Here is a 113,100-nt window from a genome sequence, read left to right as displayed (position 1 = left end):
GGCCGAACGCCTGCCCCGGGCCCGCATCGGGACATGGTTCACCGACGGCGATGATCCCCGCCCCGACGTCAAGGAGTGGCGCCGCCCCGACGAGGCCGACGCCGCGCTGCAGCCGCTGGCGCGGGTGCTGGACACCTACATGCTCAACGGCAACGGCTATCGCAATCACCGGCTGGCGGACGTGGACGGACCGGCCAGTCGCAGGGCAGTGCTCGAGGCACTGGCGCGGGGCCTGCCCGCGCTGGGCGCAGGCGAGGAGGGCTGGCTGGTGTACGCCGGTCACGGCTCGCCCGCCGCGCGCGCGGAAGGCGGCAGCCGGCTGGATCTCTGGGATCACGAGCGGGTGACCGTGGCCGACCTGCAGGGGGTCGTCGCGCGCGCGGGCCCGCCCCCCGGCAGCCGCTTCCGTTTCGTCATGACCCAGTGCCATGCGGGCGCTTTTGCCCGCCTGGCCTGGCCGGACGGCAGGCCGCCCGACGGCCGTGTCTGCGGTTTCATGGCGGTGTCCGAGGACGGGCTCGCGGAGGGCTGTACGGCGGATCTGGACGCGGGCAATTACCGTGGCTACAGCACCTATTTCTTCGCCGCCCTGTCCGGCAGGGCGCGGGACGGCGCGCCGCTGGCCTTCGATCCCGATGGCAACGGCGATGGCCGGGTCGACCCCTACGAGGCGCATCTCTATACCCTGGTCGCCGCCCGTTCCACCGACATCCCGCGCAGTACCTCCGAGCAATGGCTGCTGGACCAGGCACCCTGGTACCTGCCACTGGTTCCGGTCACACCCGCGCCCGACAATCCCTTCCGGCCGCTGGTCATCGAGCTGGCGCGCACCCTGGGCATCGACCCCGCGGTGCGACCCCTGCGCCGCGCCATCCATCCGCGGCGGCTGGCCTGGTCGGCCCGGCTGAAGGTCCTGAGCGACCGCCAGGACCGTCACCGGGCGGCGGCCGCCGGCGCCCGTGGCGTGATTGCGCGGGAACTGGTCGCGCGCTTTCCGCAGGTGCGCTGGCCCCACACCCTCGGCTATGCGCGCTTCCTGCGCGAGGATCTCGCCGAGGCACAGGCCCTGGTCCGCAGCCATCCCCTGTATGTGCCCATGCGCGAGGACCAGGACGCCTACTGGCGCCTGGACGGCGCACGGCTGGAGCTGGAGCGCCAGCTCGCGCTGCTCGACCGCCTCCAGCACCTGGACGCCCTGGCGCGGCGCTTCGACCATTTCGCCGCCCGCCCCGATGCCCCCGCCTGGGCCGCCTATACGCGTCTCAACGCCTGCGAACGCACCCCGCTGGGCGACTATTGATTGAGGATTACATAAACGCCCGAGGTTTTCGTAGCCTGGATGGCGCGAAGCGACATCCGGGAACAGGCCGCGCTTTCCCGGATTCCGGCCCTTCGGGCCTTCATCGGGGCTGCAGGATGCCCCGTAACGTTCAATAACCCGGCGGAACACGACACATTTCGGTTGCCGGGTTAATAAAGCCGAATTTCCCCGTCGGCCGGCCTTGAAATGCCCGCCGGCTCCCCCCACATGCTCTGACAACGAGAATTTCAGGCTTCGGAGACCGATCATCATGCGAATGGACAAACTCACCAGCAAGTTCCAGATGGCGCTGGCCGACGCGCAGAGCCTTGCCGTGGGGCGCGATCACCAGTTCATCGAGCCGGCGCACGTGCTGGCGGCCCTGCTCGACCAGGAAGGCGGCAGCGTGCGCCATCTGCTGCAGCAGGCCGACGTCAACGTCAACCTGCTGCGCTCGCAGTTGAGCGAGGCGCTGGACCGGCTGCCGCAGGTGGAGGGCGCCGCCGGCGAGGTGCACATCTCCAACGAGCTGGCGCGGCTGCTCAATGTCACCGACAAGCTGGCCCAGCAGCGCAAGGACCAGTACATCTCCAGCGAGCTGTTCGTGCTCGCCGCCGTGGAAGACAAGGGCGAGGTCGGCGAGCTGCTGCGCAAGGCCGGTGCCACCCGGGGCCTCATCGAGGAGGCGATCGAGAAGATGCGCGGAGGACAGACCGTGGATGACCCCAATGCCGAAGAGACGCGCCAGGCGCTCGAGAAGTACACCATCGATCTGACCGAGAAGGCCGAGCAGGGCAAGCTCGACCCGGTCATCGGTCGCGATGACGAGATCCGCCGCGTGGTGCAGATCCTGCAGCGGCGGACCAAGAACAACCCGGTGCTGATCGGCGAGCCCGGCGTCGGCAAGACCGCCATCGTCGAGGGCCTGGCCCAGCGCATCGTCAACGGCGAGGTGCCGGAAGGCCTGAAGACCAAGCGCCTGCTGTCGCTGGACATGGCCGCGTTGATCGCCGGCGCCAAGTTCCGCGGCGAGTTCGAGGAGCGCCTGAAGGCAGTGCTCAACGACGTGGCCAAGCAGGAAGGCCAGATCATCCTGTTCATCGACGAGATTCACACCATGGTCGGTGCCGGCAAGGCCGAGGGTGCCATGGATGCGGGCAACATGCTCAAGCCGGCGCTGGCCCGCGGCGAGCTGCACTGCATCGGCGCCACCACCCTGGACGAGTACCGGCAGTACATCGAGAAGGACGCGGCCCTCGAGCGGCGTTTCCAGAAGGTGATCGTGGACGAGCCCACGGTCGAGGACACCATCGCCATCCTGCGTGGCCTCAAGGAGAAGTACGAGGTGCACCATGGCGTGGAGGTCACCGACCCCGCGATCGTGGCGGCGGCGACCCTGTCGCACCGCTACATCACCGATCGCCAGTTGCCCGACAAGGCCATCGATCTGATCGACGAGGCGGCCTCGCGCATCCGCATGGAGATCGACTCCAAGCCGGAGACCATGGACCGGCTGGAACGCCGACTGATCCAGCTCAAGATCGAGCGCGAGGCGCTGAAGAAGGAGACCGACGAGGCCTCGAAGAAGCGGCTCGATGCCCTGGAAAAGGAGATCGAGAAGCTGGAACGCGAGTATTCGGATCTCGAGGAGATCTGGAAGGCCGAGAAGGCGGCGGTGCAGGGCACCCAGCACATCAAGGAAGAGCTGGAGCGCGCCCGCGTCGAGCTGGAGACCGCGCGTCGTGCCGGCGACCTGCAGCGCATGTCCGAGATCCAGTACGGCAAGATCCCGGATCTGGAGAAGTCGCTGCAGATGGCGCAGGAGGCCGAAAAGCAGGAGTTCAAGCTGCTGCGCAACAAGGTCACCGAGGAAGAGATTGCGGAAGTGGTGTCCAAGTGGACCGGCATTCCGGTGTCCAAGATGCTGGAAGGCGAGCGCGAGAAGCTGCTGCGCATGGAAGAGTTCCTGCGCAAGCGCGTGGTGGGCCAGGACGAGGCGGTCAAGGCCGTGTCCGACGCCATCCGCCGTGCCCGTGCCGGGCTGTCCGATCCCAACCGGCCCAACGGCTCCTTCCTGTTCCTGGGGCCGACCGGCGTCGGCAAGACCGAGCTGACCAAGGCGCTGGCCGAGTTCCTGTTCGACACCGAGGACGCCATGGTGCGCATCGACATGTCGGAGTTCATGGAGAAGCACTCCGTGGCGCGGCTGATCGGTGCCCCGCCGGGCTATGTCGGCTACGAGGAGGGCGGCTATCTGACCGAGGCGGTGCGGCGCAAGCCCTATTCGGTGATCCTGCTCGACGAGGTCGAGAAGGCGCACGCGGACGTGTTCAACGTGCTGCTGCAGGTGCTGGACGATGGTCGCCTGACCGATGGCCAGGGCCGCACGGTGGACTTCCGCAACACGGTCATCGTGATGACCTCGAATCTCGGGTCGCAGCTCATCCAGGAGATGGCGCGCACCAACGACTACGAGGCCATGAAGACCGCGGTGATGGAAGTGGTCGGGACCCATTTCCGGCCCGAGTTCATCAACCGCATCGACGAGACGGTGGTGTTCCATCCGCTGGGCCGCGAGCAGATCCGGTCGATCGCCAACATCCAGATCGACTACCTGCGCCGGCGGCTGCGGGATCGCGAGATGGACATCGAACTCAGCGATGCCGCGCTGGACAAGCTGGGGGAGGCGGGCTTCGACCCGGTGTACGGTGCCCGGCCGCTGAAGCGGGCCATCCAGCACCAGCTCGAGAATCCGCTGGCGCAGAAGATCCTCGCCGGCGAATTCGGTCCCGGCGACCTGATCGAGGTCGATGTCGCCGACGGCGAGCTGGTGTTCCGCAAGGGCGCCCGCCGTGCCTCGGCGGCCTAGCAGCCTATCGGGCTTAGGGCCGATCGACGGCGCGTTTGTGCCCGCCCGCTTTCCGTTGCGCCGCTGGCGGATTTTGGCTCGGCCCCGGGTGCGATATGCGGGTCAAGCGTCCGAACTTCCCAGGGTGGTACAAGCCGGGTTTTTTGCGGCCGATACTTGATTTGCCGATGAGAAGGGACTATCTATATAAGACATGATTGTGGATGGATCAGCAAGATTAATGGAACTCCTCCACCTCGCCGAGCATCAGGCATGCCCCGTCGCCCCGACGGGGTTTTTTTTGGTCTGCACGCCCCGTCCATTCTGTGCAGTCGACACGTCCCGGCTCCCCTTGAGGGGTATTTGTTCTGATGAAATTCACATGCTTAGACTGGGTTCATCGCCACGGTCGGCGGCGCTCGCTGACGCCCGGGACCGCGCCCCGACGGCTCCTGACAGCGTCTCCCCGAAGGCGCTGGCGGGGGCGGTGCGGGCGGTTTTTTATGGCTACCGTCGCATGATTTTATGGCCCCAGAGGCCGTGAAGTTATTGACTCAGCGGGGAAGATCGCCGAGCATTCGGGCAGGCCGCATCCGTCGCCCGATGGGCGGTCGCAATTTTTGGGGCTCGCGCTCGTCGAGCGGCCGCGTCAGGCAGCCGATCGAGGGCGTGTTTCTGTTCACCTGAGGAGATCGCATGCGATGTTTGTAACAAACCCTTTTGCCGCGCTGGATCTGGTTTCTCCGGCTTTCATGCAAGGCTGGCTGGTGTTGATGGTGCTGCTGGTCATCGCCGGAACCCTGGCCGACGTCATCCACAAGAAGAGCGCCAAGTACTTTTTCCAGCTTGAAGAAGAGCAGAAGAAGCTGGCCAAGCGCCAGGTCAGCTCGAGCGAACGCACGGGGCTGTTGATCAAGACGATCACCAACGAAGTGCTGACCTCCTCCGAGTTCTGCAATCCCAAGCGCCGCCTGTCCCACCTGCTGACCATGTACGGGTTCATCGTGATGACCCTGGCCACGGTCGTGCTGGTGTTCGGCTACGGCGATGCCAAGGAATCGCCCGTGCTCTGGAGTCTGCTCTGGCACCTGGGCGCGCTGTCGCTGGCCGTCGGAACCCTGTGGTTCTGGTTCGGCATCCGCGTGGATCTTGTGTCCGAGGGCAATGACCCCATCGACTTCAAGCAGCGCGATATCTTCGTGCTCGGCCTGATCGCCACCTCGGTGTTCGGCCTGCTGTGGTCGCTGGCGCAGTCCGGGGAGCCCGGCCTTTGGTCCAACATCTTCTTTGGGCTGTTCCTGGCTTCGGCCACTTTCCTGTTCTCCACCATCCTGTGGTCCAAGTTTGCGCACATGTTCTTCAAGCCCGCCGCCGCGTATCAGAAGAAGATCGCCTGGGCGGACGGTTCCCGCGAGAAGCTGCCCGACATTCCGGACCTGAGCAGCCCGGAAACGCATCAGCGCTTCCCGGACATCCCCAAGTACATGGGCAAGAATCCCCCCTACATGGGGCTCGGCATCAAGCGTGAGCCGCCGAACCACTATTGATCTGGATTTGGTACAGGAGAAGAAATCATGCCTACATTTGTGTACATGACACGATGTGACGGTTGCGGGCACTGCGTCGATATCTGCCCCTCCGACATCATGCACATCGACGAGGTCACCCGGCGCGCCTACAACATCGAGCCCAACATGTGCTGGGAGTGCTACTCCTGCGTCAAGGCCTGCCCCATGAACGCCATCGACGTTCGCGGTTATGCCGACTTCGCGCCGCTGGGCCACTCGGTGCGCGTGCGTCGTGACGAGGAGAAGGGTGTCATCGCCTGGCGCATCATCTTCCGCAATGGCAAGAAGGACTGGGATCTGCTGGCGCCCATCACGACCAAGCCGTGGGGTACCGGGATTCCGAATCTAAAGGAAGTGCCGCCGCCGGCCCCCGAGCAGCGTAACAGCCAGCTGCTCTACAACGAGCCCAAGTACATCCGCCTCGACGACGGCGGGCTCCGCACGATCGCCGACACGGGCGCCAAATTTAAGGAAGGGGTGTATTACTGATGAAATTCAAAACGGTAGTTGAAGACAACATCGACGTTCTGGTCGTGGGCGCCGGCCTTGCCGGCACGGGCGCGGCGTTCGAGGCGCGTTACTGGGGTCCGGACAAGAAGATCGTCATCGCCGAAAAGGCCAACATCGACCGCTCCGGCGCCGTGGCGCAGGGTCTGTACGCCATCAACTGCTACATGGGTACCCGGTTCGGCGAGAACCAGCCGGAAGACCATGTGCGTTATGCCCGCATCGACCTGATGGGCATGGTGCGCGAGGACCTGCTGTTCGACATGGCCCGCCACGTGGACTCGGCTGTGCACCAGTTCGAGGAATGGGGCCTGCCGATCATGCGCAACGAGAAGAAGGGCACCTACCAGCGTGAAGGCCGCTGGCAGATCATGATCCACGGCGAGTCCTACAAGCCGATCGTGGCCGAGGCGGCCAAGAAGTCCGCCGACAAGGTCTACAACCGCATCTGCGTGACCCACCTGCTCATGGACGAAAGCCGCCCCAACCGGGTGGCCGGTGCCGTGGGCTTCAACGTGCGTACCGGCGACTATCACGTGTTCAAGTCCAAGACCGTGATCGTCTCCGCCGGCGGCGCCTCCAACATCTACAAGCCCCGCTCCGTGGGCGAGGGTGCCGGCCGCGTCTGGTATGCGCCCTGGTCCTCCGGCTCGGCCTATGGCCTGCTGATCGGCGCCGGTGCCAAGATGACGCAGATGGAAAACCGCATCGTGCTGGCCCGCTTCAAGGACGGCTACGGTCCGGTGGGTGCCTACTTCCTGCACCTCAAGACCTATACCCAGAATGGCCTGGGCGAGGAGTACGAGTCCAAGTGGTGGCCCTCGTTGCAGGAGATGGTCGGCAAGGCCTATCTCGATCCCGAGGCCTCGCACCGTACCCATCGTCCCATCCCGACCTGCCTGCGCAACCACGCCTTCATCCAGGAGGTGAACGCCGGCCGCGGTCCCATCCGCATGGTGACCATGGAGGCCTTCCAGGACCCGCATCTGGAAGAGATCGGCTGGCACAACTTCCTCGGCATGACCGTGGGTCAGGCCGTGCTCTGGGCCGCCACCGATGTGGATCCCAAGTACGAGAACCCCGAGCTCACCACCTCCGAGCCCTATGTCATGGGATCCCACGCCACCGGTTGCGGCGCCTGGGTGTCCGGTCCGGAAGACGTGTCTCCGCCGGAGTACTTCTGGGGCTACAACCGCATGACCACGGTGGAAGGCCTGTTCGGTGCCGGTGACGCCGCGGGCGGCACGCCGCACGCCTTCTCTTCCGGTTCCTTCACCGAGGGTCGGCTGGCGGCCAAGGCGGCCTGCAAGTACATCGACGACGGCAAGGCCGAGGGCATCCGCGTGACCGATGCCCAGATCGCGAAGCGCCGGGAGGAGATCTACAAGCCGATGGAGACCTACCGGGTGTATCGCAATGCGATCACCGCAGGTACGGTGAACCCGCACTACATCAACCCGCGTCAGGGCCTCGATCGCCTGCAGAAGCTGATGGATGAGTATGCTGGCGGCGTCACGGTCAACTACATGACCAACGAGAATCTCCTCAAGATCGGCCTCAAGAAGCTCAAGATCCTGGAGGAAGACTGGGAGAACGGCATCGCCGCGGAGAACATCCACGAGCTGCTGCGTGCCTGGGAGCTGAAGCATCGCATCCTCACCTCCGAGGCGGTGATCCAGCACACGCTGTTCCGCGAGGAAACGCGCTGGCCAGGCTACTACTATCGTGGCGACTTCATGAAGCTGGACGACGAGAACTGGCATGTGTTGACGGTATCGCGTCGCGATCCGGAAACCGGTGAGTACACCATGGAGAAGGCACCGCTCTATCACCTGGTCGAGGATGAGCCGGCGTCCGGTGGTGATGCCGCGACTGGCTGAGCCAGGTAGGCAAGGCAACAGGCGGGCCCACGCGTGTGCGTGGGCCCGTTTTTCTCGGTAAACTTCAGTTTGTTGTGCGTGGTGTGTCGACGGAGGTCCCGCCTCGGCCCGTGAGGTCCGGGTCCTTCGGAGCACCGATCCAGATTCCAGTCCGAGGCCTCCCGGGCCTCGGCATCTTTCCGGGAAAGTCCGAGGAGTGAGAGAACCCATGCCGTCCGAAACGACAGCGGATACCGGTTCCGTTCGCATTACCGAGCTGTCCGACGAGGAGATCCTCGCTATCGCGGATCCCTGGTGGGACGAGTTGGTGAAGTATTCGAACAACGCCAACTACTTGAAGTTCATAAAGAATTTTTCGAAGGCCTTTCGTGAGGCCGCGAACGAAATGGAAGTCGGCAAGCAGTTTGCGCGCAGTGAGCTGGCGCGCAACCTGGCGGAACGACGCGACTATCTGGGTATCATTCGTCGTGGTGACTACGTGACCGTGCTGTACCGTCAGTTCAGCAAGAAGTCCGACGGCGAGTGGCTGGGCCGCCTGGTCCTCGGCTTCGAGGACGGCGAACCCAAGATCTTCGGCGCGACCCTGTTCTGAGTGGAATGAATGGATAACCCAAGCGAGAAAATCGCCGATGGCAAGTACGTCGAGCTGAAGTATCAGGTCCTCGACCAGAAGACGGGCAGCGCACTGACCCGGGTCGACTATCCTATCGGCTATGTCCACGGGGTGAACGACATCCTTGCCGAGGATGTCATGGATGTCCTCGAAGGGCACAAGGCCGGCGATGTGGTGGAAGTGCCCATCGACGGCAAGGCCATCTTCGGCCCCCGCGACGAGAGTCTGGTATTTTCCGATCGCGTGGAAAACGTGCCCAAGGCCTATCGCGAAGTCGGCACCACCATCGTCGCGGAGAACGAAAAGGGCGATACCCGCAAGTTCATTGTCACCCGCAACCAGGGTGGTATCGTGACCTTCGACGGCAATCATCCCCTCTGCGGTCGTGACCTGATCTTCCGCCTCGAGATCTGCACCGTTCGTGATGCGACGGAAGAAGAGGTCGAGGCCGGCGGTGCCGTCGAATCCAATCCCGAGATCGAGAAGCTGCTCAAGTCCGCAGTGGAAGTGCCCCGCTCCTGACAGGCGCGGTATTTCCTTTCCCCCTGAGCCCGTGCCGGTTGCTGTCTTCGCCGGCAGCATGCGGGCTGGCGTCGGCGGATTCGCTCGCGGGCGTCGGCAGGGCGTAGACTGCCATCATGCTTCTGCCCGATTACGCTTCCGGCAGCCTGGTCAATCTGGTCCAGTCGATCGGCCAGGGCCTGGGTCTGCCGCCGCACGCGGACTATCCGCCCGCGGAACTGCTGCCGCCCGCGCGGGTTGCCGCGGCGCGCCAGGTGATACTGCTGGTGGTCGACGGCCTGGGCAGTGTCTTTCTCGACCGGCACCCGGACAGCTTTCTCGCCCGTCATGCCATCGGTGGCCTGACCTCGGTGTTTCCGACCACCACGGCCACGGCCGTGACCAGTCTGGCCACCGGCGTCGGACCGCAGCAGCATGCCATCACCGGCTGGTTCGTCTGGCTGCGCGAGCTGGGGCTGACCAGCGTGATTCTGCCCTACCGGGTGCGCGGGGGTGAGCGTGACGCGGTGCCGGCCTTGCCACCCGAGGCCGTGATCGGTGCGCCTTCGCTGCATGCGCGGCTGGCAGTCGAGCGGGCCTGGGTCAGCGAGTCCGCGATCGTCGATTCGGCCTACAGCCGGGCGCTGGCGGGTGCCACGCCGCGTGTCGGTTACCGCGATCTGCCCGGCCTGTTCGAGCGCCTGCTCGATCTGGCGCGAGCCGAGCCGCCGCCACGCTACGTGCACGCCTACTGGGCCGGCCTCGACGCCTGTGCCCACCGCCATGGCACGGGCCATGCCGAGACCCGGATGCTGTTCGCGGAGCTGGATGCAGGGCTTGCCGCGCTGGCGGGCGCGCTGGCCGGCAGCGGTAGCCTGCTGCTGGTCACCGCCGACCATGGTTTCATCGATACGGCCCCGGAGCGTCACCTGTCTCTGGATGCCTGCCCGGAACTGCGCCGGCTGCTGGCGCTGCCGCTCAGCGGCGAACCGCGCGTGGCCTGTGCCCATGTGCGCGCCGGGCAGGCGGTGGCCTTCGAGCGCCTGGTCGCGCAAGAGCTGGGCGACTGGTGCGAACTGTATCCCGCTCAAGAAATCATCGAGGCCGGCTGGTTCGGTCGCGGTGTTCCGCATCCGGCGTTGGCGGACCGTATCGGTGACTATCTGTTGCTGATGAAAGACAACCGGGTCATCCGCGATCCGCTGCCCGGCGAGGACGCTTTCTTCTTTGCCGGTATCCATGGCGGGCTGACCGAGGCGGAACTGCGGGTGCCACTGGTGGCGATCGAGACATGAGCCGGCATCGGATCCTGCCCTATCTGTTCGTCTACGGCAGCCTGCGCCCCGGCAATCCGCATCCCATGGCGCGCTGGCTGGCGCGGCGATCCCGTTCGCTGGGCCGGGCCTGGATCGCGGGGCGGCTGTACGCGCTGCCCGGGTATCCCGCCCTGGTGGATGCCGAGGCGCCGGATGCGCGCGTGTGGGGCGAACTGCTGGCGCTGGACAGACCGCGGGCCGTGCTGGCGAAACTGGATCGCTACGAGCAGGCCGGGCCGGGTTTTCCGAATCCGGAGTTCCGGCGCGTGCTGCGCGCCGTTCAGGTCGAGGGGCTGGTCGAAGTGACCGCCTGGGTCTACCTCTATGCCCGGTCCGCGAGCCGATTGCGCCCCCTCGCGTCCGGAGAATGGTGCCCCGCACGAACCGGAAAACTCCGGCGTGGTCGCCGGTTTTTTCTGAAGCACCTGCCCAGCCGGCCGGAAGGGTCCGCCATCATCCGCAGCCCCTGGTGCAATATGCGGGCTCGCCGCCTCAGCGATTCTCCCGCCGCGACACCGCCAGCAGCACCCGGTCCAGCATGCGCGTGGTCAGCACCCTGCGCAGGCCGGCGAACAGCCAGGTGGGGAAGGTGACGAAGTAGCGGGGGCGGGGGTGGCGGTTCTCCAGGGCATGGATCACCCGTTCGGTCACGGCCTCCGGGCCGAGGGTGAAGGGGGCCGCCGGTCCTGGCCGCTCGAGGCGCCGGATCATGCCCTCGTAGACGGCCCGATGGCGACTCTGTTGCGGGTCGATGTGACGGCGGAAGGCGGCATGGGCGTTGTCACGGAAGCGGGAACGGATGGGGCCGGGTTCGATGAGGGATACCCGGATGCCGGTATCCGCCAGCTCCAGCCGCAGGGCGTCGAACAGGGCTTCCAGGGCGTATTTGCTGGCGTTGTAGGCACCGCGGTAGGGCAGGGAGATGAAGCCCAGCACCGAGCTGTTGACCAGGATGCGGCCCTGTCCGGCACGGCGCATGGCGGGCAGCACGGCGTTGGTGACCTCCAGCGTGCCCATGACATTGGTCTCGAACTGCTCGCGCAAGGCGGCGCGGGACAGGTCCTCCACCGCGCCCGGCAGGCCGAAGCCGGCATTGTTGAACAGGCCGTCGAGGCGGCCATTGCAGCGGGCCAGGATCTCTGCCACTGCGGCGCGGATGGAAACCGGGTCGGCGATGTCCAGCGGCAGCGACTCCAGCCCCTCCTCGCGCAGCCTGGCCACGTCCTCGGCACGGCGGGCCGTGGCGAACACGCGCCAGCCGCGTGCCTTGAGCGCATGGGCGCAGTGGTGGCCGATGCCGCTGGAGCAGCCGGTGATCAGCAGGGTGCGGGATGCGTCGGTCATGGGGAGGGCATGATAGCAAGGCGGGCTAGGCCAGCAGCACGGCAACAATGCCGGCCATGAAGATGCCGTCGAAGGTGCCGGCGCCGCCGATGGAGGCGACCGGGGCACCGAGGCGGGGGATCTCGCGCAGATGCAGCAGGTCGGCGCCGATCAGTACCCCCAGGGTGCCGCTCATGTAGGCCAGCGCCGGGGCCTGATCCGGGTTGATGAGCAGGGCTGCCAGGGCCGCCGCCACCGGGGCCACGAACATGGGCATGGCGATCCCCAGCCCGGGGACGGGTCGGCTGAAGCCGTAGGCGATGCCGCTCACCAGGCCCACTGCGGCCAGCACGTCGAACAGCGGCAGGTCGTGCCGGCGCATCAGGTGCAGGGAGAACAGTGTCGGCACCACGCAGCCGCCGAAGTTCACGGCCAGCACCGTCTCGCCGGTGAATTCGCGGCGGATCTGGCGCAGCAGGCCGCGCAGCGCCACCGGCACGGCCGCCTCGGGCGGCGGCGCCTCGGCCGTGAACCGGCGGATGGGGATATTGATCAGGCTGCCGAACAGCGACAGCAGGAACAGGGTGAAGCCGGAGGCAGGCGACAGCCCGAGCTTCTCGAAGGCGAGTCCCAGCAGCCCGATCTGCAGCAGGAACAGGGCCAGCCCGAGGCCGACCAGCACCAGCAGCAGGTACAGGGGCGACAGCATCAGGCGGTCACCGCCGGTGCCAGCAGCGGCGCCAGCGACAGCCGGTTGCTGGGGTGGGGCACGCTGTCGGTGCTGGCGATGTCGGCGATGCCGGCCTCGTGCAGCAGCCGTTCGGTCTCGGCATCGAACAGGGCGTGGGTGACCATGGCATGGACCTGCGTCGCGCCCGCGGCGTGCAGGGCCTCGGCGGTCCGTGCCAGGGTCATGCCGCTGGCGGCCACGTCGTCCACCAGCACCACCGTGCGCCCCTGCCAGGACCGCTCCGGCAGCCTGATCGCCACCTCGCGGTCGCCGCGGCGCACCTTGGTGGCCACGCCCCATTCGCTGCCCGCCGCCGCGGCGGCCTCGGACACCCACTGCGCCGATTCGGCATCCGGACCGAGCAGCACCGGCTCGGCGTAGTTTTCCGCCGCCGCCCTCCCGATCAGGGCCGCGGCGCTCAGCCGCACCGGCTGGGTCACAGGTACCGCCGCGCCCAGCTCGGGGGTGCGGTGGAGATGCGGGTCGACCGTCACCAGACGATCGAAGTGTTCTGCGAGCCAGCGCCCGACGATGCGCTGGCTCACCGCCTCGCCGGCGTGAAAGGCCGTGTCCTGGCGCATGTAGCAGAGATAGGGCGCGACCAGGGTGAGGTGGCGGGCGCCCAGCTCGCGGGCCGTGGCCGCGGCCAGCAGCAGCTCCACCAGCTTGTCATTGGGGGCGTTGAGACTGCGCACCAGCACCACCCGGTCCGGCAGCGCCGGCGGCAGCCGCACCCGGCTCTCGCCATCGGGAAAATGGTGGATGTCGATCTCGCCATGCGCCAGCCCGGCCGCCTGGGCCAGTGCCCGTGCCTGCGCGGCGTATTCGGGAAAGCCCAGCAGCAGTGCCGTCATGCCGGGAAGTCCCCGCGGCGCTCCCAGTCCTCCGGCATGTCGGCTGCCACCGTATAGCCGCTGTCGCGCCGGCAGTGGCTGCGGGCGAACTCGAAGTCGGCCCGGATCTCGGCATGGACCCGGTACAAGGGTTCGCCCCGGTGCACGGGATCGCCGACCTTCTTCAGCAGATCCACCCCCGCCCCCTTTTCCATCGGGGCGCCGGCGAGTCGAGCGACGCGGGCCAGCTGGTAGTTGTCGATGGCGGTGACGTAGCCGTCCGCGGGGGCAGTGATCTCGAACTGCAGCCGTCCGGGGCGCGGCGGGTGCGGCTGCCGGCCCTGGGCCTCGATGATGGCGCGCATCTTGTCCAGCGCGCGGCCGGACTCGAGGATGTCACGGGCGATGGCATAGCCCTGGCCACCGCGCACGTCCGGGTCGAACTCCAGCACCCGACCGGCCAGCCGCAGCGCCTTCTGGCGCAGGTCGGCGGGTGCGTCGGGGTCGTTCTCCAGCACCTGCATCACGTCGCGGGCCTCCAGCACCGGGCCGATGCCGCGCCCCACCGGCTGGCGGCCATCGGTGATGACCACCTCCAGGTGCAGGCCGATGTGATCGCCCACGAACTCGAACAGCTTGCGCAGGGCCAGCGCCTGGCGCATGTGCCGGACCTTGGCGGTCGGACCGACCGGGATGTCGATGAGCAGATGGGTGGAGCCGGCCGCGACCTTCTTGGACAGGATGGAAGCGACCATCTGGCCCTGGGAATCGATGCCCAGCGGCCGTTCCACCGAGATCAGGATGTCATCGACCGGGGCCAGTCGCGCCGTGCCGCCCCAGGCCAGGCAGCCCCGGTGCACCCGCACCAGGTGGCGCAGTGCATCCGGGTCCAGCTCCACGTTCGCCAGCACTTCCATGGTGTCGGCGGTGCCCGCGGGCGAGGTGATGGCGCGGCTGGAGGTCTTGGGGATCAGCATGCCGTGGGCGGCGACGATGGGCACCACCAGCATCGAGGTCCGGTTGCCCGGGATGCCGCCGATGCAGTGCTTGTCCGCGACCAGCGGTTCCTCCCAGTCCAGCCGGTCGCCGGTGGTGACCATGGACTCCGTAAGCCAGAGGATCTCGTCCCGGTCCAGCCCGGTCTGGCCGGAGGCGACCAGGAAGGCGGCCATTTCCATCTTGGAATAGCGGTTGTCGGCGATGTCCCGGGCAATGGCCAGGAAGTCCTCCCGGCCCAGGCGCTCGCCGGCCATCTTGCGGCGCACGGCGTCCATGGACACCGGCGGCTCGGCATGGGCGACACGCACCCGCGTGCCCTCGGTGTGACCGAACTGCTCGAAGGCCGGCTCGGACAGGCCCAGCTCGTCGATGGCCACCAGGCCGGGATCGTCGACCACGTTCAGCACCGCCAGAATCCGGCCACCGTCGGCGGTGATCTCGATCTTGGACAGGGCCTGGAAGCCCTCGGCCCGGTACAGAGCGCAGTCGCGGTGGAGGTAGGCCACGTTCTCGCGGTAGGTGTCGATGCCCACCCGGCGCAGCTTCAGGCGCGGGGCGTGCACGCCATTCTGCGGGGCTTTGCTGCTGCTCTGTTTCTTCTTCATGATCAATCTCTTGAGACCATTTTGCCGGGGGCGCCGGCAGCCATGTCCCCACCATGCCTGAGGTTGCGCCGACACTCAAGATTCCTGCTTGCCGAGCGATACATCCTTATGAAGCAAGGCGCCGGCGCCCCGAAACCCCGACCGGCCCGGAAACGGACAACCGTAACCCCTCGGAGCAAACCACGGTGGATCTGGCAACACTCATCGGCCTCATTGGTGCCTTCGGTATCATTGTCGGCGCCATTGTCATTGGTGGCAGCGCCCTGGTCTTCATCAACGTCCCCTCGCTGCTGATCGTGATCGGCGGCACCATCATGGCGGTGCTGATCAAGTTTCCGTTGAGCCATTTCCTGAGCGCCTTCAAGGTCGCACTCAAGGCCTTCTTCCACAAGGCCGAGAACCCCGATGACCTGATCCGCGAGGGTGTCGCGCTGGCCAATGTCGCCCGCAAGGAGGGCGTGCTCGGGCTGGAGAACCAGGAGATTAGCAACGAGTTCCTCAAGCGCGGCATCCAGTTCTGCGTCGACGGGCACGAGCCCGAGTTCGTGCGCAGCATGCTCACCAAGGACATCAATCTCACCATCGAGCGCCACGAGCGCGGCCAGGCCATCTTCAAGGCCCTGGGCGACATGGCGCCGGCCATGGGCATGATCGGCACGCTGATCGGCCTGGTACAGATGCTCTCGTCCATGGACGATCCCAAGAAGATCGGCCCTGCCATGGCCGTGGCCCTGCTGACCACCCTCTACGGAGCCATCATTGCCAACGCCTTTGCCCTGCCCATCGCGGACAAGCTGGCGCACCGTACCATGGAGGAACGGCTGAACAAGAACCTGATCCTGGAGGCCATCAACGGCATCCAGGAAGGCATCAATCCGCGCGTCATGGAAGAGTTGCTCAAGACCTACCTGCCGCCGAGCAAGCGCGACAGTCTGAACGAGGAGGCCGCCTGAGGCTGAGGTTCCGGCCTGGCGCGCATGCCGATGGACGACGAAGCACCACCCGAGAAGAAACAGGATGCCGGCGCACCCGCCTGGGTCATGACCTTCGCGGATCTGATGTCGTTGCTGATGTGCTTCTTTGTGCTGCTGTTGTCCTTCTCCGAGATGGACGTGGCCAAGTACAAGCAGATCGCCGGTTCCATGCGTGAAGCCTTTGGCGTCCAGCGCAAGCACAAGGTCAAGGAGCCGCCGAAGGGTATCAACATCATCGCCCAGGAATTCAGCGCCGGACGCCCCGATCCCACGCCCTTCAATATCGTCGAGCAGATGACCACCGATACCATGAAGATGTATCTGGATACCGGTGACAAGAAGCGCAAGCGCAACGAAGGCGAGAAGGGGCGCAAGGGTGGCGGGCCGAAGAATGAATCCGGTCACGACGGCAACGAAAAGGGCGCGCTGAAGGAGCAGGGGCAGATGGCGACCACCCAGGAGGAACTGGTGGTGGTGCCCAAGGCGGATGCGATGGAGATGCTCAAGGCGAAACAGGCCGCCGAGGCGCGCAGGGAAAAGCTGCAGAATGCCGCCCGCGAGATCCGTGCCGCATTGGCCAGGGAGATCGACAAGGGTACGGTGGATGTCGAGACCACCGACCAGCGCATTCTCATCCGCATCCGCGACAAGGCCCTGTTCGGTCCGGCCAGTTCCTATCTGCGCGAATCCTTCCGGCCGGTGCTCGTCCGGGTCGGCAGGATTCTGAAGGGTGTGGAAGGGAACATCGTGGTGGCCGGCCACACCGATGACCTGCCCATCTTCACCGAGCGTTATCGTTCCAACTGGGAGCTGTCGTCCTCGCGCGCCGTCTCGGTGGTGCACGAGTTGATCGACGAGGCGGGCATCGAGGCCGCCCGCGTCGCCATCGAGGGGCATGGCGATACCCAGCCTGTGGTGCCGAACGACAGTCCCGAGAACCGTGCTCGTAACCGCCGGGTGGAGATCATTCTGGAACAGGGTGACGATCTCGTGGCCTCGGGCCAGATCGCCGCCAGCGAGGTGGCCGAGCGGGCATCCCCCGAGGCTGCCGACGGGCATGCGGGCGGGCAACCCCGGGCCTCGGAGGGCAACAAGGATGAGTGACCGGCAGATCCGGCCGACCGAAGAGGAGCGCCGCGAGTATTTCCGTATCGAGGACCAGGTGCTGCTGGAGCATCGTCCGATCGGCGAGGCGGAGCTTGAGCCCCTGCGCCTGCGGTTGGCCGACCGCATCCCCGACCGTTTCACGGTGGCGGCCAATTTCGCCACCCATTCGCGCGCCATGAACCGCATCCTGCACGGTTTCTCGGCCCGCTCTCCGGAGCTGGCGCGCTACCTTCGCATCATGGACCAGAAGCTGAACCAGTTGGCGCGGCTGTTCGTCATGGAGGAAATGGCGCTGGGCGTGGAGTCCGCTCTGCGGGTCAACCTCAGTGCCGGTGGCATGGTGTTTCCGGCCCGCAGCGAGATCGAGCCTGGCGCCCTGCTCGAACTGCGTTTCGCCCTGTTGCCGGAAATGATCGGCGTGCTGGCGGCAGCGCGGGTGGTGTACTGCGAGCGTGCCGCCACCGGTCATCCCGACCATCCGTGGCAGGTTGCCGTGGAATACGAGTGTATTCGCGAAACCGATCGCGACCTGCTCTGTGCGCACATCATGAGCCGCGAGACCGAACTGCTGCGGCAACAGCGGGAACAGCAGGGTGCCGAGGAGGAATAGTCACCTGCTTTCGGGTTGTCCACTGAAAGAAAAGGCCCCGCCATGGCGGGGCCTTCGCGCCTTCGGGGCGTCTGGCTCAGAAGATCGCGGTGAGCTGGATGGCAAGGCGCCCCTTCACGTCCTTGTTCTGGTTGTCGATGGCCGTGGTGTCGGAGCTGTTGTCGCGCGCGGCGTACTCGATGTTCACCCGGGTCTTCTTGTTGAAGTGGTACTGGGCGCCGATGGTCCAGGTCTTGAACTCCGTCTGGTCGCCTGCGGCCGAGGTGGGATGGTTCTCGTCGCGCTTGTAGTAGTCATAGCGCAGGTCGATTTCCCAGGCGGTCTGCGGGATGTACCAGCCGCCCTCGACATACCAGCCGCTCGCCTCGAGATCGTTGAACAGATGCTGCGGGCGGTGCGGTCCCTGGAAGATCATGCCCTTGCCCTTCATGTACTCGGCGGTCACGCGCCAGGGCTTCTTCAGATACTTGGTGCCTGCGCCCCAGCGGGTGCGGTTCTGCTCCTGGCTGGTGTCGTAGGCGTTCACGCGTTTGCCCTTTTGCCACCAGGCAAAGGTCTTCCAGCCCTCGCGCCGGCCACCCTTGCCGCCGAACACCTTCTCCGAGGCCCAGTAGGCGTAGAGGTTGCCCTTGCCGTTGCCGTTGCCGTCGCCGAAGTTCAGGCCATTGCCGTTGCCATACATCAGCGCGTAGCTGTGCTCCCACTCCCCGTTCCTGAAGGTGTCGAAGACCTGCACGCCGACATCACGGAAGGCACCGACCGGATTGGAGATCTGGTTCATGTCGGCGTTGGGCGTGGGCGTCGCTGCCTGGTTGGTGTCCGATGCATCCGGAAAACGCTCGAGAAGCAACTGGTTGGTCACATTGGTGAAATTGATGTAGTCGAATACGTGAATGGCCTGCAGGCCCTCTTCGGAGCCCGGATACTTGAACAGGCCGGCGCGGACACGCGCCCCCTCGATGTGATTCAGGGTGATGCTGGCATCGGTCAGATGGGCAAAGGAATTGGCACCGTTGGTGATGGCGTTGTTGCCCATTTCCACGAGCACGAAGTAGTTGACGTTGCTGTCCAGCGGGAAGCCCGTGCCGCGTACGCCGATACGCGCCCGGTTGACATTGAACTGGGACTGGTCGTCGAGGTTGGGACCGATCAGCTTGGGCGGAATGTAGACCTCCGTGCCGGCATTGACAAAGGGCTCCGAAAAGTCCTTCTGGTACTGGGCCTGGACAAAGCCCCAGAGCTTGGCGCGGGCGGCGGAGCCGGCTGGCTCGGTGCCCTGAAGCATCAGCCAGTTGGCGGCGTGACCCGGCGCGCTGGCCAGCGCGGCGGTCGCCAGGCACATCTTGATCGCGGTGTTGAGTGATTTCATGGAATGCTCCTTCGCTGCAGTGTAGCTGTTCTGTGTGGAGGTCACCCGAATCAGGGCTTGATCAGGTGGTAGCCCTGCTTCATCAATTCGATGATGCGCACGACCCCGGCCTTGACATGCCGTGCACGCGGGTTCAGGGCCGGTTCCCGGCCCAGTGCCTTGGTGTACTTGGCAAAGGTGTTGTCACAGGCGGAAAAGCGCACACCGGCGCCTTCGGCGAGCGAGTCGATGCGACCGGCGTTGGCGTTCTCGGCCAGCAGCAGGCGCAGCCCGGGCCCGAAGGCGACGATCTCGATGTCCACTTTGTCCGGTCCGTAGTACTTGACCAGGTTGCTGGCCACGTTGAGGACCAGCGTCTGCTTGAAGGGATCGGGATCGCTGATCTGCAGCACAATGCGTTTTTCAGCGAAGGGCTTGGGGTTTTCGGCGGCCAGTGTGTTGCCGGCAAGGCCGAGGGCCAGACACAGGGCCCACAGCCAGTGCCACCACTGCTTGTGATCGGACATGAACATCCTCCTCGTTCGGGTTCTCTGATTGCCAGGCGGACGGCGTGTCGTCTGCCTGGCCCCATAGAGAACCTGGCGGGTGGTTTTATTCCGCCGGGGCATGGCCCGGACGAGTTTGGTGTCGCAGGTTCGAAATAGAGGAAATAAAACGGGCGCAGGGTGCATCTACACGGACAGGATGAAACTGGTAACCCGACTCTGTGCGGCGCTGACGCTGCGCGACCGCATTGCCCGCAGCCGTGGCCGCCTGTACAAGGTGGCTTTTGCCTGGTGTGGAGACGAAATGGTCGCGGACGATCTGGTCCAGGAGGCCATGGCGCTGGCGTTGCAGAAGAGCCATCAGTTGCGCGATCCCGACCGCCTCCATGCCTGGATGTACTCGGTGCTGCACAACTGCTGGCGCCAGTATCTGCGTCGCCAGCGTCCAAGCTGCCAGCTCGACGAGGAACAGATGCCGGGCGGGCCGAGCGTCGAGGGCCTGACCAGCCGCATCGAGATCGTGGAACGGGTGCGTGCCGCCGTCGCTCGCCTGCCGGTGGGACAGCGCGAGGTCGTCACGCTGGTCGATCTGGAGGGCTTGACCTACGCCGAAGTCGCGGAAATTCTTGAAATACCGATCGGCACCGTAATGAGCCGTCTGAACCGTGCGCGCAAGGCCCTGCAGCGCTCGCTCAGGGCCATCCGGCCCCGGCCCGAAGGCCTGGCCGAAGAGGAAGGGGCGGCCGAACCCGCCCGCCTGCGGCGCGTGCGCTAGCCTGTATGGAGTGGTATAAGCAGTTGTGATGAACAGGATCAACAGGACCCCTGCCTTCAGTGACGACGAGCTGCACGCCTTCGTCGACGGCCAGTTGGATACGCATGGCCGCGAGCGCCTGCTGGCGGCGATGGAGGCCGATCCCCGGTTGCGCGAGCAGGTCTGCGAGCTTCGCCGCACCAAGGAATGGATGCATCTCGCCTTCGGGGAGGCACATCCGCCCCGACATGGCGGCGAACGGCCGCGGCGGCGGGTGCGACTGGGCGGCGTCGCCGCGGGGCTGGTCTTCCTGGCGGTCAGTTTCTTCGCCGGCTGGCACCTGCGCCCGGTCCCGGAGGCTGGCGTCAACAGCGTGGTGCTGCAGGACGTGGTGGCCAGTCGGTACCGGGTGGTACTGCATATCGCCGAGGCGGATCCCGGCAAGTTCGAGACCGTTCTCGACGACGCCGAGAAGCTGTTGCGACAGTATCGGGAGCAGGGCATCAAGGTCGAGGTGCTGGCCAATGCCGGCGGCCTGGACATGCTGCGAGTGGATGTTTCCCCCTATGCGGCCCGGGTCGCGCGCATGATGAACGAGTACGACAATCTCACCTTCATCGCCTGCAGCAATGCCGTGAAGCGGGTGCAGGAACGGGGTCAGAAGGCGCTGTTGATCAACGGCACCCATACCGATTCCACCGCCGTCGAGCACGTGATTCAGCGCCTGCGCGAGGGCTGGTCCTACATCAAGGTCTGATCGGTGGCGGCCCGTCCGGGCCGTCCATCGACACGGTTTCCACCCATCGTCAGTATGTTGCGTGTCCCGGAGATCCGGGGCGAGGTATCTGTGCCCGCCGCCTGGCTTGCATGTTGCTTCAACCCGGAGGCGGGCGTCGGGTAAGTCGTTGTGCTGGCGGGCGATGAAGCGGCTTTCTCCGCCATGGTCCGGAGTCGCTTTGCGACCGCCCGCTTTCCGCGGCAAATCCGTCATCATCCGCGGCCCTTGCGGCAAGATGCAGGCTATACTTTCCTCAAACGATGGCAGGCGCGACGCTCGCGGGGCGTCTGCACGCCGGCAGGCCGTGACTTTCGCTACCACCACGGCCGGAGGGGACGGTATGCCGCTTGCGCCCGACATCGATGTTATCAGTGCCCTGCGCGAGAGCGAGGAACGCTTTCGTGTGGCCTTCCATACCCATCCGGACGCCATCAGCATCATTCGGATTGCCGACGGCCGGTATGTCGAGGTCAACGAGGGCTTCTGCCGGCTGACCGGTTACGCGCCCCAGGAGGTGATAGGCCGCACTTCAAACGAGATCGGGTTGTGGGCCGATCCCGGGGACCGCGAGCGACTGGCGGAGATCGTCCAGCAGTACGGGCACGTGGAGGCCTTCGAGGCGGAGTTTCGGCTCAAGGATGGACGGCTGGTGCCGGGGCGGGTGGCGTCGAACATCATCCGCCTGGGCGGCGAGCCCCATGTGCTTTCGGTGACGCGCAGCATCGAGGCCGAACGCATGCTCGAGGCCGAGCGCGCCCGGCTGCTGCGACAGAGCGAATCTGCGCGACAGCTGCTGGAGACGGTGCTGGAACGGGTCACCGATGGTGTGGTGGCGCTCGATCGCGACTGGCGTTACACCTTCCTGAACCCGCAGGCCGCGCGCATGCTCGACCGGCGGCAGCCCGAGGACCTGATCGGGCACAACATCTGGGAAGAATTCCCGGAAGGGGTCGGACAGCCCTTCCATCAGGCCTATGTCGAGGCCATGAGCACACAGCGCTATACCACGCTGACCGAATACTACCCGCCCTGTGATCGCTGGTTCGAGAGTCGCATCTACCCGTCCCCGGATGGCCTGACCATCTTCTTCACGGATGTCACCGAGCAACGGTTGCAGTCGGAGCGTATCCGGCACCTGGCCTTTCACGACGAACTCACGGGGCTACCGAACCGCTCCCTGTGTCTGCGGCGGCTGGAGCAGGGGCTGGCCGGCGCCCGCCGCCATCGTCGGCCGTTGGCGCTGCTGTATCTTGATCTCGACCACTTCAAGGAAATCAACGATACCCTCGGGCATGGGGCCGGTGACCAGGCGCTGGCCATCATCGGACATCGTCTGCTCAAGGTCCTGCGCGAGGAAGAGACCGTCGCCCGACTGGGTGGTGACGAGTTCGCGGTGATCGCCGAGGGCGCTGACCAGGATGCGGCCATGCGCATCGCCGAACGCCTGCGCGAGGCGGTGATCGATCCGGTGGAGTTCGATGGGCATGCAGTTTCCATTGATGCCAGCATCGGCGTCGCCCTCTACCCGAACGATGCCGAGGCCGCTGGCGATCTGATGCGCTTTGCCGACATGGCCATGTACCGCGCCAAGGCCATCCGCAATGCCGTCGCCTTCTATCATCCGGAACTGGAAACGCGTTTCGCGCGCAAGGTCGATATCGCGGCCAGTCTGGCCCGCGCGCTGGAAACCGGCGACCAGCTCCGGCTTCATCTGCAACCACAGATCGAGCTGGCGACGGGGGCGCTGTCGGGTGCCGAGGCGTTGCTGCGCTGGGAGGAGCCCGTCCTGGGAACCATCGCACCCTCGGAATTCATACCGGTGGCGGAGGAGCGGGGGATGATGGAGACGCTGGGCGCCTGGGTTCTGCGCCGTGCGTGCCGGATCCTTCTGGACTGGCGGGAGGCGGGGCTGGCCCTGCCCGGACGGCTGGCCGTGAACGTCTCGGCGCGCCAGTTCGGCGACGCCGATTTTGCCCGCCAGGCCGAGGCGATCGTGAAGGAAGCCGGGCTGGCGCCCGAACTGTTCGAACTCGAGCTGACGGAGTCCGCGCTGGCCGAGGATCCCGAGGCGGCCGTGGTCATGCTGCGCACCCTGTCGGATGCCGGATTTGCACTTGCCATCGATGACTTCGGAACCGGCTATTCCTCGCTGGCCTATCTCGGCCGCTTCGAGGTGGACCGGCTGAAGATCGATCTGTCCTTCGTGCAGCGCATGCTGGCGCATCGCCAGGAACAGGGGCTGGTGACGGCCATCGTCGCCATGGCCCGGCAACTGGGGCTGACGACGGTGGCCGAGGGCGTCGAGACCGATGCCCAGGCCGATACCCTGCGACGACTGGGTGCCGGACATGCCCAGGGCTATCTGTTCGGGCGTCCCTTGCCTGCCGATGCCTTTGCCCGGCGCTGGCTCGCCGGCGATCGGGACGGTCAGCGCTGAGCGGGACCGGTTCGGTCCGCGGCCTCTTCCAGCCGTTCCACCCGCTGTTCCTCCTGCTGCAGGGTCCAGAGGTGGGCATAGATGCCGTCGTGGGCGAGCAGGCCGGCATGGGTGCCCTGTTCGACGATGCGGCCGTGCTCCATGACCAGGATACGGTCGGCATCGACGATGGTGGACAGCCGGTGGGCGATGACCAGCGTGGTGTGGTCGGCGGCGACCTGGCGCAGGGCCTCGAGGATGACCCGTTCGGAATGCGAATCCAGGCTGGAGGTCGCCTCGTCGAATACCAGGATGCGGGGCCGCTTGAGGATGACGCGGGCAATGGCCACGCGCTGTTTTTCGCCACCGGAGAGCTTCAGGCCGCGTTCTCCGACCAGGGTGTCATAGCCCTGGGGCAGGCTGGCGATGAAGTGGTGGATGTTGGCCAGTCGGGCCGCCTCGATCACCTCCTCGCGCGTGGCGTCCGGGCGGGCATAGCTGATGTTGTAGTAGAGGGTGTCGTTGAACAGCACCGTGTCCTGCGGAACGATGCCGATGGCCGCGCGCAGACTCTGCTGGGTCACCTCGCGGATGTCCTGGCCGTTGATCAGGATGCGGCCGCCGTCCACGTCATAGAAGCGGAACAGCAGGCGGGCGAGGGTGGACTTGCCGGCGCCGCTGGGGCCGACCACCGCCACCTTCTGGCCGGGCGGGATCACGAAGTCCACGTCGTGCAGGATGGGACGATCCGGGTCGTAGGCGAAGGAGACGTGTTCGAACCGCACCTCGCCGTTCCCCACCTCCAGCGGCCGCGCGTCCGGGGCGTCGCGGATCTCGGGCTCGGTTTCCAGCACGTCGAACATCTGCCGCAGATCGGCCAGGGCGTGCTTGAGCTGGCTGTAGACGATGCCGAGAAAATTGAGCGGGATGAACAGTTGCAGCATCAGGGCGTTGACCAGCACCAGGTCGCCGATGCTCATTTCGCCGGCCACCACGCCGCGGGCCGCCAGCACCATGATCAGGGTCACGCCCAGGGCGATGATGCCGGATTGACCGACGTTCAGGGCCGACAGCGAGGTCTGGCTCCTGACGGCGGCTTCCTCCCAGGCGGCGAGGCTGTGGTCGTAGCGCCGCAGCTCATGGCGTTCGTTGCCGAAGTACTTCACCGTCTCGTAGTTGAGCAGGCTGTCCACCGCCTGGGTGTTGGCGATGGAGTCCATGCGGTTCATCTCCACCCGGTACTTCATCCGCCATTCGGTGATGACGAAGGTGTAGAGGATGTAGCCGATGACCGAGGCGAAGGTCACCACGGTGAACCAGGGGTCGTACTTGGCGAGCAGCAGGCCGCCGATCATTGCAACCTCGACCAGCGTGGGCACGATGTTGAACACCATGTAGTTGAGCAGCGAACTGACCGCCCGGGTGCCGCGCTCCATGTCGCGGGAGATGGCGCCGGTCTTGCGCTCCAGGTGATAGCGCAGCGACAGGGCGTGCAGGTGGTCCAGCATGCGCAGCGAAACGCTGCGCATGGCGCCGTGGCGGACGCGTGCGAACACCGAGTCCCGCAGCTCGTTGAAGGCGGCGCTGGCCAGCCGCAGCGCGCCGTAGGCCAGCAGCAACCCCAGCGGCAGGATCAGCTCGGCATGGGCGGAGACGTCCAGGGCATCGACGATGTCCTTGAGCACCAGCGGCACGCCCACATTGGCCGCCTTGGCCAGGATCAGGAAACCCAGTGCCAGCAGCACCCGGCCCCGGTAGCGCCAGAGGAAGGGCAGGAGGGCACGCAGGGTGCGCAGGTCCTGGGCGCCGGTCTGGGGTACCTGGGTCGGTCGGGTGTTCAGCATGGGTGTATTCCGGTCGCTGAAAAGGGGGAGAATTGTCCCACAGTTCGCCGGCGGGACGGCAACCCGAAGGGAGAGGCAAGCCCATGAAGCCCAACAAGACGCAACTCGAAACGGCCCTGGCCGCCGCTGAACGCCTGCGCGAGGCCGACGAGGATCCGGAGTTCGTGGCCCGGTCGCTGATCTATCTGGCCGGCCGCCATGAACTGCTCGACCGCGTTTTCCGCGTGGCGGAACGGTTCGTGAAGTTCGGCATGGACGAGAGCGAGCACCGGGAACTGGTGCGCGCCATCGAGGCGGTGCGCCATTTCGATGATACCGCCGAGGACCGGATCGACCTGGGCCTGGGCTCGTCCAATTGACTTTTGGGGCTGTAGCCCCCATTTTGGGCACCATATTCGCCCATGTGGGCATAACCCTATGATTTATGGTGGTGTGACATGCCGATCTATGAATATCAGTGCAACCAGTGTGGTCATGAACTGGAAAGCCTCCAGAAGATCAGTGATCCGCCCCTGACCGATTGCCCGGAGTGCGGCGAGGCCAGCCTGCAGAAGAAGATCTCGGCGGCCGGTTTCCGGCTGAAGGGCGGCGGCTGGTACGAGACCGACTTCAAGTCCGGCTCGAAGAAGAACGTCGCCCAGAGCGACAGCGCCGGCAGCGCCAGCAAGGACAGCGGCGGCTCCGGCGGCTGCGGCTCCGGCAGCTGCGGCTGCCACTGATCTTCCCTTCCGGCACCTGTCGGCGGCGGGCAGCCTGGCCAAGGCGCCCGCCGCGCTTGGTTTCGGGGCCCTGTCCGCGGTTGCGTGGCCTGTGCGCAGCCCGTACCATTCCCGCCTTTCCCGTACGTCTTGAGGGCTTCCCATGGGTTCCATGCGCACGCACTACTGCGGAGAACTGAACGAGGCGCACATCGACGCCGAGGTCAGCGTCTGCGGCTGGGCGCACCGGCGCCGCGACCACGGTGGCGTCATCTTTCTCGACCTGCGCGACCGCAGCGGCATCGTGCAGGTGGTCTACGACCCGGATACCCCGGAGGCCTTTGCCCAGGCGGAGCGGGTGCGCAGCGAGTACGTGCTCAGGGTCCGGGGTCGGGTGCGCCGGCGTCCCGAGGGAACCGAGAACCCGGACATGGCCACCGGCCAGATCGAGGTGCTGGGCACCGGACTGGAGATCCTCAACGTCGCCGAGACGCCACCCTTCCAGGTCGATGAGGACGAGGTCAGCGAGGAGCTGCGCCTGCGCCATCGCTACATCGACCTGCGCCGGCCGGAGATGTTCGAACGCATGCGGCTGCGCTCCGAGGTCACCCGCCGCCTGCGCGCCTTCCTCGACCGGGAAGGCTTCATGGACATGGAAACCCCCATGCTCACGCGCACCACCCCCGAGGGCGCGCGAGACTACCTGGTCCCCAGCCGGGTGCATCCGGGCCATTTCTACGCCCTGCCGCAGTCGCCGCAACTGTTCAAGCAGCTGCTGATGATGAGCGGCATCGATCGCTACTACCAGATCGTGCGCTGCTTCCGCGACGAGGACCTGCGCGCCGACCGTCAGCCCGAGTTCACCCAGCTCGACATCGAGACCAGCTTCCTCGACGAGGACGAGATCATGGGCCTGATGGAGGCCATGATTCGCGAGCTGTTCGCCGAGGTGCTGGAGGTCGCGCTGCCCGACCCCTTCCCGCGCATGACCCACGCCGAGGCCGTGCGGCGGTTCGGTTCCGACCGGCCGGATCTGCGCATTCCGCTGGAGCTGGCGGATGTCGGCGACCTGATGCAGGACGTGGAGTTCAAGGTGTTTTCCGGCCCGGCGAAGGATGCGCGCGGGCGGGTCGCGGCCCTGCGCGTGCCGGGTGGCGGCCGCCTGACGCGCAAGGAAATCGACGAGTACACCAAATTCGTTGCGCGCTATGGTGCCAAGGGCCTCGCCTACATCAAGGTCAACGAGGTCGCGAAGGGACGCGAGGGGCTGCAGTCGCCCATCCTCAAGTTCCTGCCCGACGAGGCAGTGAGCGGCATTATCGAACGCACCGGTGCCGGGGACGGCGACCTGATCTTCTTTGGTGCCGATTCGGCGACCGTGGTCAACGAATCGCTGGGCGCATTGCGCGTTCAGCTGGGTCACGATCTGGGCATGGTCGAGCATGGCTGGCGGCCGCTGTGGGTGGTCGACTTCCCGATGTTCGAGTGGGACGAGAAGGAGGGCCGCTGGTTCTCGCTGCACCATCCCTTCACCGCCCCGCGCGAGGAGGACATCGAGCGCCTGGCCTCGGACCCGGGCAATTGCCGGTCACGTGCCTACGACATGGTACTCAACGGTACCGAGGTCGGCGGCGGTTCCATGCGTATCTACCGTCACCAGGTCCAGGTCGAGGTGCTGCGCCAGCTCGGCATTGGCGAGGAAGAGGCGCGGGACAAGTTCGGCTTCCTGCTCGATGCGCTCCGTTACGGTTGCCCGCCACACGGGGGGCTGGCCTTCGGGCTGGACCGGCTGGTGATGCTGATGGCCGGCGCGCCGTCCATCCGCGACGTGATGGCCTTCCCCAAGACCCAGAGCGCCGCCTGTCCGCTGACCCACGCCCCGTCGCCGGCCTCTGACGCCCAGCTGCGCGAGCTGGGCCTGCGCCTGCGCAAGCCCCGGGCCGCCGAGAGCGCAGCCGGAGACTGAGAGATCATGGTGCCGCCCTGGAAGCGGCCCGAATCGGTATTGGTGCTGGTGCACGCCGGCGGGCAGGTGCTGCTGCTGGAGCGGCGCGAGCCGCGCGGCTACTGGCAGTCGGTCACCGGAAGCCTGGAGTGGAGCGAGACGCCGCTCGAGGCCGCGCTGCGGGAACTGCGCGAGGAAACCGGGCTCGCACCGCCCCGGATCGAGGACTGCCGACAATCCACGGCCTTTCCCATCCACCCTGCCTGGCGTGCGCGCTATGCGCCGGACGTGTCGGAAAACCTGGAACACCTGTTTCGCGTCGAACTTCCGGCGCCGATCCCCGTTGAAATCGATCCCCGGGAACACCATACGTATCAGTGGTTTCCCGCCGACGAGGCGGCACGCCGGGTAGCCTCCCAGACCAATCGGCAGGCTATCCTCAATTACGTAGGCGGCTATTCATAAAGGAATACTGCCGCCCCGGCGCCGGTCCGATATATTGGTGGCCGTTTCCCGCCGGCCGCAGTGGAGAGAACCATGTCCGCCACCGCCATCGCCCTGCAACCCTATGTGAAGCTCGACGACGCCGAGTGCGAGGCGCGCATCGTCGCCGCCCGCGAGCAGCTCGGCGACCGAGTGGTCATCCTCGGGCATCACTACCAGCGCGAGGAGGTGTTCCGGCATGCCGACTACTCGGGCGATTCGCTGAAACTGTCGCGGCTGGCCGCCAGCTCCAATGCCGAGTTCATCGTGTTCTGCGGCGTGCACTTCATGGCCGAGGTGGCCGACATCCTGTCGCGGCCCGACCAGGTGTCCATCCTGCCCGACATGGCCGCCGGCTGTTCCATGGCCGACATGGCCAACCTGGCCAAGGTGGAGCGGGCCTGGCGCGAGCTGAGCGAGGTGCTCGACCCCGACGAGCAGATCACGCCCGTCACCTACATCAATTCCGCCGCCGATCTGAAGGCCTTCTGCGGCCGCCATGGTGGCATCGTCTGCACCTCCACCAATGCCCGCCACGTGCTGGAGTGGGCCTTCGGTCGCCGCGAGAAGGTGCTGTTCTTCCCCGACCAGCACCTCGGCCGCAATACCGGCTACGGCATGGGCATCCCGCTCGAGGAAATGGTGGAGTGGGACTTCGACCAGCCCATGGGGGGGCTGACGCCGGAGCAGATCCGCAAGGCGCGCATCATTCTCTGGAAGGGCTTCTGCTCCGTGCACCAGATGTTCCGCCCCGAGCACATCGATGCCTTCCGGGCCAAGTATCCCGAGGGCAAGGTCATCTCGCACCCCGAATGCAGCTTCGAGGTGTGCCGGAAGTCGGACTACGTGGGCTCCACCGAGTACATCATCCGTACCATCGCCGAGAGCGCCCCCGGCACCCGCTGGCTGGTCGGTACCGAGCTGAACCTGGTGAACCGGCTGCACGAGCGTCACAAGGCCGAGGGCAAGCAGGTACATTTCATGTCGCCGATGGTATGCATGTGCTCGACCATGTTCCGCATCGATCCCCAGCACCTGGCCTGGACACTGGAGAACCTGGTCGAAGGGCAGGTGGTCAACCGCATCCAGGTCCCCGAGGCCGAGGCCGAGCAGGCCCGCATCGCACTCGAGCGCATGCTGGAAGTCTCTCCCTGATACGGAATTACGCGTGGGTCGACCGATGCGGACTGCTCGCGGGTCCACGTGCATGCCTGCCAGATCCATGCCCTGAAACCCTGAACCGCACGTGGGCTCTCAAGCCCGCGCCATGATGGCCGATCAACGGGGGGCCGCCATGCGGTGTCCCGTTACGGAAGCTGTCGTGCCTCGGAGCAGAGGCCATCTGGAGAAACGAAAAAATGACGAAGATCAACGCGCGCCGCGCGGCCCTGTCCGCTGCGCTCCTCACCCTCCTGCCCCTTTCCGCCCATGCCACCAACGGCATGAACATGGAGGGCTACGGCCCCATCGCCACCGCGATGGGCGGTGCCTCCATGGGCTATGACAACGGCACCGCCGCCATGATGAACAACGTCGCCACCCTCGGCCTGATGGAAGAGGGCAGCCGGCTGGACGTGTTCTTCGGTTTTCTGGGTCCCGATGTCGATGCCGCCGCCGGCGGCCAGACCGCCAACTCCGGCGGCACCGCCTACTGGATGCCCGCCGCAGGATTCGTGCGCAAGCGCGATGGCGTGACCCTCGGCCTGGGGTTGTACGGTCAGGGGGGCATGGGCACCGAATACGGCGATGGCAGCTTCATGAGCATGGGTTACGGGCTGGAGAATCGTACCGAGCTGTCGGTCGGTCGGGTGATCCTGCCCATCGCCTTTCAGGCAACAGATCGCCTGTCCCTCGGCGCGAGCCTGGATTTCGTCTGGGCGGGACTGGACCTCCGCATGGCGATGAGCGAGGCGCAATTCGGCGATCTCATCACCACGCGCAGGGGCGGGACGGCATCGGGCAGCCTGGTGACCGCCTTCTCGGGCATGTATCAGCCACTGGCCGGGCCGGGTGCGCCCATCAGTGCGCTGAACTTTGCCTATTTCGACTTCAGTAACGGCAGCCGCTTTTCCGGCAAGGCGCGTGGCTATGGCTATGCCGGCAAGCTTGGCGCGACCTTCCGTGTCAATGACCGCCTGACCCTCGGCGCCTCCTATCATTCGGAAACCCGCCTCGGAGACATGAGCACGGATCAGGCCGTTGTCCGGATGGGGGTTACCGCAGATTTCGGCGCGGGTTCACAGAATTATGACATTCCGGTAACGGGCAGGCTCAGCGTCAAGGACTTCCAGTGGCCTGCGACCTGGAGTCTGGGCGCTGCCCTCCAGGCGACCGACCGGCTGCTGCTGGTGGGTGACATCAAGCGCATCGCGTGGGCCGATACCATGCAGGCCTTCCGCATGGTATTTACCGCCGATGGCAGCCAGGCCAATCCGCTGGCCGCCGGTTTCGCGGGCCAGACCATAGACGCCGCCCTCTACCAGCGCTGGAAGGACCAGACCGTCTACCAGCTCGGCGCTGCCTATGCCTGGAACCGCCAGCTCACGCTGCGCGCGGGCATCAACGTCGCCGACAATCCGGTACCCGACCAGTACCTGAATGCCCTGTTCCCGGCCATCATCGAACAGCACGTGACGGCCGGCTTCGGTTACGCCTTCAATGACCTGCAGTCGATCGACGTCTCGGTCCAGCGCGGCCTCAGGATCAGTGCAACCAATCCCGGCAACGGCGCCACCATCCCGGCCGTGACCTCGACCCACGCGCAGTGGAACTTCCAGTTCATCTACAGCCATCGCTTCTAGCCGGCATGTTGCGCCAGGGCCGGACCGGGCCCTACGGTCCGGCCCGGAATCCCGGGGTGCGCGCCGCCCCACCCGGGCTTGCCTCTACGCCTCACTCCTCACGCCTCCCACCCCCATGCTAGAATTCCGCCAATTTACCGGCAGTCAGGCGCGAGGCAGTCATGGCGGGACACAGCAAATGGGCGAACATCAAGCACAAGAAGGCCGCGAACGACAAGAAGCGGGCCAAGGTCTGGACCAAGCTTATTCGTGAAATCACGGTGGCGGCCCGCGAGGGCAAGACCTCCGATCCCAATGCCCACCCGCGGCTGCGGCTGGCGGTCGACAAGGCGCTGGGCGCCAACATGCCCAAGGACACCATCGACAAGGCCGCAAAGCGCGGCGCCGGCGAGCTGGGCGACGCGGCCAGCTACGAGGAGGTGCGCTACGAGGGCTACGGGCCGGGCGGCGTGGCCATCCTGGTCGACTGCATGACCGACAACCGCAATCGCACCGTTTCCGAGGTGCGCCATGCCTTCACCAAGATGGGCGGCAACCTGGGGACCGACGGCTCGGTCGCCTACCTGTTCAGCAAGAACGGCATCATCAGTTTCCCTGCCGGCACCGACGAGGATACGGTCATGGAGGCCGCGCTGGAGGCCGGTGCCGAAGACGTGCTGGTCAACGATGACGGTTCCATCGACGTGATCACGGCGCCGGAGGACTTCGAGTCAGTCCGGACCGCGCTGGTCGGAGCGGGGCTAGAGCCCGACAACGCCGAGGTCACCCTGCGGGCTGGAACGCTGGCCCCCGTGGATGCCGAAACCGCGGAGAAGGTCATGCGCCTGATCGAGATGCTGGAGGACCTCGACGATGTGCAGGAGGTCTACACCAACGCCGACATCCCCGATGAGGTGCTGGAGGCGATGGCCTGAGGCCGGGAGGCTCGCCCCGCTTCGCGCGGCGTGAGATGATGCCCCGCATGAGCGGCATGACCCGCATCCTCGGCATCGACCCCGGTTCCCGGGTGACCGGCTTCGGCGTCATCGACAGCGACGGGCGGCGCAGCGTCCATGTCGCCCACGGCGCGATCGCGGTCGGCGCCGGCGAGTTGCCGGAGCGGCTGGGGCGCATCTTCGCCCGGGTGCTGGAGGTGGTCGAGACCCACCAGCCCGCGGTGCTGGCCATCGAGGACGTGTTCATGGCGCGCAATGCCGCCTCGGCCCTCAAGCTCGGCCAGGCCCGGGGCGCGGCCATCTGCGCCGGCGTCACCCGCGGCCTGGCGGTCAGCGAATACAGCCCCCGCGAGATCAAGCAGGCCGTGGTCGGGACCGGCGCTGCCGACAAGGCCCAGATCCAGCACATGATCCGTGCCCTGCTCGGCCTGCGCGGGCCGGTCCCGGCCGATGCCGCCGATGCCCTCGCCGTGGCCCTGTGCCATGCCCATACCGCCAGCAGCATGGCGCGCATCGGACGCGCCGGAGGGCGGTCGTGATCGGGCGCATCCGCGGCCGCCTGCTGGTCCGGCAGCCGCCGCAGCTGCTGATCGACGTGCAGGGCGTGGGCTACGAGATCGAGGCGCCCATGACCACCTTCTACGATCTCCCCGAGACCGGCGCCGAGGTCACCCTGCACACCCACCTGGTGGTGCGCGAGGACGCCCACAGCCTGTACGGCTTCGCGCGCCTCGGCGATCGCAACCTGTTCCGCGAACTCATCCGCACCAGCGGCGTCGGTCCGCGACTGGGCCTGGCCATCCTTTCCGGCATGTCCGCCGAGGACTTCGTGCGCTGCGTCCAGGAAGGCGACAGCCAGGCCCTGACCCGCATCCCGGGCATCGGCAAGAAGACCGCCGAGCGGCTGGTGGTGGAACTGCGCGACCGCCTCCAGTCCGGCACCACCGCCGGCGCCAGCCTGCCGCCACCCACCGGTGCCGCGCCCGCCGCGCCGGCCAGCCCGGTGGAGGAAGCGGTCAGCGCCCTCATCGCGCTGGGCTACAGGCCGCCCGAGGCCAGCCGCATGGTGCGCGGTGTCGAGACCGCCGACCGTTCCGCCGAGGAGATCATTCGCCTGGCATTGCAGGCAGCGGTAAAGTAGGCGCATGGATCAGGACCGCATCGTCTCCCCCGACCTCGAATCCGGCGACGAGGCCCACATCGACCGGGCCCTGCGTCCGCGCAAGCTCGCCGACTATGCCGGTCAGCCGCAGGTGCGGGAACAGATGGACATCTTCATCCGTGCCGCCCGCGAGCGCGGCGAGGCGCTGGACCATGTCCTCATTTTCGGCCCCCCGGGGCTGGGCAAGACCACGCTGGCCCACATCATTGCCAACGAAATGGGGGTCAGCCTGCGCCACACCTCGGGACCGGTGCTGGAGAAGCCCGGCGATCTGGCCGCGCTGCTGACCAACCTCGAGCCCCACGACGTGCTCTTCGTCGACGAGATCCATCGCCTGAGTCCGGTGGTCGAGGAGGTCCTGTACCCGGCCATGGAGGACTACCAGCTCGACATCATCATCGGCGAGGGACCGGCGGCGCGTTCCATCAAGCTCGACCTGCCGCCCTTCACCCTGGTGGGGGCGACCACCCGCGCCGGCCTGCTGACCTCGCCCCTGCGTGACCGCTTCGGCATCGTGCAGCGGCTGGAGTTCTACAGCGTCCAGGATCTTGCATCGATCATTCGAAGATCTGCCTCGATCGTCGGGCTGGAGATGACGAACGAGGGTGCCGCCGAGCTGGCCCGGCGGTCCCGCGGCACGCCGCGCATCGCCAACCGGCTGCTGCGCCGGGTGCGCGACTTTGCACAGATCAAGGCGCAGGGCCGCGTGGACGGCGATATTGCCTGCCAGGCGATGGACCTGCTCAAGGTCGACAGTCACGGCTTCGACGTCATGGACCGCAAGCTGCTGGCCGCACTGATCGAGAAGTTCGACGGCGGTCCGGTGGGCATCGACAGCATTGCGGCGGCGATCGGCGAGGAGCGCGGCACCATCGAGGACGTGATCGAGCCCTACCTGATCCAGCAGGGCTTCATGATGCGCACCGCGCGCGGCCGGGTGGCGACACGTCAGGCCTATCTGCACTTCGGGCTGACACCGCCGGAGGCCAGCGTGGAGGGCGATCGTCCGCTGCCGCTGTTCGACGAGGGGGTGTGACTCGCATCACGCTTCCCGCGTCCTTCACTCGCTAAGGTGACGCGCGACGACGCGTCCGGATCGACACACAGGGGAGAAGACTCGGTGCGCGAATTCCGCTGGCCGGTGCGTGTCTACTACGAGGACACGGACAGTGGCGGCGTCGTCTATTACGCGAACTACCTGCGGTTCATGGAGCGGGCCCGGACCGAATGGCTGCGCGATCTCGGCTTCGAACAGGACGCCCTGCGCGCGGAACTCGGCATCCTGTTCGCAGTCAGAAGCGCGAGCCTGGAATTTCTGTCGCCCGCGCGTTTCAACGACCGGCTCGAGGTGAGCGTGCGCGTGACCGAGAAGCGGCGCGCCAGTCTCGCCTTCGACCAGGCGGTGTACCGGGCCGGCGAAGCCGATCCCCTGTGTACCGCCCGGGTGCGACTCGCTTGCCTGGACGCCGAAGGCTTCCGGCCGCGGGCCATCCCGCCGGCCATACTCGGGGAGATCGTAGATGTCGACTGACCTGTCCATGCTGCACCTGATCCTGGGCGCCAGCCCGCTGGTGCAGTTGGTCATGCTGCTGTTGCTGGGCCTGTCGCTGGTGTCCTGGGCGATGATCTTCCACAAATGGAAGGTGCTGGGACGTGCCCGGGTCGAGGCGGACGCCTTCGAGCGGCGCTTCTGGTCCGGGGGCGAGCTGAGCGCCCTGTACCGGGAGATCACTGAGAAGGGCGAGGCGGCCGACGGCATGGAGGATATCTTCGAGGCCGGTTTCCACGAATTCACCCGCCTGCGCACGCAGCCACGCGCCGAGTCCGCCGCGGTACTGGAGGGCAGCCAGCGTGCCATGCGCGTGGCGCTGGCGCGCGAGGAGGACCGGCTGGAGCAGCACCTTTCGTTCCTGGCCACGGTGGGTTCCACCAGCCCCTACATCGGGCTGTTCGGCACTGTCTGGGGTATCATGAACGCCTTCCGCTCGCTGGGCAACGTGCACCAGGCCACGCTGGGCATGGTCGCCCCGGGCATCGCCGAGGCGCTGATCGCCACCGCCATGGGCCTGTTCGCGGCCATTCCCGCCGTGGTCGCCTACAACCGCTTCTCGAACGATGTCGAGCGGCTGGTGAACCGCTACGACACCTTCGTCGAGGAATTCGCCAACCTGCTGCACCGGCAGGTGCACGGCTGAGCGCCATGGCCCGCAACCGCCGCAAGCGCAGGCCCATGGCCGAGATCAACGTCGTCCCCTATATCGACGTGATGCTGGTCATGCTGGTGATCTTCATGGTCACCGCGCCGCTGCTCACCCAGGGCGTGCAGGTGGAGCTGCCCGGCGCCGCGGCCGATCCGCTGCCGGCCGAGACCCCCGAGCCGCTGCAGGTGACGGTGGACGCCCAGGGCCGGCTGTACCTGAATGTCGGCGAGCAGCCCGACCGGCCGGTCGACGAGGCCACCCTGCAGGCGCGGGTCGCGGCCGTGCTCAGACACCGGCCGAAGACGCCGGTGCTGGTGCGCGGCGATCGCAATGTCGACTATGGCGCGGTGATGCGGGCGATGGTGCTGCTGCAGCAGGCCGGGGCGCCGAGTGTGGGGCTGGTGACCGAACCGCCGGCAGGAGGCTGAGCGCGGATGAAGGCGCTGCTGCGCGAGTATCCGCAGGCGATCCTGTACTCGCTGCTGGTGCATCTGGCCCTGGTGGGCCTGCTGGCCTTCAGCCTGGACTGGAACATCGAGCCGGCCGGGGCGCCGGCCCAGCCGGAGCAGGCGATACAGGCCGTGGCGGTGGATGCCCGGCGCGTGGACGAGGAACTGGCCGCGCTCAAGGCCGCCGAAGCAGCGAAGGCGCGGGCCGAGGCGGCGCGGCTGCGACGGCTGGAAGAGGCCGCCCGCGCCGCCGAGCAGAAGCGTCGCGCCGAGCAGCGGCGCATCGCCGCACTGGAGAAGCAGCGGGCCGAGGCGGCGAAGCGCAAGGCGGCGCTGGAACGACGCAAGGCCGAGGAGGCGAAACGGCTGAAGGCGCTGGCGGAGAAGCGCAAGGCCGAGGAGGCGCGCCTTGCCGAAATCGAGGCGCGTCGCAAGGCGGAAGAGGCCGCCCGCAAGCGGGCCGAGGAAAGGCGCAAGGCAGAAGCGGCGAAACGCAAGGCCGAAGAGGCCGCCCGCCGCAAGGCCGAGGCCGAGGCGAAACGGAAGGCCGAGGAGGCGGCGCGTCGCAAGGCGGAAGAGGCGGCGTTGCGGGCACAGCTGGCCGAGGAACAGGCGCGGCTCGCGGAGGCGCAGGCGCAGCGCGATCGCCAGCTCATCGACCAGTATGTGGAGGCCATCCGCCGCAAGGTGGAGCGCAACTGGATCCAGCCCGCCAGCAGTCGGCCGGGGCTCGCCTGCGAGGTGCAGGTGCGGTTGATCCCGGGCGGCGAGGTGCTGGACGTGCGCATCGTGCGCAGCAGCGGCGACCTGGCCTTCGACCGCTCGGTGGAGGCGGCCGTGTACCAGGCCGCGCCGCTGCCGCTGCCGGAAGACGCGCGGCTGTTCGAGCGGTTTCGCAACCTGAAGTTCCGGTTTGCGCCGGAAGGGTGAGGCGTAAGGAGTGATGCGTGAGGCGTGAGGCGTGTGTCGTACGGATGCAGGGAGGAAGCCGCAAGCCGGCTTGCCGACTCGGGGTGGGTCCCTGCCGTGGATGCGGTGGATTCCGTGGCTATCCGGTTCTTTGGCTGCTGCTGGTGCTGCTCATGTGGCGGCCTGCAATGGCCGAACTGACCATAGAGATCAGTTCGGGGCAGCAGGGGGCGCAGCCGATCGCCATCGTGCCCTTTGCCCAGGACCCTGCGGCCGGGCTGGACGTTGCGGCGGTGGTGGCGGAGGACCTGGCGCGCAGTGGCGAGTTCGCGCCCCTGCCGCGCGGTGATCTGCTGGCCCGTCCCAGCGAGGCCGCGGCGGTCAATTTCCGCGACTGGCGCGCACTGGGCGTGAACAACCTGGTCATCGGCCGGGTGCGGCGGGAAGGCGACCGCTTCCTGGTGCAGTTCCAGTTGCTGGACGTGTTCCGCGGCAACCAGATCGCCGGCTACAGCCTGCCCGCGCGTGCCGGCCAGCTGCGCCAGGCCGCGCACTATGTCGCCGACCGCATCTACGAGGCGCTGACCGGCGTCAGGGGCGTGTTCCAGACCCGCATCGCCTATGTCACCGTATCCGGGGCCGGTGCCCAGCGCGACTACGAGCTGCAGGTCGCCGATGCCGACGGGCATGCGCCGCAGACCATCGTGCGTTCCCGAGAGCCGCTGATGTCGCCGGCCTGGTCACCGGACGGTCGCCGCATCGCCTATGTCTCCTTCGAGAACCGCAGGGCGGCGGTATACGTGCAGACACTGGCCACCGGCGCGCGGCAGCGGGTGGCGGCCTTCCCCGGCATCAACGGCGCACCGGCCTGGTCACCGGACGGCCGGCGGCTGGCGCTGGCGCTGTCGCGAGACGGCAATCCCGAGATTTATGTGCTGCATCTGGCCGATGGCCGGCTCGACCGTATCACCCGCAACCCGGCCATCGATACCGAGCCGGTATGGACCCCGGACGGACGCAGCCTGCTGTTCACCTCCGACCGGGGGGGCGGGCCGCAGATCTACGAGATTCCGGTTGCCGGCGGACGGGCACAGCGGGTCAGCTTCGAAGGCGGTTACAATGCCAGTCCCGACATCTCGCCGGACGGTCGCCGGGTGGCCATGGTGCATCGTACCCGCGATGGTGCCTACCGCATCGCGGTACTGGATCGCGAGCGCGGTATCCTGCGCGTGGTGAGCGATGGCCGGCTCGACGAATCACCCAGCTTTGCCCCCAACGGGCGGATGCTGCTCTACGCCACCGAGGCGGGCGGAAGGGGTGTGCTGGCGGCGGCGGCCGTGGACGGGCGGGTGGCGCAGCGATTGCGGTTCCAGTCGGGAGACGTACGTGAGCCCGCCTGGTCGCCGTTTGCGGCGCAGTGAGTGAATGGATCACGGCTTCTTCACAGGAGAGACTGAAGACATGAACAACACAATGCGTTTTCTGATGGTCCTTGCGCTGGGGGTGCTGCTCGGCGGCTGCGGCAGCCTGGGTACACGCAGCGGCCAGGACCAGGGTCCGGCGGTGGTCGAGGACCAGGGACAGCCGGCCGGGACGGACAGCGGCATGGCCGGTGGCGCCGAGAGCCGCGGGCTGGGCACGGGCGACACGTTCTCGGGCATGGCCCTGGATGATCCGGCCAGTCCGCTGGCGCAGCGCACCATCTACTTTGAGTTCGACAGCAGCGAGGTGCGCCCCGAGGATCGTGCCGTGCTCGAGGCCCACGCCCGTTACCTGGCAACGCATCCGGAAGTCACCGTCACCCTGGAGGGCCATGCCGACGAGCGCGGTTCGCGCGAGTACAACATCGGGCTGGGTGATCGTCGCGCGCAGGCCGTGCGCCGGCTGCTGGAGTTCCAGGGCGCCTCGCCGCAGCAGCTGCGCACGGTGAGCTATGGCGAGGAGAAGCCGGTCGATCCCGGCCATGACGAGACGGCCTGGGCACGCAACCGCCGTGTCGAGATCGTCTATCCGGAGCGCTGAGCATGCGCACCTGGGTACTTGGCATCACAGCGGCCTGCCTGATGCTGGCCAGTCTGCCGGGGCAGGCGCAGCCTCGGCTGGAAGACCGGGTCACCCGCCTGGAACGGCTCCTGAACAGCCGCGGCCTGGTGGAGATGCTGACCCAGCTCGAGCAGCTGCAGCGCGAGGTGCAGGCGCTGCGTGGCGAGGTCGAGCTGCAGGGGCATGCGCTCCAGCAGCTCAAGGCACGGCAGCGGGATCTGTATGTCGATCTCGACCGTCGCCTGCAGCAGCTGGAGGCCGGTGCCGCCGCGCCCGCGCCGGCCGCTCCGGCTACGGGATCGCCCGCCATGCCGTCTGCGCCCGAGCAGCCAGCCGCGCCCCCCGCCACGCCGTCGGCGGCCGCTGCCGATGCCGCACGTGCCGATTACCAGCGCGCGCTCGATATCCTGCGCGAGGGTCGCTACCGGCAGGCGGGCGAGACCTTCCGGGCCTTCCTCAAGGCGCATCCCGACAGTGCCTATGCCGACAATGCGCAGTACTGGCTGGCCGAGACCTATTACGTCACGCGGCAGTTCGATACCGCGCTGGCAGAGTTCGAGAAGGTGCTGAAGCAGTACCCGGGCAGCAGCAAGACGGCTGATGCCCGGCTCAAGATGGGCTTCATCCACTACGAGAAGGGCAACTGGGACCAGGCCCGCCAGGCCCTGCAGCAGGTGGTGGCCGAGCATCCGGGTACCACCGCGGCGCGGCTGGCCGCGGAACGGCTGGCACGCATGAAGCGCGAGGGGCACTGAGACGGTTTCCGGCCCTGGCGGTCCCAACAAGCCCGCATGGCCACGGAATCCACCGTATCCACGGGCATTTCTCACCGCGCGCTGCCTTCGCACCTTGATGCCTTCCGAGGATTCAGTGGATGCTGTGGCGCTCTTGCCTTCCAGTCACCCGGTCTGACAGGCAGCGCAAACCCTGCTCTTTGGCCGGGAAAGGCGGGACGGGGTGATGGGCTGGTGTAAAATCGGGCCATGGCTGCCCCATCCCCCCGGATTGCCGATCCCGAACGGGAGCCCGCGCGGCTCCGCGTGACCGAGATCTTTCTCTCGCTGCAGGGCGAGGCCGACAGCGTCGGCTGGCCCACGGCGTTCGTGCGCCTGACCGGCTGCCCCCTGCGCTGTCGCTACTGTGATACCGAGTATGCATTCAGCGGCGGCGAAGCCATGACCCTGGACGAGGTGCTGGCGCAGGTGGCGGAATACGGCGTCCGTCACGTGACCGTGACCGGCGGCGAGCCGCTGGCCCAGAAGGGCTGCCGCGAGCTGCTGACGCGGCTGTGCGATGCCGGCCACCGGGTGTCTCTGGAAACCGGCGGCGCGCTGGACGTGAACGGCATCGACCCGCGGGTGATCAAGGTGGTCGACCTGAAGACGCCGGCCTCGGGGGAATGCGAGCGCAACCGCTACTGCAACATCGAGCATCTGAGTCCCGATGACCAGATCAAGTTCGTGATCTGCGACCGCGCCGACTACGAGTGGGCGCGCGCCCAGGTGCGGGAGCGGGAACTGGACCGGATCTGCACCGTGCTTTTCTCGCCGGTGGCCGGCGGCCTGGCGCCGCGCGAGCTGGCCGACTGGATCATCGAGGATCGCCTGCCGGTGCGTTTTCAGCTGCAGCTGCACAAGCTGCTGTGGGGCGATGAGCCGGGGCGCTGACAGCCGCCCGGCGGTGGTGCTGCTGTCCGGCGGCCTGGACTCGGCCACGGCGCTGGCCATCGCCCGTGAGCAGGGTTTCGATTGTCATGCCCTCAGCCTGGACTATGGCCAGCGCCATCGCGCCGAGCTGGAGGCAGCCCGGCGCGTGGCCGAGGCGCAGGGGGTACGTGAACACCGCATTCTGCCCATCGATCTCGCCGCCTTTGGCGGTTCGGCCCTGACCGACCCTGACATTGCCGTGCCCGAGGGCCCCAGCGAGGGCATTCCGGTTACTTATGTGCCTGCCCGAAATACCATTTTCCTGTCCCTGGCGCTGGCCTGGGCCGAGGTGCTGGGCGCGCGCGACCTGTTTGTGGGCGTGAACGCCGTGGACTACTCCGGCTACCCCGACTGCCGGCCGGAATATATCGAAGCCTTCGAGCGTCTCGCTAACCTGGCGACCCGGGCCGGGGTGGAGGGTGTCGCGATCCGCGTGCATGCCCCACTGATCCGGATGACCAAGGCGGAGATCATCCGTACCGGTGTCCGGCTCGGCGTTGACTATGGCCTGACCCTGTCCTGCTATGCCGCGGATGCCCGGGGTCGGGCCTGTGGCCGCTGCGATTCCTGCCGGCTGCGGGCAGCCGGATTCGCTGCTGCCGGCGTGCCCGACCCGACGGCCTATCAGGCAGAGTCCGCCTGAGCATCGACGAGTTCATCAAGACGAGGAGGTAGCCCCCATGGGATTCGAGAGTTTTGCGCAAGCCTGGCAGACCCTGCTGTGGTCCGCCTTCGGCATCGCCTTCGTGATGGGGGCACTGGTCAACAAGACCAACTTCTGCACCATGGGCGCGGTTTCGGACATGGTCAACATGGGCGACACTGGCCGCATGCGGGCCTGGCTGTTCGCCATTGCCGTGGCGATGATCGGCGTGGTGGTTCTGGAGAGCCGGGGTCTGGTCAACGCCTCTGATGCCTTTCCGCCCTACCGGGCCTCCCAGCTCATCTGGGCCGAGAACCTGCTCGGTGGCTTGATGTTCGGCATCGGCATGACCCTGGCATCGGGCTGCGGCAACAAGACCCTGGTGCGTATCGGCGGCGGCAACATGAAGTCTCTGGTGGTGTTTGCCATCATCGCGGTGATCGCCTACTTCATGGTCAATCCCTTCCCGGGGACCGATGCAACGCTGATGTCCGTGCTCTTCTACGACTGGATCCGCCCGCTGGCGGTCGGCCTGAGCACGCCCCAGGATCTGGGATCCATCATCGATGCGGAGAATGCCGTCAGTCTGCGACTCTGGATCGGCCTCGCCCTGGGTGCGCTGCTGCTGGCGTTCGTGTTTCGTGCCGAGGAGTTCCGAGGGCGTTTCGATAACATCCTCGGTGGCCTGACCATCGGTCTGGGCGTGGTCGGTGCCTGGTATGTCTCCAGTGTCATCTTCATCGACGTCGACGGTGAGCAGTATTCCCTGCGCGAATTCGTCCAGCAGTGGGATTTCCTTGCCGATTCGCCCGAAGGCAAGCCGGCCGACAGCCGCCCGCTGGCGCCGCAGTCCTATACCTTCATCAACCCCATGGGGCAGATGCTGGGCTACGTGGCCGCCAGGTTCGGTTCCGGCTACCTCACCTTCGGGGTGATGGCCGTGTTCGGGGTGGTGCTGGGCTCGTTGGCCTGGTCGCTGATCACCCGCAGCTTCCGCTTCGAGTGGTTTGCTTCCTGGAGGGACTTTCTCAATCACGCCATCGGTGCCGTTCTCATGGGTTTCGGCGGTGTGCTGGGGCTGGGTTGCACCATCGGCCAGGGTGTGACCGGCGTTTCCACGCTGGCGGTCGGTTCCTTCCTTGCCTTCGGGGCCATCGTGCTCGGCGCGGCCCTGACCATGAAGATTCAGTACTACAAGATGCTCTACGACACCGAGGCCACCTTCTTCAAGGCGCTGGTCACCGCGCTGGTCGACCTGCGGCTGTTGCCCGGCGGCCTGCGCAAGCTCGAGGCCATGTAGTCCAGGGTCCCGCACGGCCCGTGTTTCTTCCGGGCGGGCCGTGCTGGCCATTTCCCCACGCGCCTTGGTAACATACCCCGCTTCACGACAGGGGCCGTTAGCTCAGTTGGTAGAGCATCCGGCTTTTAACCGGCTGGTCGAAGGTTCGAGTCCTTCACGGCCCACCAAAATCAAGCGCTTGCAGCGCACTTTCCCAACCCCTGTCTCATAAACCGGCATCTGTCCCGCGGAACGGCCCCGGTATCGCCGTGGCTCGCGGCCGCCTGTCCCAGGCCTGCCTATTGCACCCGGGCGGAAGCGGGCGGCAGGCAACTAGCTGAGTTGGCGGGCAATGAACCGGGTTTGTTGCCCATGGTCCGGCGGGTCCGGATCCGTGCCGGCCCTGTCCTGTGAGGATTGCGGTCCGGGGCGGGTTTGCGATCGGTTCCGACGCGCAAAGGGTTCCCCCGGGAGGCTTGCTAAAATTAACGCGAATCATTATCATTTGAAATCTGGGTAAACAGGCATGAGGTTGGCGTGATGTGGAAGCGGGTGTTGCTGGCGATGTGTCTGTGGTTGCCGGGGCTGGCCGCGGCCGGTATCGAGCAGACGCTGCAGATGGTCGACTACGTCGCCGTGGACTATGGTGGCGCGGTGGACGCGAGCGGCAACATCGCCAACCCGGACGAGTACGCCGAGATGCAGGACTTCGCCGGCGCCATTCTCGAACAGCTCGCGGCGCTGCCGCCGGGCGAGGCGCGCGACGCGCTGCTGCAACTGGCCGGCGAGCTGGCCGCGCGCATCGAGGCGCGGGCGCCAGCAGATGAGATCCAGGCCCTTGCGGGACGCATTCGCGAGCAGATGATCGAGGCCTTCGACGTGGCCATCCGGCCACGCGGAGTGCCCGATCTGGCCCGGGGAAGGGCGTTGTTTGCCGAACACTGCGTCGCCTGCCATGGTGTCGAGGGTCGGGGTGACGGGCCACTGGCCGCCACGCTCGAGCCTGCCCCCACCGATTTCACCGACTACGCGCGCTATCGTCAGCGCACGCTCCATGGCCTCTACAGCACCATCAGCCAGGGGGTGGCCGATACCGGGATGCGCGGTTATACCGAGCTGTCCGACCGGGACCGCTGGGCCCTGGCCTTCTACGTGGGCCAGCTCGCACCCAGTACCGAACTGAAGGCCAATGGTGCCGAGGCGCTGGCCCGCAATCCGGATTCACCGGTTCTCGATTCGCGCGTGCTGACGGCCATGACGCCGGCCGAGGCCGAGGGACGTTTCGGTGCCGAGGCGGCCGCCATGGTGGCTTACCTGCGTAGCCATCCGGAAAGGGTCTACGGCGGCGATGCGCCGCTCGACGTGGCGCGGGGCCGCCTGCAGCAGATGCTCGTGGCCTACGCGGCCGGCGACCAGAAGGCGGCCCGCAGGCTGGCCATCGAGGCCTATCTGGAGGGCTTCGAGCTGGTCGAACAGGCACTGAATGCCGTGAATCCCGAGCTGCGCCTGAAGGTGGAACAGAAAATGCTCGAGCTGCGCAATCTGCTGCGCACCCGGCCCGAGCCGCGGGTCCTGTCCGCCAGCGTGGAGGCCATCCTTGCTGACCTGGACCGGGTGGAAGACGCGCTGGGCGTCGGCGGGCTGTCGACGGCCAGTGCGTTTTCCGGTGCCTTCTTCATCCTGGTGCGCGAGGGGCTCGAGGCGCTGCTGGTGGTGGCGGCGCTGGTGGCCTTTCTCGTCAAGACCGGCCGGCGCGACGCGCTGCCCTACATCCATGCCGGCTGGCTGGGCGCCCTGGCCGCCGGGTTCCTGACCTGGCTGGCCTCCGTGACCCTGATCGACATCTCCGGCGGCAGTCGCGAACTCACCGAAGGCGTGGCGGCGCTGGTCGCGGCGCTGGTCCTCTTCTACGTGGGTTTCTGGATGCATGACAAGTCCAGCGCGCTGAAATGGAAGCAGTTCATCGAGCGCGCCGTGAGTCGTGCGCTGGACAGCGGCACGCTCTGGGGACTGGCTGGCCTGGCCTTCATTGCTGTCTATCGCGAGGTATTCGAGACCATCCTTTTCTACCAGGCGCTCTGGACCCAGCTCGGGGAAGGGGGGCGCGGCGGGGCCGTGAGCGGCTTCGCGGCCGGTGTCGGCGTGCTGGTGGTGGTCGCCTGGCTGGTCATTCGCTATAGCGTACGGCTGCCGCTGCGGCAGTTCTTCGTGGCCTCGGGCGCGCTCATGTTCATGCTGGCGGTGATCTTTGCCGGCAAGGGCGTGGCCGCGCTGCAGGAGGCCGGGATGATTCCGGTCAATCCCGTGGCCTTCATCCGTATCGACTGGCTGGGGATCTATCCCAATCTGCAGGCGCTCGGCGCCCAGCTGGTGCTGATCGCGCTCGGCCTGTATCTCTGGTTCGGGCGCGGCCCGCGCCGGTCGCCGGCGCAGGCGGGCTAGCCCGCATATTGCACCAGGGCGGAAGCGGCCGGGCCGAAAGACGGTTCGGGCAACAAAAAAGGCCGGGACATCCCGGCCTTTTTTGTTGCCGTGGTGCCTTGCACTCAGAGCAGGGCGAGGCCGGGATTGCCGTCCACGCCCTGGATCTTCGGTACGTTGAGGTTGTTGACCGTCACCGTTTTCCGGTCGCGCAGCCAGGTCGCGACCACGTCCCAGATGGGGCGACCCTCCAGCGGTTGAGCGACGCTGGCCCAGCCGGCCACCGCATATTCCTTGTTCGCATCCAGGGGTTCGCCATCCAGCTCCATGGCGGTAATGCGGTGGCCGATGTCGGCAGTCGGGTCGATCGCGTATTTCAGGCCGCCCACGCGCACCATGTCGCCGCCCTGCTGGTAGTAGGGGTCCTTGTTGAACAGGTTGTCGGCCACGTCCTCGAGGATTTCCTTGATGCGGGCGCCGGTCATGTTGTTGAGGGTCGCCGTCGGGTAGGTAATGGCCGTCTGGGTCATCAGGTCGTCGAAGGTGATGGGCGAGCCCGGCAGCAGGCTGACACCCCAGCGGAAGCCTGGCGAGAAGGCAATCTGGGCGCCCATCTCTTCCATCAGGGCGTCACAGATGAGCTGGTCGAAGGTGCCGTTGAAGTTGCCGCGGCGATAGAGCAGGGAGTCGGTTACCGCCAACTGTTCTTCCAGCTTGTCCTTGTAGGGCGCGCGCACCTTCTCGATGTAGGCGCTCATCTCGGGGTCGGGCTTGAGCATGTTGGCAAAGACCGGCAGCAGGTGGTAGCGGAAGTCCCGCACCTTGCCGTTCTTCACATCCAGGTCGAGTACGGCCAGGAACTTGCCGTTGGAGCCGGCATTGGTGACCAGGGTCTTGCCGCCGGTGTTTTCGACGATGGTGGGCCGTGGAATGGCGTCATGGGTGTGTCCACCCATGATGGCGTCGATACCGGTGACGCGGCTGGCCATCTTGATGTCCACGTCCATGCCATTGTGCGACAGCACGATCACCACCTGGGCGCCTTCGCCACGGGCCTTGTCGACCATTTCCTGCATGCGCTCGTCACGGATGCCGAAGCTCCAGTCGGGCACCATGTAACGCGGGTTCGCGATGGGGGTGTAGGGGAAGGCCTGGCCAATGATGGCGGTGGGCACGCCGTTGATCTCGCGGATCACATAGGGGTCGAACACGCCCTCGCCCCAGTCGTTGTCGACAATGTTCTGGGCCACGAAGGCGATCTTGCCGGCGAAGTCCTTTTCGACGATCTCGCGGACGCGGTCGGCACCGAAGGTCATCTCCCAGTGGGGCGTCATGACGTCCACGCCAAGCAGCAACTGGGCATCGACCATGTCCTGGGCGTTGGTCCACAGGGAGGTGGCGGAGCCCTGCCAGGTGTCGCCGCCGTCCAGCAGCAGCGAGCCGGGGCGCTGGTCGCGGATCTTGTCCACCAGGGTCTTGAGATGGGCGAAGCCGCCCACCTTGCCGAAACGGCGGGCCGCCTCGACGAAGTTCAGGTAGGTGAAGGCGTGCGCCTGCGGGGTCCCGGGGGCAATGCCGAAGTGCTTGAGGAAGGCCTCGCCGACCAGATGCGGGGGCCTGCCGCGCATGTCGCCGATGCCCAGGTTGATGTTCGGCTCGCGGAAGTATACCGGCAGCAGCTGGGCGTGGCAGTCCGTATAGTGCATCAGCGACACATTGCCGAAGGCAGGGACCTCGTAGAGATTGCTCGGCGCCTTGTTGGGCTTGATGCCTGCGGGTTGCTTCTGGGTATCCGAGCCGGATTCGCAGCCAGCGAGATGGATGCCGGAGACGCTGGCCACCGCAAGCATCTGCAGGAATTCTCGGCGCGATATCGTCATGGGGAAAGACCTCCAGGAATCAATTCGTTGTGCTGGGCTGTCCGGCTGCCACCGGGCCGTCGGGCCGAGCCGGTTCGGCGGGCCGCTGGAAGAGAGACGATCATGAGGGGGTGCCTATTCCATGGCCTGGAAAGAAACGAACCCGGCCTGGGGGACCAGACCGGGTTCGTCGTTCGTGCCCGGGGCTTACTTGCGTGCGCCGGGTCCGTTCACCTCGAGCCCGTTGCTCATGTAGGAGTGGAAGTACTCCAGAGCCCGGTATTCGTCGCTCTGGGCCTTGAACGGCTTGGAGCGCACCTGCTTGTTGCAGCCACCGTAGCGGCGATGCAGCGTCCCCAGCTCGCCCCACTTGGAGCGGTAGACCGGGAAGTGGGTGACATGACCGAGGGCCGGGCTCAGGATGTCAGCGCGGATACGGTTGCCGGCGTTGTACACGTGGCAGTCCGCACAGGCCATGTTGAGCTGGCCCCGCTTGGCGTAGAAATGGTGCTTGCCGCGCTCGTAGGCCTCGATGGCCCGCGGGTCGTTCGGCACCACGATATTCATCTTGTTGCCGCGCGAGGTGTAGGCCATGTAGGCGGAGATGTCCGCGATCGCACCCTTCTTCCACTTCAGGGGTTTCTCGCCATTCTTGACCCGGCAGTCGTTGATGGCGCTTTCCAGCGTCACCACCTTGCCGCTGGCCTTGTCGAAGTAGGGATAGTTCTGGCGGATGCCGATGCCCTCATTGGGGAAGCAACTGGCATAGGTCTTGCCATTCTTGAAAGGCGTGTTGAACAGCTTCTTGCCGTTGTCGATGTTGATTTCATAGGGCGGGAAATCCTCGATCGACTCCCACTGGGCCCGCGAGGCAGTGTCGACGGCATACACGCCGTTCACATAGTCCTCGAACGGCACGTTGGGGAACCGTTTCTTGAAGTATTCGCGGAATTCCTTGAGGTCCTGTTCCGGGGTGGCGCTGGCTGGCTGCGGCGCGGCTGCCACGATACCCAGCACCGCGACGATGCTCAGGAGCTTCTTCATAAAGTTTGCCTCCTTTGGACTTGGCTCGGGCCCGCGCAGGCACGCGGGCCGCCGTCGCCTCAGCTGACTTTGGTTTCGATGGCGTCGCTTTCGCCCTTGTTGTCGACCCAGCGCAGCTTGAGGGTGTCCCCCTTGGCGGCGCCCTTGAAGCGGAACGACAGATAGGGATTCTTGGAAATCGCCGGACCCCACTCTGCGGTCAGCACGGCCTTGCCGTTGTGCTCGCAGACCACTTCCTGGATGAAATGGGCGGGGATGAGCTTGCCGGTCTTCTTGTTCTTGCGCTGACCGGTTTCCATGGGGTGGCTGATGAGCGCCTTGACCGTCGTGGTGTCGCCAGACAGCTTTGCGCGAACCTTGATTGTATTCGCCATGTTCGATTCCTCTGTAAATCTGATCTCTAGCGTCGGAAGGGGCGATCAGCCGCCGCAGCCGCCGATGGTGACCTTCACTTCCTTGCCGGTGCTGTAGAGCTTGCCGCCGGCCTTGACCACCGCGATGACGCTGGAGGTCTTGCCCATCTTGATGCGGGTGGCAACGTAGCCTTCCGCGCCCGGACCGAGCTGATAGGTGGAGGTGAGGGGCTGGGCATTCTTCTCGGCGAGAATGCTGATGGCCTCCACGCCGTCGATGCCGGCGTCGACCGAGACCGGGACCACGGCGCCGTTCTCGGCGATGTCCGGGGCCTTGATCTTGATCTTGTCACTGCCTTCCAGGGTGCTGTTGCCAAACAGGGCGTTCAGTGCCGCATCCACCGACTTGGCGTCGAAGGCGTCCTTGGGCCAGGCGGCCAGCACGGTGCGGGGAGTCAGCAGCCCGGTGCCAACGGCCATGCCCACGGCGCCAGCGGCAAGGGTGCCCTTCAGGAGTGTTCTGCGTTTGATGCTCGTCACTTCGATATCTCCTAAGAATCACGCAAGGGGTTCAGAGCGTGTAGATGAATTCCACGATCTTGTCGATCTCGTCCTCGGACAGGATCTTGTGCCGGCCGAACGGCGGCATGATCGAGTTCGGGTTGTTGCGAGTCGCGTCCCAGATCTGCGCGCGCAGCTTGGCCTTGTCGGGGAAACGGGCCTTCATGGCGACCAACGGCGGACCGATGTTGCCAGGCAGGCTGCCGCCTTCAATCTGGTGGCAGGCAAGGCAATTGCCTTTCTTGCGATTGAAGGCAATCTCCTTGCCCTGCTCGATCACGGAGTTGCCGGCTTCGGCAGCCACCGCGTTCGAAGCGGGGGCAAGGGCGAGGCTTCCCAGCGCGATGGCCATGGAAGCTGCAGTCGAAATGATGCTTGAACGTAGCCGCATCGGTGCCTCCTCAGTGGATGGAAAAAGCGATTGTGAACCGTGGGCGCCTGCTTCGGGGAACGAGCCCCGGCCCGTTTCGGGTCAGCGTTGTGTATGGTCCGGGCATTAGTGGATCGAATATAGTCCCGCTCTCTGCGCGAGTCAAAGCCGCGACGCCTCGACACCTTTTACCGGTTGTACGGTTCTTTGTGGGCCTTTGGCCTTCCGGGGTGCAATGTGACGGACTTCCGGCATTTCACGCCCATGCCGTGCATCCCGATCCAGATGCACTCTAGCCGTTTGACGGCAGGATGCGCGCGTTTATTCCCCCTTGAGCGCGTTTTTTCGAGCCAGCGCCTGGCGCTCCAGCGCGGCCAGCCGTGCTTCCAGCCGTGCGCGCTGGTAGAAGTCCGCGTCTTCTGCCTCCAGGGCCAGCTTCAGTTGTTCGATGGCGGCGTGCAGCTGGCCCTTTCGCGCATGGTATTCGGCCATGGCCTCGTGCGCATCGGCGCTGCGGCCGATGGCGCGGGCGGCGCGGCCGAGCAATGCATAGGCCGATGCGGGCGCGCTGGAATTCTGGCGCAGGAGCGGGTCGAGGAGATCATGGGCGGCACGGGGCTGTCCGCCGTCGAGCAATGTGCGCGCCAGCTGCCGGGCGACGATCAGGTTTCCCGGGTAGAGCGCGAGGGTATCACGGTACAGGCGCAGCGCGGCGTCGCGACGGCCGGCGCGGTCCAGCGCCTTGGCCAGCGCGAGGCGGTAGCTGAGTCGGTCCGGGTCGGCGCGGTGCAGGGCCGCCAGTCGACTCTGCGCGCGCTCGGGGGCGCCGTTGCGCAGCTCGGCCAGGGCCAGTCCGTAGCTTCGGGCGGTCTCCGGCAGTCCGGTCTCGCCGGCCGCCAGTTCGGCATGCAGCCGGGCCGGGTCGCGGCTTTCCAGCACGCGCAGGCGCATCCGCATCAGGTGAAAGTCGAGTTCGTCACGCGGCCGCGCAGGGCGGAGCTGGTCGGCTCGCGCCTGGGCATCGGCGATGCGGTCGCGGGTGACGGGATGGGTGCTGAGGAAGGGCGGGATCCGGTCACCATAATAGCGGGTCTGGGCCTGCAGACGTTCGAAGAAGGCGGGCATGCCCAGCGGATCGAAGCCGGTGCGGGCCAGCATTTGCATGCCGATGCGGTCTGCCTCGCGTTCGTTGCCGCGGGTGAAATCGATCTGCTTTTGAATGTTGCCGGCCTGCACGGTCATGAGTGCGGCCTGGCCGGCCTCGCTGTTCTGGGTGCCGATGAGGATGGCGGCGAGGATGGCCGCGGCAGTGGGCAGGCTCATGCGGCTGGCGCTGTCGTAGGCCCGGGCCAGATGACGCTGGGTGACATGGGCGATTTCGTGGGCCAGCACCGCCGCGAGTTCGCTCTCGCTCCGCGCGGCCAGCAACAGGCCGGTATGGAGGCCGATGTGGCCGCCGGGGGCCGCGAACGCATTGATGCTGGGGTCGCGGACCAGGAAGAAGTGGAAGGCCCGGTCCGGCGCGTCGCTGGCGGCGACCAGCCGGGCGCCCAGTTCGGCAATGTAGCGGTCGAGTTCCGGGTCCTCCACCAGCTCGGTCGTCGCCAGCAGCTGCTGCATGAAGGCCTCGCCCAGCGCGGATTCCGTGGCGGGCGACAGGGTCTGACCGGAGGGGTCGCCCATGTCCGGCAGGGCCAGCGGGTCGGCTGCGGCCGGTACCGGGCAGGCGCTGGCCAGTCCGATCAGCAGGGCGGGGAGGGTGCGGCGGAGGGCTGCGGGCACAACTCGGGAGCGGTGGGTCATGGCTACTGCGACCACCATACGGCAAGCACGGTTCCGCGGCCAGCCCGCGGCCGCAAAGGCGTGCGGCCGCGCCGCCGCCGGTGGGGGCGCTTGAAACCGACCGATGTGCTCATATATTATGAAATGCTAATATTCCGGGACGAGGACCTGACCATGTTCGGCATGACGGAGATCGACGCAAACACCCTGGCACGCAGATTGGAGGAAGATTCCGACGGGCTGCGCCTGCTCGACATCCGCTCGCCCCAGGAAATGGCCCAAGGCATGATTCCCGGTGGCGAGCCCCTGCCGATGCACCTGATTCCATTGCGGGAGCAGGATCTGATCGCCAGTGACCGGCCCACCGTGCTCTATTGCCGCAGCGGCGCCCGCTCGGCCCAGGCCTGCATGTATCTGATCAGCCGCGGCGCCGCTCCCGAGCGTATCATCAACCTGCGTGGTGGAATCATCGACTGGGCGCGCGCCGGGCTGCCGGTGGTGGCGCCGGCGGCCGACCCGGCGATCGCCTGAGCGCTTCGAGGAGCGGCAACTTCTGCCGGCATTCCCCGGACTTGCGTTTGCGAGGCACTTCCCTTATAAACGCACTTCTTTCACAAGGGTGGCCAACCGAATTCCGATTTCCACTGGCCGGTTTTTACGATCGAAACGAAAAACAGAGGAGTACTCCTTATGGCGAATTGGGACGAAGAACTGGACGCATCCGGCCTGAACTGCCCGCTGCCGATCCTGCGCGCGAAGAAGGCCCTGGCGGGTCTGGGCAGTGGCAAGGTGCTGCACATCATCGCGACCGATCCCGGCTCGGTGAAGGACTTCGAGGCCTTTGCCAAGCAGACCGGCAACGCGCTGCTGGAGTCCAAGGAAGAGGGTGGCAAGTTCCACTTCCTGATCAAGAAGGCCTGATCACGGAGTATTCCTGATCGGCGGACGCTGGGCGTTCGCCAGCCTTTGAGAAAACGGCCCGGGTGTACCCGGGCCGTTTTTTGTGTGTCGCGCAATGTGGTGACAGACAGAACGCCACGGAGTGCACGAAAACAGCAAGGCCCCGGCATCTGCCGGGGCCTTAACCCGCATATTGCACCAGGGCGGCAGCGGACGGAACGACTGTCAGAATGTCCAGTTCATCTGGACGCTGAGGATGTCCACGCTGTTGTCGTAGTTGCCGATGATGCTCCCCGCGGAGCTGCTGGCATGGGCGATCGGCGTGTCCCTGACGAACAGGTGGGCATAGCCGACGTCCAAGCTCATGCGGGCCGAGCCGCGGTAGCTGGCCCCGAGCGCAAGCCAGCGGCGGTCGTTGCCGGGGATGCGCGGCGTGCGGTGCGCGGCATCGGGGATCGGTTCCTCGTCGAAGGCCACGCCGGCCCGCAGCAGCCACCGGTCATTGTAGCGGTAGTTCATCCCGAGCGAGTAACGCAAGGCATTCTCCCAGTGCTCGTCGGTGACGCTGTCGGGCTGACCGGAATCGAAGCGGACCCGCAGTTCCTTGAATCGGCTCCAGCGCGTCCAGGTCACGTCGGCCAGGATGGCCCAGCGCTCGTCGAGCGCGTGATAAGCACTGACGGAGAGGGTCTCGGGCAGGGAGACACTGGCGCTTGCCCCGGTGTCGGAGAAGGCCGTGCTGCTGGCCGCCGTGAGAAAGTTCTGGAACGCAGCAGGAATGGTGAAGTCGGCATTACCCTTGAGGGTATGGCTGATTCTGGAGCGGTAGGCGATACCGATCCGGCTGTCCACATCGAATTCGTAGAGGGCGCCGAGGTTGAAACCGAAGCTCCAGTCGTCGCCTTCGATCGTGGCCTTGCCGTCGGCCTGCTGGGGCGCGAGGCCGAACAGCCCACAGGTGGCCGGGCCGGCGAGGCCGTAACAGATCGATCCGGTGTCCAGTGCATTGCTCAGCTCCGCTTCGATATACTGGATATTGATGCCGGCGCCCAGTGACCAGCGATCGCTGGCCTTCCAGGCCAGACTCGGATTGATGTTGACGGTCTTGAGTTCGGACTTGATGGCCTGGTAGCGGCCGACCCAGTTATCGTCATACTCGGTCGTGAGTCCGAAGGGAGCGTTGATGCCGATGCCCAGGATCGTGTCGTTGTCGAGCGGACGGGTGTAGTAGGCATTGGGCACCAGCGCCACGCCGCCGGCATCGCCGCCGTTGCCGCCGCTGGCGATCGGGTTGCCGAGCGCATCGGTGGTCCCGCTGTCGGAGAACTTCGCCGAGGGACGGATGATGTGTCCGGCAAGGGTAAGCCGCGCGCCCGACAGTCGGGTCATGCCGGCGGGGTTGAAGAATACCGTGGTGGCATCCTCGGCACTGGCGGCGGCGCCCGCGTAGGCGTTGCCCAGACCGCTGACGCCCTGTTCGATGATGGCGAATCCTGCGCCCTGCGCGGTCCCCGCCAATGTCAATGCGCCGGCAGTGACGGCGGCGATCTTCCAGTGGGTGCTGTGCTGCATTCTATGCTCCTCGCGATTGAACTGCGTTGTTGTGGCCGAAGCCAGCCGCAATTGAATCACAAAATGGGATGGTGGCGGTCTTTATCCCGAGATCTGTTGTGTTGGTACAACGGATGGCCGGGTTCAAAAAAAACGGCACAGAGTTTGCTTGTTTCGCAGGGATTTGACAATCCGTCAAGGGGTCGCCATGCTGTTGCGAGCGCCACGACGGGTTGTCGCGTAAAAACAACGAATTTGTCACAGGTCTCTGCCAGGAGGGATACACCCATGAACGTGACCTTCAAAGGTTCTGTGGTTGCCGCAGCGGTCGCCGCAGTGCTTGCTGCACCCGCAGTCCACGCCACCAACGGCTACTTCAAGATCGGTTATGGCACCAAGAACCGGGGGATGGCTGGTGCCGGCATTGCTTTCTCCCAGGATGCCATGGCATCCGCCATCAACCCGGCGGGCATTGCCCAGGTCGGCAATCGCATGGACGTGGGTGTGGAGCTGTTCAGCCCGCTGCGTGATGCGCGCCTTGACGCCACGCGCATGGGGGGCGCCGACACGGGCAAGGTCGATAGTGCTGCCACGGTGTTTGCCATTCCACATGCGGGATTTGCGTTCAATATGGGCAACATGACCGTGGGCTTGAGCATTGCAGCCAACGGGGGCATGAACACCCGTTACAATTCCAACATCTACACCAATGCGATGGGGCCCGCGATCCCGGCCTTTGCTGGCATGATCGGGGGTATCGCGCCTGCTGTTGCCGCGGGACTGGCGGCCGATCCCGATGCCCAGCCGTACTCCACGCTGGGTGTCAATCTAGCCCAGGTCATCATAGCGCCCACCGTGGCTACGCAGTTGAATCAGAACCACACCGTCGGCGCCTCGCTGCTGATTGGTCATCAGCGGTTTCGTGCCTACGGCCTCGGCTTGTTCAAGGGGCTGTCCACCGACGGCGCCAATGTGACCAATCAGGGCGACGATGAAGCCTGGGGCGCTGGTATCCGTGTTGGCTGGACAGGCAAGATCTCCAACAACATTACCCTAGGTGCCCAGGCCTCCTCCAAGATCTACATGCAAGAGTTCGATCAGTACAGGGGGTTGTTCGCCGAGCAGGGTGATTTCGATATTCCCGCCCAGTTTGGCGTAGGCCTTGCCATCCAGGTCAATCCCAAGACCACGGTTGCCCTGGATGTACAGCGCATCCTGTACAGCGGCGTAGCGTCTATCGCCAATGACGGTCCGACCGCGGATCAATTCTTTGGTGCGTTGGCCTCTGTGCTTGGGACTGGCGCCAACTATAGTGGTGCCGGTGCGCTTGGAGGTAATGACGGCTGGGGCTTTGGCTGGGACGACATCACCGTGGTCAAGCTGGGTGTCGACTATCAGTACAACAACCAGTGGACCTTTCGCGGTGGCCTGAATGTCGGCGGCAACCCCATTGACAGTGATCAGAACCTGTTCAACATTCTGGCGCCCGGCGTGGTCAAGCGTCACCTGACCCTGGGCTTCACCTATTCGCCCAGTGCCTACAACGAGCTGAGCGTGACCTACATGCATGCCTTCCGCGAGGATCAGTCGCATGCCTTTACGGCCACATCTGGTGGGTTCGCGGGATTCGGCTATGACGCATCCATCGGCATGGACCAGAATGCACTGGAGCTGAGCTACGCCTGGAAGTTCTGACGCCAGGGTTGCGCACCCATGCATGAGTGATGGAACGAACGGGGGTCATCCTTGGCGGGTGATCCCCGTTTTTCTGTCGGTAGGCTACAGATTCTGCTTCGGAATGCCGAAAGCGATCGAGACACGTATCACGGACAGCCCTGTTGGGATGAGGAGGAAATCTGGAATGAACAAGACCTTGAAATGGATTCTGGCGATGCTGGCCTCCGTGGCCTTGCTGCTGCCCATGGCCGGCGCGGTGCAGGCGGCGGAACGCTACAAGCCCTTTGTGCTGGCCTGGCGGGGCACGGCCGACTTTGACGAAAAGGTCCAGGAAGTGAAGGAAAACCTGGAAGGCGCCGGTTTCGAGATCGTCGCCGAGTTCGATCCCTACGACGACAATGCCCACGTCGACGATGCGCGGATCATCGTTTTCACCAGCGATGCCCTCAAGAAGGTCGCCGCCCGTTCGCCGATGGGCGGGTTCGCCGCACCCCAGCGGGCTGCGGTCACGCAGGTGGGTGACGAGATCCAGGTGGCCTACTACAACCCCCGTTACATGGCGCTGGCCTACCGGCTCAAGAGCGACCTGTCGAACACTGCGGACGCGCTGGCCAAGGCCCTGGGCAACATCGAGACCTACGGCTCGAAGCGGGGGCTGACCGCGCGCAAGCTCAAGAAGTATCACTATACCTTCGGCATGGAATACTTCGACGACCCCTATGAACTGGCCAAGTACGGCAGTTACCGGGAAGCGGTGGCCCAGGTGGAGAAGCATCTGGCCAACAACGAAGTGGGTGTCAGCAAGATCTACCGTATCGACATTCCCGGCACGGAACAGACTGTCTTCGGCGTGCGGCGCCGGATGCCGGAAGGCGGCGACAAGTATGCCGACGATCAGTGGATCATGGGGGTGGTGGACTTCGAGGAACTGAAGGTGACGCCCTACCTGCCCTATGAAGTCATGGTCGACGGCGACAAGGTGGTGGCCCTGCACATGCGTTTCCGCATGGCAGTCAGCCGTCCCGATCTCAAGATGATGGGCAAGAACAGCTTCATGAACCTGATGCCCAGTCCCGAGGCGGTCCGCAAGGTGCTGACCCTGGCGGTAGGCGGCGAACCCTAGCCCGCATATTGCACCAGGTCGGAAGCGGGCGGGAGCCAACTTGTTGTCCTGGTACGTAATGAACCGGATTTTTTGCCCATGGTCCGGAGTACGATTTGTGCCCGCCCGCTTCCTGCTGCGGCCCTGGCGGATTTTCGCTCGGCCTCGGGGGTGCTTCACTCAAGCCGTAGCGACGGCTACGGCTTTCGCTCCAGCATCCCCCGAGCCCGGCTGCAAATCCGCCATCATCCGCAGCCCCTGGTGCAATATGCGGGCTAGCCCGCATATTGCACCAGGGGCGCAGCAGTGGAACACGCTGCTTCTGTCGGCCCCGGGCGGGGGCAGTTTGGTTTTCCCGACCCCGCCCGCGATCCTCGACCCCGGCACTACCGGGGTTTTTTGTGTCGGCCCTGATGCTGTGCGGGCTACAGTTTTGCCGTCGGCAGTCGCTATGGGGTGTGAGGAACGCAACGGCGGGCGGCACCCCCGGAGGAAGACCGGTCTGCCACAGCTTCGGAGAATGTCCATATGCACACCCCGAAAGTCCTGTTTCGAAAGATAAAGACCCCCCTGCTGGCCGCTCCGGTCCTGATTCTGGTACTGGCTGGACTGGCCGGCTGGCTTGGTTTCGGCTGGTTCGACGACGCGCCCGGCGGTCTGATGCTCATGGTCGGCGCCCTGGCTGGCGTCCCCGCCCTGCTGGCTGCTGCGGCTGGCCAGCGGGCCATGCAGGCGCTAAGCGGGCGGCTGGAGCAGCTTGCCGGCGGCGATACCTCGGCCCGCCTCGACGCCGGTGGTGACGGCGTTCCGGAGAATGTCGCCGCTGCCTTCGGCGCGCTGTCGGCCAGCGTTGCCGAACGCAGCGACAGCTTCCATGCCTTCGCCGGGGCGCTGGGCGCTGTGGCCGATCAGGTTTCCGCGATTGCCGCCACCGTTTCCGAATGTGCCGCCGCCGACGAGGGCCAGCGCGAGGCCTCCATCGCCGTCGATGAGCTGGCGGCCGCGGTCGAGGAGATCGCCAACAATGCCGCCTCGGCTGCCGAGTCCACCCACCAGGCACTGCAGGAATCCGACAAGGGCAAGGTGGTGATGACCGAGGCCATGGGTTCCATGACCAGCCTGAGCGGCCATATCGAGCGGGCCAGCGGCGCGGTCGAGCGGCTGTCGCACGAGTCGCAGAACATCGGAGCCGTGCTGGACGTGATCCGTGGCATCGCCGAGCAGACCAACCTGCTCGCGCTGAATGCCGCCATCGAGGCGGCGCGGGCCGGCGAGCAGGGCCGTGGTTTCGCGGTGGTGGCCGACGAGGTGCGCACCCTGGCCAGTCGTACCCAGCAGTCCACCCAGGAGATCCAGGAAATGATCGAGGCCCTGCAGCAGAAGGCGCAGGAGGCGACCGGTGTCATGTCCGAGGGCACCGGCCAGGTCACCGTGGTCGAGGAGATGATGGAGAACGCCTGTGTCTCGCTGGCAGAGATCGGCGGCTATGTGCAGACCATCGACGGCATGAACACCACGGTGGCGAGCGCGGCCGAGGAGCAGAGTGCCGCAGTCTTGTCGATCAAGGCCATCGTCGAAGCCAGCGAGACCCGGACGCGGAGCGCCGGCGAGGTGCTGGCCGGGCTGTCCCAGGCCGCCGAGGAACTGGAGCGACTGCGCGACGAGATCGCCCGCTTCTGAACATGAAGGCCGGGCCGGCATGAACGGCCCGATTCTTGCCCCGGTACCGGGTGGGAAGTTTGAAACGTCGAAAAAACGGCAGGGCCGCGCTCAGGGGTGGTCGGGCCGGACTGAATCGAAAGCAGGACAGGATTACCTCATGAAACCCAGCATCTTGCGGAATCTCTTGATCGCCAGCGTCGGCTTCGGGCTGGTGATGGGCGCCTCCTTCCCCGTGTTCGCCCGGTTCTTCGTCGACTGGAAGGAGGGTATGTTCACCGGGTTCGTGGTTGCCAGCCTGGTCGCCGGCGTCGCGCTGGGGGCGGTCAATTACTGGCTGGTGAACGTCATCCTGTTGCAGAAGCTGCGTCGCATTTCGGAAGTGGCCAATGCCATCAGCCGCAACGATGTCTCGCACCACTGTGAAATGGAAAGCCACGACCTGATCGGCGAGATCATTACCAGTTTCAACCGCATGGCGGAGAACCTGCGTAAGATGATCGGCGAGATCAGCGGTGCCACCACCCAGCTCGCCTCGGCCGCGGAGGAAATGTCCGCGGTCACCGACGAGGCCAGCAAGGGCGTCCAGCAGCAGCAGGCCGAGATCGAGCATGTGGCCACGGCCATGAACGAGATGACCGCCACGGTCCAGGAGGTTGCGCAGAACGCCGCCAGCGCGGCCCACTCGGCCCAGGCCGCGGATTCCGATGCCCGCGCCGGCGCACTGGTGTCCACCGAGGCGCTGGCCGGCATCGAGCGCCTGGTCAGCGAGGTCGAGAAGGCCGCAGATGTCATCCACCGCCTGGAGCAGGAGTCCGAGAACATCGGCATGGTGCTGGACGTGATCCGCGGTATCGCCGAGCAGACCAACCTGCTGGCGCTGAACGCGGCCATCGAGGCGGCGCGCGCCGGCGAGCAGGGCCGTGGTTTCGCAGTAGTGGCCGACGAGGTGCGTACACTGGCCAGCCGCACCCAGCAGTCCACCCAGGAGATCCAGGAAATGATCGAGCGCCTGCAGGCCGGTGCAGTGGATGCGGTGAAGGTGATGGAAGAGGCGCAGAACATGGCCACCGCCAGTTCCGAGCAGGTTGAGAAGGCAGCCGAGTCGCTGGGCGAGATCGCCGGCGCCATTGCCACCATCAACGACATGAATACCCAGATCGCCAGCGCGGCCGAGGAACAGAGTGCCGTGGCCGCCGAGATCAATGCCAATGTCGCCAGCATCCGCGACCTGTCCGACCAGACCGCTGCCGGCGCCCAGCAGACCGCCTCGGCCTCCGAGGAACTGGCGCGGCTGTCCGTCCAGTTGCAGGGTCTGATGGCGCAGTTCCGGATGTAGGCTCCGCGCCCTTTCGATCCGACATGAAACCCGCCGACCGGCGGGTTTCTGCTTTTTGGCGCGCTTCGAATGCATCGCGGCTTCCGGCGGCGCGACTGCCTGTTATCATGATGTCCCCATTCTCTCGCAGGAGCTCGACAACGATGCGGCGCATGCTGGCAGTGGGATTGCTGTGGATGGTCGGCGCGGTAGTCGCCGCGGAAGACATGGCCTGGGTGACGGTCGAGGCGGTGCCTGTTCCCGTCGAGGCGGTGCTGGAGGGCGAGGTCGAAGCGGTGAGCCAGGCCACGGTCACGGCACAGACCGGCGGCGAGGTGCAGGAAATCCTGTTCGACGTCGACGACTACGTCGAGAAGGGCGCCGTGCTGCTGCGCATGAAGGACCGCGAGCAGCGCGCCCGCGTCGGGCAGGCGGAGGCACGTCTGGCCGAGGCCGAGGCACGACTGGCCGAGGCCCGCGCGGAATACAAACGTGTCCGGCGCATCTTCGAGCGCAAGCTGGTGGCGCGCTCGGCCATGGATCGTGCGGAGGCGGCGCTCAAGGCCGCCGAGGCCCGCGCCGAGCAGGCCCGCGCCGCGCTGGCCGAGGCCCGCGAGCAACTGGAGCATACGGTGGTGCGCGCGCCCTACAGCGGCTGGGTCACGGAACGCCACATCGACGTCGGCGAGATCGCCGCACCCGGCAAGCCGCTGCTGACCGGGGTGTCCCTGGAGCGGCTGCGCGTAGTCACTCATGTGCCGCAACGCCACCTGGCGGCGGTGCGCCGCGAGCGCAAGGCACGGGTGCTGCTCGATGAGGGACGTGCCCTGGATGCGGTCCGCGTCACCGTCTATCCCCGGGCCGATGCCCGCAGCCACAGTTTCAAGGTCCGCGCCTATCTGCCCGAAGGTACGCCCGGGCTCTTCCCCGGCATGCTGGTGAAAGTGGCCTTTCCCCTGGAGCGGGTCGAGCAGCCGGTGGTGCCGGCCCGTGCCGTACTGCGGCGCAGCGAGGTCACGGCCGTCTATGTGCAGGCCGCCGATGGGCGGCCGCAGCTCCGCCAGATTCGCGCCGGCCGGCGCCTCGATGATGGCCGCCAGGTGGTGCTCGCCGGCTTGAAGGCCAGCGAGCGGGTGGCCACCGATCCGGTGGCTGCGGCGCGCGCCTACAAGGCCGGGAGCGCCGAATGAGCGAACGTCTCGGCCTGTCCGGTGCGGTTGCCCGGCGTTTCCTGCATTCCCAGATCACGCCGCTGCTGGCGCTGGTCGGCTTCCTGCTCGGCCTGTTTGCAGTGGGTGTTACCCCACGGGAGGAAGAGCCGCAGATCGACGTGACCTTTGCCAATGTGTTCATCCCCCTGCCCGGGGCCTCGGCCACCGAGGTCGAACACCTGATCACCACGCCGGCCGAACAAGTGCTGTCGGAGATCGACGGGGTCAAGCACATCTATTCCATGTCGCGGCCGGGTCTGGCCGTGCTGACGGTCGAATACGAGGTTGGCGAGGACCGTACCCGGGCCATCGTGCGGCTCTACAATGCGGTGTTTTCCAACCAGGACTGGTTGCCGCCAGGGCTGGGTGCCGGCCAGCCGATCATCAAGCCCAAGGGCATCGACGACGTCCCCATCGTCGCTGCCACCCTGTGGAGCCGCGATCCGGACAAGGGTGCCTACGAACTCGAGCAGGTGGCGCACGCGCTGGAGGCTGAACTCAAGCGCGTGCCCGGTACCCGCGAGATTTATACCCTGGGCGGTCCCGAGCGGGTGGTGCGGGTGTTGCTGGATCCGGCGCGGCTGGCGGGCATGGGCCTGTCGCTGGACGACCTGCGTGCCGCCCTGGCCGCCGCCAATGTCTCGGATGACCGGGGTGCGCTGGTGGCGGACGATCGCGAGGTGCCGGTGCGTGCCGGGCGCTTTCTCAGCCGGCCCGAGGAGGTGGCGCAACTGGTGGTGGGCATGCACGGGGACCGGCCGGTGTTTCTGGCCGATGTTGCCGAGGTGCGGTTGGGCCCCGACCAGCCTGAACAGCTCGCCTGGCACGTGCCCGGTCCGGCCGGCGGCGATGCCGACGCGGGCGCGATGTTTCCGGCCGTCACCCTGGCCATCGGCAAGAAGCCGGGCACCAATGCGGTGGATATTGCCGAGCAGGTGCTGACCCGGTTCGAGCAGTTGCGCGGTATCCTGATCCCGGACGATGTCGAGATCAGCATCACCCGCAACTATGGTGTCACCGCCGACGACAAGGCACAGACCCTGATCAAGAAGCTGGTCTTCGCCACCGCCTCCGTGGTGCTGCTGGTGCTGATCGCGCTGGGCTGGCGCGAGGCCCTGATCGTGGGGCTGGCCGTCATCATCACCCTGGCCATCACCCTGTTCGCCTCCTGGGCGTGGGGCTTCACTCTCAATCGCGTGTCCCTGTTCGCGCTCATCTTTTCCATCGGCATCCTGGTCGATGACGCCATCGTGGTGGTGGAGAACATCCACCGACACATGCAGATGGGGGGCAGGAAACTGGCCGAGGCCATCCCGCTGGCGGTGGACGAGGTCGGCGGGCCGACCATCCTGGCCACCTTCACCGTGATCGCGGCGCTGCTGCCCATGGCCTTCGTTACCGGGTTGATGGGGCCCTACATGAGTCCCATCCCCATCAATGCCAGTATCGGCATGCTGATCTCGCTGGCAGTCGCCTTTGTGTTCACGCCCTGGATGACCTGGCAGGTGTTCCGGCGGCGCGCGGTCACTGGGGATACGCACGGCGGGGCCGGCAGCGGCGTATCGCCCCGTGTATACCGGCTGTTCCAGCGTTTCGTGGGGCCGCTGTTGCGCGGCGCGGACGGGCGCGGCGCGCGGCGGCTGCTGGGCGTGGGCGTGCTGGTGCTGATCCTGGCGTCCCTGGGTCTGGCCGGCATGCAGTGGGTGGTGCTCAAGATGCTGCCCTTCGACAACAAGTCCGAGTTTCAGGTGATTCTGGACATGCCCGAGGGCACCAGCCTGGAACGCACTTCGGCGGTGCTCGCCGAGATGGGGGCGACGCTGGCCGCGGTGCCCGAGGTGACCGACTACCAGATCTACGCAGGCACCGCCGCACCCATCAATTTCAACGGCCTGGTGCGCCAGTACTATCTGCGCAGCGGGGCGCAGGTGGGAGACATCCAGGTCAATCTGGTGGACAAGCACGCGCGCGAGCGCAAGAGCCATGACATCGCGCGCTCGGTGCGGCCGGCATTGGCGGAGATCGCGCGGCGGCATGGCGGTAGTGTCAAGGTGGTCGAGGTGCCGCCGGGGCCACCGGTGCTGTCGCCGCTGGTGGCGGAGATCTACGGCCTCGACTACGACGGGCAGATCGCAGTGGCGCGTCAGGTACGGGCGCTGTTCGAGAACACGCCGGACATCGTGGACATCGATGACAGCGTGGAGGCGGCCGCGCCCAAGTGGGTGTTGCGTGTGGACCGCCAGCGGGCGGCGCGGCTGGGGCTGTCGCAGGCGCAGATCGTGCGTGCCGTGGGCGACCTGCTCGACGGCGCCGATGTCACCTGGCTGCACCGCGAGACCGACAAGTATCCGGTGCCGGTGCGGCTGGAACTGCCGGTTGCGGACCGGGATCACATCGAACGCCTGCTGGCGGTGAAACTGCGCGGGCGGGACGGATCGCAGGTGGCGCTCGCCGACGTGGTGCGTGCCGAGCGTTCCACGCGCGAGCATGCCATCTACCACAAGGATCTGCTGCCGGTGGTGTTCGTGACCGGTGACATGACCGGCGCGCTGGACAGCCCGCTGTACGGTCTGTTCGAGATGGCCGCGCAACTGAAAGAGCAGCCGCTGGCCGACGGCGAGCCGCTGGAGCAGTATTTCATCCGCCAGCCCGAGAATCCCTATCGTTACAGCCTCAAGTGGGACGGCGAGTGGCAGGTGACCTACGAGACCTTCCGCGACATGGGGCTGGCGTATTCGGTGGGACTGATCCTCATCTACCTGCTGGTGGTGGCCCAGTTCCGGTCCTACCTGGTGCCGCTCATCATCATGGCGCCCATCCCCTTGACCCTGATCGGGGTCATGCCGGGCCATGCCCTGCTGGGCAAGCCGTTCACCGCGACTTCCATGATCGGCATGATTGCGCTGGCCGGCATCATCGTGCGCAATTCCATCCTGCTGGTGGATTTCATAAACGACGAGGTGGCGCGCGGTGTGCCCTTCGAGGAAGCGGTGCTGCGCTCCGGGGCGGTGCGCGCCAAGCCCATCGTGCTGACCGGCCTGGCAGCGATGCTCGGGGCCTTGTTCATCCTCGACGACCCCATCTTCAGCGGGCTGGCGATTTCGCTGATCTTCGGCATCCTGGTGTCCACGCTGTTGACCCTGGTGGTGATCCCGACCCTCTACTATGCCCTGCGCTGGCGGCGACACGCCTGATTCCGGGGCGAAAAGTCGGGGATTGTGTCGGTATCAAAATATTTTATATTTGCGCGCTACCTGTTAGGATTGGCCGCCTCCGGGGGCATCCCGGGGTCACCCGACCGAGCATGGCGCAGAACAGATGGCTGATCGCAGACTACAGGTTTTTCATACCGTCGCCCGGATGCTGAGCTTCACCAAGGCAGCCGAGACGCTACACATGACGCAGCCGGCAGTCACCTTCCAGGTGCGCCAGCTCGAGGAACATTTCAACACCCGTCTGTTCGACCGCACCCACAACCGCATCAGCCTGACCGAGGCGGGCCGCCGCGTCTACGAATACGCCGATCGCATCTTCGAGCTCTACGACGAGATGGAGAACGCGGTCCGCGAGATGACCGGCGAGATCAGCGGTGTCATCATGATCGGCGCCTCCACTACCATTGCCGAGTACATGCTGCCCGCGCTGCTGGGCGATTTCCGGGTCAAGTATCCGGAGGTCAACGTTCAGCTCAAGGTTTCCAATACCGAGGGCATCGTCTCCATGGTCGAGAACAATGTCATCGACCTGGGTGTGGTCGAGGCGCCTGTTTCCAACAAGAACCTGGTGGTCGAGGTCTGCCGCATGGACGAACTGGTGGCCATCGTGCCGCCCAAGCATCCGCTGGCCGGGAAAAAGGTGATCAGGATCCAGGAGCTGCTCCAGCACCCCTACATCTGCCGCGAGGAGGGTTCGGGCACGCGCGAAGTCATCCAGGAATACCTGCAGCGCTGCAAGCTCAACATCAACGAAATCAGTGTGTGCATGGAACTGGGCAGTCCCGAGGCGGTCAAGGGCGCGGTGGAGGCGGGCATGGGGGTCTCCATCGTCTCGCGGGCCACCATCCACAAGGAACTGCAGTTGGGCACCCTGGTGGCGCTGCCGCTGGATCCGCCGCTGGAACGTCCTTTCTCCTTCGTGCATCAGAAGCAGAAGTTCCGCCACCTGGCCATGGACGAGCTGCTGGAGTTCGCGCGCAACTACTGCAAGACCCACCGGGAAGACTGAGTCGCCCGACTGGTGCGAAATCCGCGCCAGCTCGCTATTATCGGTACATTCCGCTTCCCGAGTGAGGGTGCATGTCCGATCTCATCGATCGTCTCAATGAACTGGCCGCGCGCCTGCCGGAATCCGGCCGGCAGACGCTGGTCGACTTCGCCGAATTCCTGTGCAGCCGCCAGCAGCCGCCGGCACCCGATCCGGTTGCCTCCCGGCCCATGGAAACCCCTGCCGCGCCGGTCATAGAGACGCCGCGGCCCATTCCCCGCCCCGAGCAGGAATCGGTGATCAAGGCGCTCAAGCGCCTGGCGGCGACCTATCCGATGCTGGACAAGCAGAAGATGCTGAACGAGACCTCGGGCCTGGTCACGCAGCATGTCATCATGCGCCGCGATGCAGGCGAGGTGATCGATGAGCTGGAGGCGGTGTTCGCGCGCTGCTACGAGGAATACCGCGCCGAGCGGGGGGGCTGATGGACGTCATCCGCCAGTGGTTCCAGCGTTACTTCTCGGACCCGCAGGTGGTCATCCTGGCCCTGTTGCTGATCCTCGGTACCCTGGTCATCATCGCCTTCGGCGACATGCTGGCGCCGGTGCTGGCCAGCGTGGTCATCGCCTATCTGCTGGAGGGCCTGGTGGGCGTGCTGGAGCGACGCGGTCTCAGGCGCACCCTGGCGGTGACCCTGGTATTCCTTGCCTTCATGCTGCTGCTGCTGTTCCTGATGCTGGTCGTGGTGCCGCGCCTGTCGGCGCAGGTCACCCAGCTGTTTCAGCAACTGCCGGAGATGATCGCCACCGGTCAGGAGAAGCTGATGCGGCTGCCCGAACGCTATCCCGCCTTCATCAGCGACGAGCAGGTCACCCAGCTCATGACCACCATCCGCGCCGAGCTGGCCGCGCTGGGGCAGCGGGTGCTGTCGTTGTCGGTGGCCTCCCTCCTGAGCATCATCACCCTCCTGGTCTATCTCATTCTGGTTCCGGTGCTGGTGTTTTTCTTTCTGAAGGACAAGGCGCGCATCCTCGGCTGGATCGCTGGCTACCTGCCGCGCGACCGGGCGCTGACCGCGCAGGTCTGGCACGAGGTCAACATGCAGATCGGCAACTATGTGCGCGGCAAGGTGTGGGAGATCTTCATCGTCGGCGGCGTCACCTATGCCACCTTCAAGTTCATGGGGCTGAACTATGCCGTGCTGCTGGCGACCCTGGTCGGGCTGTCGGTGGTCATTCCCTATATCGGTGCCGCCGCAGTCACGGTGCCGGTGGCCCTGATCGCCTATTTCCAGTTCGGCTGGTCAGCGGATTTTGCCTGGATACTGGTCGCCTACGGCGTGATCCAGGCCCTGGACGGCAACGTGCTGGTGCCCCTGCTGTTCTCGGAGGTGGTCAACCTGCACCCGGTGGCCATCATCGTCGCCGTGCTGGTGTTCGGCGGCCTGTGGGGATTCTGGGGCGTGTTCTTCGCCATCCCGCTGGCCACGCTGGTCCAGGCCGTATTGCGCGCCTGGCCGCGGCGGCCGGCGGAGGATGCCGCGGAGCCTGCCGCATCCTGAGCACTGCCGGCCCATGGCGTTCCGCATCGAGAGCACCAGGGGGAGGCCTGGATCAGGGGTTCGGGAGGAAAGGCGTGGTTCCGCGGGTTGCGCTCCGCTCCACCCGGGCTACCCTTTGCTCACGCCTCACAACACCTCCGCCGCAAAATCAGCCAGCCGCGAGCGCTCGCCCTGGCGGAGGGTGATGTGGCCGCCATGGACCCAGGGTTTGAAACGGTCGACGACGTAGGTGAGCCCGGAGGTAGTCTCGGTGAGGTAGGGGGTGTCGATCTGGGCGATGTTGCCCAGGCACACCACCTTGGTGCCCGGTCCGGCGCGGGTGATCAGGGTCTTCATCTGCTTGGAGGTCAGGTTCTGGGCCTCGTCGATGATGAGGAACTTGTTGAGGAAAGTGCGCCCGCGCATGAAATTCAGGGAATGGATGCGGATCCGTCTCTGCAGCAGGTCGTTGGTGGCGGCGCGCCCCCAGTCGCCGGCGTCGGTCTGGGTGAGCACCTCCAGATTGTCCATCAGCGCGCCCATCCAAGGCGTCATCTTTTCCTCTTCGGTGCCGGGCAGGAAGCCGATGTCCTCGCCGACCGGTACCGTGACCCGGGTCATGATGATCTCGCTGTAACGCTTGTCCTCCAGCACCTGGGTCAGGCCCGCGGCCAGGGTCAGCAGCGTCTTGCCGCTGCCGGCCTGGCCTACCAGGCTGACGAAGTCGATGTCGGGATTCATCAGCAGGTTGAGGGCGAAGTTCTGTTCCCGGTTGCGGGCCGTGATGCCCCAGACGCTGTGATTGGGCTTGCGGTAGTCCTCGGCCAGTTCAAGCACCACGCCGTCCGCACCGATCTCGTGCACCAGCGCTTCGAAGCCGCGCCCGCCCTCCACGAACACGCACTGGTTGGGCAGCAGTTCGGCCAGTTGCGGGCCGCGCAGCCGGTAGAAGGTTCTGCCTTCCTCCTGCCAGGACTCGAGATGGTCGCCGTGGGTGTCCCAGAAACCGGCATCGAGCTCGGCCAACCCGCTGTAGAGCAGGTTGACGTCTTCGAGGACCTGGTCGTTGTAGTAGTCCTCGGCGCGCAGGCCGAGGATGGCAGCCTTGATGCGCAGATTGATGTCCTTGGACACCAGTGTGACCGGTGTGCCCGGGCGTTCCTTCTGCAGCGCCAGCGCGGTGCCGAGGATGTCGTTGTCCGGCTTGTTGCCGGGCAGTGCGGCCGGCAGTTCATACTCCATGCTGCGGGTCTGCAGGTAGAGGGTGCCGCTGGCGGCCAGGGTGCTTGCGTCCTCGATGCCCTCCATTGCCAGCGGGATGCCGGCGGCGATGTCATCGGGCGAGGCGCGCCGGGTGAGGTCATCCAGAAAGCGGTTCACCTGGCGCACGTTGCGGGCGACCTCGGAAGTGCCCTTCTTGGCGTGGTCCAGCTCCTCCAGCACGGCCATGGGCAGGAATACGCCATGTTCCTGGAACCGGAACAGGGCGGTGGGGTCATGCATCAACACGTTGGTGTCGAGCACGAACAGGCGCTTTTCGGTCATGCCGGGGGTCCGTTCAGGCCTTGCCGCGGGCGGCCTTGTTCAGATCCTTGACGGCCTGAAGTACCTCGTCGACATGGCCCGGCACCCTGACCTTGCGCCATTCCCGGACCAGCCGGCCCTCCGGGTCGATGAGGAAGGTGCTGCGTTCTATGCCCATGACCTTGCGGCCATACATGTTCTTTTCCCGGATGACGTCGAACTGGCGACAGACCTTTTCCTCGGTATCGGACAACAGCTCGAAGGGCAGGTCCTGTTTCGCCTTGAAGTTCTCGTGGCTGCGCAGGCTGTCGCGGGACACGCCCAGTATGACCGTATTCTGTCGCTTGAACTTGCTGAAACTGTCGCGGAAGTCGCGTGCCTCGTTGGTGCAGCCCGGGGTGCTGTCCTTCGGGTAGAAATAGAGCACCACGTTCTTGCCGCGCAGGTCCGACAGGCGGATTTCCCTGTCGCCGGTGGCGGGCAGTCTGAAGTCGGGTACCTTCTTGCCGACGCTGACGCTCATGATGGCCTCTCTCAGTTCTTGGCGGGTTCGATGACGGCGTCCAGGTTGAGCTGGTCGCAGAAGTCCATGAATTCCTCGCGCAGGCTGGCGATGTGGGTGCTCGCCGGCACATCCACCGTCATGTGCACGGCGAACATGGGGGTGCCGGTATGCGGCGCGGCGTAGCTGCTGGTGGCCAGATCCTGGATGTTGATGCTGCGCCGGGAGAAGAAGTTGGCCAGCCGGTGCACGATGCCGGGGTTGTCGAGGGCCACCACGTCCACGGCATAGGGCAGCAGGTCCCGTGCCGGCTCGCGCGAGGCGGTGCGCCGCGTGGTAATGACCATGCCCAGTTCCTCGCCCAGTGCCGGCAGTGCCGTCTCCAGCCTGGCGATGCTGTTCCAGTTGCCGGAAACCAGCAGAATGATGGCGAATTCGCCGCCCAGCACGGTCATGCGGCTGTCGGCAATGCTGCCCTCGTGGTCCAGGATGCAGCGCGAGATGCGGTCGACCAGTCCGGGGCGGTCTTCGCCCACGGCCGAGATGACGAGATAGTTGCTCATGGTGACTGGCAGGGCCTCCGCCCGGGTTCGTCCTGCTGCAAGTCTACCACCGCCGGGCTGCGATTCAGTCGAGTTCGACCGCCCTCAGCCGCGCCGCGGCCTCCTCGGGGCTGATGGTGGTGACGAACAGACCGGAGCCGAGCTCGAAGCCGGTCGGGATCGAGGTCCGCGGGCAGATCTCCAGGTGCCAGTGATAACTCTGTCCACAGTCCTCGTAGTCCTCTCCCCGCGGCCGCGAGTGCAGGAAATAGTTGTACTGGGCGCCGCCGATGACGGCGTCCAGACGCGCCATGGTGCGTTGCATCACCTGGGCCAGGTCGCGGCGGTCGGCGTCGGTGATCTCCAGGAAGTCGCTCTGGTGGTTCAGGGGCAGGATGTGCACCTCCCATTCGAAACGGCTGGCGAAGGGCTTGATGGCGATGAAGCGCTCGCCCCGTTCGACCACGTACTGGCCGACATTGATCCTGCGCCGTATCTGCCCAGAGCTGCGGTCGTAGATGGTGGCCTCGAAGGTCAGCGCCTCGTCGATCAGGGCGCAGAACACGCAGTGGTGGTTCTCGCGGTAGTAGGCGCGGCTGTGGGTGATCTCGTTGTAGACATTCTCCGGCACTACCGGCATGGCAATGATCTGGCTGTGGGTGTGGGCGATGCTGGCGCCCGCGGCCGGGCCGAAGTTCTTGAACACCAGCACGTAGCGCAGGCGGGGGTCGGCATCGTAGAGCTGCTGCATGCGGTCGCGGTAGGCGCCGAACAGCAGGGCAAGGTGGTCATGGCTCATCTCGTGCAGGGCGATGCCATGGTCGCGATGGTCGATGAAGACCTCATGACGGCCGTAGCCCTCGATGGCCTGCTGCAGTCCGAATACCAGATTGCTGGACTGGCGGTCGTCACCGAGCACGGGATAGAGGTTCTCCACCAGCCGGATCCGCCAGTCGGCCTCGTCCGGCCAGGCCTGGATGGTGGGTGGCGTCATGTGCTCGTTGCCGGCGCAGAAGGGGCAGGTGTCCACGTGCTTGCGGGTGTCCCTCGGGGCGGGAGCCTCCTCCTTGCGCGGACGCATGGAACGCGCGGTGGCCACCAGCACCGACTCGCTCGGCACGATGGGGTTGATGCGGATCTCGCGTATGGCCTCGTCTTCCTGCATGTGGGTGTGTCTCCTGGCTTTTTCGGCAAGCATACTAGAGCGCCGGCCCCCGCTGCCAGCGCCGGCGGCTGCCTTGTCAGGGGTGAGGCGGGCAAGTAGTATGTGGCCGGTTCAGGGCCCCGACATTCACGGAGCAGGTACATGTTTCACGGCAGCATGGTCGCGCTGGTCACCCCGATGCGGGAGGACGGGGCGGTCGACGACGACAGTCTTGCCGGTCTGATCGAATGCCACGTCAGCCAGGGGACCGATGCCATCGTTGCCGTCGGCACCACCGGTGAGTCGGCCACCCTGGACGAGGAAGAACACTGTGCCCTGATCCGCCGCTGCGTCGAGCTCGCGGCCGGCCGCCTGCCGGTGATCGCCGGCACCGGCGCCAATGCCACCAGCGAGGCCATTCGGCTGACCCGCTGCGCCATGGAGGCCGGCGCGGATGCCTGCCTGCTGGTCACCCCCTATTACAACAAGCCCACCCAGGAGGGCCTGTACCAGCACCACAAGACGGTGGCCGAGGCGGTGCCGATCCCGCAGATCCTCTACAACGTGCCCGGGCGGACGGCCTGCGACATGCGCCCGGAGACGGTCGAACGGCTGTCGCACATCTCCAACATCGTCGGCATCAAGGAGGCCACCGGCGATCTCGACCGTGCCCGCGCCATCCTCGACTGCTGCGGCGAGCGGCTGGATCTCTACAGTGGCGACGACGCCACCGCCATGGAGCTGATGCTGATGGGCGGCAGGGGTGTGATCTCGGTCACCGCCAACGTGGCGCCGCGGGCCATGCACGAGCTGTGCGAGGCGGCGCTGTCCGGCGACCGGGCGCGCGCCGAGGCCATCAACCACCGGCTGGAGGCGCTGCACCGTGACCTGTTCGTGGAAGCCAATCCGATTCCGGTGAAGTGGGCGCTGGCCGAGATGGGGCTGATCCCGCCCGGATTGCGCCTGCCGCTGACCCCCCTGTCACCGCAGTATCACGATCGCGTGCGCGCGGCCCTGCGCCAGGCCGGCGTGCTCGAATGAACCGCTTCACATACAGGTAACCGTGCCCATGTCCAACATGCTTCGACTGCTTCCCGGCCTGCTGGCCGCCACCCTGCTGGCCGGTTGCGGCACGCTCGACAAGGTGATGCCCAAGAAGGTGGACTACAAGCAGAGTCGCAGCGAGCCGCCGCTGGAGATCCCGCCGGACCTGTCCGCCAGCGGGCTCCAGGACAGCATGGTGGTGCCCAGCGCCACCTATTCCGAGTACGCCGCCAGCGGTGCCGCGCCCCGCCCGGAACAGTCCAGAGTGCTGCCCGTGCAGCCGGACATGCATATCGAGCGTGACGGCGACGCGCGCTGGCTGGTAGTCGAGGCGCCGCCGGAGAAGGTCTGGCCGCGGGTGCGAGAGTTCTGGCTGAAGAACGGGTTTCTGCTGACCGTGGACGATCCACAGGTCGGCATCCTCGAAACCGAGTGGGCCGAGAACCGCGCCGACATCCCCCAGGATCCGATCCGCCGCACCATCGGCAAGGCGCTCAACTTCCTCTATTCCGCTGCCACCCGCGACAAGTTCCGGGTGCGCATGGAGCGCACCGCCCAGGGGACCGAGATCTATCTGTCCCATCGCGGCATGGAGGAGGTGGTCGAGGGTACCCCCGACGAAAGTACCGGCACCATATGGAAGCCGCGCGCCAGTGATCCGGAACTGGAGGCCGAGATGCTGAAGCGGCTGATGGTGTTCCTGGGCACCGAGGAACAGAAGGCCGCCGCCCAGCTGGCGCAGGCACGCGCCGCCGGCCAGCCGCGGGCCACCCTGGTCACCGACACCGGCGGCCAGACCCTGCTCAAGGTGCACGAGGATTTCTCCCGCGCCTGGCGACGCACCGGCATCGCCCTGGACCGGATCGGCTTTGCGGTCGAGGACCGCGACCGCTCGCAGGGGCTGTATTTCGTACGCTACCGGGATCCGCTGGCCGAGGACCGCAACAAGGGTATCCTGTCGAAGCTGGCCTTCTGGCGCGACCGGACGCCGGACGAGGGCACGGCCTACCGTGTCCGCCTCGTCGGCGAGGGCGGCGAGACCCGCGTTACCGTGGAGGATGTCGAGGGTCGCCGGGACAACTCCCGTACCGCGCGGCGCATCCTCACCCTGCTGGAGGAACAGCTCAAGTGAGCCATGCCGTCCGGCTGGCGGGGCGCGGGGCCTGATGCGTTTTGCTTCGCTCGGCAGCGGCAGTCGGGGCAATGCCACACTGGTCGAGGCCGGCAACAGCCGGGTGCTGATCGACTGCGGCTTCTCGGTGGCCGAGACCGAGCGCCGGCTGGGCCGGCTGGGGCTTGCCCCCGGCGACATCGACGCCCTGCTGGTCACCCACGAGCACAGCGACCATATCCGTGGTGTGGCGCCCTTCGCACGCCGCCACGGCACGCCGGTGTGGATGACGGCCGGTACCGCGCTGGCCACGCGTGACACCGACCTGCCCGTGGTCGAGTGGCACTCCGGCCACGAGTCCTTCGCCATCGGCGACCTCGAGATCACGCCCTTTCCCGTGCCGCATGACGCGCGCGAGCCCTGCCAGTTCGCCTTCTCGGACGGCGCCCGTCGCCTGGGCGTGCTCACCGATCTGGGCGCGCCCACGCCCTGCGTGGTGGCGGCGCTGGACGCCTGCGATGCCCTGGTGCTGGAGTGCAACCACGATCCCCATCTGCTGGCGTGCGGCCCTTATCCGCCGGCCCTCAAGGCCCGGGTGGGCGGTGGCCTGGGACACCTGAGCAACGGCCAGGCCGCGGAACTGCTCGGGCGTCTCGATTGCAGCCGGTTGCAGCACCTGGTGGCTGCCCATCTCAGCGAGAAGAACAATCGTCCCGCCCTGGCCCGGGCCGCACTCGCCGATGCGCTCGGCTGCGGCGCGGACTGGATCGCGGTGGCCGAGCAGGACACGGGGCTGGACTGGCGGATGATTGCCTCATAACCCCGCGCACGTACGGGAATTTCGGATGCGGGCCGCCGGTAAAGCCCTGCATCGGTCTGCCGACACAGTGAATGTCCGCAGGACGAATCACTGCCGGAGGCATCATGAAAAACCCGCTGCACCACCTCACCATGCGCCAGAAGTCCTGGCTCGGCTATGGCAGCCTGCTGGCGCTGCTGCTGGCGATATCGGCCATTGCCTTTCTGGGCCAGTCCCGGGTCGAACGCCAGATCGCGCGCATGGTCGACGAGCAACAACCGGTCGTGCTGGATTCGCTGGCGGTGACCGGGGAACTCAACGAAGCCGCCGGCGCGCTGGGGTTCTATCTCCTGAGCGGCGAGGCGCAGCATCGCGAGGCCTACGAGCGGGCGTTGCAGGCGACCCGCAGCCGGCTGGCGACGCTTGCCGGTCGCGTGGCGGGGGATGACGAGGCTGCCGAACTGCTGGCCGAAATCGACAAGGGCGTGGCGCAGTTTGGTGTCGAGGGCAGCGAGCTGCTGGCGCTGGTCGGCGACAACGCGCGGAACATCCCCGCGATCGCCTATGCGTCGGAACACCTCAACCCGCTTGCCCGGCAGATGCTGAACCTGCTCACCCAGATGATCCTCTCCGAGCAGGAAGAGCCCGCCGACGCCACCCGCAAGCAGCTCATGTCGGATGTGCACGATTTGCGTTACGCCTGGGCCAATGCCTTGGCGGCGATGCGGGGCTATCTGGCTTTCCGTGGCCATGCGCTGGAAGAGCTGAACATGTATCTGGAGGATGTCGGCAAGCGGATGGAGCGGCTGCGCGCCTTTGGCGAGCTGCTGACCTTCGATCAGGAGGACAGCCTCGAACAGTTCGCCGGGTTCTATGAGCAGTATGTCGCGAACGCCCGCAAGCTGAGCAGTTTCGAGGCCGAAGGGCGCTGGCGCACCGATGCCTGGCTGGTGCGCGAGCGCCTCGGCCCCCTGGTGCGGGAGATCGGGGACGACCTGGAGCGCCTGGCCGGGTACGAACGCCAGCGTATCGAGGATACCAGCGTAGCACTCCGTGCCGACATGGCAGATGCCCGTCTGGTGGTGGGCGGATTGGCTGTGCTGGGCCTGGTGCTGGGGCTGCTGGTCGCCTTCCTGGTCGGCCGCCACACGGTGGACCCGGTACAGCGCCTGCGCGAGGTCTTCCAGGAATTCGCCGACGGCGAGGGGGACCTGACCCGGCGGGTGCCGGTCGAGTCCGCCGACGAGTTGGGTCAGGTTTCGCGCTATTTCAACAAGATGATGGACGACCTCCAGGGCATGATCCGGGAAGTGGCCGGGGTCGCCGGCGAGGTGGCCGACCGCTCCCGGCAGGCCAGCGACGAGGTGGCCGTGGTGGCCGGGAACATCACCCAGGGGGCGGACCGTGCGCGCAGTACCGCGACAGCCACCGAGGAGATGTCCGCCACCAGCGCGGAAATCGCGCGCAACGCCGAACTGGCCAGCGAAGAGGCCGGCAAGGCGCGCGACGAGGTTCAGTCCGGTGCCGACATGGTGCGCGACATGGCGCGTCGCGCCCATGACATGCATGCCCAGATTCGGGCCCTGCAGGAGCAGGTGGACGATATCGGCACCAAGGGGCGCAACATGCTGGACATGGTCGCGGTCATCAACGAAATCGCTGACCAGACCAACCTGCTGGCGCTGAATGCCGCCATCGAGGCCGCCCGTGCCGGCGAGTTCGGCCGCGGCTTCGCGGTGGTGGCCGACGAGGTGCGCCAGCTTGCCATGAAAACCCAGCAGTCCACCGCCCAGATCACCGACCTACTCAAGGCCAACGAACATTCGAGCAAGGAGCTATCGGGGGTGATGGGCAACGTCTCCAACGTCACCGATTCGCTCATCGGCAGCGTGGACCAGACCTCGACGACCATCGAGCGCGTGGCCGGCAGCGTGAACGCCATGACCGACCTGGTGTCCCACATCGCCCACGCTGCCCGCGAGCAGTCCACCGCCACCCAGGAGATCGCCGGCCACGTGGAGGAGATGTCGCGCATCGAGGACGAGAACGCGCAGCTCACGCGCGAGGTCGAGGGCTTCCTGGGCGAGCTGGCCGGGGCCTCCTCCCGCCTCGACGGCCTGGTGGGGCGCTTCAGCGTGTAGGCCACAAATCGGGCCTGTTCTCCCCGCTGCCCTCGCTGGTTCGGGCGGGTCTCTTCCAGTATCATTCGGCCCTTCCCGAAGGGGCCTCGGGCGCCCACCGGCCGAGGCCCCTTCGACCGTCAAGGTTCTGAATCGAGGCCCGTCATGCTGCACCTGCCCGGTGGTCCGGCGCTGTCCCCCTTCCGCACCCGCAAGCTCATCGAACGTGCCCGCGAGGCCGGCGTCCCGGTCACCGCGATCCATGCCGAGTACCAGCACTTCATCGACCCCGAGCGCCGGCTGAGCGAGGCCGAGCGCCGGGTGCTGGAGGGGCTGCTGAGCCATGGACCGGCGCGGGTGGATGCCCCGGAGGATGCGGCGCTGTTCCTGGTGGTGCCGCGGCTGGGCACCATCTCGCCCTGGGCCAGCAAGGCCACCGACATCGCCCACAACTGCGGGCTGGGCATGATTCACCGCATCGAGCGCGGCATCGCCTACCGGGTGACCGCCGAGGCGCCGCTGGACGCTGCCGCCCGCGAGCGCCTGCTGCCCCTGCTGCACGACCGCATGACCGAGACGGTGCTGAACAGCATCGAGGATGCCGAGGTGCTGTTCCGGGTCACCGAGCCTGCGCTGCTGGAGACGGTCGACCTGCTCGGCGGCGGGCGCGACGCGCTGCTGGTGGCCAACCGGGCCTGGGGCCTGGCCCTGTCCGACGACGAGATCGACTATCTGGTGGAGAACTACCAGGCGCTGGGCCGCAATCCCACCGACGTCGAGCTGATGATGTTCGCGCAGGCCAATTCCGAGCACTGCCGGCACAAGATCTTCAACGCCAACTGGGTGATCGACGGCGAGCCGCGCGAGGAAACCCTGTTCGGCATGATCCGCGAGACCTATCGGGCCAGTCCCGAGGGCGTGCTGTCGGCCTACAAGGACAATGCCGCAGTCATCGAGGGTCACCCCGCGCGCCGTTTCTATCCCGGGCCCGACGGGCGCTATGCCGCGCACGACGAGCCCGCGCACATCCTGATGAAGGTGGAGACGCACAACCACCCGACCGCGATTTCGCCCTTCCCGGGCGCGGCGACCGGTTCCGGCGGCGAGATCCGCGACGAGGGCGCCACCGGTCGCGGCGGCAAGCCCAAGGCGGGCCTGGCCGGGTTCTCGGTGTCCAACCTGCGTATCCCCGGCTTCGAGCAGCCCTGGGAGACCGACCACGGGCGCCCCGATCGCATCGTCTCCGCGCTGGACATCATGATCGAGGGGCCGCTGGGCGCGGCCGCCTTCGGCAACGAGTTCGGCCGTCCCAACCTCTGCGGCTACTTCCGCACCTTCGAGGAGAAGGTGCCCGGCCCCGAGGGCGAGGAAGTGCGCGGCTACCACAAGCCGATCATGATCGCCGGCGGCTACGGCAACCTGAAGGCCGAGCATGTAGAGAAGGGGCGTATCCCGGTCGGTGCGCAACTGATCGTGCTCGGCGGCCCGGCCATGCTCATCGGCCTCGGCGGCGGGGCGGCGTCGAGCATGGATTCCGGCGCCAGCGCCGAGGACCTGGACTATGCCTCGGTGCAGCGTGGCAACCCCGAAATGGAGCGCCGCTGCCAGGAGGTCATCGACCGCTGCTGGGCGATGGGCGAGGACAATCCCATCATCTCCATACACGACGTCGGCGCCGGCGGCGTGTCCAACGCCCTGCCGGAGCTGGTTCACGACAGCGGCCGTGGCGGCCGCTTCGAGCTGCGCGCCTTCCCCAACGACGAGCCCGGCATGTCGCCGATGCAGATCTGGTGCAACGAGTCCCAGGAACGCTACGTGCTCGCCGTAGCGCCCGAGCGGCTGGAGGCATTCCAGGCCCTGTGCGAGCGCGAGCGCTGTCCCTTCGCCGTGGTCGGCGAGGCCACGGAGGACGAGCGGCTGGTGGTGGGCGACGGCTATTTCGACAACAATCCCGTCGACCTGCCACTGGAGATGCTGCTGGGCAAGCCGCCCAAGATGTTGCGCGACGTGCATCACCGGCCCTTCCACAAGCCGGAGTTCGAGACTGCGGGCATCGATCTGGCCGATGCCGTGGCGCGCGTGCTGCGCCTGCCCGCGGTGGCCGACAAGACCTTCCTCATTACCATCGGCGATCGCAGCGTGACCGGCACCGTGGTGCGCGACCAGATGGTCGGTCCCTGGCAGGTGCCGGTGGCCGATGCCGCCGTCACCACCACCGACTACGAGGGCTATCGTGGCGAGGCCATGGCCATGGGCGAGCGTACGCCGGTGGCGCTCCTGGATGGTCCGGCCTCGGGGCGCATGGCGGTGGGCGAGGCCCTGACCAACATCGCCAGCGCCCCCATTGCCGAGCTGCGCCAGGTACGGCTGTCGGCCAACTGGATGGCGCCGGCCGGCCATCCGGGCGAGGATGCGAAGCTGTTCGACACCGTGCGCGCTGTCGGCAAGGCGCTGTGCCCGGAACTCGGCATCGCCATTCCGGTGGGCAAGGACTCGCTGTCGATGAAGACGGTGTGGGAGGAGAACGGAGAATCGAAGGCGGTGACCGCGCCGCTGTCGCTGATCGTGACCGCCTTTGCACCGGTCACCGACGTGCGCCGCACACTTACTCCGCAGTTGCGGCTGGACCGGGGCGACAGCGCACTGCTGCTCATCGATCTGGGCAAGGGCCACAACCGCCTCGGCGGTTCGGCGCTGGCGCAGGTCTACAAGCAGATCGGTCATCACCCGCCGGATCTCGACGACCCCCGGGCCATGAAGGCCTTCTTCGCCGTCATCCAGGCACTCAATGCCGACGGCCTGCTGCTGGCCTATCACGACCGTTCCGACGGCGGGCTGCTGGCGACCCTGTGCGAGATGGCCTTCGCCGGCCACTGCGGGCTGGACGTCGATCTCGCCGGGCTGGGCGAGGACGCCATCGCCGCCCTGTTCGCCGAGGAGCTGGGGGCCGTGGTGCAGGTGCGCGCCGATGATCTGCAGACGGTGCGCGAACGGCTCAAGGCCGCCGGCCTGGGCCGGCACAGCCACGTCATCGGGCATCCTGCCGCGGACGATCGACTGCGTTTCCGGCAGGGCGACCGGCTGCTGTTCGAGGCCGCGCGCGGCGAGCTGCACCGCATCTGGTCGGAGACCAGCTATCGCATGCAGGCGCTGCGCGACAACCCCGAGTGCGCGCAGCAGGAATACGACCGGCTGCTGGATGCGGCCGATCCCGGCATCAGCGTTGCCTTGTCCTTCGATCCCGCGGAAGACGTCGCCGCCCCCTTCATCGGTGGCGCGCGGCCGCGGCTGGCAATCCTGCGCGAGCAGGGCGTCAATGGCCAGCTGGAAATGGCCGCGGCCTTCGACCGCGCCGGCTTCGACTGCATCGACGTGCACATGAGCGATGTCCTTGCCGGGCGCATCGCGCTGCACGACTTCAAGGGACTGGTCGCCTGCGGCGGCTTCTCCTACGGCGACGTGCTCGGTGCCGGCCTCGGCTGGGCCAGGACCATCCTCTTCAACAACGCGGCCCGCGATGCCTTCGCCGCTTTCTTTGCGCGCGACGACAGCTTCGCCCTGGGCGTCTGCAACGGTTGCCAGATGCTGGCCGGCCTGCGCGAACTGATCCCCGGCACCAGCAGCTGGCCACGCTTCGAGCGCAACCTCAGCGAGCAGTTCGAGGCGCGCTTCTCGCTGGTGGAGATCGACGAATCGCCCTCCATCCTGCTGGCCGGCATGGCCGGTTCGCGGATGCCCATCGCCGTCGCCCACGGCGAGGGCCGGGCCGAGTTTGCCGATGCCGCCCAGCTCGCCGGCCTGCGCGACGCCGGCCAGGTGGCGCTGCATTACGTGGACAACCGCGGCCGCGCCACCGAGACCTACCCCTTCAATCCCAATGGATCGCCGCAGGGCATCACCGGGGTCACCAGCCTCGACGGCCGTGTCACCATCATGATGCCCCACCCGGAGCGTGTGTTCCGTACCGTGCAACACTCCTGGCATCCGGACGACTGGGGCGAGGACGGTCCCTGGATGCGCATGTTCCGCAACGCCCGGGTGTGGGTGGGCTGACCCCGAGGGAACTGCCCGCCCCGGAGGGGGTCGGAACAGCAACAGGCCCGGCCGCCGAGGGGAATCCATGTCCAGACGCTTTCGACCGCCGCCCATCCCGGCATCGGAAATCACGCCCGAATCCGTGTACCGCGAGCGGCGCCGCTTCCTGCAGGGCGCGGGGCTGATCGCGGGCGCCGGGCTGATGCCCGCCGCGGCCTCCGCGGCGCTGTCGGTGGCGGGCTACCGTGTCGCCGAGGGCGAGCGGGACGAACTCACGCCCTTGCGCCATGTCACCGGCTACAACAATTTTTATGAATTCGGCACCGGCAAGGAGGATCCCGCCGACGAGGCGCACCGCCTGCAGACCGATCCCTGGTCGGTCACGGTCGAGGGTGAGTGCCTGAAGCCCGGCACCCTGGCGCTGGAGGACTTGGTGTGTCCCCATGCGCTGGAGGAACGCATCTATCGCCTGCGTTGCGTGGAAGGCTGGTCGATGGTGATTCCCTGGATCGGCTTCGAGCTGGGGCCGCTGCTCAGGCGCTTCGAACCCACGGCGAAGGCGAAGTTCGTCGAGTTCCAGACCCTGCACGATCCCGAACAGATGCCCGGCCAGCGCTGGCCCATCCTGCGCTGGCCCTATGTCGAGGGCCTGCGCATGGACGAGGCCCTGCATCCGCTGACCATTCTTGCCGTCGGGCTCTACGGCAAGGTGCTGCCCAACCAGAACGGCGCGCCGCTGCGGCTGGTGGTGCCCTGGAAGTACGGCTTCAAGAGCATCAAGTCCATCGTCCGCATCCGTTTCGTGGAACGGCAGCCGGTGAGCACCTGGATGCGCGCCGCGCCGAAGGAATACGGTTTCTATTCCAACGTCAATCCGGAGGTCTCTCATCCGCGCTGGAGCCAGCGCACGGAGCGCCGCATTGGCGAGTTTCGCAAGCGCCGGACCCTGATGTTCAACGGTTATGGCGATCAGGTGGCGCAGTTGTATGCGGGCATGGACCTGCGGAAGTATTTCTGAAACTGCGGGCGCGCCACGGAAAACACCGAACCCTGGATGGCGGCCGGCGCAGCCCCGATGAAGCGCAGTGAGATTCCGGGGCAGCGCCCTTTCGGCCCGTTCCCTGTACCCTTGTGGCCAGATGTTGATGAAATCCCGGCAAATCCTGAAGCCTTCGCTGTTTCTTGCCTGTCTGCTGCCGGCGGTCTGGCTGCTGTTTGCGCTGCTGACCGACCGCCTGGGCGCGAACCCCATCGAGGCGGTGACCCACGAGACCGGGCAGTGGACGCTGCGCCTGCTGCTGCTGACCCTGCTGATGACGCCGTTGCGGCAGCGCTTCGGCTGGGGGTGGCCGATCCGGGTGCGGCGCATGCTGGGCCTGTTCGCCTTCTTCTATGCCAGCCTGCACCTGCTGACCTATCTCTGGCTCGACCAGTTCTTCTTCTGGGACGAGATCCTGCGCGACATCATCAAGCGGCCCTTCATCACCGTCGGCATGCTGGGGTTCCTGCTGCTGGTGCCGCTGGCCGTGACTTCGACCAACGACATGATGCGCCGCCTGGGACGGAACTGGAAGCGGCTGCACCGGCTGGCCTATGTGGTGCCGGTGCTGGGAGTGCTGCACTATCTGTGGCTGGTCAAGGCGGATCTGCGCGAGCCGCTGGTCTATGCCGTGCTGCTGGTGGTGCTGCTCTGGCAGCGGCGGCCGGCTGTGCGGGACAGGCAGGTGCCGGCGGTGCGGCGAGGTACGTCCGGCGCGTGAGGTCGGATGCGGCGGGGGTAACTCCGCGGGTGATGATGGGCACGCTGCGCTTTGCCCATCCTACGGATCCGGTCAGCCGTAGGATGGGCAAAGCGCAGCGTGCCCATCACGGGACCGTGCCCTGCATGTTTCGGGTTGTGTCGACCGAAAGCGATGCCCGGGCGTCTACGCCAGCTTCTTGTAGCGGATCCGGTGCGGCTGCTCGGCGTCGCTGCCCAGGCGGCGCTTGCGGTCGGCCTCGTAGTCGGCGTAGTTGCCCTCGAACCATTCCACATGGCTGTCGCCCTCGAAGGCGAGGATGTGGGTGGCGATGCGGTCCAGGAACCAGCGATCGTGCGAGGTCACCAGCACACAGCCGGGGAAGGCGAGCAGGGCCTCTTCCAGCGCGCGCAGGGTTTCCACGTCGAGGTCGTTGGTGGGCTCGTCGAGCAGCAGCACGTTGCCGCCGCTCCTGAGCAGCTTGGCCAGGTGCACGCGGTTGCGCTCGCCGCCGGAGAGTTCGCCGACGCGCTTCTGCTGGGCGCTGCCGGCGAAGTTGAAGCGGGCCACGTAGGCGCGCGACGGCGTCTCCCAGCGGCCGACACGGATGATGTCCTGGCCGTCGGAGATTTCCTCCCACACCGTCTTGTCCGGGTCCAGCGCATCGCGTGACTGGTCGACATAGGCCAGCTGCACCGTCTCGCCCATGCGCAGTTCGCCGCCGTCCGGCTGTTCCTGTCCGGTGATCATGCGGAACAGGGTTGTCTTGCCGGCGCCGTTGGGGCCGATGATGCCGACGATGGCGCCGCGCGGGATGTTGAAGTTGAGGTCGTCGATCAGCAGGCGGTCGCCGAATCCCTTGCGCACGTGCCGGGCCTCGATGACCAGGTCCCCCAGCCGTTCGCCCGGCGGAATGTAGATCTCCCGGGTTTCGTTACGGGCCTGGAATTCCTGCGACTGCAGTTCCTCGAAGCGCTGCAGGCGTGCCTTGCTCTTGGCGTGCCGGCCCTTGGGATTGGAGCGCACCCACTCCAGTTCCTCCTTGATGGCGCGCTGCCGCGCGTCCTGTTCCTTGCGTTCCTGTTCGAGGCGCTTTTCCTTGGCCTCCAGCCAGGCGGAGTAGTTGCCCTCGAAGGGGATGCCCCGGCCGCGGTCGAGTTCCAGGATCCAGCCGGCCACGTTGTCGAGGAAGTAGCGGTCATGGGTGACCGCGACCACCGTGCCGGGGAACTGGTGCAGGAACTGCTCCAGCCAGGCGACCGACTCGGCATCCAGGTGGTTGGTGGGTTCGTCGAGCAGCAGCATGTCGGGGTTCGACAGCAGCAGCTTGCACAGCGCCACCCGCCGCCGCTCACCACCGGACAGTTTGGTGACGTCCGCGTCCCAGGGCGGCAGCCGCAGCGCGTCGGCCGCGACCTCGAGCTTGTGATCGAGATTGTGGGCGTCGGCTGCCTGGATGATGTTCTCCAGCAGCGCCTGCTCGGCGGCCAGGGCGTCGAAGTCGGCATCCGGCTCGGCATAGGCGGCGTAAACCGCGTCCAGTTTTTCCTGCGCCTCCTTGATCTCGCCCAGCCCTTCCTCGACATTGCCGCGCACATCCTTGTCGGGGTTCAGCTCCGGCTCCTGCGGCAGATAGCCGATCTTGATGCCGGGCTGCGGCCGGGCCTCGCCCTCGATCTCGGTGTCGACGCCGGCCATGATGCGCAGCAGGGTCGACTTGCCCGCGCCATTGAGGCCCAGCACGCCGATCTTGGCGCCGGGGAAGAAGGACAGCGAGATGTCCTTGAGGATCCAGGTCTTCGGGGGCACCAGCTTGCCCACCCGATTCATGGTGTAGACGTATTGCGCCATGGGAGGGTCCGTTTTTTTCGGAGATTGAAAGGCAGGCCCAATTATAGGAGTCGTATGGGAAGGGCAGCAATGGCCGCTGCCTAATCCATCGCCGCCTTGCGGATTCCGGGGTGGGTCCATGAGGTCTGCCAGAGTCACCCGGATTCCGGTATCATGGCCGTTTCCGCCGCCCGGAGGGCGGGCGGCGGGGACGCCAGATACGGGAGTGACCGAATGTTCGGCAAAGACATGCGCATCGCGGGCTTCGACGAGGAGTTGTGGGCCGCCATCCAGGCCGAGGAGCGCCGACAGGAGGAGCACATCGAGCTGATCGCCTCCGAGAACTATGCCAGCCCGCGGGTCATGGAGGCGCAGGGTTCGGTGCTCACCAACAAGTACGCCGAGGGCTACCCGGGCAAGCGCTACTATGGCGGCTGCGAGTACGTGGACATCGCCGAGCAGCTCGCCATAGATCGGGCCAAGGAACTGTTCGGTGCCGACTACGCCAACGTCCAGCCCCATTCCGGCTCACAGGCCAATGCCGCGGTCTATCTCGCGCTGTGCGCGCCGGGCGACACCATTCTCGGCATGAGTCTCGCCCACGGCGGGCACCTGACCCATGGCTCGAAGGTCAACTTCTCCGGCAAGATCTTCAATGCCGTCCAGTACGGCCTGAATCCCGAGACCGGCCTGGTCGACTACGACGAGATCCAGCGCCTGGCCAGCGAGCATCGGCCGAAGATGATCGTCGGCGGCTTCTCCGCCTATTCGCGCACCCTGGACTGGAACATCTTCCGCGAGATCGCCGATTCGGTGGGCGCCTACCTGTTCGTGGACATGGCGCACGTCGCCGGCCTGGTGGCCGCCGGTCTCTATCCCAGCCCGGTGCAGATCGCCGACGTGACCACCACCACCACCCACAAGACCCTGCGCGGCCCGCGCGGCGGCCTGATCCTGGCCAAGGCCAACCCGGAAATCGAGAAGAAGCTCAACTCACTGGTGTTCCCCGGCACCCAGGGCGGCCCGCTGATGCATGTCATTGCCGCCAAGGCAGTCGCCTTCAGGGAAGCTCTGCAACCCGAGTTCAAGGCCTACCAGCAGCAGGTGCTGGTCAATGCCCGGACCATGGCCGAGGTGTTCATGGAACGCGGCTATGACGTCATATCGAAGGGTACCGACGATCACCTGTTCCTGGTCAGCTTCATCGAGGCCGGCCTCACCGGCAAGGACGTGGATGCCTGGCTGGGCGCGGCCAACATCACGGTGAACAAGAACGCCGTGCCCAACGATCCCCAGTCGCCCTTTGTCACCAGCGGCATCCGCATCGGCACCCCGGCCATGACCACCCGCGGTTTCGGCGAGGCCGAGGCCCGTGAACTCGCCGGCTGGATGTGCGACATCATCGATAGCCGTGGCGACCAGGCCGTGATCGAGTCCGTCAAGGGCAAGGTGCTCGATCTCTGCAGGCGCTTCCCCGTCTACGAAAAATAGATACAAGATGCAAGATACAAGATACAAGTTGGAGGAGATCGATCTTCGATCGGTTTACATCTTGCATCTTGTATCCTGTATCTGAATCCAGATGCACTGTCCCTTCTGCGGCGCCGAGGAAACCAAGGTCATCGATTCGCGACTGGCCAGCGAAGGGACGCAAGTGCGCCGGCGGCGCGAGTGCCTGAGCTGCGGCGAGCGCTTCACTACCTTCGAGCAGGCGGTGCTGGTCATGCCGCGCATCGTCAAGCGCGACGGCACCCGCGAGCCCTACAACGAGGAAAAGATGCGCGCCGGCATCCTGCGCGCGCTGGAGAAACGGCCTGTGGCGACCGAACAGGTCGAGGCGTCCATCGAGCGCATCCAGCACCGCCTGCACGCCGCGGGCGAACGCGAACTCTCCTCGCAGCAGCTCGGAGAATGGATCATGGACGAGCTGCGCTCCCTCGACCAGGTCGCCTATGTGCGCTTCGCGTCCGTGTATCGCAGCTTCCAGGATGTCAACGCCTTCCGCGAGGAGATCGAGCGCCTCGAACGCGAGCCCACACCCGAGGAGCGGCGTGACCAGATTCCGCTGATACCGGATGAGGAGTGAGGCGTGAGGTGTGAGGCGTGAGGAAAGGGTTGCGGGAACCGCACGGCTTGCGGACACTCCTTGCCTAACGCCTGACCGATCCATGGCAACCGCCGACGACCATCGCCACATGGCCCGCGCGCTGCAACTCGCGCGCCGCGGGTTCTACACCACCGACCCCAACCCGCGGGTGGGCTGCGTGCTGGTGCGCGACGGCGAGGTGGTGGGCGAGGGCTGGCACCGGCGCGCGGGGGAGCCGCATGCGGAGATCCATGCCCTGCGCGCGGCGGGCGAGCGGGCGCGTGGCGCGACCGCCTATGTCACGCTCGAACCCTGCGCCCACCAGGGTCGCACACCGCCCTGCAGCGAGGCCCTGGTCGAGGCCGGGGTGGCGCGAGTGGTGGCGGCGATGCGCGACCCCAATCCCCAGGTCGCGGGCAAGGGGCTGCAGCGGCTGGAGGCGGCCGGCATCGAGACCGAGACCGGGGTGCTGGAGGCCGAGGCCGCGGCCCTGAATCCGGGCTTCATCCGCCGCATGCAGCGGGGCCGGCCCTGGGTGCGCTGCAAGCTGGCCATGAGCCTCGACGGCCGTACGGCCATGCGTTCCGGCGAGAGCCGGTGGATCACGGGTGACGCGGCGCGGGCGGACGTGCACCGGCTGCGCGCGCGCAGTTCGGCCATCGTCACCGGCGCCGGCACGGTGCTGGCCGACGATCCCTCGCTGACGGCGCGACTGCCGGCGGACGAAGGGCCGGTCGAACAGCCGCTGCGGGTGGTGCTGGATAGCCATCTCGCCATGCCGCCGACCGCGCGCATGCTGTCGCTGCCGGGGCAGACGCTGGTGCTGACCGCCCGCGACGCCGGCGGCCACCGCGCCGAACTGGAGGCCGCCGGCGCCGAGGTGCGGGTCATGCCCGCCCGCGACGGCCAGCTGGACCTGGAGGCCGTGCTCGACGAGCTGGGTCGCCGCGAGATCAACGAAGTGCTGTTCGAGACCGGCGCCGTGCTCGCCGGCGCCGTGCTCCGCGCCGGCCTGATCGACGAGCTGATCCTTTACATGGCGCCGCACCTGATGGGCGACGAGGCCCGGGGCCTGTTCCACCTCCCAGGCGTGTCGCGCATGGACCAGCGCATCCCGCTGGCGATCCGTGACATCCGCGCCGTCGGCCATGACTGGCGGATCACGGCGGTACCGGAGCCGCGTTGATCGATGGCCACGGAATCCGCCGAATCCACTGAGACCGCATGGGCCGGGCAGTGTGCCTGAATAGTGAAAGCGGATGGATCCCGTGGATCCAGTGCTGTCGGATCGGAATGAGAGAAACGGCCACGGAATCCACCGAACCCACTGAACCCGACTATGCCGGACAGTGTGTTTGAATAGTGAATGCCGGTGGATCCCGTGGATTCAGTGGCTATCGGATCGGAATGAGAGAAACGGCCACGGAATCCACTGAACTCACTGAACCCGAGTATGCCGGACAGTGTGTTTGAATAGTGGATGCCGGTGGATCCCGTGGATTCAGTGGCTATCGTGGAAACGTTGACAGGAAGCAGACCATGTTCACCGGAATCATCGAGGCCGTGGGCGAGATCGCCGCACTGGAGCCGAAGGGCGCGGACCTGCGGGTGCGGGTTCGCACCGGCAAGCTGGACCTGTCGGACGTGGCGCCCGGCGACAGCATTGCCGTGTCCGGTGTCTGTCTGACGGCGGTCGAGCTGCCCGGCGACGGCTTCCGGGCGGATGTCTCGGGCGAGACGCTGGCGCGTACCGTATTCGGGGACTTTCGCGTGGGCACGCGGGTGAATCTGGAAAAGGCCCTGCTGCCGACCACCCGGCTGGGCGGACACCTGGTCAGCGGCCACGTAGATGGCGTGGGCGAGGTGGTGGAACGCCGCAGCGACGGACGCTCGGAGCGCTTCCGCATCCGGGCGCCGGCGGCGCTGGCGAAGTACATCGCGGAAAAGGGTTCGATCTGCGTCGACGGGGTCAGCCTGACAGTGAACGCCGTCGACGGCGCCCTGTTCGACCTGAACATCGTGCCCCACACCCTGGCTGAAACCACCCTCGACGAATACCGGCCGGGGCGGAAAGTGAATCTGGAAGCGGATATCATAGCCCGTTACCTGGAACGACTGCTGCTCGGCGAGCGGGCAGCGGCCGGGGGCGGCCTCGGCGAGGCCTTCCTCGCCGAACACGGATTTCTGAAGGAGTGAGGCAAGAGGCGTGATGCGCAGGCCAGTAGGGATGTTCTCTCCACGCCCTCACGCCTCACCCCTCACCGGAAGAAGACATGGCGCTGAACACGACCGAAGAACTGATCGAGGATATCCGTCAGGGCAAGATGGTCATCCTCATGGATGACGAGGACCGCGAGAACGAGGGCGACCTGGTGATGGCCGCCAGCGCGGTCACGCCTGAAGACATCAACTTCATGGCCAGGTATGGCCGGGGGCTGATCTGCCTGACCCTGACCCGCGAGCGCTGCCGGCAGCTGGGGCTGAATCCCATGGTGCAGGACAACAGCGCCGCGCTGGGTACCGCCTTCACGGTCAGCATCGAGGCCGCCGAAGGGGTAACCACCGGCATCTCCGCGCACGACCGCGCCGTCACCATCCAGAAGGCGGTGGCGCCGGACGCGCAGCCCAGCGATCTGGTACAGCCGGGGCATGTCTTCCCGCTGATGGCGCAGCCCGGTGGCGTGCTCACTCGTGCCGGGCATACCGAGGCCGGTTGCGATCTGGCGCGCCTGGCGGGGCTGGAGCCGGCGGCGGTGATCGTGGAGATCCTCAACGAGGACGGCACCATGGCGCGGCGACCCGACCTGGAGAGGTTCGCCGCCGAACATGGTCTGAAGATCGGGACCATTGCCGATCTCATCCACTACCGCATCGAGAACGAAAAGACGGTGGAACGGGTCAGCGAGTGCCTGCTGCCCACGGCCCATGGCGAATTCCGGCTGGTGGCCTACGAGGATTCCATCGACAAGAACGTCCACCTGGCCCTGTTGCACGGTGATATCGACCTGGAGGAGCCGGTGCTGGTGCGGGTGCATGTGCAGCGCACCCTGTGTGATCTGCTCGATGCGACGGTCAGTGACTGTGGCTGGCCGCTGCGCAGTGCCATGGAGCGCATCGCGCAGGAAGGCAGCGGCATCGTCATCGTGCTGGGCAAGCCCGAGGATCCGCAGGCGCTGATCCGCCGCATCGAGCACTACCGCGACCAGGGTGCGCATACCGAAATGCCCAAGCGCCTGCGCGAGGAACTGCGGACCTATGGCATCGGCGCACAGATCCTCGCCGATCTCGGCGTGAAGCGCATGCGGGTGCTGAGCGCGCCCAAGAAGATGCACGGCATCACCGGCTTCGGCCTGGAAGTGACCGAGTACGTGTACTGAAATCCCCGGCGGGCGCGGCGGCCCGCTTCAGCTCTGGAGACGAACGATGAGCAAGATCAAGGAATACGAGGGCCGGATGACGGCCAGGGGCGCCCGCTTCGCGCTGCTGGTGTCGCGCTTCAACAGCTTCGTGGTGGACAGCCTGCTGGCCGGTGCCATCGACACCCTCAAGCGCCACGGTGCCGAGCCCGAGAACCTGCACGTGATCCGGGTGCCGGGCGCCTTCGAGATGCCGCTGGCGGCGAAGCGGCTGGCGGCGCAGGGGCGCTATGACGCCATCATCGCGCTGGGCGCGGTGATCCGTGGCGGCACGCCGCATTTCGAATACGTTGCCGGCGAGTGCACCAAGGGGCTGGCCCAGGTGGGCATGCAGTATGACCTCCCCGTGGCCTTCGGCGTGCTGACCGTGGATACCATCGAGCAGGCCATCGAACGCGCCGGCACCAAGGCCGGCAACAAGGGGGTGGAGGCCGCGCTGTCGGCGATCGAGATGGTCGATCTGCTGCGCGAGCTGGGAGACTGAGGGCGATGGCGGCGGCCCGCGGCAATCCGCAGGCGGCGGCGCGTTCGCGTGCCCGGCGGCTGGCCCTGCAGGCCCTGTACCAGTGGCAGATGACGGCCACCGATCCCGGCGAGCTGCTGGCCCAGTTCGAGCATTCGGACGAGTACCGCGGCGCCGACGGCGAGTACTTCCGGGAGCTGGTGCAAAGGGTCATCCAGGACGTCGCGGAGATCGATGGTCTGTACCGGCCCTATCTGGACCGCAAGCCCGACGAGGTCGACCCGGTCGAGCGCGCCGTGCTCAGGCTGGCCACCCGCGAGCTGCGCGACCGCATCGACGTGCCCTATCGCGTGGTGCTCAACGAGGCCGTTGCCCTGACCCGCAAGTTCGGTGCCGAGCAGGCACATACCTTCGTCAACGGCGTGCTCGACCGGGTGGCGCGCGACCTGCGCCAGGTGGAGTACCAGGGGCGGTAGTGCCGGTGCCGGACGCACAGCCAGAGACCGAGTCCGACACAACCATGCCCGGCGAATTCTCCCTCATCGATCGTTACTTCGCGGGGCTCACGCCGCCGCGGGACGATGTGCGCCTGGGCATCGGCGACGACGCCGCCCTGCTGGCGATGCCGGCGGGGCAGGACCTGGTGCTGGCCACCGATACCCTGGTTGCCGGCGTGCACTTCCCCGGGGCGACCGCGCCCGAGGCGGTCGGTCACAAGGCGCTGGCGGTCAATCTCAGCGACCTCGCGGCCATGGGCGCCGAGCCGGCCTGGGCCACGCTGGCGCTCACCCTGCCCGAGGCCGACGCGGCCTGGCTGGCCGGGTTCGCCGCGGGCTTCGGCGCGCTGGCCGCGGCCCATGGCGTCGCGCTGGTCGGCGGCGACACCACCCGCGGCGCCCTGACCGTCACCGTCACCCTGGCCGGCCGGGTGCCCAGCGGCGAGGCACTGACTCGTGCCGGGGCACGGCCGGGTGACGGCATCTGGGTCACCGGCAGCCTGGGCGATGCCGGCATGGCACTGGCCCTGCTCGAGGCCGGAAAACCCGTGCCCGAGGCGCTGCGCCGGCGGCTGGACCGGCCCGAGCCGCGGCTGGCCGCCGGCCGGGCCCTGCGCGGGCTGGCGACCGCCGCCATCGACGTCTCCGATGGCCTGGCGGCAGACCTGGGGCATCTGCTTCAGGCCAGCGGCGTGGGCGCGCGGGTGGCGGCCGAGCGGCTGCCACGCTCGGCGGCCCTGCGCGCGGCGCAGGCGGACGAGGCGGAGGGTCTGCGGCTCGCCCTCGGCGCCGGCGACGACTACGAGCTCTGCTTCACCCTGCCGCCGGCGGCCGAGGCGGCAATGAACACCCGCATGGCGGCCATCGGCTGGCCGGTGACGTGGATCGGCGAGATCGAGGCCGAGCCGGGGCTGCGGCTGATCGACGCCGACGGCCGGGAACGGCCGGCACCCGGCGGCTTCGACCATTTCGGAGGCCCCTGATGGCAGGCCCCGTCCCCCTGCGGCTGCTGCGGGATCCGGGCCACCTGCTGGCCTTTGGCCTCGGCAGCGGCCTGGCCCCGGTGGCGCCCGGTACCTTCGGCACCCTGGCTGCGCTGCCGCTGTGGTGGTTGCTGGCGCAGCTGCCGCCGGCGGGCTACCTGCTGGCGACGCTGGCGGCGGCCGTGGGTGGCATCTGGCTCTGCGGCCGGGCCGCGCGCGCCCTGGGCGCGCACGATCACCCGGGCATCGTCTGGGACGAGGTGGCGGGGCTTTTGGTGACGCTGGCCTTCGTCCCGCCCGAGTGGCCCTGGGTGGTGGCGGGCTTTCTTCTGTTCCGGCTCTTCGATATTGTCAAACCCTGGCCGATCCGGGTTCTGGATCAACGTGTCGTTGGAGGAATCGGGATCATGGCCGATGACCTTGTGGCAGGTGCCCTGGCGGCAGCCTGCCTGGGGCTGGCCCAGGCGCTGCCGGTTCCCTGACAAACGGAGCGGTCGCCGGGTGGCGGCCGGGCCACTGTCGGTTCGGAAACCAGGCAGCGAGGATGGACGAGAAGAGGATGGATACGGATCCGGCCGGACAGGTGGACACGTCCTTGCGAAAGTGGATCACCACCGGTTTTTTCCTGCTGGTATGGGGGATCCCGGTTCTGGCGGCCGACATCGAGGTGCTGGCGCTGTTCGGGCAGCAGGCCATCGTGCGCGTGGACGGCGTGCAGCACAGGCTGCGGATCGGGCAGCGCACCCCCGACGGCCTGGAACTGGTGGCGGTGGAGGACGGTGCCGCGCGTTTCCGCCACGAGGGCCGCGAGTTGCGGGTCCGGCTCGGCGCGCGGGCGCGGGAGCTGGGGGAAGCAGCCCGGGCCGATGCCGGCGCCCAGGTGGTCATCTGGCGCGATCGTGGCGGCATGTTCCGTACGATCGGCAGCATCAATGGCTTTCCAGTGAAGTTTCTGGTCGATACCGGGGCCTCGATGATCGCCATGAACGGCGATCAGGCGCGCCGCCTGGGTATCGACTTTCGGGTCGAGGGCGAGCCGGTACGGGTCATGACCGCCTCGCGCGCGGAGCCGGCCTGGCGCATACGCCTGGATCGCGTCCGGGTGGGCAGCATCGAACTCAACAATGTCGAGGCCGTGGTGCTGGAAGGGCCGAATCCCCGTGAGCTGCTGCTGGGCATGTCCTTCCTGGGGCGGTTGCGGCTGGCCAACGAGGGTGACCACCTGGTGCTGAGGAAGCGTTATTAACCCGGCAATCCAATATATCGTGTTCAGGATGCAGAGAAAGGCGCTGAACAAGGCGTGGCTCGCAGGCAATGGCCCCAGCCCTTGGCAAGCGCCACAACGCCGGGCAGGGGCTTTCTCTGCATCCCTGACAGGTTCAAGATCAAGGGGAAGGCCCGGCTGAACACGACATATTGGGTTGCCGGGTTAATACTGACATGGAAAGGGAAACCGGGCTTCGTCTCAATGTAGGTGATCCGCTGCAGCTGCAGTTCGTCGGCCACGACGAACGCAAGTTCGCGGCCAAGGTCATCGGCTATCTGCCGGGTGGCAGCGTCATCATCACCACGCCCAGGGTCGACCGCAAGGTGATGCTGGTGCGCGAGGGCCAGCCGCTGGTGGTGCGCATGATGTCGGGCCGCAACTGCTATGCCTTCAACAGTCAGATCCTGTATTCCGCACTGCGGCCCTACCCGCACCTGCATCTGGCCTATCCCTCGGAACTGGAGAAGATCGTGGTACGCAAGGCGGTGCGGGTGCGGGCCGACCTGCCGGTGAGCGTATCCCACCCCAGCCCCGACGATCCCGCGAAGATGCAGGACAGCCGTGCCACGATCGAGGACATCAGCACCGCCGGTGCCCTGGTCAGCAGCGACCGGCCCATCGCCCGGGCGGAGGACCTGCTGGTCATCACCGCCCGCGTGCCTGTCGCCGGTGTGGAGAAGTACATGAAGCTCAATGCCCTGGTGCGTTCGGTGAGAGAACAGCACGACGATGCCGGCGAGATCGTTGCCTGGCACTATGGCGTCGAGTTCCAGATGGTCGAGGAGATGGACGCCATCCTGCTGCATGGCTATGTGTACGAGCAGATGCAGCAGTGACTGCATTGGACGACGCAGCCAGAGCGAGCGCGCGCCCGTCACCCCGCGTAGGATGGGCAAAGCGAAGCGTGCCCATCAGAAAAACCACAAGAGCGCCACGGACGACACGGAAGGCACGGACAGATCGAATGTCCGCCCGCTCACCCCGCGTAGTCACCCCGGGGCAGGATGGGCAAAGCGCAGCGTGCCCATCGGAACCTCGCAAGAACGCCACGGCCGACAAGAAAGGCACGGACAGAAGAATGATGCCGGGCTGGCTGGCGGCCAGCCCGGCCACCGACCCGGATTCGGGTCCCCTCTGCCGCCCCGAGCATCGCAGCGGGACGCGGATCAGGCCGCGCGAGTGTCTGAGCGCAGCGAGTTGCGCGCGGCCCCGCGGCCCGCGAGAAGCGCAGGGCACCCGAAGGGGGCGGCAGCGGGGCGGCCTTTCTTTTGGTTACTTTTCTTTGGCCGGGCAAAGAAAAGTAACCCGCCCGGCAGGGGCGGAAAAAAGGTGGAATGGTTCACTCCCGCCTGGTGGTGCGAACCGGCACTCGGTTGATGGGCACGCTTCGCTTTGCCCATCCTGCTCCGGGGTGACAGAGCGGACACTCACTCTGTCCGTGCTTTCCGTGTCGTCCGTGGCGCTCTTGCAGTCATCCGATGGGCACGCTTCGCTTTGCCCATCCTACCCGACACTCGGGACGCCTCAGGCCCCTGTCTTGTCCTTCACGATCATGGCATAGGCGCTGTGGTTGTGGATGGACTCGAAGTTCTCTGATTCCACCACATAGGCCGCGATGCGGTCGTCGTCGTTGAGGCGGGCGGCGACGTCGCGGACCATGTCCTCGACGAACTTGGGGTTGTCGTAGGCGCGCTCGGTGACGGCCTTCTCGTCGGGGCGCTTGAGCAGGCCGTAGAGTTCGCAGGAGGCCTCCTGTTCGACCAGTTCGATGATCTCCTCGATCCAGACGAAGCCGCGGGTGCGTACGTTGACGGTGACATGCGAGCGCTGGTTGTGGGCACCGTAGTCGGAGATCTTCTTGGAGCAGGGGCAGAGGCTGGTGACGGGCACCACCACCTTGATGTTCATCCGCGGCACGCCGTCGGAGATTTCGCCGATGAAGCTGACGTCATAGTCCATCAGGCTTTCCACGCCGGACACTGGCGCGGCCTTGTTGACAAAGTAGGGGAAGGACATCTCGATGTGCCCGGCCTCGGCCTCGAGCAGTTCCACCATCTCGCTCAGCATTTCCTTGAAGGATTCCACCGAGATCTCGCGCTCGTGGCGGTTCAGGATCTCCACGAAGCGGGACATGTGCGTGCCCTTGAAGTTGTGCGGCAGGTTCACGTACATGTTGAAGCTGGCCACCGTGTGCTGTTCGCCGCCGGAACGGTCGCGTACCCGCACCGGGTGGCGGATGTCCTTGATGCCGACCTTGTCGATGGCGATCTGCCGGGTGTCGCGGCTGCTCTGCACGTCGGCGATGTCGGTGCCGGACTTGGCCGGCCGGGGGCTGCTCATGGATTCAGTCCTCTGAGTATCTGACGCAGGCGCGGTCGGTTTCCCACAGGGTGACCGATCTCACCCGCACGCGTTCGTCGTTCAGCTTGCGCTGCAGTTCGCGGTAGAAGTACGCGGCGATGTTCTCCGCGGTCGGGTTGACCTCGGTGAAGGGTTCGAGTTCGTTGAGATAGCGATGATCGAGCCGGTCGCCGATCTCGTTGGCGGCGCGCTTGATGGCCTTGAAGTCGATGGCCATGCCGATCTCGTCCAGCGCGTCGGCCTCGACCTCCACCTCGACCTTCCAGTTGTGGCCATGCATGCGCGAGCAGGCGCCCGGATACCCGCTCAGGGTATGGGCAGAGGCGAATTCAGTAAGGACGCGCAGCTGGTAGCGGGCAGTCACGGCTCTATTCCTGAGTGAAACGCTAGGATACTAGGCGATCGTCCGGGGCGGCGCAATTTCCCCGGGCGAGCCTGTGTGCAATGGATCGGCGGATGCCGGCGGCATCCAGGCCACACTCGGCCAGCAGTTCGTCGCGGCTGCCCTGTTCGATGAAGGCGTCGGGCAGGCCCAGCCGCAGCAGGGGCATGGCCTGGCCCTGGTCGGCCAGCCATTCGGCCACCGCCGAGCCGGCGCCGCCGGCCAGGGCATTGTCCTCCAGCGTTACCCACAGCCGGTGCCCGGACAGCAGTTGCTGCAGCAGCTCGGTGTCCAGCGGCTTGACGAAGCGCATGTTGGCCACGGTGGCATCCAGGGCCTCGGCTGCGGCCAGGGCGCGGTCGAGCAGGCTGCCGAAGGAGAGAATGGCGACCTCGCGCCCCTGCCGGCGGATCTCGCCGCGGCCGAGGGGCAGCGGCACCAGTTCCGGGGACACGGCCACGCCCGGGCCGGTGCCGCGCGGATAGCGCACCGCGGCCGGGCCGGGGTGGCGCTGCGCGGTGGTCAGCATGCGCCGGCACTCGTTCTCGTCGGCCGGTGCCATCACCACCAGGTTGGGCGTGCAGCGCAGGTAGCCGAGGTCGAAGCTGCCGGTATGGGTCGGGCCGTCAGGCCCGACCAGCCCTGCGCGGTCGATGGCAAAGGTGACCGGCAGGTTCTGCAGGGCCACGTCGTGGATGAGCTGGTCGTAGCCGCGTTGCAGGAAGGTGGAGTAGATGGCCACCACCGGATGCAGTCCCTCGCAGGCAAGCCCTGCGGCCAGGGTCACCGCATGCTGCTCGGCGATACCGACATCGAAATAGCGGTCCGGGAAGCGTCTGGAGAATTCGACCAGTCCGGAGCCCTCGCGCATGGCCGGGGTGATGGCGACCAGCGAGGGGTCGGTCTCGGCCATGTCGCACAGCCAGTCGCCGAACACCTGGGTGTAGGTGGGACCCGTGGCCGGTGTCGACTCGCACTCGCCGGTCACCGGGTCGAAGCGGCCGACGCCGTGGTAGGCACAGGGATTGGCTTCGGCCGGGGCATAGCCCTTGCCCTTGCGGGTGACCACGTGCAGCAGTTGCGGTCCGCGCAGTTCGCGCACGTTGCGCAGGGTCGATACCAGCGCCGGCAGGTCGTGGCCGTCAATCGGGCCGAGGTAGTTGAAGCCCATTTCCTCGAACAGGGTGCCGGGGACGACCATGCCCTTCATGTGTTCCTCGGCGCGGCGCGCCAGCTCGGCCACCGGCGGCAGGTTGCGCAGGATGCGCTTGCCGCCCTCGCGCACCGTGGCGTACATGCGCCCGGAAAGCAGCCGTGCCAGATGGCTGGACAGGGCGCCGACATTGGGCGAAATGGACATCTCGTTGTCGTTGAGGATCACCAGCAGGTCGGCGCGGGCATCACCAGCGTGATTCAGGGCCTCGAAGGCCTGGCCGGCGGTCATGGCGCCGTCACCGATCACCGCCACCACCCGCCGCCGGCTGCCGGCGCGTCGCGCGGCCAGCGCCATGCCCAGTGCGGCGCTGATGGAGGTACTGGAGTGGCCGACGCCGAAGGTGTCGTATTCGCTCTCCTCGCGGCGCGGGAAGCCGGCCAGGCCGCCGCGCTGTCGCAGGCTGGCCATGCGCTCGCGCCGGCCGGTGAGGATCTTGTGCGGATAGCTCTGGTGGCCGACATCCCACACCAGCCGGTCTTCCGGGGTGCGGTAGACGTAGTGCAGGGCGAGGGTCAGCTCCACCGTGCCCAGACCGGCCGCCAGATGGCCGCCGGTACGGCTGACGCTGTCGATGAGAAAGGCGCGCAGTTCGCGGGCGAGCGCCGGCAGTTCCGCCTCCGGCAGCCTGCGCAGGTCGGCCGGCGAATCGATGGTCGCGAGCAGCGGGAACTGGGGGGAGTCTGTCATCTGGGGCCACCGGGAAACCCGCAATTATCGGGGGTGGCCGGGGCAGATACAAGGTCAGGCGCGGCGGGCGATGACGTACTCCGCCAGCCAGCGCAGGGGGTCGGCGCGGTGGTCCAGGGCGCGCAGGCTGGCCAGGGCGTCCTCGACCAGCTCCCGGGCCCGGGCCCGGGCCCCGTCCAGGCCCAGCAGGCTGGGATAGGTCGGCTTGTCGCGGGCGGCGTCGGCGCCCGCCGCCTTGCCGAGTTCCTCGGTTTCGCCCTCGACGTCCAGGATGTCGTCCTGGATCTGGAACGCCAGCCCGACGCACTTGGCGTAGTGGTCGAGCTTTTCCAGCAGCGGGCTGTCGATGCCAGGGTCGCACAGGGCGCCGAGCAGCACGCTGGCGCGGATCAGGGCGCCGGTCTTGTGGATGTGCATGTCCTCGAGTTCGGCGATGGCCAGTGACTGGCCGACCGACTGCAGGTCGATCATCTGGCCGCCGACCATGCCCCGCGAGCCGGCGGCCATGGCCAGGATGTCGATCATGCGCAGCCGCACCTCCGGCGGCAGGGCGCCCGGGGCCCAGTGGGCAAGGACATGGAAGGCCAGGGTCTGCAGGGCGTCGCCGGCCAGTATGGCCTCGGCCTCGCCGAAGGCCTTGTGGCAGGTGGGCTTGCCGCGGCGCAGGTCGTCGTCGTCCATGGCCGGCAGGTCGTCGTGCACCAGCGAATAGGCGTGGATGCACTCTACCGCCACCGCCGGTGCATCCAGCAGTTCGGTGTCGGCGCCCACCGCCTGGCCGGTGGCGTACACCAGCACCGGCCGCACCCGCTTGCCGCCGTCCAGCGCGGCGTAGCGCATGGCCGCGTGCAGGCGCGCGGGATGGGCGTCGGCCGCCGGCAGCCAGCGGTCCAGTGCGCGCTCGATGCGTGTCTGGCAGTCGCCGAGGAAGGCGGGCAGGGCGTCAGGCGTCGGGTTCACGGTCCAGGGGTTCGGGGCTGCCGTCCTCTGCCAGCAGCTGCTCGACCTTCTGTTCGGCCTCGGCCAGGGCCTGCTGGCAGGTGCGGGTGAGCTGGATGCCGCGCTCGAAGGCCTTGAGGGATTCCTCCAGGCTGAGGTCGCCCTGTTCCAGTCTTTCCACCAGGGCCTCGAGCTCGGCCAGGGCCTTTTCGAATTCGGGGGTGCGTTTCTTCGCCAACGGGATCGGTCTCTGTGGCCTTGCACGGGAGCATGCGCGTACAATTGGCAAACCCTACGTGCGATGCCGGGGCGGGTCAATCGCCGCCGCGGGTGTTGACAGGCATCGCGGTCCTGATTAAAGTCACGATCAGCTTTAGACTCTGTCTAATAACCCCCGTGGGGGACGGACGCCGTCGTTCCCCGATCTTGAACTCAGCAGGAGGAAGGCAAGCATGGAACTGAAAGGCAGCAAGACCGAAGAGAACCTGAAGGCCGCATTCGCCGGTGAATCCCAGGCCAACCGCCGCTACCTCTACTTTGCGGCCAAGGCCGACGTGGAAGGCTACAACGACGTGGCCGCCGTGTTCCGTTCCACCGCCGAAGGCGAGACCGGCCACGCCCACGGCCATCTGGAGTACCTGGAAGCCGTCGGCGATCCCGCCACCGGACTGCCCATCGGCGGCACCGCCGACAACCTCAAGGCCGCCATCGCCGGCGAGACCCACGAGTACACCGACATGTACCCGGGCATGGCCAAGACGGCGCGTGACGAGGGCTTCGACGAGATCGCGGACTGGTTCGAGACCCTGGCCAAGGCCGAGCGCTCGCACGCCAACCGCTTCCAGAAGGCCCTGGACAGCCTCGACAGCTGATCCCGGCAGCGCAGGTCGAAGCAAGCAGCAGGGGGCCCGCGTGGCCCCCTGTCTTTCCCGGCGCCCGGTAAAGGTGCGCCGCCCGGTCATGGCAGAAGGAGGCATCGCCCATGTCGAACGAGTCGCAGTCTTCCGGCGAGGGTCGCCGCGAGGGCAGTCTGGAGGCCCCGCAGCGCCATCCGCTGGCCTGGCAGGATCCTGCCTTTTACGACGAGACAGATCTGTTCGCCGAGCTGGAACGGGTGTTCGACATCTGTCACGGCTGCCGGCGCTGCTTCAGTCTGTGCAACGCCTTCCCGACCCTGTTCGATGCCATCGACGAGTCCGAGACCATGGAACTCGACGGTGTGCCGCGCGAGGTCTACTGGGACGTGGTCGATCACTGCTATCTGTGCGACCTCTGTTTCATGACCAAGTGTCCCTACGTGCCGCCGCATGAATGGAACGTCGATTTCCCCCATCTCATGCTGCGTGCCAAGGCGGTCAAGTTCCGTAACGGCGGTTTCAGGGCGCGCGACAAGCTGCTGACCTCGACCGATGCCATCGGCAAGCTGGCGAGCATCCCCGTGGTGTCGCAGGTGGTCAACGCGGCCAACCGCTCCGAGCCCATGCGCGATCTGCTGGACAAGGCGCTGGGCGTACATCCGGATGCGCTGCTGCCACAATACCATAGCCGGACCCTGCGCCGGCGGCTGGCCGATCACCAGCCACTGGCCGTGGCGCCGGAGCCCGCCGGCCCCACCACCGGCAAGGTCGCCCTGTTCGCCACCTGTTACGGCAACTACAACGAGCCCGACATCGGCGAGGACCTGGTGGCGGTGTTCGAGCACAACCGCATCCCGGTGCGGCTGGTGGAAAAGGAACAGTGCTGCGGCATGCCCAAGCTGGAGCTGGGCGATCTGGAGGCGGTGGCGCGGGCGAAAGAGGCCAACATTCCCGAGCTGGTCAAGCTGATCGCCGACGGCTGGGACATCGTCGCCCCGGTGCCTTCCTGCGTGCTGATGTTCAAGCAGGAACTGCCGCTGATGTTCCCGGATGATGCCGACGTGGCGCGGGTGCGCGACCACATCTATGACCCGTTCGAATACCTCGCTCTGCGCCATCGCCATGGCCTGCTCAAGACCGACTTCACCGGATCACTGGGCAAGGTCGCCTACCAGGTGGCCTGCCATCTTCGGGTGCAGAACATCGGCCTGAAGACGCGGGAGGTCCTGTCGCTGGTGCCGGATACCGCCATCGATACCATCGAACGCTGTTCGGGGCACGATGGCACCTATGCGGTGAAGAGCGAGTTTCACGAAGTGTCGATGAAGATCGGCAGGCCGGTGGTCAACCGGGTGCAGAAGGCCGGCGCCGATCACTATTCGAGCGACTGTCCCATGGCCGGTCACCAGATCGAGAACGGCCTCGGTCGCGACAGGGCGCCGGAGCACCCGATGACGCTGCTGCGCAAGGCCTACGGCATCTGAACCCGTCGGTTGCCATGCCTGGTTCCCATCGTCAACACCGAAAGACCGTTATCGTGGATACAGCGGATTCCGTGGCCATTGACCAGAGGGCAACCCGTACCCCGGAGAGGAAAACATGAGCAAGCTCACGCGTCAGGATCTGCACAGTCTCGAGGAATACGACCGCATCCGGCCGGAGTTCCGTGCCCGGGTGATGGCGCACAAGGCCAACCGCAAGGTGCCGCTGGGCCCGATGGCCACCCTCTACTTCGAGGACCGGCTCACCATGCAGTACCAGGTCCAGGAGATGCTGCGCATCGAGCGCATCTTCGAGGCCGAGGGCATCGAGGACGAGCTGGCGGCCTATAACCCGCTCATCCCCGATGGCAGCAACTGGAAGGCCACCTTCATGATCGAGGTGCCGGAACCCGACGAGCGACGAAAGGTGCTGGCGCGCCTGGTCGGCATCGAGGACCGGGTCTGGGTGCAGGTGGGTGACCTGCCGCGCGTATACGCCATCGCCGACGAGGACATGGAGCGCGACACCGAGGACAAGACCTCCTCGGTCCATTTCCTGCGCTTCGAGCTGACGCCCGAGATGGTGGCGGCGGCCAAGTCCGGCGCCCCCATCCGCGCCGGCGTCGATCATCCCGAATACAACCACGAGGGGGTGCTCGAGGAACCCGTGCGCGCCTCGCTGGTCGCCGATCTCGATTGAAACACGAACCATGACACCGGATCTGGCCTGTGCGGACAGTGGGCAGGGTGTGCTGCGCGCACCGTTCCCCGTTTTTGCAAGCCGCCGCCGCTATTCACGATCGGTACTCGCCAGCAGGGCGGACCTCCGAGTAGAATGCCCGCAACCCAAGCGGAGGTCCCGTGATCCCCAGGCTCCTGCAAACTGTTCTGTTGGCCCTGCTCGCGTTCGGTGCCATGCCCCTGCGGGCGGATCAGGAAGACAGCCCCGACATCCCGGGTGAGTTCAGTCCGCCGACGCCCTGGGCCGAGGCCGATTTCGTTCTGCCGCCGGTCCCGGGCGACGGTGACTGGGTACGGCTGTCGGCGCGGCCGGGCGGGGCGGTCATGGACATGGCGCTGGTGCCCGACAGCGTCGAAGTGGGTGCCGATGGCGTGGTGCGCTACGTGCTGGCACTGGAATCGCCGTCCGGGGCGCGCAACGTCTTCTTCGAGGGTATCCGCTGCGACGGCGGCGAGTGGCGCAGCTACGCCTATCTCGCGCGCGGGCGCTGGCAGTCGCTGGGGGAAACGGCCTGGTCGACGCTGCACGACTGGGGCACCGATGCCTATCGCTACCTGCTCTATCGCAACTACTTCTGCCGGCTGGAGGGCGAACCGCTGCCAGTGGCAGAGATCCGCCGCCGCATCCGCCATGACGACATCCCGCCCGAACTCTGATGCCGGCCCGCAACCCCGAGGTCGTTCCGAATGAGTCAGTATGATGCCGCTTCCATCGAGGTCCTGAGCGGCCTCGAGCCGGTGCGCAAGCGCCCGGGCATGTACACCGATACCAGCCGGCCCAATCACCTGGCCCAGGAAGTGATCGACAATGCCGTGGACGAGGCCATCGCCGGCCACGCGCGGCTGATCGAGGTCACCCTGTACAAGGACGGCTCGCTGGAAGTGCGCGACGACGGCCGCGGCATGCCGGTGGACATCCACCCGGAGGAGGGCGTGCCGGGGGTGGAGGTGATCCTCACCCGGCTGCACGCGGGCGGCAAGTTCTCCAGCAAGAACTACCAGTTCTCCGGCGGCCTGCACGGGGTCGGCGTGTCCGTGGTCAACGCGCTGTCGAAGCATCTGGAGGTCTGGGTGCGACGCGGCGGCAAGGAGTACAACATCGCCTTCGCCCATGGCGATAAGGTCTCCGACCTGGAGGTGGTCGGTACCGTCGGCAAGCAGAACACGGGTACCCGGCTGCGTTTCTGGCCGGATCCGCAGTACTTCGATTCGCCGAAGTTCTCGCTGCCGCGGCTGCGCCATGTGTTGCGTGCCAAGGCCGTGCTCTGTCCCGGGCTCAAGGTCCGCTTTGTCGACGAGGTATCCGGCGAGCGCGAGGAATGGTGCTACGAGGGCGGCCTGCGCGACTATCTGGTCGAGGCCCTCGACGGCGCCGAGCGCCTGCCGGAAGCGCCCTTCACCGGCAACCTGGCCAGTGCGCACGAGGCCGCCGAGTGGGCGGTGGTGTGGCTGCCGGAGGGCGGCGAGCTGGTCACCGAGAGCTATGTCAACCTGATCCCGACGCCGCAGGGCGGCACTCACGTCAACGGCCTGCGCACCGGGCTCACCGAGGCCATGCGCGAGTTCTGCGAGTTCCGCAGCCTGTTGCCGCGCGGGGTGCGCATCACGCCGGACGATGTCTGGGACCGCTGTGCCTACATCCTTTCGGTCAAGCTGGAAGACCCCCAGTTCAGCGGCCAGACCAAGGAGCGGCTGTCCTCGCGCGAGTGCGCGACCTTCGTCGCCGGCGTGGTCAAGGATGCCTTCAGTCTCTGGCTCAACCAGCACACCGAGGCCGGCGAGCGCATCGCAGCGCTGGCCATCCAGTCCGCTCAGAGCCGAATGCGGGCCGGGCGCAAGGTGGTGCGCAAGAAGGTTACCGCGGGGCCGGCGCTGCCCGGCAAGCTGGCCGACTGCACCGCCAGCGATCCGAAGCGCACCGAGCTGTTCCTGGTCGAGGGTGACTCGGCCGGCGGCTCCGCCAAGCAGGCGCGCGACCGCGAGTTCCAGGCCGTGATGCCGTTGCGCGGCAAGATCCTCAACACCTGGGAAGTGGATCCGGCCGAGGTGCTGGCCTCCCAGGAGGTGCACGACATCTCGCTGGCCATCGGTGTCGATCCCGGTTCCGACGACCTGGACGGCCTGCGCTATGGCAAGATCTGTATCCTCGCCGACGCCGATTCCGACGGCGCGCATATCGCTACCCTGCTGTGCGCGCTGTTCCTGCGCCACTTCCGGCGGCTGGTCGAGGCCGGGCATGTGTACGTGGCCATGCCCCCGCTGTATCGCATCGATGTCGGCAAGCAGGTGTTCTATGCACTCGACGACGCCGAGAAGCAGGGCGTGATGGACCGTATCGCCGCTGAGGGCCTCAAGGGCAAGGTCAGCGTGCAGCGTTTCAAGGGCCTGGGCGAGATGAACCCCATGCAGTTGCGTGAGACCACCATCAATCCCGATACCCGCCGTCTCGTCCAGCTCACCCTGGAGCCGGGCGACGACACCCACCGGCTGATGGACATGCTGTTGGCCCGCAAGCGGGTCGCGGACCGCCGCGCCTGGCTGGAGAAAAACGGCGACCTGGCCGATATATAGGTCACGGACCGTCCCCCGCCGCACCGGGCGACTCAGGTCCGGTATATCAACTTCATGTTTTTAAAGAAGAATCGGTGCCGCGCCTGCGGCACGTCGGGGATTCATGGCGCAGATCAAGGTCAACCATTACAAGAGTCTGAGGCCCGGGGCGGGCGAGAAGACCCTGGTCACCGAGGTGGTGACCGCCGATTCCGAGACCGGCCGCTTTCTCGAAAAGATGGAGCGCAAGCGTCTGCTGCGTCCCTGTTTCGAGACCATCGACATGCGTGGCAAGGTGCCCGGCGAGTGCCGCCGCTATCTGCTCAACAACCGCGTGTTCTACCTCGATGATGTCTCCTACGGCATTTACCAGAAGGGGGTCAACGAGCAGAACGGTGTCTTCACCGTGGGCACCTACGAGGCCATCGTCAATGGCAGTCACACCAACAAGGCCATGCGCGAGGCCGAGCGCAAGCGCGAGCTGGCGGAGCAGCGTGCCGTGGAAGTCCGCAAGCGCGCCTCCGGCAGCGGCGGGGGCGGAGGCGCGGCGGGCGAGGACCGGCAGGACGATCCGCGCGAGCGTCGCTTCAACCCGGACACGGTGCCCTTCGGCTATTTCAAGAAGCGCCGCGAGGAACGCCTGCAGTATGTGACCCCGGTGACGCTCAGGCTGGGGGCGCAGGAATTGTCCGCCTCCTCGCGCGACATCTCGATTTCCGGCCTGCAGTTGACGGTCAAGGGGCGCATGCCGTTTCCGCTGGGGCGCGAGCTGCTGGTGACCTTCCCCGCGCTGGCCGAGCAGAACCCGAAGCCGCGCCTGCACGATCTGGCGTACGAGATCGTCGGCTGCGACACCCGTGGCACGGATACGCTGCTGCGGCTGCGCATGCGCGAGTCGGACCGGCCGGCCGGCTTCAGCGAATTCGTGGTGGATCTCATCCAGCGCTTCCGGCGCAAGTACAAGCTGGATGTGGAGGATGATTTCATCTCCATTCAGGCATGGCTCTACGAGCGCATCTACACCGAGAGCATGCTGTCCATTCCCTTCTTCCTGCGCCGCGAGGACGACGGCTTGCGGGTGGAGGCGGTGGCGGTGACCGACGGCAACCAGCCGTTCGCCCACTTTTTCCATTCCAGTGTCGACAGCCACGACTTCTCCGCCATCTGCCTGCCGGAGCGGGTGGCCCGCTACGAGCAGGGCGAGGAAGTGGTGATCGCCATGTGCCGGCAGAAGGAGGGCGGGGAATACCGCATCCAGAGCCTGGCCGACTTCGAGGCGCCGGATGCCGAGGCCTTCGGCCGCTTCGTGCGCTATGCGCTCTCCCATCGCGAGCACTGCGTGGTCAAGGTCCAGCCCTGCGCACTGCCGTTCCGCGAGCCGAGCATGAAGAAGTTCGAGATGGCCAGCGAGCGGCTGTGGGAAAAGTCGCCGGCGGAGGCGGAAAGACTGCGGGAGGCGCTGGAACGTATCAGCTTCGCCTGCGTGATGGTGAATATCACCGAGCAGGCCGAGGCCATCTGGTTCGCCGCCGAGGCGCGCGGTGTCGAGAATCACGACGTGACCGGCATCGAGTGCTGGTGCGGCCACGAACGCCGGCGGCTGCCGGGCATGGAAGGCTGCGGCAGCGCAGACGCCGGGCGCCTGCGTCCGCGGCTGATCCGCTTCGGCTATGTCGAGCGCCGTCGCGAGGACCGCTACCTGGCCGAGACGGCGGTGGAGCTGACCGCCGGCCGCAGCCGCATCAAGGGGCGCACGCGGGACATTTCCACCCGGGGTCTGGCGGTGATGGTGGACGGCGATCCCGGCATCCAGGTCGGCGACGAGCTGAAGGTGGCCCTGATCAGCCTGCAGAAGAAGCGCCCCAGCCTCAACCTGCAGGCCGTCCCCTACCGGGTGGTGGCCACCCAGCCGGGCCAGCAGACGGCCATCATGCTGGAGCGCATGCGCAACCGTGACGAATACAAGATCGACGATTTCTTTGTCGAGCTTATCAGCAAGAACAAGGACAAGCTGGCGGTCGATCTCCAGGATACCCTGAGCGCGGCGATCTCCCGGGCCTACGAAGGGCTGATCGCGCGCAACATCGTCGGCCTGCCCTTCTTTATCGCCCGCGGCGAGGCCGGCGGCGGGGTGCTGCAGCAGGTGGCGGTGCCCGACGAGCCGGTGCCGCTGGCCGAGTTCTTCCGGATGCCCGACGGCGGTTATGACTTCTCCTTCCTCACCGACCCGCGGCTGGTCCTGGCCCTGTACCAGCAGATCGGCAGCATGGCGCGTGACGCCCAGACCGAGCATCGGCGGCCCTCGCCGGTGGAGATGGAGGTCTACTGTTACCGCGAACGCGACGAGGCCACCGGCGTCGAGATCCTGCACGCGGCCACCGAGCTGGAGTTCAACAGCGAGGAGGAACGTGTCGCCTTCATCGACCGCGCGCTGGCCGCCGAGCGGCACTGCTTTGTCAAACTCACGGCCACCTACAGTCTGGAGATGAACAAGCTGGAGCTGGACAAGGCGGTGGACTTCATCCGCGGCCAGTCGCGCCACCGCGCCGCCCGCCTGCAGGAGGCGGTGCTGTCGGTGATGGGCCTGGGCGAGCTGGTCGACATCACCGCCCAGGTCGCGCTGGCGCGGGAACGCCGCCGCGTTGCGGTGACCGAACCGGAGGCGGAGGCCGGCGTCTCCTGACCCGCGCCCCGGCCGGGGCGGCTTCACGATCGTGTATCATGTGCGGCGGCCATTCGGCCATCCGTAACCGATTGCGTGGAGCTTCCGCCGTCCCATGACCACCCGTAACCCGGAAATCGACTTCGAGGGCGTCGAGCGCCTGCCGCTCGGGCGTTTCACCGAAAAGGCCTATCTCGACTACGCCATGTACGTCATCCTCGACCGCGCCCTGCCGCACGTCGGGGACGGCCTCAAGCCGGTACAGCGCCGCATCGTCTATGCCATGTCCGAACTGGGGCTGTCGGCGACGGCCAAGTTCAAGAAATCGGCGCGCACCGTCGGCGACGTGCTCGGCAAGTTCCATCCGCACGGCGACAGCGCCTGCTACGAGGCCATGGTGCTCATGGCCCAGCCCTTTTCCTACCGCTATCCGCTGGTCGACGGTCAGGGCAACTGGGGCTCGCCCGACGATCCCAAGTCCTTTGCCGCCATGCGCTATACCGAGGCGCGGCTGGCACCCTATGCCGAGCTGCTGTTGTCCGAGCTGGGGCAGGGCACGGTGGACTGGGCGCCCAATTTCGACGGTACTCTGGAAGAGCCGAAGCTGCTGCCGGCACGCCTGCCCAACGTGCTGCTCAATGGGGCCACCGGCATTGCCGTCGGCATGGCGACCGACATTCCGCCCCACAACCTGCGCGAGGTGGCGGCGGCGGCCATTCATCTCATCGAGGATCCGAAGGCCGACGTGCGCGCCCTGTGCGCGCACATCCAGGGCCCGGACTTCCCCACCGAGGCCGAGATCGTCACGCCGCGGGAGGAGATCATCAAGGCCTACGAGACCGGCAACGGCTCGGTGCGCATGCGCGCGCGCTACGAGGTCGAGCAGGGCGAGATCATCATCACCGCACTGCCCTACCAGGTGGCCGGTGCGCGGGTGCTGGAACAGATCGCCCAGCAGATGCAGGCGAAGAAGCTGCCCATGGTCGAGGACCTGCGCGACGAGTCCGACCACGAGAACCCGACCCGCCTGGTCATAGTGCCGCGCTCCAGTCGGGTGGACATGGATGCGCTGATGTCGCACCTGTTCGCCACCACTGACCTGGAGCGCAGCTACCGCATCAACCTCAACATGATCGGCATCGACGGCCGACCCCAGGTCAAGGATCTGAGGCGCATCCTCGAGGAGTGGTTGCAGTTCCGCACCGAGACCGTGCGCCGTCGGTTGCAGTTCCGGCTGGACAAGGTGGTGCGCCGGCTGCATCTGCTCGACGGCCTGCTGATCGCCTTCCTGAATCTCGACGAGGTGATCCGCATCATCCGTACCGAGGACGAGCCGCGCCCGGTCCTCATCCGTCGCTTCTCGCTCTCCGAGGCCCAGGCCGACTACATCCTCGACACCCGCCTGCGCCAGCTCGCGCGGCTGGAGGAGATGAAGATCCGCGACGAGCAGCAGGAACTGGCCCGGGAGCGCGAGGAACTGGAGCGCACCCTGGGCTCGAAGCGGCGCCTGAAGACGCTGATCCGCAAGGAGATCGCCGCCGATGCCGAGAAGTTCGGCGACGACCGCCGCTCGCCGCTGGTCGCGCGGGCGGCAGCCGAGGCCTTCGACGAGACGGCGCTGGTGCCCAGCGAGCCGGTGACCATCGTGCTGTCGGAGAAGGGCTGGGTGCGTGCGGCCAAGGGTCACGAGGTGGATCCGGAAACCCTCTCCTACAAGTCCGGGGACCGCTACCTGGCCCACGCCCGGGGACGCAGCAACCAGACGGTGGTCTTCCTCGACTCCACCGGCCGCGCCTACGCCCTGCCGGCGCATTCATTGCCCTCGGCGCGCGGCCATGGCGAGCCCCTCACCGGCCGTCTGAACCCGCCCGACGGCGCCGCTTTCGTGGGCCTGCTGATGGGCGGCGAGGACCAGCGCGTGCTGCTGGCAACCGACGCCGGCTATGGCTTCGTGGCGCGGCTGGGCGACCTGATGGCCCGCAACCGCAACGGCAAGCTGGTGCTCAAGGTGCCGACGGGTGCGCAGGTGCTGCCGCCACAACCGGTGACCGACCCGGCCAGCGACTGGCTGGTGTCGGTCAACACCGAGGGCCAGGCGCTGGCCTTTCCGGTCAGTGAGCTGCCGGAGATGGCGCGCGGCAAAGGGAATAAGATCCAGTCAATCCCGTCCAAGAAGTTAGCGGCCCGCGAAGAGTTCGTCCGGGGCATGGCGGTGGTCCCGGAGCAGGGAACCCTGGTGATCCAGGCGGGCAAGCGCCATCTGAAGCTCAGGCGCGGCGAACTGGCCGGCTACCAGGCCGAACGGGGACGCAGGGGCAAGAAGCTTCCGCGTGGTTTTCAGAAGGTTGCCGCCATGCGCGTGGAGACCTGAATGCTGGATGTGGGGACGGAGATGAAACGCTACGGGGTACGCGGGCGTCTGCCGCAGGGGGATCCGATGAGCGCGCCGCATCTGCTGGGCGCCAACTGGGAATGGACCCGGTGGTTCGACAGCGAGGAAGCGCGGGACCGCTTCTTCGAGCAGATGCGCGGCCAGTTCCAGTACTATCGGCCGGGAGACATCCCCTCGCTGGTCCTCGAGAAGATCGACGAGGGCTGACCGGGTCCGGCGACCCGGTTGTTCACTCCGGGGTCGCGCGCTCGCGCGGTTCCTCGCGTTCCAGCGACTCCAGGTTGCGAATCACCGTTTCCACCCGTTCCAGCAGCTCCCGCGCCTTTTCGTGGCGCGGATCCAGCGCCAGTACCGCCTTCCAGTTGTCCCGCGCGCGCTGGAACTGCTGACGCCGGTAGGCGTCCTCGGCCTGCGCCATGAGTTCGCCGACGCGTGCGTCGATGGCGCGGTCGATGGCCGCTCTCAGGTCTACCAGCCCGGGCCGGGCCCCCTGCAGGTTGATCAGGCGCCCGACGGTGTTGCGCGCCGCGCGCAGGTCGCCCTGCTTCATCTGTGCCTGCAGGGTCTGGTGCAGGCGGCGTATCTTCTGGGCCGTGTCCTCTTCCGCGGCCGGTTTCGCCGGGGGCCGGGCAGGCGGCACCGGCCGCCGCTCGGCCGGCGCGGCTCGCGCGCGCGCCGGGTTCAGGTCATCCAGCAGGGCCTTGCAGTCCCTCGCGGCTGCATCCCCGCCCCCCGCGCAGGTTGCCAGCCAGGCCTGATCCTCCCCCAACTGCGCCTCGAGTCGCTGCAGGCTCAGCCGTCGGCGCAGATCCAGGGGCGCGATGCGGGCACGTGCCTGCAACAGCGCGCGTTGCTGCAGGCGGGTGCGAATGGCGCTGAGCCGCTCGGCATGGCTCTGGCGGCGGAGGGCCGCCGCCTGCTTCAGCCCGAGGGCATCGGCGCGTTCATCGAAGCGCAGATCAGGCAGCCGCTGCCTTGCCGCATCCACCAGGGCCAGCGCGTCGGCCAGCCGCCCGGCCCGCTCCAGCCGTTCGGACCGGGCCAGCACGCGGGCGACGAAGCGGTCGCGGGCGTTCTCGTCCGGCGCGTCGCCCAGGGCTGCCGCGGCGCGCTCCAGTTCCGCGCGGGCAGCGGCCGGCAGCCCGCCGCCGGTGGGGAGGGTGTTGCAGCCGGCCAGCAGCGCCGCCAGCAGCAGGGCCGGAAGCGGACCGGGTTTGTTCATGCGCTGCGGCGCAGGTCCCGCCACCAGATCTGGTCCACCTGGTGTTCGAAGACCTCGCGATAGGGGGCAGTCAGGCCGGTGATGAGATAGGTATCCACGGGGCGGCTGATGCCCTTGAGGCGGATGGCGCGGTGCTTGCGCGCCACCACCCGGTCGCGGATTTCCGGGCGCTGGTAGAAGGCCTCGGTAACCAGGATCTGCCCCCCCTCGGCGGCGGCGGAGAGGCGCGAGGCCAGGTTCACCGAGTCGCCGAGCACCGTGTACTCCATGCGTTCCTGGCTGCCCATGTTGCCCGCCAGCATTTCGCCGGCGTTGAGGCCCAGCCGGAAGCGCACGGGCGTCTGGCCGCGTGCCTCGCGCTCGGCATTCTCGCGCGCCACCAGGCGCTGGATGGCCAGGGCGCAGGTTACGGCATGGAAGGCATGCTCGGGATCGGACTGGGGTACGCCGAACACCAGCATCACGCAGTCGCCGATGTACTTGTCGACCAGCCCGTGGGTCAGCTCGCTGGCGCGCACGAAGTGGGCGAAGTAGCGGTTGAGTAGCTCGGCGACTTCCTCGGGGTTCATGCCCTCGGCCATGCCGGTGAAGCCGACGATGTCGGCAAAGAGCACGCTGGCCTCCACCCGCTGGCCGCCGAGTTCGGTCGGCGAGCCGGTGAGCAGGGTCTCGGCCAGACGCGGCGACAGATAGCGCGAGAGCGTGCGTTCGGCGTGGTGCTTGCGGGCCAGGTCCTCGGCGAAACGGTTGAAGCGCGCCATCAGGTTGCCCAGTTCGTCGTTGCGGTGCTCGGGGAAGCGGACATCGTAGCGGCCGTCGTGCAGCGCCTCGCTGGCATCGATCAGTTCGTAGATGGGGCGCGACAGGCGACGGCTCATCCAGACCGTCAGCGCGCCGCCGATCAGCAGCACCACCAGGCTGACGCCGGCGATGGAGCCCAGCGCGTTGCGCGCGGCGGCGTCCCACTCGGTGCCGTTGAGCGCCACCAGCACATGGCCGGCGACCAGGTCGCGCACCCGTACCGGCTGGCTGTAGAGGATCAGGTTGCGGGTGTTGAGGGTGCCGGCCTCGGGCGTCCATTCCAGCCGGTTGAGCTGTTCCAGCGGCATGCTGTCGAGCTGCCGGGGGAGGATGCCCGCGGTGGCCAGCACCTGCCCGTCGGCGCCCAGCACGGCGGTGCCCAGCACATTCTCGTCCGCGGCCAGGTTGGTCACCAGCACGCCCAGCGCCAGCTTGTCGTCGGCGAGGATGGGTTCGGCCACCGAGCGTGCCATCTGGGCAGCGACCGTGGTGCCGAGGCGGTCGATCTGGGTGCGCAGGATGCGGGTCTGGTTCTGGACGATGAGCACCGACAGCATGCCGATGCAGGCCACCATCAGGAAGGAGATGGCCAGCGACAGCTTGTGGGTGATGGGGAGCCGTCCGGCGACGCGCAGCCAGAGTCGCGACAGGGTGCCCTCGCGGGCAGGCTCGATCGGTCGAGGCAAGGTCCGGCCTCCAGGGTCCGTGCGCGGGGCGGCCGGGTGGCCGCGGAGATCGGCCTATGATGGCGGCGCGGCCCTGCTTCCGCAAGGGTTGAAACCTTCCCGCGCCGCCCGCATGATCGCGGCTCCCGTATTGGCCCCGTTTTCCGGAGTCTGTCGATGAAACGCGTATTTCTGTTTCTGGCCACCAACCTGGCCGTGATCCTGGTGCTGAGTGTCACCCTGCGCCTGCTCGGCGTGGAACGCATCCTGGATGCGCAGGGGGCGGGACTGGATATCAATGCGCTGCTGGTGTTTTCCGCCGTGTTCGGCTTCGGTGGCGCGCTGATCTCGCTGCTGATTTCCAAGTGGTCGGCCAAGCGCATGACCGGTGCCCGGGTCATCGAGACACCGGCAAACGCCACCGAGCAGTGGCTGCTGCAGACCGTTGCCACCCAGGCCGAGATGGCCGGCATCCCCATGCCCGAGGTGGCCATCTACGACTCCCCCGACGTCAATGCCTTCGCCACCGGACCCTCGGCGCGCAGCGCGCTGGTGGCGGTCAGCACCGGTCTGCTGCAGACCATGCGCCGTGACGAGGCCGAAGCGGTGCTGGCCCATGAGGTGTCGCACGTCGCGAACGGCGACATGGTCACGCTGGCGCTGATCCAGGGCGTGGTCAACACCTTCGTCATCTTTTTCTCGCGGGTGATTGGCTACCTGGTGGACCGCCTGGTGTTTCGCAACGAGCGCGGCCATGGTCCGGGCTTCTGGATCGCCACCATCGTCGCCGAGCTGGTGCTGGGCGTGCTCGCGACCATGATCGTGATGTGGTTCTCCCGCCAGCGCGAATTCCGTGCCGACGCCGGCGGTGCGGCGCTGGCCGGGCGGCGGAAGATGATCGCCGCGCTCGAGCGTCTGCAGCAGGCCCATGCGCCGCCGCAGTTGCCCGACCAGTTCGCGGCGTTCGGCATCAATGGTGGGGGCTGGGCCCACGGCATCAAGCGCCTGTTCATGAGCCACCCGCCGCTTGAGGAACGCATCGCCCGGCTGGCGCAGGCGGCCTGAACAGCGGCTGGCCCGGCTTTCCCGCGGGCTGCTAGAATACGCCGCCTCGAACGCAACCCATCCCAGGAGTCCTCAATGCCCCTCGTCCGACCCTTTGCCGGCCTGCGCCCCGTGGCGGGTCGCGCCGCCGATGTCTGCGCGCCGCCCTACGATGTCCTCAACAGCGCCGAGGCGCGCGAGCGGGCTGCCGGCAAGCCCTGGAGCTTCCTGCACATTTCCAAGCCGGAGATCGACCTGCCGGAGGGTACGGACCCCTACGATCCGGCCGTGTACGCCAAGGCCGCGGAAAACCTGGCGCGCATGCGCGAGGAAGGCATCCTGGTCCAGGACGAGACGCCGCATTACTACGTCTACCAGCTGCAGATGGGCGATCATGTGCAGACCGGCCTGGTGGCCGCGGCCTCGGTCAAGGACTACGACAGCAACCGCATCCGCAAGCACGAATTCACCCGCCCGGACAAGGAAGACGACCGGGTGCGTCAGATCGACGCCCTCGATGCCCAGACCGGCCCCGTGCTGCTGGCCTACCGTGCCGACCCGGAACTGGACGCCCTGCTGGCCTCGGTCACCGAGGCGCCGCCGGAGGTCGACATCGAGGCCGACGACGGCATCCGTCACCGGCTATGGGTGGTCAGCGATCCGGCCCTGATCGACGACATCACCCGCCGCTTCGACGCCATGCCCGCCCTGTACATCGCCGACGGCCATCACCGCTCTGCCTCCGCCTCGCGGGTGGCCAAGGCACGCGCCGCCGCCAATCCGCAGCACACCGGCGAGGAGCCCTACAACTATTTCCTCTCCGTCATCTTCCCCCACGAGCAGATGAAGATCCTCGACTACAACCGGGTGGTCACCGATCTCAACGGCCTCAGCCCGGAGGCATTCCTGGCCCGCGTGTCCGAGGCCTTCCGTGTGACTCCCAGCGAGGCGCCGGTGCGGCCCGAACACCCCGGCCAGTTCGGCATGTACCTCGGCGGCCAGTGGTACCGCCTGGACATCGACCCGACGCGGATTCCCGCCGACGACCCGGTCAAGCGCCTGGACGTCAGCCTGCTCGCCGACAACCTGCTGGAACCGGTACTGGGCATCAGCGATCCCCGTCGCGACAAGCGCATCGACTTCGTCGGCGGCATCCGCGGCCTCGGCGAACTGGAGAAGCGCGTCGACAGCTGCGAGATGGCAGTCGCCTTCTCGCTTTTCCCCACCCCCATGGATGCCCTCATGGCCGTGGCCGACGCCGGCGAGGTGATGCCGCCCAAGTCGACCTGGTTCGAGCCCAAGCTGGCCGACGGGCTGGTATCGCATTTACTTAAATGATATCAATCAGTTGAAGCTCGGCTTCAACCCCCTCCCGCTGCCGGACGTGACCAGATCGTGCGCGGAGCCGTCCAGCCCCTGGTTGTGCTCTCGGATACCCCTGTCTGCGACCGCGGGCCATGTCAGACATGTTGTCGGCGCCCTTCCGTGACTGTATCGGGCGCCGCGAAGAGGTCCTGTCGGTGCTTGCCATTGCAACATTCCCGGTCTATGGTTTCATGTGACGGGATTCAGGGGAGAGGGACATGGCCACGCACGCCCGTACCGCCGGCGCCGATGACCGCGCGCGGGTTCTGACTACCGCCACCCTCAACGCGGCGCGCATCCTGGGCCTGTCCCAGGCCCAGCTGGCCCGGGTTCTGGGGATCTCCGAGTCGACGGTGTCGCGGATGGCCGCCGGCAGGCATCTATTGAAGGAAGGGAGCAGCGAGTGGCAGCTGGCCGCGCTGCTGGTGCGCCTGTTTCGCAGTCTCGATGCCCTGATGGCCGGCGATG

At 66.7% G+C, this 113,100-nt stretch carries 102 protein-coding genes and 1 tRNA gene (1 of these 103 only partly in view); 77 read left to right on the top strand and 26 right to left on the bottom strand.

Going from position 1 to position 113,100, the window contains the following annotated elements; genetic code table 11:
* The 9 genes from MVF76_RS06910 to MVF76_RS06870 all read left to right on the top strand — a co-directional run.
* Window positions 1–1,300, top strand: partial view of a hypothetical protein gene (locus MVF76_RS06910; RefSeq protein WP_297528066.1) — the 3' portion only. It extends 146 nt beyond the left edge of the window; the window shows 1,300 of its 1,446 coding nt (coding positions 147–1,446); its start codon lies beyond the left edge, outside the window; its stop codon occupies window positions 1,298–1,300.
* A gap of 271 nt (window positions 1,301–1,571) precedes the next feature.
* Window positions 1,572–4,169: an ATP-dependent chaperone ClpB gene (clpB, locus tag MVF76_RS06905; RefSeq protein ID WP_297528065.1), complete on the top strand. Its 2,598-nt coding sequence runs from the start codon at window positions 1,572–1,574 to the stop codon at window positions 4,167–4,169.
* Window positions 4,170–4,849: 680 nt separating this feature from the next.
* Complete coding sequence (locus MVF76_RS06900) at window positions 4,850–5,695, top strand: adenylyl-sulfate reductase (protein ID WP_297528064.1); 846 nt, start codon at window positions 4,850–4,852, stop codon at window positions 5,693–5,695.
* A 27-nt stretch (window positions 5,696–5,722) separates the two neighbouring features.
* Window positions 5,723–6,205 (top strand): adenylyl-sulfate reductase subunit beta, encoded by a 483-nt coding sequence (aprB, locus tag MVF76_RS06895; protein ID WP_297528063.1) that lies wholly within the window; start codon window positions 5,723–5,725, stop codon window positions 6,203–6,205.
* Complete coding sequence (aprA, locus tag MVF76_RS06890; protein WP_297528062.1) at window positions 6,205–8,103, top strand: adenylyl-sulfate reductase subunit alpha; 1,899 nt, start codon at window positions 6,205–6,207, stop codon at window positions 8,101–8,103. Before aprB ends, aprA begins: the two co-directional genes overlap by 1 nt.
* A 208-nt stretch (window positions 8,104–8,311) precedes the next feature.
* The gene (locus MVF76_RS06885; protein ID WP_297528061.1) at window positions 8,312–8,695 is read left to right on the top strand and encodes a hypothetical protein; all 384 of its coding nucleotides are present in this window, start codon (window positions 8,312–8,314) and stop codon (window positions 8,693–8,695) included.
* A 9-nt stretch (window positions 8,696–8,704) separates the two neighbouring features.
* Window positions 8,705–9,238 (top strand): FKBP-type peptidyl-prolyl cis-trans isomerase, encoded by a 534-nt coding sequence (locus MVF76_RS06880; RefSeq protein ID WP_297528060.1) that lies wholly within the window; start codon window positions 8,705–8,707, stop codon window positions 9,236–9,238.
* Between the two features lie 116 nt (window positions 9,239–9,354).
* Window positions 9,355–10,512, top strand: a complete 1,158-nt coding sequence (locus MVF76_RS06875; protein ID WP_297528059.1) for an alkaline phosphatase family protein — start codon at window positions 9,355–9,357, stop codon at window positions 10,510–10,512.
* Window positions 10,509–11,126 (top strand): gamma-glutamylcyclotransferase family protein, encoded by a 618-nt coding sequence (locus tag MVF76_RS06870; protein ID WP_297528058.1) that lies wholly within the window; start codon window positions 10,509–10,511, stop codon window positions 11,124–11,126. Before MVF76_RS06875 ends, MVF76_RS06870 begins: the two co-directional genes overlap by 4 nt.
* Here the strand turns inward: MVF76_RS06870 and MVF76_RS06865 are convergent.
* The 4 genes from MVF76_RS06865 to MVF76_RS06850 are packed head-to-tail and all read right to left on the bottom strand — an operon-like array spanning window position 11,026 to window position 15,023.
* On the bottom strand, window positions 11,026–11,877 hold the full coding sequence (locus MVF76_RS06865) for an SDR family NAD(P)-dependent oxidoreductase (protein ID WP_297528057.1): 852 nt from the start codon (window positions 11,875–11,877) through the stop codon (window positions 11,026–11,028). The two genes, MVF76_RS06870 and MVF76_RS06865, sit on opposite strands and share 101 nt — an antisense overlap.
* A gap of 25 nt (window positions 11,878–11,902) precedes the next feature.
* A complete protein-coding gene (locus tag MVF76_RS06860) occupies window positions 11,903–12,565 on the bottom strand; it encodes a DUF1614 domain-containing protein (RefSeq protein ID WP_297528056.1) in 663 nt (220 codons plus the stop codon).
* The gene (locus tag MVF76_RS06855; protein WP_297528055.1) at window positions 12,565–13,440 is read right to left on the bottom strand and encodes a ribose-phosphate diphosphokinase; all 876 of its coding nucleotides are present in this window, start codon (window positions 13,438–13,440) and stop codon (window positions 12,565–12,567) included. The genes MVF76_RS06860 and MVF76_RS06855 overlap by 1 nt, the downstream gene beginning before the upstream one ends.
* Complete coding sequence (locus tag MVF76_RS06850) at window positions 13,437–15,023, bottom strand: thymidine phosphorylase family protein (RefSeq protein ID WP_297528054.1); 1,587 nt, start codon at window positions 15,021–15,023, stop codon at window positions 13,437–13,439. The genes MVF76_RS06855 and MVF76_RS06850 overlap by 4 nt, the downstream gene beginning before the upstream one ends.
* Before the next feature lie 185 nt (window positions 15,024–15,208).
* Here MVF76_RS06850 and pomA point away from each other — a divergent pair, with 185 nt between their 5' ends.
* From pomA to MVF76_RS06835, 3 genes are read left to right on the top strand one after another with little or no spacing between them, the layout of a single operon-like run.
* Entirely contained in the window at window positions 15,209–15,976 is a 768-nt protein-coding gene (pomA, locus tag MVF76_RS06845) for a flagellar motor protein PomA (protein WP_297528053.1), read from the top strand.
* 30 nt (window positions 15,977–16,006) lie between these two features.
* On the top strand, window positions 16,007–17,101 hold the full coding sequence (gene tssL, locus MVF76_RS06840) for a type VI secretion system protein TssL, long form (RefSeq protein ID WP_297528052.1): 1,095 nt from the start codon (window positions 16,007–16,009) through the stop codon (window positions 17,099–17,101).
* Window positions 17,094–17,714, top strand: coding sequence for a PilZ domain-containing protein (locus MVF76_RS06835; protein ID WP_297528051.1), 621 nt, complete (start codon window positions 17,094–17,096; stop codon window positions 17,712–17,714). Before tssL ends, MVF76_RS06835 begins: the two co-directional genes overlap by 8 nt.
* Before the next feature lie 76 nt (window positions 17,715–17,790).
* Here the strand turns inward: MVF76_RS06835 and MVF76_RS06830 are convergent, their stop codons facing one another.
* Window positions 17,791–19,083 (bottom strand): porin, encoded by a 1,293-nt coding sequence (locus tag MVF76_RS06830; RefSeq protein WP_297528050.1) that lies wholly within the window; start codon window positions 19,081–19,083, stop codon window positions 17,791–17,793.
* A 50-nt stretch (window positions 19,084–19,133) separates the two neighbouring features.
* Window positions 19,134–19,589, bottom strand: a complete 456-nt coding sequence (locus tag MVF76_RS06825) for a DsrE family protein (RefSeq protein ID WP_297528049.1) — start codon at window positions 19,587–19,589, stop codon at window positions 19,134–19,136.
* Between the two features lie 178 nt (window positions 19,590–19,767).
* On the opposite strand from MVF76_RS06825, the gene MVF76_RS06820 reads away from it, so the two are divergent.
* The 3 genes from MVF76_RS06820 (at window position 19,768) to MVF76_RS06810 (ending at window position 23,537) form a co-directional block, all read left to right on the top strand.
* Window positions 19,768–20,343 (top strand): RNA polymerase sigma factor, encoded by a 576-nt coding sequence (locus tag MVF76_RS06820; protein ID WP_297528048.1) that lies wholly within the window; start codon window positions 19,768–19,770, stop codon window positions 20,341–20,343.
* Between the two features lie 28 nt (window positions 20,344–20,371).
* Complete coding sequence (locus tag MVF76_RS06815; RefSeq protein ID WP_297528047.1) at window positions 20,372–21,079, top strand: hypothetical protein; 708 nt, start codon at window positions 20,372–20,374, stop codon at window positions 21,077–21,079.
* A gap of 361 nt (window positions 21,080–21,440) precedes the next feature.
* Window positions 21,441–23,537, top strand: coding sequence for a putative bifunctional diguanylate cyclase/phosphodiesterase (locus MVF76_RS06810; protein WP_297528046.1), 2,097 nt, complete (start codon window positions 21,441–21,443; stop codon window positions 23,535–23,537).
* Here MVF76_RS06810 and MVF76_RS06805 read toward each other — a convergent pair.
* Window positions 23,528–25,360, bottom strand: coding sequence for an ABCB family ABC transporter ATP-binding protein/permease (locus MVF76_RS06805; RefSeq protein WP_297528045.1), 1,833 nt, complete (start codon window positions 25,358–25,360; stop codon window positions 23,528–23,530). The two genes, MVF76_RS06810 and MVF76_RS06805, sit on opposite strands and share 10 nt — an antisense overlap.
* A gap of 83 nt (window positions 25,361–25,443) precedes the next feature.
* On the opposite strand from MVF76_RS06805, the gene MVF76_RS06800 reads away from it, so the two are divergent.
* The 22 genes from MVF76_RS06800 (at window position 25,444) to MVF76_RS06695 (ending at window position 45,056) form a co-directional block, all read left to right on the top strand.
* Window positions 25,444–25,719 (top strand): hypothetical protein, encoded by a 276-nt coding sequence (locus MVF76_RS06800; protein WP_297528044.1) that lies wholly within the window; start codon window positions 25,444–25,446, stop codon window positions 25,717–25,719.
* Between the two features lie 78 nt (window positions 25,720–25,797).
* A complete protein-coding gene (locus MVF76_RS06795; protein WP_297528043.1) occupies window positions 25,798–26,079 on the top strand; it encodes an FmdB family zinc ribbon protein in 282 nt (93 codons plus the stop codon).
* Window positions 26,080–26,230: 151 nt separating this feature from the next.
* On the top strand, window positions 26,231–28,024 hold the full coding sequence (gene aspS / locus MVF76_RS06790; protein WP_297528096.1) for an aspartate--tRNA ligase: 1,794 nt from the start codon (window positions 26,231–26,233) through the stop codon (window positions 28,022–28,024).
* A gap of 6 nt (window positions 28,025–28,030) precedes the next feature.
* On the top strand, window positions 28,031–28,468 hold the full coding sequence (nudB, locus tag MVF76_RS06785; RefSeq protein WP_297528042.1) for a dihydroneopterin triphosphate diphosphatase: 438 nt from the start codon (window positions 28,031–28,033) through the stop codon (window positions 28,466–28,468).
* Window positions 28,469–28,540: 72 nt separating this feature from the next.
* Window positions 28,541–29,641 (top strand): quinolinate synthase NadA, encoded by a 1,101-nt coding sequence (gene nadA, locus MVF76_RS06780; protein ID WP_297528041.1) that lies wholly within the window; start codon window positions 28,541–28,543, stop codon window positions 29,639–29,641.
* Window positions 29,642–29,844: 203 nt separating this feature from the next.
* Window positions 29,845–31,287 carry an OmpP1/FadL family transporter gene (locus tag MVF76_RS06775; protein ID WP_297528040.1) on the top strand — a complete coding sequence of 481 codons (1,443 nt, stop codon included), beginning with the start codon at window positions 29,845–29,847 and terminating at the stop codon, window positions 31,285–31,287.
* A 161-nt stretch (window positions 31,288–31,448) separates the two neighbouring features.
* Window positions 31,449–32,201: a YebC/PmpR family DNA-binding transcriptional regulator gene (locus MVF76_RS06770; RefSeq protein WP_297528039.1), complete on the top strand. Its 753-nt coding sequence runs from the start codon at window positions 31,449–31,451 to the stop codon at window positions 32,199–32,201.
* A gap of 47 nt (window positions 32,202–32,248) precedes the next feature.
* Window positions 32,249–32,761: a crossover junction endodeoxyribonuclease RuvC gene (ruvC, locus tag MVF76_RS06765; RefSeq protein ID WP_297528038.1), complete on the top strand. Its 513-nt coding sequence runs from the start codon at window positions 32,249–32,251 to the stop codon at window positions 32,759–32,761.
* Complete coding sequence (gene ruvA / locus MVF76_RS06760) at window positions 32,758–33,363, top strand: Holliday junction branch migration protein RuvA (RefSeq protein WP_297528037.1); 606 nt, start codon at window positions 32,758–32,760, stop codon at window positions 33,361–33,363. The genes ruvC and ruvA overlap by 4 nt, the downstream gene beginning before the upstream one ends.
* A 4-nt stretch (window positions 33,364–33,367) precedes the next feature.
* On the top strand, window positions 33,368–34,420 hold the full coding sequence (ruvB, locus tag MVF76_RS06755; RefSeq protein ID WP_297528036.1) for a Holliday junction branch migration DNA helicase RuvB: 1,053 nt from the start codon (window positions 33,368–33,370) through the stop codon (window positions 34,418–34,420).
* An 84-nt stretch (window positions 34,421–34,504) separates the two neighbouring features.
* Window positions 34,505–34,915 carry a tol-pal system-associated acyl-CoA thioesterase gene (ybgC, locus tag MVF76_RS06750; protein ID WP_297528035.1) on the top strand — a complete coding sequence of 137 codons (411 nt, stop codon included), beginning with the start codon at window positions 34,505–34,507 and terminating at the stop codon, window positions 34,913–34,915.
* A complete protein-coding gene (tolQ, locus tag MVF76_RS06745; protein WP_297528034.1) occupies window positions 34,905–35,579 on the top strand; it encodes a protein TolQ in 675 nt (224 codons plus the stop codon). The genes ybgC and tolQ overlap by 11 nt, the downstream gene beginning before the upstream one ends.
* A 5-nt stretch (window positions 35,580–35,584) precedes the next feature.
* Window positions 35,585–36,013, top strand: coding sequence for a protein TolR (tolR, locus tag MVF76_RS06740; protein WP_297528033.1), 429 nt, complete (start codon window positions 35,585–35,587; stop codon window positions 36,011–36,013).
* A 6-nt stretch (window positions 36,014–36,019) separates the two neighbouring features.
* The gene (tolA, locus tag MVF76_RS06735; protein WP_297528032.1) at window positions 36,020–36,964 is read left to right on the top strand and encodes a cell envelope integrity protein TolA; all 945 of its coding nucleotides are present in this window, start codon (window positions 36,020–36,022) and stop codon (window positions 36,962–36,964) included.
* Window positions 36,965–37,116: 152 nt separating this feature from the next.
* On the top strand, window positions 37,117–38,364 hold the full coding sequence (gene tolB, locus MVF76_RS06730) for a Tol-Pal system beta propeller repeat protein TolB (RefSeq protein ID WP_297528031.1): 1,248 nt from the start codon (window positions 37,117–37,119) through the stop codon (window positions 38,362–38,364).
* Window positions 38,365–38,404: 40 nt separating this feature from the next.
* On the top strand, window positions 38,405–38,965 hold the full coding sequence (gene pal / locus MVF76_RS06725; RefSeq protein ID WP_297528030.1) for a peptidoglycan-associated lipoprotein Pal: 561 nt from the start codon (window positions 38,405–38,407) through the stop codon (window positions 38,963–38,965).
* 2 nt (window positions 38,966–38,967) lie between these two features.
* Window positions 38,968–39,741 (top strand): tol-pal system protein YbgF, encoded by a 774-nt coding sequence (gene ybgF / locus MVF76_RS06720; protein WP_297528029.1) that lies wholly within the window; start codon window positions 38,968–38,970, stop codon window positions 39,739–39,741.
* Window positions 39,742–39,969: 228 nt separating this feature from the next.
* Window positions 39,970–40,653, top strand: a complete 684-nt coding sequence (gene queE / locus MVF76_RS06715) for a 7-carboxy-7-deazaguanine synthase QueE (RefSeq protein WP_297528028.1) — start codon at window positions 39,970–39,972, stop codon at window positions 40,651–40,653.
* Window positions 40,637–41,335 (top strand): 7-cyano-7-deazaguanine synthase QueC, encoded by a 699-nt coding sequence (queC, locus tag MVF76_RS06710; RefSeq protein WP_297528027.1) that lies wholly within the window; start codon window positions 40,637–40,639, stop codon window positions 41,333–41,335. Before queE ends, queC begins: the two co-directional genes overlap by 17 nt.
* Window positions 41,336–41,372: 37 nt before the next feature.
* A complete protein-coding gene (locus MVF76_RS06705) occupies window positions 41,373–42,635 on the top strand; it encodes a YeeE/YedE family protein (RefSeq protein ID WP_297528026.1) in 1,263 nt (420 codons plus the stop codon).
* Window positions 42,636–42,726: 91 nt separating this feature from the next.
* Window positions 42,727–42,802: transfer RNA gene (locus tag MVF76_RS06700), tRNA-Lys, on the top strand.
* 352 nt (window positions 42,803–43,154) lie between these two features.
* Window positions 43,155–45,056, top strand: coding sequence for a cytochrome c/FTR1 family iron permease (locus MVF76_RS06695; RefSeq protein WP_297528095.1), 1,902 nt, complete (start codon window positions 43,155–43,157; stop codon window positions 45,054–45,056).
* A gap of 104 nt (window positions 45,057–45,160) precedes the next feature.
* Here MVF76_RS06695 and soxB read toward each other — a convergent pair whose 3' ends face one another.
* From soxB to MVF76_RS06665, 6 genes are all read right to left on the bottom strand, one after another.
* Window positions 45,161–46,915, bottom strand: a complete 1,755-nt coding sequence (gene soxB, locus MVF76_RS06690; protein ID WP_297528025.1) for a thiosulfohydrolase SoxB — start codon at window positions 46,913–46,915, stop codon at window positions 45,161–45,163.
* 186 nt (window positions 46,916–47,101) lie between these two features.
* Window positions 47,102–47,938, bottom strand: a complete 837-nt coding sequence (gene soxA, locus MVF76_RS06685) for a sulfur oxidation c-type cytochrome SoxA (RefSeq protein WP_297528024.1) — start codon at window positions 47,936–47,938, stop codon at window positions 47,102–47,104.
* A 59-nt stretch (window positions 47,939–47,997) separates the two neighbouring features.
* A complete protein-coding gene (gene soxZ / locus MVF76_RS06680; RefSeq protein ID WP_297528023.1) occupies window positions 47,998–48,312 on the bottom strand; it encodes a thiosulfate oxidation carrier complex protein SoxZ in 315 nt (104 codons plus the stop codon).
* A gap of 45 nt (window positions 48,313–48,357) precedes the next feature.
* Entirely contained in the window at window positions 48,358–48,831 is a 474-nt protein-coding gene (gene soxY, locus MVF76_RS06675) for a thiosulfate oxidation carrier protein SoxY (RefSeq protein ID WP_297528022.1), read from the bottom strand.
* Window positions 48,832–48,862: 31 nt separating this feature from the next.
* A complete protein-coding gene (gene soxX, locus MVF76_RS06670) occupies window positions 48,863–49,204 on the bottom strand; it encodes a sulfur oxidation c-type cytochrome SoxX (protein ID WP_297528021.1) in 342 nt (113 codons plus the stop codon).
* A gap of 339 nt (window positions 49,205–49,543) precedes the next feature.
* On the bottom strand, window positions 49,544–51,025 hold the full coding sequence (locus MVF76_RS06665) for a M48 family metalloprotease (protein WP_297528020.1): 1,482 nt from the start codon (window positions 51,023–51,025) through the stop codon (window positions 49,544–49,546).
* Between the two features lie 153 nt (window positions 51,026–51,178).
* Here MVF76_RS06665 and MVF76_RS06660 point away from each other — a divergent pair, with 153 nt between their 5' ends.
* Window positions 51,179–51,535, top strand: a complete 357-nt coding sequence (locus tag MVF76_RS06660; RefSeq protein WP_297528019.1) for a rhodanese-like domain-containing protein — start codon at window positions 51,179–51,181, stop codon at window positions 51,533–51,535.
* A 159-nt stretch (window positions 51,536–51,694) separates the two neighbouring features.
* A complete protein-coding gene (locus MVF76_RS06655; protein ID WP_297528018.1) occupies window positions 51,695–51,925 on the top strand; it encodes a sulfurtransferase TusA family protein in 231 nt (76 codons plus the stop codon).
* Window positions 51,926–52,129: 204 nt separating this feature from the next.
* On the opposite strand, the gene MVF76_RS06650 is transcribed toward MVF76_RS06655, so the two are convergent.
* On the bottom strand, window positions 52,130–53,476 hold the full coding sequence (locus MVF76_RS06650) for an OmpP1/FadL family transporter (protein WP_297528017.1): 1,347 nt from the start codon (window positions 53,474–53,476) through the stop codon (window positions 52,130–52,132).
* A 267-nt stretch (window positions 53,477–53,743) separates the two neighbouring features.
* Here MVF76_RS06650 and MVF76_RS06645 point away from each other — a divergent pair, with 267 nt between their 5' ends.
* The 9 genes from MVF76_RS06645 (at window position 53,744) to MVF76_RS06605 (ending at window position 66,186) form a co-directional block, all read left to right on the top strand.
* Window positions 53,744–55,150, top strand: coding sequence for an OmpP1/FadL family transporter (locus MVF76_RS06645; protein ID WP_297528016.1), 1,407 nt, complete (start codon window positions 53,744–53,746; stop codon window positions 55,148–55,150).
* Window positions 55,151–55,316: 166 nt separating this feature from the next.
* Complete coding sequence (locus MVF76_RS06640; RefSeq protein ID WP_297528015.1) at window positions 55,317–56,255, top strand: hypothetical protein; 939 nt, start codon at window positions 55,317–55,319, stop codon at window positions 56,253–56,255.
* Window positions 56,256–56,762: 507 nt separating this feature from the next.
* A complete protein-coding gene (locus tag MVF76_RS06635) occupies window positions 56,763–57,914 on the top strand; it encodes a methyl-accepting chemotaxis protein (protein WP_297528014.1) in 1,152 nt (383 codons plus the stop codon).
* A 139-nt stretch (window positions 57,915–58,053) separates the two neighbouring features.
* Window positions 58,054–59,232, top strand: coding sequence for a methyl-accepting chemotaxis protein (locus tag MVF76_RS06630; RefSeq protein ID WP_297528013.1), 1,179 nt, complete (start codon window positions 58,054–58,056; stop codon window positions 59,230–59,232).
* Window positions 59,233–59,375: 143 nt separating this feature from the next.
* On the top strand, window positions 59,376–60,401 hold the full coding sequence (locus MVF76_RS06625) for an efflux RND transporter periplasmic adaptor subunit (protein ID WP_297528012.1): 1,026 nt from the start codon (window positions 59,376–59,378) through the stop codon (window positions 60,399–60,401).
* On the top strand, window positions 60,398–63,616 hold the full coding sequence (locus MVF76_RS06620) for an efflux RND transporter permease subunit (RefSeq protein WP_297528011.1): 3,219 nt from the start codon (window positions 60,398–60,400) through the stop codon (window positions 63,614–63,616). Before MVF76_RS06625 ends, MVF76_RS06620 begins: the two co-directional genes overlap by 4 nt.
* A 124-nt stretch (window positions 63,617–63,740) precedes the next feature.
* Complete coding sequence (locus MVF76_RS06615) at window positions 63,741–64,646, top strand: selenium metabolism-associated LysR family transcriptional regulator (protein WP_297528010.1); 906 nt, start codon at window positions 63,741–63,743, stop codon at window positions 64,644–64,646.
* Window positions 64,647–64,717: 71 nt separating this feature from the next.
* A complete protein-coding gene (locus MVF76_RS06610; RefSeq protein WP_297528009.1) occupies window positions 64,718–65,110 on the top strand; it encodes a Crp/Fnr family transcriptional regulator in 393 nt (130 codons plus the stop codon).
* Window positions 65,107–66,186, top strand: a complete 1,080-nt coding sequence (locus MVF76_RS06605; protein WP_297528094.1) for an AI-2E family transporter — start codon at window positions 65,107–65,109, stop codon at window positions 66,184–66,186. Before MVF76_RS06610 ends, MVF76_RS06605 begins: the two co-directional genes overlap by 4 nt.
* A gap of 126 nt (window positions 66,187–66,312) precedes the next feature.
* Here the strand turns inward: MVF76_RS06605 and MVF76_RS06600 are convergent, their stop codons facing one another.
* From MVF76_RS06600 to MVF76_RS06585, 4 genes are all read right to left on the bottom strand, one after another.
* Window positions 66,313–67,710 (bottom strand): PhoH family protein, encoded by a 1,398-nt coding sequence (locus tag MVF76_RS06600; RefSeq protein WP_297528008.1) that lies wholly within the window; start codon window positions 67,708–67,710, stop codon window positions 66,313–66,315.
* A 13-nt stretch (window positions 67,711–67,723) separates the two neighbouring features.
* Window positions 67,724–68,212, bottom strand: a complete 489-nt coding sequence (locus MVF76_RS06595; protein ID WP_297528007.1) for a peroxiredoxin — start codon at window positions 68,210–68,212, stop codon at window positions 67,724–67,726.
* Between the two features lie 11 nt (window positions 68,213–68,223).
* The gene (locus MVF76_RS06590; RefSeq protein WP_297528006.1) at window positions 68,224–68,754 is read right to left on the bottom strand and encodes a glycine cleavage system protein R; all 531 of its coding nucleotides are present in this window, start codon (window positions 68,752–68,754) and stop codon (window positions 68,224–68,226) included.
* A 64-nt stretch (window positions 68,755–68,818) separates the two neighbouring features.
* Entirely contained in the window at window positions 68,819–69,898 is a 1,080-nt protein-coding gene (locus MVF76_RS06585; RefSeq protein WP_297528005.1) for a galactose-1-phosphate uridylyltransferase, read from the bottom strand.
* Between the two features lie 141 nt (window positions 69,899–70,039).
* Between MVF76_RS06585 and dapA the strand changes: the two genes are divergently transcribed.
* From dapA to MVF76_RS06550, 7 genes are all read left to right on the top strand, one after another.
* The gene (dapA, locus tag MVF76_RS06580) at window positions 70,040–70,918 is read left to right on the top strand and encodes a 4-hydroxy-tetrahydrodipicolinate synthase (RefSeq protein ID WP_297528004.1); all 879 of its coding nucleotides are present in this window, start codon (window positions 70,040–70,042) and stop codon (window positions 70,916–70,918) included.
* Between the two features lie 28 nt (window positions 70,919–70,946).
* Window positions 70,947–72,053, top strand: a complete 1,107-nt coding sequence (gene bamC / locus MVF76_RS06575) for an outer membrane protein assembly factor BamC (RefSeq protein ID WP_297528003.1) — start codon at window positions 70,947–70,949, stop codon at window positions 72,051–72,053.
* 34 nt (window positions 72,054–72,087) lie between these two features.
* Window positions 72,088–72,852, top strand: coding sequence for an MBL fold metallo-hydrolase (locus MVF76_RS06570; RefSeq protein ID WP_317622943.1), 765 nt, complete (start codon window positions 72,088–72,090; stop codon window positions 72,850–72,852).
* Between the two features lie 104 nt (window positions 72,853–72,956).
* A complete protein-coding gene (locus MVF76_RS06565; protein WP_297528002.1) occupies window positions 72,957–74,972 on the top strand; it encodes a methyl-accepting chemotaxis protein in 2,016 nt (671 codons plus the stop codon).
* 144 nt (window positions 74,973–75,116) lie between these two features.
* The gene (gene purL / locus MVF76_RS06560; protein ID WP_297528001.1) at window positions 75,117–79,004 is read left to right on the top strand and encodes a phosphoribosylformylglycinamidine synthase; all 3,888 of its coding nucleotides are present in this window, start codon (window positions 75,117–75,119) and stop codon (window positions 79,002–79,004) included.
* Window positions 79,005–79,071: 67 nt separating this feature from the next.
* Entirely contained in the window at window positions 79,072–80,004 is a 933-nt protein-coding gene (msrP, locus tag MVF76_RS06555) for a protein-methionine-sulfoxide reductase catalytic subunit MsrP (RefSeq protein WP_297528000.1), read from the top strand.
* A gap of 121 nt (window positions 80,005–80,125) precedes the next feature.
* Window positions 80,126–80,746, top strand: coding sequence for a sulfite oxidase heme-binding subunit YedZ (locus MVF76_RS06550; RefSeq protein ID WP_411293549.1), 621 nt, complete (start codon window positions 80,126–80,128; stop codon window positions 80,744–80,746).
* 165 nt (window positions 80,747–80,911) lie between these two features.
* Here MVF76_RS06550 and ettA read toward each other — a convergent pair whose 3' ends face one another.
* Entirely contained in the window at window positions 80,912–82,576 is a 1,665-nt protein-coding gene (gene ettA / locus MVF76_RS06545) for an energy-dependent translational throttle protein EttA (RefSeq protein WP_297527998.1), read from the bottom strand.
* 213 nt (window positions 82,577–82,789) lie between these two features.
* Between ettA and glyA the strand changes: the two genes are divergently transcribed.
* From glyA to MVF76_RS06490, 11 genes are all read left to right on the top strand, one after another.
* A complete protein-coding gene (glyA, locus tag MVF76_RS06540; protein ID WP_297527997.1) occupies window positions 82,790–84,046 on the top strand; it encodes a serine hydroxymethyltransferase in 1,257 nt (418 codons plus the stop codon).
* Between the two features lie 91 nt (window positions 84,047–84,137).
* Complete coding sequence (gene nrdR, locus MVF76_RS06535; RefSeq protein ID WP_297527996.1) at window positions 84,138–84,641, top strand: transcriptional regulator NrdR; 504 nt, start codon at window positions 84,138–84,140, stop codon at window positions 84,639–84,641.
* An 82-nt stretch (window positions 84,642–84,723) separates the two neighbouring features.
* Window positions 84,724–85,827: a bifunctional diaminohydroxyphosphoribosylaminopyrimidine deaminase/5-amino-6-(5-phosphoribosylamino)uracil reductase RibD gene (gene ribD, locus MVF76_RS06530; protein WP_297527995.1), complete on the top strand. Its 1,104-nt coding sequence runs from the start codon at window positions 84,724–84,726 to the stop codon at window positions 85,825–85,827.
* Between the two features lie 353 nt (window positions 85,828–86,180).
* Entirely contained in the window at window positions 86,181–86,837 is a 657-nt protein-coding gene (locus tag MVF76_RS06525; protein WP_297527994.1) for a riboflavin synthase, read from the top strand.
* 77 nt (window positions 86,838–86,914) lie between these two features.
* Window positions 86,915–88,018, top strand: a complete 1,104-nt coding sequence (gene ribBA, locus MVF76_RS06520) for a bifunctional 3,4-dihydroxy-2-butanone-4-phosphate synthase/GTP cyclohydrolase II (protein WP_297527993.1) — start codon at window positions 86,915–86,917, stop codon at window positions 88,016–88,018.
* 46 nt (window positions 88,019–88,064) lie between these two features.
* Entirely contained in the window at window positions 88,065–88,541 is a 477-nt protein-coding gene (gene ribH / locus MVF76_RS06515; protein ID WP_297527992.1) for a 6,7-dimethyl-8-ribityllumazine synthase, read from the top strand.
* 5 nt (window positions 88,542–88,546) lie between these two features.
* A complete protein-coding gene (nusB, locus tag MVF76_RS06510) occupies window positions 88,547–88,996 on the top strand; it encodes a transcription antitermination factor NusB (RefSeq protein ID WP_297527991.1) in 450 nt (149 codons plus the stop codon).
* 44 nt (window positions 88,997–89,040) lie between these two features.
* Window positions 89,041–90,000 carry a thiamine-phosphate kinase gene (gene thiL / locus MVF76_RS06505; RefSeq protein ID WP_297527990.1) on the top strand — a complete coding sequence of 320 codons (960 nt, stop codon included), beginning with the start codon at window positions 89,041–89,043 and terminating at the stop codon, window positions 89,998–90,000.
* Complete coding sequence (locus MVF76_RS06500; RefSeq protein WP_297527989.1) at window positions 90,000–90,482, top strand: phosphatidylglycerophosphatase A family protein; 483 nt, start codon at window positions 90,000–90,002, stop codon at window positions 90,480–90,482. The genes thiL and MVF76_RS06500 overlap by 1 nt, the downstream gene beginning before the upstream one ends.
* A 62-nt stretch (window positions 90,483–90,544) precedes the next feature.
* The gene (locus MVF76_RS06495) at window positions 90,545–91,246 is read left to right on the top strand and encodes a retropepsin-like aspartic protease family protein (RefSeq protein WP_297527988.1); all 702 of its coding nucleotides are present in this window, start codon (window positions 90,545–90,547) and stop codon (window positions 91,244–91,246) included.
* Between the two features lie 194 nt (window positions 91,247–91,440).
* On the top strand, window positions 91,441–92,103 hold the full coding sequence (locus MVF76_RS06490) for a flagellar brake protein (RefSeq protein WP_297527987.1): 663 nt from the start codon (window positions 91,441–91,443) through the stop codon (window positions 92,101–92,103).
* A gap of 688 nt (window positions 92,104–92,791) precedes the next feature.
* Here the strand turns inward: MVF76_RS06490 and folE2 are convergent.
* Genes folE2 through MVF76_RS06465 form a run of 5 tightly spaced genes read right to left on the bottom strand, consistent with a single transcriptional unit; the run spans window position 92,792 to window position 97,090 of the window.
* Window positions 92,792–93,607: a GTP cyclohydrolase FolE2 gene (folE2, locus tag MVF76_RS06485; protein ID WP_297527986.1), complete on the bottom strand. Its 816-nt coding sequence runs from the start codon at window positions 93,605–93,607 to the stop codon at window positions 92,792–92,794.
* Between the two features lie 4 nt (window positions 93,608–93,611).
* A complete protein-coding gene (queD, locus tag MVF76_RS06480; protein ID WP_297527985.1) occupies window positions 93,612–93,992 on the bottom strand; it encodes a 6-carboxytetrahydropterin synthase QueD in 381 nt (126 codons plus the stop codon).
* Between the two features lie 22 nt (window positions 93,993–94,014).
* Entirely contained in the window at window positions 94,015–95,913 is a 1,899-nt protein-coding gene (gene dxs / locus MVF76_RS06475; RefSeq protein ID WP_297527984.1) for a 1-deoxy-D-xylulose-5-phosphate synthase, read from the bottom strand.
* Window positions 95,914–95,967: 54 nt separating this feature from the next.
* Window positions 95,968–96,873 (bottom strand): (2E,6E)-farnesyl diphosphate synthase, encoded by a 906-nt coding sequence (gene ispA / locus MVF76_RS06470; protein ID WP_297527983.1) that lies wholly within the window; start codon window positions 96,871–96,873, stop codon window positions 95,968–95,970.
* On the bottom strand, window positions 96,857–97,090 hold the full coding sequence (locus MVF76_RS06465) for an exodeoxyribonuclease VII small subunit (protein WP_297527982.1): 234 nt from the start codon (window positions 97,088–97,090) through the stop codon (window positions 96,857–96,859). The genes ispA and MVF76_RS06465 overlap by 17 nt, the downstream gene beginning before the upstream one ends.
* A gap of 214 nt (window positions 97,091–97,304) precedes the next feature.
* Between MVF76_RS06465 and MVF76_RS06460 the strand changes: the two genes are divergently transcribed.
* The 8 genes from MVF76_RS06460 to MVF76_RS06425 all read left to right on the top strand — a co-directional run bounded on the left by MVF76_RS06460 (window position 97,305) and on the right by MVF76_RS06425 (window position 107,742).
* The gene (locus tag MVF76_RS06460; RefSeq protein WP_297527981.1) at window positions 97,305–97,724 is read left to right on the top strand and encodes a rubrerythrin family protein; all 420 of its coding nucleotides are present in this window, start codon (window positions 97,305–97,307) and stop codon (window positions 97,722–97,724) included.
* Between the two features lie 110 nt (window positions 97,725–97,834).
* Window positions 97,835–99,193, top strand: a complete 1,359-nt coding sequence (locus MVF76_RS06455) for a heterodisulfide reductase-related iron-sulfur binding cluster (protein ID WP_297527980.1) — start codon at window positions 97,835–97,837, stop codon at window positions 99,191–99,193.
* 115 nt (window positions 99,194–99,308) lie between these two features.
* On the top strand, window positions 99,309–99,890 hold the full coding sequence (locus MVF76_RS06450; protein WP_297527979.1) for a DUF3501 family protein: 582 nt from the start codon (window positions 99,309–99,311) through the stop codon (window positions 99,888–99,890).
* Between the two features lie 161 nt (window positions 99,891–100,051).
* Window positions 100,052–100,588, top strand: a complete 537-nt coding sequence (locus MVF76_RS06445) for a CNP1-like family protein (RefSeq protein WP_297527978.1) — start codon at window positions 100,052–100,054, stop codon at window positions 100,586–100,588.
* A 30-nt stretch (window positions 100,589–100,618) separates the two neighbouring features.
* Complete coding sequence (gene parE / locus MVF76_RS06440) at window positions 100,619–102,502, top strand: DNA topoisomerase IV subunit B (RefSeq protein ID WP_297527977.1); 1,884 nt, start codon at window positions 100,619–100,621, stop codon at window positions 102,500–102,502.
* Between the two features lie 103 nt (window positions 102,503–102,605).
* The gene (locus MVF76_RS06435) at window positions 102,606–105,164 is read left to right on the top strand and encodes a PilZ domain-containing protein (RefSeq protein WP_297527976.1); all 2,559 of its coding nucleotides are present in this window, start codon (window positions 102,606–102,608) and stop codon (window positions 105,162–105,164) included.
* Window positions 105,165–105,258: 94 nt separating this feature from the next.
* Window positions 105,259–107,514 carry a DNA topoisomerase IV subunit A gene (parC, locus tag MVF76_RS06430; protein ID WP_297527975.1) on the top strand — a complete coding sequence of 752 codons (2,256 nt, stop codon included), beginning with the start codon at window positions 105,259–105,261 and terminating at the stop codon, window positions 107,512–107,514.
* Between the two features lie 21 nt (window positions 107,515–107,535).
* A complete protein-coding gene (locus tag MVF76_RS06425; RefSeq protein WP_297528092.1) occupies window positions 107,536–107,742 on the top strand; it encodes a hypothetical protein in 207 nt (68 codons plus the stop codon).
* Between the two features lie 22 nt (window positions 107,743–107,764).
* On the opposite strand, the gene MVF76_RS06420 is transcribed toward MVF76_RS06425, so the two are convergent.
* Window positions 107,765–108,757, bottom strand: a complete 993-nt coding sequence (locus MVF76_RS06420) for a hypothetical protein (protein WP_297527974.1) — start codon at window positions 108,755–108,757, stop codon at window positions 107,765–107,767.
* On the bottom strand, window positions 108,754–110,244 hold the full coding sequence (locus tag MVF76_RS06415; RefSeq protein WP_297527973.1) for an adenylate/guanylate cyclase domain-containing protein: 1,491 nt from the start codon (window positions 110,242–110,244) through the stop codon (window positions 108,754–108,756). The genes MVF76_RS06420 and MVF76_RS06415 overlap by 4 nt, the downstream gene beginning before the upstream one ends.
* Before the next feature lie 156 nt (window positions 110,245–110,400).
* Here MVF76_RS06415 and htpX point away from each other — a divergent pair, with 156 nt between their 5' ends.
* The 3 genes from htpX to MVF76_RS06400 form a co-directional block, all read left to right on the top strand.
* Window positions 110,401–111,288 carry a protease HtpX gene (gene htpX / locus MVF76_RS06410; protein WP_297527972.1) on the top strand — a complete coding sequence of 296 codons (888 nt, stop codon included), beginning with the start codon at window positions 110,401–110,403 and terminating at the stop codon, window positions 111,286–111,288.
* A gap of 75 nt (window positions 111,289–111,363) precedes the next feature.
* Window positions 111,364–112,605: a DUF1015 domain-containing protein gene (locus tag MVF76_RS06405; RefSeq protein ID WP_297527971.1), complete on the top strand. Its 1,242-nt coding sequence runs from the start codon at window positions 111,364–111,366 to the stop codon at window positions 112,603–112,605.
* Window positions 112,606–112,850: 245 nt separating this feature from the next.
* The coding region (locus MVF76_RS06400) for a helix-turn-helix domain-containing protein (RefSeq protein WP_297527970.1) at window positions 112,851–113,100 on the top strand (250 nt) is incomplete at its 3' end.

The organism is Thiohalobacter sp. (assembly GCF_027000115.1).
Lineage (GTDB): Bacteria > Pseudomonadota > Gammaproteobacteria > Thiohalobacterales > Thiohalobacteraceae > JALTON01.
This window is presented reverse-complemented; position numbering and strand designations above follow the sequence as displayed.

What these genes read in the sequence shown, in the direction of transcription:
- clpB (WP_297528065.1), top strand. Translation starts at nt 1,572, where the DNA reads ATGCGAATGGACAAACTCACCAGCAAGTTCCAGATGGCGCTGGCCGAC.
- MVF76_RS06900 (WP_297528064.1), top strand. Translation starts at nt 4,850, where the DNA reads ATGTTTGTAACAAACCCTTTTGCCGCGCTGGATCTGGTTTCTCCGGCT.
- aprB (WP_297528063.1), top strand. Translation starts at nt 5,723, where the DNA reads ATGCCTACATTTGTGTACATGACACGATGTGACGGTTGCGGGCACTGC.
- aprA (WP_297528062.1), top strand. Translation starts at nt 6,205, where the DNA reads ATGAAATTCAAAACGGTAGTTGAAGACAACATCGACGTTCTGGTCGTG.
- MVF76_RS06885 (WP_297528061.1), top strand. Translation starts at nt 8,312, where the DNA reads ATGCCGTCCGAAACGACAGCGGATACCGGTTCCGTTCGCATTACCGAG.
- MVF76_RS06880 (WP_297528060.1), top strand. Translation starts at nt 8,705, where the DNA reads ATGGATAACCCAAGCGAGAAAATCGCCGATGGCAAGTACGTCGAGCTG.
- MVF76_RS06875 (WP_297528059.1), top strand. Translation starts at nt 9,355, where the DNA reads ATGCTTCTGCCCGATTACGCTTCCGGCAGCCTGGTCAATCTGGTCCAG.
- MVF76_RS06870 (WP_297528058.1), top strand. Translation starts at nt 10,509, where the DNA reads ATGAGCCGGCATCGGATCCTGCCCTATCTGTTCGTCTACGGCAGCCTG.
- MVF76_RS06865 (WP_297528057.1), bottom strand. Translation starts at nt 11,877, where the DNA reads ATGACCGACGCATCCCGCACCCTGCTGATCACCGGCTGCTCCAGCGGC.
- MVF76_RS06860 (WP_297528056.1), bottom strand. Translation starts at nt 12,565, where the DNA reads ATGCTGTCGCCCCTGTACCTGCTGCTGGTGCTGGTCGGCCTCGGGCTG.
- MVF76_RS06855 (WP_297528055.1), bottom strand. Translation starts at nt 13,440, where the DNA reads ATGACGGCACTGCTGCTGGGCTTTCCCGAATACGCCGCGCAGGCACGG.
- MVF76_RS06850 (WP_297528054.1), bottom strand. Translation starts at nt 15,023, where the DNA reads ATGAAGAAGAAACAGAGCAGCAGCAAAGCCCCGCAGAATGGCGTGCAC.
- tssL (WP_297528052.1), top strand. Translation starts at nt 16,007, where the DNA reads ATGGACGACGAAGCACCACCCGAGAAGAAACAGGATGCCGGCGCACCC.
- MVF76_RS06835 (WP_297528051.1), top strand. Translation starts at nt 17,094, where the DNA reads ATGAGTGACCGGCAGATCCGGCCGACCGAAGAGGAGCGCCGCGAGTAT.
- MVF76_RS06830 (WP_297528050.1), bottom strand. Translation starts at nt 19,083, where the DNA reads ATGAAATCACTCAACACCGCGATCAAGATGTGCCTGGCGACCGCCGCG.
- MVF76_RS06825 (WP_297528049.1), bottom strand. Translation starts at nt 19,589, where the DNA reads ATGTCCGATCACAAGCAGTGGTGGCACTGGCTGTGGGCCCTGTGTCTG.
- MVF76_RS06820 (WP_297528048.1), top strand. Translation starts at nt 19,768, where the DNA reads ATGAAACTGGTAACCCGACTCTGTGCGGCGCTGACGCTGCGCGACCGC.
- MVF76_RS06815 (WP_297528047.1), top strand. Translation starts at nt 20,372, where the DNA reads ATGAACAGGATCAACAGGACCCCTGCCTTCAGTGACGACGAGCTGCAC.
- MVF76_RS06810 (WP_297528046.1), top strand. Translation starts at nt 21,441, where the DNA reads ATGCCGCTTGCGCCCGACATCGATGTTATCAGTGCCCTGCGCGAGAGC.
- MVF76_RS06805 (WP_297528045.1), bottom strand. Translation starts at nt 25,360, where the DNA reads ATGCTGAACACCCGACCGACCCAGGTACCCCAGACCGGCGCCCAGGAC.
- MVF76_RS06800 (WP_297528044.1), top strand. Translation starts at nt 25,444, where the DNA reads ATGAAGCCCAACAAGACGCAACTCGAAACGGCCCTGGCCGCCGCTGAA.
- MVF76_RS06795 (WP_297528043.1), top strand. Translation starts at nt 25,798, where the DNA reads ATGCCGATCTATGAATATCAGTGCAACCAGTGTGGTCATGAACTGGAA.
- aspS (WP_297528096.1), top strand. Translation starts at nt 26,231, where the DNA reads ATGCGCACGCACTACTGCGGAGAACTGAACGAGGCGCACATCGACGCC.
- nudB (WP_297528042.1), top strand. Translation starts at nt 28,031, where the DNA reads ATGGTGCCGCCCTGGAAGCGGCCCGAATCGGTATTGGTGCTGGTGCAC.
- nadA (WP_297528041.1), top strand. Translation starts at nt 28,541, where the DNA reads ATGTCCGCCACCGCCATCGCCCTGCAACCCTATGTGAAGCTCGACGAC.
- MVF76_RS06775 (WP_297528040.1), top strand. Translation starts at nt 29,845, where the DNA reads ATGACGAAGATCAACGCGCGCCGCGCGGCCCTGTCCGCTGCGCTCCTC.
- MVF76_RS06770 (WP_297528039.1), top strand. Translation starts at nt 31,449, where the DNA reads ATGGCGGGACACAGCAAATGGGCGAACATCAAGCACAAGAAGGCCGCG.
- ruvC (WP_297528038.1), top strand. Translation starts at nt 32,249, where the DNA reads ATGAGCGGCATGACCCGCATCCTCGGCATCGACCCCGGTTCCCGGGTG.
- ruvB (WP_297528036.1), top strand. Translation starts at nt 33,368, where the DNA reads ATGGATCAGGACCGCATCGTCTCCCCCGACCTCGAATCCGGCGACGAG.
- tolQ (WP_297528034.1), top strand. Translation starts at nt 34,905, where the DNA reads ATGTCGACTGACCTGTCCATGCTGCACCTGATCCTGGGCGCCAGCCCG.
- tolR (WP_297528033.1), top strand. Translation starts at nt 35,585, where the DNA reads ATGGCCCGCAACCGCCGCAAGCGCAGGCCCATGGCCGAGATCAACGTC.
- tolA (WP_297528032.1), top strand. Translation starts at nt 36,020, where the DNA reads ATGAAGGCGCTGCTGCGCGAGTATCCGCAGGCGATCCTGTACTCGCTG.
- tolB (WP_297528031.1), top strand. Translation starts at nt 37,117, where the DNA reads ATGTGGCGGCCTGCAATGGCCGAACTGACCATAGAGATCAGTTCGGGG.
- pal (WP_297528030.1), top strand. Translation starts at nt 38,405, where the DNA reads ATGAACAACACAATGCGTTTTCTGATGGTCCTTGCGCTGGGGGTGCTG.
- ybgF (WP_297528029.1), top strand. Translation starts at nt 38,968, where the DNA reads ATGCGCACCTGGGTACTTGGCATCACAGCGGCCTGCCTGATGCTGGCC.
- queE (WP_297528028.1), top strand. Translation starts at nt 39,970, where the DNA reads ATGGCTGCCCCATCCCCCCGGATTGCCGATCCCGAACGGGAGCCCGCG.
- queC (WP_297528027.1), top strand. Translation starts at nt 40,637, where the DNA reads ATGAGCCGGGGCGCTGACAGCCGCCCGGCGGTGGTGCTGCTGTCCGGC.
- MVF76_RS06705 (WP_297528026.1), top strand. Translation starts at nt 41,373, where the DNA reads ATGGGATTCGAGAGTTTTGCGCAAGCCTGGCAGACCCTGCTGTGGTCC.
- MVF76_RS06695 (WP_297528095.1), top strand. Translation starts at nt 43,155, where the DNA reads ATGTGGAAGCGGGTGTTGCTGGCGATGTGTCTGTGGTTGCCGGGGCTG.
- soxB (WP_297528025.1), bottom strand. Translation starts at nt 46,915, where the DNA reads ATGACGATATCGCGCCGAGAATTCCTGCAGATGCTTGCGGTGGCCAGC.
- soxA (WP_297528024.1), bottom strand. Translation starts at nt 47,938, where the DNA reads ATGAAGAAGCTCCTGAGCATCGTCGCGGTGCTGGGTATCGTGGCAGCC.
- soxZ (WP_297528023.1), bottom strand. Translation starts at nt 48,312, where the DNA reads ATGGCGAATACAATCAAGGTTCGCGCAAAGCTGTCTGGCGACACCACG.
- soxX (WP_297528021.1), bottom strand. Translation starts at nt 49,204, where the DNA reads ATGGCCATCGCGCTGGGAAGCCTCGCCCTTGCCCCCGCTTCGAACGCG.
- MVF76_RS06665 (WP_297528020.1), bottom strand. Translation starts at nt 51,025, where the DNA reads ATGACCCACCGCTCCCGAGTTGTGCCCGCAGCCCTCCGCCGCACCCTC.
- MVF76_RS06660 (WP_297528019.1), top strand. Translation starts at nt 51,179, where the DNA reads ATGTTCGGCATGACGGAGATCGACGCAAACACCCTGGCACGCAGATTG.
- MVF76_RS06655 (WP_297528018.1), top strand. Translation starts at nt 51,695, where the DNA reads ATGGCGAATTGGGACGAAGAACTGGACGCATCCGGCCTGAACTGCCCG.
- MVF76_RS06650 (WP_297528017.1), bottom strand. Translation starts at nt 53,476, where the DNA reads ATGCAGCACAGCACCCACTGGAAGATCGCCGCCGTCACTGCCGGCGCA.
- MVF76_RS06645 (WP_297528016.1), top strand. Translation starts at nt 53,744, where the DNA reads ATGAACGTGACCTTCAAAGGTTCTGTGGTTGCCGCAGCGGTCGCCGCA.
- MVF76_RS06640 (WP_297528015.1), top strand. Translation starts at nt 55,317, where the DNA reads ATGAACAAGACCTTGAAATGGATTCTGGCGATGCTGGCCTCCGTGGCC.
- MVF76_RS06635 (WP_297528014.1), top strand. Translation starts at nt 56,763, where the DNA reads ATGCACACCCCGAAAGTCCTGTTTCGAAAGATAAAGACCCCCCTGCTG.
- MVF76_RS06630 (WP_297528013.1), top strand. Translation starts at nt 58,054, where the DNA reads ATGAAACCCAGCATCTTGCGGAATCTCTTGATCGCCAGCGTCGGCTTC.
- MVF76_RS06625 (WP_297528012.1), top strand. Translation starts at nt 59,376, where the DNA reads ATGCGGCGCATGCTGGCAGTGGGATTGCTGTGGATGGTCGGCGCGGTA.
- MVF76_RS06620 (WP_297528011.1), top strand. Translation starts at nt 60,398, where the DNA reads ATGAGCGAACGTCTCGGCCTGTCCGGTGCGGTTGCCCGGCGTTTCCTG.
- MVF76_RS06615 (WP_297528010.1), top strand. Translation starts at nt 63,741, where the DNA reads ATGGCTGATCGCAGACTACAGGTTTTTCATACCGTCGCCCGGATGCTG.
- MVF76_RS06610 (WP_297528009.1), top strand. Translation starts at nt 64,718, where the DNA reads ATGTCCGATCTCATCGATCGTCTCAATGAACTGGCCGCGCGCCTGCCG.
- MVF76_RS06600 (WP_297528008.1), bottom strand. Translation starts at nt 67,710, where the DNA reads ATGACCGAAAAGCGCCTGTTCGTGCTCGACACCAACGTGTTGATGCAT.
- MVF76_RS06595 (WP_297528007.1), bottom strand. Translation starts at nt 68,212, where the DNA reads ATGAGCGTCAGCGTCGGCAAGAAGGTACCCGACTTCAGACTGCCCGCC.
- MVF76_RS06590 (WP_297528006.1), bottom strand. Translation starts at nt 68,754, where the DNA reads ATGAGCAACTATCTCGTCATCTCGGCCGTGGGCGAAGACCGCCCCGGA.
- MVF76_RS06585 (WP_297528005.1), bottom strand. Translation starts at nt 69,898, where the DNA reads ATGCAGGAAGACGAGGCCATACGCGAGATCCGCATCAACCCCATCGTG.
- dapA (WP_297528004.1), top strand. Translation starts at nt 70,040, where the DNA reads ATGTTTCACGGCAGCATGGTCGCGCTGGTCACCCCGATGCGGGAGGAC.
- bamC (WP_297528003.1), top strand. Translation starts at nt 70,947, where the DNA reads ATGTCCAACATGCTTCGACTGCTTCCCGGCCTGCTGGCCGCCACCCTG.
- MVF76_RS06570 (WP_317622943.1), top strand. Translation starts at nt 72,088, where the DNA reads ATGCGTTTTGCTTCGCTCGGCAGCGGCAGTCGGGGCAATGCCACACTG.
- MVF76_RS06565 (WP_297528002.1), top strand. Translation starts at nt 72,957, where the DNA reads ATGAAAAACCCGCTGCACCACCTCACCATGCGCCAGAAGTCCTGGCTC.
- purL (WP_297528001.1), top strand. Translation starts at nt 75,117, where the DNA reads ATGCTGCACCTGCCCGGTGGTCCGGCGCTGTCCCCCTTCCGCACCCGC.
- msrP (WP_297528000.1), top strand. Translation starts at nt 79,072, where the DNA reads ATGTCCAGACGCTTTCGACCGCCGCCCATCCCGGCATCGGAAATCACG.
- MVF76_RS06550 (WP_411293549.1), top strand. Translation starts at nt 80,126, where the DNA reads ATGTTGATGAAATCCCGGCAAATCCTGAAGCCTTCGCTGTTTCTTGCC.
- ettA (WP_297527998.1), bottom strand. Translation starts at nt 82,576, where the DNA reads ATGGCGCAATACGTCTACACCATGAATCGGGTGGGCAAGCTGGTGCCC.
- glyA (WP_297527997.1), top strand. Translation starts at nt 82,790, where the DNA reads ATGTTCGGCAAAGACATGCGCATCGCGGGCTTCGACGAGGAGTTGTGG.
- nrdR (WP_297527996.1), top strand. Translation starts at nt 84,138, where the DNA reads ATGCACTGTCCCTTCTGCGGCGCCGAGGAAACCAAGGTCATCGATTCG.
- ribD (WP_297527995.1), top strand. Translation starts at nt 84,724, where the DNA reads ATGGCAACCGCCGACGACCATCGCCACATGGCCCGCGCGCTGCAACTC.
- MVF76_RS06525 (WP_297527994.1), top strand. Translation starts at nt 86,181, where the DNA reads ATGTTCACCGGAATCATCGAGGCCGTGGGCGAGATCGCCGCACTGGAG.
- ribBA (WP_297527993.1), top strand. Translation starts at nt 86,915, where the DNA reads ATGGCGCTGAACACGACCGAAGAACTGATCGAGGATATCCGTCAGGGC.
- ribH (WP_297527992.1), top strand. Translation starts at nt 88,065, where the DNA reads ATGAGCAAGATCAAGGAATACGAGGGCCGGATGACGGCCAGGGGCGCC.
- nusB (WP_297527991.1), top strand. Translation starts at nt 88,547, where the DNA reads ATGGCGGCGGCCCGCGGCAATCCGCAGGCGGCGGCGCGTTCGCGTGCC.
- thiL (WP_297527990.1), top strand. Translation starts at nt 89,041, where the DNA reads ATGCCCGGCGAATTCTCCCTCATCGATCGTTACTTCGCGGGGCTCACG.
- MVF76_RS06500 (WP_297527989.1), top strand. Translation starts at nt 90,000, where the DNA reads ATGGCAGGCCCCGTCCCCCTGCGGCTGCTGCGGGATCCGGGCCACCTG.
- MVF76_RS06495 (WP_297527988.1), top strand. Translation starts at nt 90,545, where the DNA reads ATGGACGAGAAGAGGATGGATACGGATCCGGCCGGACAGGTGGACACG.
- MVF76_RS06490 (WP_297527987.1), top strand. Translation starts at nt 91,441, where the DNA reads ATGGAAAGGGAAACCGGGCTTCGTCTCAATGTAGGTGATCCGCTGCAG.
- folE2 (WP_297527986.1), bottom strand. Translation starts at nt 93,607, where the DNA reads ATGAGCAGCCCCCGGCCGGCCAAGTCCGGCACCGACATCGCCGACGTG.
- dxs (WP_297527984.1), bottom strand. Translation starts at nt 95,913, where the DNA reads ATGACAGACTCCCCCCAGTTCCCGCTGCTCGCGACCATCGATTCGCCG.
- MVF76_RS06460 (WP_297527981.1), top strand. Translation starts at nt 97,305, where the DNA reads ATGGAACTGAAAGGCAGCAAGACCGAAGAGAACCTGAAGGCCGCATTC.
- MVF76_RS06455 (WP_297527980.1), top strand. Translation starts at nt 97,835, where the DNA reads ATGTCGAACGAGTCGCAGTCTTCCGGCGAGGGTCGCCGCGAGGGCAGT.
- MVF76_RS06450 (WP_297527979.1), top strand. Translation starts at nt 99,309, where the DNA reads ATGAGCAAGCTCACGCGTCAGGATCTGCACAGTCTCGAGGAATACGAC.
- parE (WP_297527977.1), top strand. Translation starts at nt 100,619, where the DNA reads ATGAGTCAGTATGATGCCGCTTCCATCGAGGTCCTGAGCGGCCTCGAG.
- MVF76_RS06435 (WP_297527976.1), top strand. Translation starts at nt 102,606, where the DNA reads ATGGCGCAGATCAAGGTCAACCATTACAAGAGTCTGAGGCCCGGGGCG.
- parC (WP_297527975.1), top strand. Translation starts at nt 105,259, where the DNA reads ATGACCACCCGTAACCCGGAAATCGACTTCGAGGGCGTCGAGCGCCTG.
- MVF76_RS06425 (WP_297528092.1), top strand. Translation starts at nt 107,536, where the DNA reads ATGAAACGCTACGGGGTACGCGGGCGTCTGCCGCAGGGGGATCCGATG.
- MVF76_RS06420 (WP_297527974.1), bottom strand. Translation starts at nt 108,757, where the DNA reads ATGAACAAACCCGGTCCGCTTCCGGCCCTGCTGCTGGCGGCGCTGCTG.
- htpX (WP_297527972.1), top strand. Translation starts at nt 110,401, where the DNA reads ATGAAACGCGTATTTCTGTTTCTGGCCACCAACCTGGCCGTGATCCTG.
- MVF76_RS06405 (WP_297527971.1), top strand. Translation starts at nt 111,364, where the DNA reads ATGCCCCTCGTCCGACCCTTTGCCGGCCTGCGCCCCGTGGCGGGTCGC.